Annotated in this window: 67 protein-coding genes (1 of these 67 cut by a window edge); 34 read left to right on the top strand and 33 right to left on the bottom strand. The window is 73.0% G+C overall.

The window, feature by feature from the left end:
• A partial coding sequence (locus tag Val02_RS32755; protein WP_203903145.1) for a hypothetical protein occupies nt 1-525 on the bottom strand: 525 nt, incomplete at its 3' end.
• Nucleotides 526-539: 14 nt separating this feature from the next.
• Complete coding sequence (locus tag Val02_RS32750) at nt 540-4,529, bottom strand: hypothetical protein (protein ID WP_203903144.1); 3,990 nt, start codon at nt 4,527-4,529, stop codon at nt 540-542.
• Nucleotides 4,530-4,716: 187 nt separating this feature from the next.
• Between Val02_RS32750 and Val02_RS32745 the strand changes: the two genes are divergently transcribed.
• Entirely contained in the window at nt 4,717-5,466 is a 750-nt protein-coding gene (locus Val02_RS32745; protein WP_203903143.1) for a FadR/GntR family transcriptional regulator, read from the top strand.
• Between the two features lie 19 nt (nt 5,467-5,485).
• Here the strand turns inward: Val02_RS32745 and Val02_RS32740 are convergent, their stop codons facing one another.
• The 7 genes from Val02_RS32740 to Val02_RS32710 form a co-directional block, all read right to left on the bottom strand.
• Nucleotides 5,486-6,436, bottom strand: coding sequence for an aldo/keto reductase (locus tag Val02_RS32740; RefSeq protein WP_239153503.1), 951 nt, complete (start codon nt 6,434-6,436; stop codon nt 5,486-5,488).
• Nucleotides 6,437-6,465: 29 nt separating this feature from the next.
• A complete protein-coding gene (locus Val02_RS32735) occupies nt 6,466-7,629 on the bottom strand; it encodes a mandelate racemase/muconate lactonizing enzyme family protein (protein WP_203903141.1) in 1,164 nt (387 codons plus the stop codon).
• Complete coding sequence (locus Val02_RS32730; protein ID WP_239153502.1) at nt 7,626-8,537, bottom strand: carbohydrate ABC transporter permease; 912 nt, start codon at nt 8,535-8,537, stop codon at nt 7,626-7,628. Before Val02_RS32730 ends, Val02_RS32735 begins: the two co-directional genes overlap by 4 nt.
• 4 nt (nt 8,538-8,541) lie before the next feature.
• Nucleotides 8,542-9,483 (bottom strand): carbohydrate ABC transporter permease, encoded by a 942-nt coding sequence (locus Val02_RS32725; protein ID WP_203903140.1) that lies wholly within the window; start codon nt 9,481-9,483, stop codon nt 8,542-8,544.
• Nucleotides 9,480-10,784 carry an ABC transporter substrate-binding protein gene (locus Val02_RS32720; RefSeq protein ID WP_239153501.1) on the bottom strand — a complete coding sequence of 435 codons (1,305 nt, stop codon included), beginning with the start codon at nt 10,782-10,784 and terminating at the stop codon, nt 9,480-9,482. Before Val02_RS32720 ends, Val02_RS32725 begins: the two co-directional genes overlap by 4 nt.
• Nucleotides 10,785-10,966: 182 nt before the next feature.
• Complete coding sequence (locus tag Val02_RS32715) at nt 10,967-11,728, bottom strand: SDR family oxidoreductase (protein ID WP_203903138.1); 762 nt, start codon at nt 11,726-11,728, stop codon at nt 10,967-10,969.
• Complete coding sequence (locus Val02_RS32710) at nt 11,725-12,750, bottom strand: zinc-dependent alcohol dehydrogenase (RefSeq protein ID WP_203903137.1); 1,026 nt, start codon at nt 12,748-12,750, stop codon at nt 11,725-11,727. Before Val02_RS32710 ends, Val02_RS32715 begins: the two co-directional genes overlap by 4 nt.
• A gap of 136 nt (nt 12,751-12,886) precedes the next feature.
• Here Val02_RS32710 and Val02_RS32705 point away from each other — a divergent pair, with 136 nt between their 5' ends.
• Complete coding sequence (locus Val02_RS32705; RefSeq protein ID WP_203903136.1) at nt 12,887-13,573, top strand: FadR/GntR family transcriptional regulator; 687 nt, start codon at nt 12,887-12,889, stop codon at nt 13,571-13,573.
• On the opposite strand, the gene Val02_RS32700 is transcribed toward Val02_RS32705, so the two are convergent.
• Genes Val02_RS32700 through Val02_RS32680 form a run of 5 tightly spaced genes read right to left on the bottom strand, consistent with a single transcriptional unit; the run spans nt 13,570 to nt 19,369 of the window.
• Nucleotides 13,570-14,454 (bottom strand): amidohydrolase family protein, encoded by an 885-nt coding sequence (locus tag Val02_RS32700; RefSeq protein ID WP_239153500.1) that lies wholly within the window; start codon nt 14,452-14,454, stop codon nt 13,570-13,572. The genes Val02_RS32705 and Val02_RS32700 overlap by 4 nt on opposite strands.
• Entirely contained in the window at nt 14,451-15,749 is a 1,299-nt protein-coding gene (locus Val02_RS32695; RefSeq protein WP_203903135.1) for an enolase C-terminal domain-like protein, read from the bottom strand. Before Val02_RS32695 ends, Val02_RS32700 begins: the two co-directional genes overlap by 4 nt.
• Nucleotides 15,746-16,780, bottom strand: coding sequence for an ABC transporter permease (locus Val02_RS32690; RefSeq protein ID WP_203903134.1), 1,035 nt, complete (start codon nt 16,778-16,780; stop codon nt 15,746-15,748). Before Val02_RS32690 ends, Val02_RS32695 begins: the two co-directional genes overlap by 4 nt.
• Nucleotides 16,773-18,314: a sugar ABC transporter ATP-binding protein gene (locus tag Val02_RS32685; RefSeq protein ID WP_203903133.1), complete on the bottom strand. Its 1,542-nt coding sequence runs from the start codon at nt 18,312-18,314 to the stop codon at nt 16,773-16,775. Before Val02_RS32685 ends, Val02_RS32690 begins: the two co-directional genes overlap by 8 nt.
• Nucleotides 18,311-19,369 carry a sugar ABC transporter substrate-binding protein gene (locus Val02_RS32680; RefSeq protein WP_239153499.1) on the bottom strand — a complete coding sequence of 353 codons (1,059 nt, stop codon included), beginning with the start codon at nt 19,367-19,369 and terminating at the stop codon, nt 18,311-18,313. Before Val02_RS32680 ends, Val02_RS32685 begins: the two co-directional genes overlap by 4 nt.
• Nucleotides 19,370-19,825: 456 nt before the next feature.
• Here Val02_RS32680 and Val02_RS32675 point away from each other — a divergent pair, with 456 nt between their 5' ends.
• Nucleotides 19,826-21,997 (top strand): alpha/beta hydrolase, encoded by a 2,172-nt coding sequence (locus tag Val02_RS32675; RefSeq protein ID WP_239153498.1) that lies wholly within the window; start codon nt 19,826-19,828, stop codon nt 21,995-21,997.
• A gap of 34 nt (nt 21,998-22,031) precedes the next feature.
• Here the strand turns inward: Val02_RS32675 and Val02_RS32670 are convergent, their stop codons facing one another.
• From Val02_RS32670 to Val02_RS32645, 7 genes are all read right to left on the bottom strand, one after another.
• Nucleotides 22,032-24,320, bottom strand: a complete 2,289-nt coding sequence (locus Val02_RS32670; protein WP_203903131.1) for a glycosyl hydrolase family 95 catalytic domain-containing protein — start codon at nt 24,318-24,320, stop codon at nt 22,032-22,034.
• 4 nt (nt 24,321-24,324) lie between these two features.
• Nucleotides 24,325-25,575, bottom strand: coding sequence for a cytochrome P450 (locus Val02_RS32665; protein WP_203903130.1), 1,251 nt, complete (start codon nt 25,573-25,575; stop codon nt 24,325-24,327).
• 80 nt (nt 25,576-25,655) lie between these two features.
• A complete protein-coding gene (locus tag Val02_RS48965; RefSeq protein ID WP_506023328.1) occupies nt 25,656-25,748 on the bottom strand; it encodes a hyalucidin A family RiPP precursor in 93 nt (30 codons plus the stop codon).
• 5 nt (nt 25,749-25,753) lie between these two features.
• Nucleotides 25,754-26,908 carry a cytochrome P450 gene (locus tag Val02_RS32660; RefSeq protein ID WP_203903129.1) on the bottom strand — a complete coding sequence of 385 codons (1,155 nt, stop codon included), beginning with the start codon at nt 26,906-26,908 and terminating at the stop codon, nt 25,754-25,756.
• A gap of 99 nt (nt 26,909-27,007) precedes the next feature.
• Nucleotides 27,008-28,534, bottom strand: coding sequence for an Nramp family divalent metal transporter (locus Val02_RS32655; protein WP_203903128.1), 1,527 nt, complete (start codon nt 28,532-28,534; stop codon nt 27,008-27,010).
• A gap of 74 nt (nt 28,535-28,608) precedes the next feature.
• Nucleotides 28,609-31,704, bottom strand: coding sequence for an AfsR/SARP family transcriptional regulator (locus Val02_RS32650; protein WP_203903127.1), 3,096 nt, complete (start codon nt 31,702-31,704; stop codon nt 28,609-28,611).
• 454 nt (nt 31,705-32,158) lie between these two features.
• Nucleotides 32,159-35,038, bottom strand: coding sequence for an AfsR/SARP family transcriptional regulator (locus tag Val02_RS32645; protein WP_203903126.1), 2,880 nt, complete (start codon nt 35,036-35,038; stop codon nt 32,159-32,161).
• 203 nt (nt 35,039-35,241) lie between these two features.
• On the opposite strand from Val02_RS32645, the gene Val02_RS32640 reads away from it, so the two are divergent.
• Nucleotides 35,242-35,898, top strand: a complete 657-nt coding sequence (locus Val02_RS32640) for a TetR/AcrR family transcriptional regulator (RefSeq protein ID WP_203903125.1) — start codon at nt 35,242-35,244, stop codon at nt 35,896-35,898.
• A gap of 47 nt (nt 35,899-35,945) precedes the next feature.
• On the top strand, nt 35,946-36,572 hold the full coding sequence (locus Val02_RS32635; protein ID WP_239153497.1) for a response regulator transcription factor: 627 nt from the start codon (nt 35,946-35,948) through the stop codon (nt 36,570-36,572).
• Nucleotides 36,573-36,580: 8 nt separating this feature from the next.
• Here Val02_RS32635 and Val02_RS32630 read toward each other — a convergent pair whose 3' ends face one another.
• The gene (locus Val02_RS32630; RefSeq protein ID WP_203903124.1) at nt 36,581-38,830 is read right to left on the bottom strand and encodes a histidine kinase; all 2,250 of its coding nucleotides are present in this window, start codon (nt 38,828-38,830) and stop codon (nt 36,581-36,583) included.
• Between the two features lie 187 nt (nt 38,831-39,017).
• On the opposite strand from Val02_RS32630, the gene Val02_RS32625 reads away from it, so the two are divergent.
• Both Val02_RS32625 and Val02_RS32620 read left to right on the top strand, forming a co-directional pair.
• Nucleotides 39,018-40,178, top strand: a complete 1,161-nt coding sequence (locus Val02_RS32625) for an epoxide hydrolase family protein (protein WP_203903123.1) — start codon at nt 39,018-39,020, stop codon at nt 40,176-40,178.
• Nucleotides 40,179-40,203: 25 nt separating this feature from the next.
• Nucleotides 40,204-40,800, top strand: coding sequence for a TIGR03086 family metal-binding protein (locus Val02_RS32620; protein WP_203903122.1), 597 nt, complete (start codon nt 40,204-40,206; stop codon nt 40,798-40,800).
• A 62-nt stretch (nt 40,801-40,862) separates the two neighbouring features.
• On the opposite strand, the gene Val02_RS32615 is transcribed toward Val02_RS32620, so the two are convergent.
• The 3 genes from Val02_RS32615 to Val02_RS32605 form a co-directional block, all read right to left on the bottom strand.
• The gene (locus tag Val02_RS32615) at nt 40,863-41,348 is read right to left on the bottom strand and encodes a hypothetical protein (protein WP_203903121.1); all 486 of its coding nucleotides are present in this window, start codon (nt 41,346-41,348) and stop codon (nt 40,863-40,865) included.
• Nucleotides 41,349-41,526: 178 nt separating this feature from the next.
• A complete protein-coding gene (locus Val02_RS32610) occupies nt 41,527-42,897 on the bottom strand; it encodes a hypothetical protein (protein ID WP_203903120.1) in 1,371 nt (456 codons plus the stop codon).
• Between the two features lie 41 nt (nt 42,898-42,938).
• Entirely contained in the window at nt 42,939-43,085 is a 147-nt protein-coding gene (locus Val02_RS32605) for a hypothetical protein (protein WP_203903119.1), read from the bottom strand.
• Nucleotides 43,086-43,159: 74 nt separating this feature from the next.
• Between Val02_RS32605 and Val02_RS32600 the strand changes: the two genes are divergently transcribed.
• From Val02_RS32600 to Val02_RS32585, 4 genes are all read left to right on the top strand, one after another.
• The gene (locus Val02_RS32600; RefSeq protein WP_203903118.1) at nt 43,160-44,146 is read left to right on the top strand and encodes a WD40 repeat domain-containing protein; all 987 of its coding nucleotides are present in this window, start codon (nt 43,160-43,162) and stop codon (nt 44,144-44,146) included.
• Nucleotides 44,147-44,408: 262 nt separating this feature from the next.
• The gene (fxsA, locus tag Val02_RS32595; RefSeq protein ID WP_203903117.1) at nt 44,409-44,627 is read left to right on the top strand and encodes an FxSxx-COOH cyclophane-containing RiPP peptide; all 219 of its coding nucleotides are present in this window, start codon (nt 44,409-44,411) and stop codon (nt 44,625-44,627) included.
• Between the two features lie 4 nt (nt 44,628-44,631).
• Entirely contained in the window at nt 44,632-45,822 is a 1,191-nt protein-coding gene (locus Val02_RS32590) for an FxsB family cyclophane-forming radical SAM/SPASM peptide maturase (protein WP_239153496.1), read from the top strand.
• On the top strand, nt 45,819-47,078 hold the full coding sequence (locus Val02_RS32585; RefSeq protein ID WP_203903115.1) for an aKG-HExxH-type peptide beta-hydroxylase: 1,260 nt from the start codon (nt 45,819-45,821) through the stop codon (nt 47,076-47,078). The genes Val02_RS32590 and Val02_RS32585 overlap by 4 nt, the downstream gene beginning before the upstream one ends.
• 1 nt (nt 47,079) lies before the next feature.
• Here the strand turns inward: Val02_RS32585 and fxsT are convergent, their stop codons facing one another.
• Both fxsT and Val02_RS32570 read right to left on the bottom strand, forming a co-directional pair.
• Nucleotides 47,080-50,286 carry an FxSxx-COOH system tetratricopeptide repeat protein gene (gene fxsT, locus Val02_RS32580; protein WP_373317978.1) on the bottom strand — a complete coding sequence of 1,069 codons (3,207 nt, stop codon included), beginning with the start codon at nt 50,284-50,286 and terminating at the stop codon, nt 47,080-47,082.
• Nucleotides 50,287-50,528: 242 nt separating this feature from the next.
• On the bottom strand, nt 50,529-50,924 hold the full coding sequence (locus tag Val02_RS32570) for an effector-associated domain 2-containing protein (RefSeq protein WP_203903112.1): 396 nt from the start codon (nt 50,922-50,924) through the stop codon (nt 50,529-50,531).
• Nucleotides 50,925-51,120: 196 nt separating this feature from the next.
• On the opposite strand from Val02_RS32570, the gene Val02_RS32565 reads away from it, so the two are divergent.
• From Val02_RS32565 to Val02_RS32550, 4 genes are all read left to right on the top strand, one after another.
• Complete coding sequence (locus Val02_RS32565; RefSeq protein ID WP_203903111.1) at nt 51,121-51,717, top strand: hypothetical protein; 597 nt, start codon at nt 51,121-51,123, stop codon at nt 51,715-51,717.
• A gap of 218 nt (nt 51,718-51,935) precedes the next feature.
• Complete coding sequence (locus tag Val02_RS32560; protein WP_203903110.1) at nt 51,936-52,394, top strand: hypothetical protein; 459 nt, start codon at nt 51,936-51,938, stop codon at nt 52,392-52,394.
• Nucleotides 52,395-52,597: 203 nt separating this feature from the next.
• Complete coding sequence (locus Val02_RS32555) at nt 52,598-57,028, top strand: tetratricopeptide repeat protein (RefSeq protein ID WP_203903109.1); 4,431 nt, start codon at nt 52,598-52,600, stop codon at nt 57,026-57,028.
• Between the two features lie 93 nt (nt 57,029-57,121).
• Entirely contained in the window at nt 57,122-57,709 is a 588-nt protein-coding gene (locus Val02_RS32550) for a hypothetical protein (protein WP_203903108.1), read from the top strand.
• Between the two features lie 7 nt (nt 57,710-57,716).
• On the opposite strand, the gene Val02_RS32545 is transcribed toward Val02_RS32550, so the two are convergent.
• Nucleotides 57,717-60,860, bottom strand: coding sequence for an AfsR/SARP family transcriptional regulator (locus Val02_RS32545; RefSeq protein WP_203903107.1), 3,144 nt, complete (start codon nt 60,858-60,860; stop codon nt 57,717-57,719).
• Between the two features lie 150 nt (nt 60,861-61,010).
• Here Val02_RS32545 and Val02_RS32540 point away from each other — a divergent pair, with 150 nt between their 5' ends.
• From Val02_RS32540 to Val02_RS32500, 9 genes are all read left to right on the top strand, one after another.
• The gene (locus Val02_RS32540) at nt 61,011-61,592 is read left to right on the top strand and encodes a hypothetical protein (protein ID WP_203903106.1); all 582 of its coding nucleotides are present in this window, start codon (nt 61,011-61,013) and stop codon (nt 61,590-61,592) included.
• 55 nt (nt 61,593-61,647) lie between these two features.
• The gene (locus Val02_RS32535) at nt 61,648-63,879 is read left to right on the top strand and encodes a LuxR family transcriptional regulator (RefSeq protein WP_203903105.1); all 2,232 of its coding nucleotides are present in this window, start codon (nt 61,648-61,650) and stop codon (nt 63,877-63,879) included.
• A 66-nt stretch (nt 63,880-63,945) separates the two neighbouring features.
• Nucleotides 63,946-64,191, top strand: coding sequence for a hypothetical protein (locus Val02_RS32530; RefSeq protein WP_203903104.1), 246 nt, complete (start codon nt 63,946-63,948; stop codon nt 64,189-64,191).
• Nucleotides 64,188-65,600, top strand: coding sequence for an FAD-dependent oxidoreductase (locus tag Val02_RS32525; protein WP_203903103.1), 1,413 nt, complete (start codon nt 64,188-64,190; stop codon nt 65,598-65,600). Before Val02_RS32530 ends, Val02_RS32525 begins: the two co-directional genes overlap by 4 nt.
• Complete coding sequence (locus Val02_RS32520) at nt 65,597-66,730, top strand: glycosyltransferase (RefSeq protein ID WP_203903102.1); 1,134 nt, start codon at nt 65,597-65,599, stop codon at nt 66,728-66,730. The genes Val02_RS32525 and Val02_RS32520 overlap by 4 nt, the downstream gene beginning before the upstream one ends.
• Before the next feature lie 124 nt (nt 66,731-66,854).
• Complete coding sequence (locus tag Val02_RS32515; RefSeq protein ID WP_203903101.1) at nt 66,855-68,552, top strand: serine hydrolase domain-containing protein; 1,698 nt, start codon at nt 66,855-66,857, stop codon at nt 68,550-68,552.
• 19 nt (nt 68,553-68,571) lie between these two features.
• A complete protein-coding gene (locus tag Val02_RS32510) occupies nt 68,572-69,243 on the top strand; it encodes a winged helix-turn-helix domain-containing protein (RefSeq protein ID WP_203903100.1) in 672 nt (223 codons plus the stop codon).
• A complete protein-coding gene (locus Val02_RS32505; RefSeq protein ID WP_203903099.1) occupies nt 69,240-70,295 on the top strand; it encodes a HAMP domain-containing sensor histidine kinase in 1,056 nt (351 codons plus the stop codon). Before Val02_RS32510 ends, Val02_RS32505 begins: the two co-directional genes overlap by 4 nt.
• Nucleotides 70,296-70,377: 82 nt before the next feature.
• Entirely contained in the window at nt 70,378-70,962 is a 585-nt protein-coding gene (locus tag Val02_RS32500; protein WP_203903098.1) for a dihydrofolate reductase family protein, read from the top strand.
• Between the two features lie 8 nt (nt 70,963-70,970).
• Here Val02_RS32500 and Val02_RS32495 read toward each other — a convergent pair whose 3' ends face one another.
• Nucleotides 70,971-73,676 (bottom strand): cytochrome c oxidase assembly protein, encoded by a 2,706-nt coding sequence (locus Val02_RS32495; protein WP_203903097.1) that lies wholly within the window; start codon nt 73,674-73,676, stop codon nt 70,971-70,973.
• 84 nt (nt 73,677-73,760) lie between these two features.
• On the opposite strand from Val02_RS32495, the gene Val02_RS32490 reads away from it, so the two are divergent.
• From Val02_RS32490 to Val02_RS32480, 3 genes are all read left to right on the top strand, one after another.
• Nucleotides 73,761-74,168: a DUF6153 family protein gene (locus Val02_RS32490; protein ID WP_203903096.1), complete on the top strand. Its 408-nt coding sequence runs from the start codon at nt 73,761-73,763 to the stop codon at nt 74,166-74,168.
• 82 nt (nt 74,169-74,250) lie between these two features.
• Nucleotides 74,251-74,883: a DUF305 domain-containing protein gene (locus Val02_RS32485; RefSeq protein WP_203903095.1), complete on the top strand. Its 633-nt coding sequence runs from the start codon at nt 74,251-74,253 to the stop codon at nt 74,881-74,883.
• 102 nt (nt 74,884-74,985) lie between these two features.
• On the top strand, nt 74,986-76,203 hold the full coding sequence (locus Val02_RS32480) for a serine hydrolase domain-containing protein (RefSeq protein WP_203903094.1): 1,218 nt from the start codon (nt 74,986-74,988) through the stop codon (nt 76,201-76,203).
• A gap of 101 nt (nt 76,204-76,304) precedes the next feature.
• Here the strand turns inward: Val02_RS32480 and Val02_RS32475 are convergent, their stop codons facing one another.
• Nucleotides 76,305-77,141 (bottom strand): DUF2199 domain-containing protein, encoded by an 837-nt coding sequence (locus Val02_RS32475; protein WP_203903093.1) that lies wholly within the window; start codon nt 77,139-77,141, stop codon nt 76,305-76,307.
• Between the two features lie 113 nt (nt 77,142-77,254).
• On the opposite strand from Val02_RS32475, the gene Val02_RS32470 reads away from it, so the two are divergent.
• Complete coding sequence (locus tag Val02_RS32470) at nt 77,255-77,974, top strand: DUF5710 domain-containing protein (RefSeq protein ID WP_203903092.1); 720 nt, start codon at nt 77,255-77,257, stop codon at nt 77,972-77,974.
• A gap of 14 nt (nt 77,975-77,988) precedes the next feature.
• Here the strand turns inward: Val02_RS32470 and Val02_RS32465 are convergent, their stop codons facing one another.
• From Val02_RS32465 to Val02_RS32455, 3 genes are read right to left on the bottom strand one after another with little or no spacing between them, the layout of a single operon-like run.
• Nucleotides 77,989-78,885, bottom strand: coding sequence for a GNAT family N-acetyltransferase (locus tag Val02_RS32465; protein WP_203903091.1), 897 nt, complete (start codon nt 78,883-78,885; stop codon nt 77,989-77,991).
• Between the two features lie 31 nt (nt 78,886-78,916).
• Nucleotides 78,917-79,780, bottom strand: coding sequence for a methyltransferase domain-containing protein (locus Val02_RS32460; RefSeq protein ID WP_203903090.1), 864 nt, complete (start codon nt 79,778-79,780; stop codon nt 78,917-78,919).
• Entirely contained in the window at nt 79,777-80,583 is an 807-nt protein-coding gene (locus tag Val02_RS32455; RefSeq protein WP_203903089.1) for a helix-turn-helix domain-containing protein, read from the bottom strand. Before Val02_RS32455 ends, Val02_RS32460 begins: the two co-directional genes overlap by 4 nt.
• Before the next feature lie 79 nt (nt 80,584-80,662).
• Here Val02_RS32455 and Val02_RS32450 point away from each other — a divergent pair, with 79 nt between their 5' ends.
• From Val02_RS32450 to Val02_RS32425, 6 genes are all read left to right on the top strand, one after another.
• A complete protein-coding gene (locus tag Val02_RS32450) occupies nt 80,663-81,691 on the top strand; it encodes an NADP-dependent oxidoreductase (RefSeq protein ID WP_203903088.1) in 1,029 nt (342 codons plus the stop codon).
• Nucleotides 81,688-82,521 (top strand): NAD(P)H-binding protein, encoded by an 834-nt coding sequence (locus tag Val02_RS32445; protein ID WP_203903087.1) that lies wholly within the window; start codon nt 81,688-81,690, stop codon nt 82,519-82,521. Before Val02_RS32450 ends, Val02_RS32445 begins: the two co-directional genes overlap by 4 nt.
• A 227-nt stretch (nt 82,522-82,748) precedes the next feature.
• A complete protein-coding gene (locus Val02_RS32440) occupies nt 82,749-83,825 on the top strand; it encodes a right-handed parallel beta-helix repeat-containing protein (RefSeq protein ID WP_203903086.1) in 1,077 nt (358 codons plus the stop codon).
• Between the two features lie 128 nt (nt 83,826-83,953).
• Nucleotides 83,954-84,922 (top strand): AAA family ATPase, encoded by a 969-nt coding sequence (locus tag Val02_RS32435; RefSeq protein ID WP_203903085.1) that lies wholly within the window; start codon nt 83,954-83,956, stop codon nt 84,920-84,922.
• A gap of 52 nt (nt 84,923-84,974) precedes the next feature.
• A complete protein-coding gene (locus Val02_RS32430; RefSeq protein WP_203903084.1) occupies nt 84,975-86,087 on the top strand; it encodes a DUF58 domain-containing protein in 1,113 nt (370 codons plus the stop codon).
• Nucleotides 86,084-87,966, top strand: the 5' portion of a protein-coding gene (locus Val02_RS32425) for a transglutaminase TgpA family protein (RefSeq protein WP_203903083.1). Its footprint extends 367 nt past the window's final position; the window shows 1,883 of its 2,250 coding nt (coding positions 1-1,883); it begins with the start codon at nt 86,084-86,086; its stop codon lies off the right edge, out of view. Before Val02_RS32430 ends, Val02_RS32425 begins: the two co-directional genes overlap by 4 nt.

The raw sequence follows: 87,966 nt of genomic DNA, 5'->3' as shown, positions 1-87,966 counted from the left end.
CGCCTCGTGCGGCGGGGTGAAGCCGGCCTCGCGCAGGGATTCCGCGATGGCCGAGCGCGCCCCTCGCCGGTACTCCTCCCGCCGCCGTTCCTGCTCGTGCGCGCGCGCCGGCTCCTCGAGGCGGGCGACCAGTTCGTCGAGTCGGCGGCCGAGTCGGCGGGTCTCGTCGTCCGGGGTCAGCCCCTCCAGATCGCGCATGAGCTGCCGGCCGATCGTGGTGCCGCGGGCGGCGATCCGGGCGCTCGCGGCGGCGTGTCCGCCCGTCGCCGTCGCCCGCACGTCGTCGGCCAGGCCGCGCAGTGCCGGCAGGTCGGCCTCGCCGAGCAGTTCGGCCAGGCGGCCGGGGCCGGTGGCGCCCCGCGCGGCGGCGTCGAGGAGTTCCACCAGGTGGCCGACCTGGCCACGGAGGTGGACCGCCGCCGCGTCCTGGGACACCTCGTAGTCCGCGAGGTCGGCGTAGATGTCGATGCCGTCGGGCAGCAGGAAATGCCGGCCCGAGGCGGGATCGCGGAAGTAGCGGGTCATGGGCAGCTTTCTCGTCAGGGCACGAGCACGGTGCCGGTCAACACCTGGACCCGGATCGCCGGCGGCAGCCGCTCGATGATGGCAGAACAGTGCGCGCAGGCGCGGAAGTGCGAGCCGTCGGGGCGCACGGTGTGGACCTTGACCGTGCCACTGGTCGTCGCCGCCCGTTCCATCTGCAGCAGGATGTCGTTGAGCGCGAGGATCTCGGCGTGCGTGCCGGGGAGGTTGCCGGCGTTGGACATCCCGCCGTCCTTCAGGTCGACCTTGATCTTGATGGGGCCGCTGCTGATGTGCGCCTCGATCGCCTCGCGCATGGCGTCGGACATGTGCGCGTTGCCGCGCTGGGCGTAGGCCTCCTCGATCCAGGCCAGGTACTTCTCGGGGTCGGTGACGCGTAGGTGGTCGTCCGGCAGGATCTCCAGGATGCCCTGTTCCTGCAGCACCTTGACGGCCTTCGTCTGGGCGTCGCCGGTGTAGAGGTTGTCGCGGATGTTCGGGCCGTTCTCGCCCATGACCACCGCCGTGGCGGGGTTGCCGCCCTTCTTGTTCTTCATCGCGTCGGCGTAGAAGGCGGCGCTCTCCTCCTCGCTGCGCGGGGTGATGGCGCGGTACTCGACCGGCACGTTCTCGTCGATGTCGACGAAGTGGCCCTTCTTCGCGCCGTCCGGGTGCACCCAGGCGCGCTGCTTGCGGGGCGGGACCTCCTCGGTGGTCGACGGGGGTGTGCTCTCGGTGTCGGTCTTGACCACCGGTACCTCTTCGTCCGCCACGACCGCCGGGACGGACTTCTCCTCGACGGGCTTCGAGGTCACCGGCGGCTCCTCGACGGGCTTGGCGGTCGCCGGCACGCCGTCGGCCTCCGTCTGCGCCCCGCCGCGGGCCGGCACGCCGTCGGCGTCGGTCGGCACGCGGCCGTCGGGATCCGCCCCGATCCGGCCGGCCCCGCCGGGCACCTCCTCTGTGCTGACGACCCGCACCGGTTGCCCGTCGTCGGCGGTCGTGGTCGGCCGAGGCCCGTCGGGATCCGCCCCGATCCGGCCGTCGCCGGCGGTGCTCGCCGACACCGGGCCGTCGTCGGCGGCGGTGGTCGTCCTGCGGGGCGCATCGTCGGCGGTGGAGGTGGTGGCAGCCGCCGGGCCGTCGCCGGACTGGTGCGCCCCCGGAAGCCCCGACGCCGGATCCGCCTCGGTCCCCTGCCGAGTGGTCCCCTCGGGCACCCCGGTCGGCCGGTAGTTGATCGACACCGTGCCGCCCATGCCGGCCCGCAGCGCCCCGCCGAACTTCTCCCCCGCGCCGATCGCGCCTTCCTGGATCCCCTGCACCCCCTTCAGCCCACCGGCGCCGTGCATCGCCGCGCCGACCACGACGGCCGACAGCAGGGACATGCCGAGCGCCTCCCAGCTGAAGTGGCCGGTGGTGACGACGTTCAGCACGGTCTCGGTGGCCGCGCCGATCGCGGTGTTGGCGAGGAACTGCCGGAACGCCGTGTTGACGACCGTCGTGCCGGCCTGCGCCGCCGAGGCGAAGTAGGCGCCGAAGCCGCCGCCGACCGCCCCGCCGATGCCGCCGATGACGGCCGCCTTGAGCACGCCCTCGCCGAGCGGCCGGTTCGACGCCCAGTTGTTGATCACTTGCATCGTCGCGCCTGTCGCGGCGCCGACGATGGCACCGGCGATGATGCCGGTCATGACGGCGCCGGTGCCCAGCGCCGCGCCGACCGCCCCGATGACGAACGGGCCGATCACCAGCGCCACGACCACGATCACCGCGATGATCAGGACCCACTTGACGACGCTCTTCCAGCGCGGCGGCACCGCGGCGGCGTTCTCCTCCGCCCTGGTGCGGATCTCGGTTTCCATCTTGGTGAGGGCGCCGCGCAGGCCCTGTTCGAGGCCGGCGCCGCTGCGCTCGAAGCCCTGTTCCAGCCCCCTGGACAGCTCGCCGTAGGTCTGCCGGACGCCGTCCACCACGCGGTCGTAGCCCTCCTTGGCGGTGGTGGTGGTCCGGGTCAGGCCGCTGTCGTGCTGCTGTTCGATGGTCTCGAAGGTGCCGGCCGCCGAGTCGGCGATCGCCTGGATCGTGGCGCCGAGGTCGTTCGCGTCGGTGGTGGCGCCGTCCAGCCCCTGCTGCGTGGACGTGGCGAGGCCGTCCGTGACGACGAAGCTCGCGTCGGACAGTTGCCCCGCGCCGAGCTCCAGGCTCTCTTCAAGCTCCTGGTGGAACGTCGTCACGCCCGCGTCGATCTCCGCCGTCGCCGCACCCAGCAGAGCGACCAGGGTGTCGACCGGCGGCGGAACGGCACCCTGCGCCTGCGCGGCGAGTGTGCCGCCGGCCTCGAGCAGGCCGTTCGCGGTGCGGGCGATGTGCTCCTGGGCGGCGCCGGTCAGCGCGAACGCCTGCTGCTCCACCGCCGCCGTCTGGGCCTGCGCGGAGGTGCGGATGTTCTCGACGAGGGAGACCTCGAGCCGGTCGAACAGCTGCTGCCCGCCGGTCAGCGCCTGGGTGATCGCGTCGAGGAGGGCGGTGCGGGCGGCGTCGGCCTGTTCGAGGGCCGCCGTGTCGGCCTGCTGGAGGGTGTCGAGCGTCGCCGTGTGCTGCTGCCGCAGGGCCTCCCGGGCACTGCCGGCGGTGGCGTGCACCGACTCGATGTCCCGCGCCTTGCCCGAAAGTGCCTGATCGGCCTGCTTGTTCGCCTCGTCGATCAGGCCGTCGTGGTACGCCTTGGAGATCTCCCGGGCGGTGTCGGCCCGCGCCTTCCCCCGGTTGTAGGTGAGCGGCCCGTCCCAGAAGCTGTCGTCCTCGTCGACGAGGCCGCGCATGTACTCCTCGGCCATCGTGGTGCCCCGGGTGGCCGCCTCGCCGCCGACGGTCTGTCCCGCCGCCCGGAACCGCCGGTCGCCCGCCTCGTACAGCCGGTCGAGCGCCTGGAGCTGCTGCCCCTCCTGGGCCTCGATGGAAAGCAGCGCGGCATTGTGGTCGTTCTCCAGGCGCAGCCGCGCGGCGGCGGTGGCGTCGGCGATCGTCGAACGCGCCGTGGCGTGCCGCGCCTCGACCGTGCCGCGCGCCGCGTCCGCCTGGGACTGCGCCTGCGCGCGCAGGGTCGCGAGGTGCGCGTGGACCGCCTGGAGGCGTTCCTCCACACCGAGGTTGATCTGCTCGACACCGGCCCGCGCGGCCTCGCGGTACCGGTCGGCGGCCACGGTGCCGAGGTCGGTGACGGCGGCGGCCCGTTCGCCGACGGCGGTGAGGAAGCTGGAAACCTGGTCGGATGCGGCCGCGCTGCGCTGTGCCCCGTCGGCCGTGGCCGGAACGCCGAACCCGACCGACGCGCCGGCGAACGAGGCGGCCGACGAGCGGACCCCGTCCAGCCCGGCGGCGGACTCGCCCGCCTCGGCGAGCGCGACGTCCTTGCGCACGGCCGCTTCGGCGGCGGGCGCCGCCACGTCGGTCGCCGCGGCGGTGCCCGGATCGGCCGGCGGCAACGGTTCCGGGGTGTACAGGGGCGCGACCGGTGGCGGCGGGCCGGCCGCCTGCGCGGCCACCTGACCGAGCGACTGCACGGCGGCGGCGCCCTGCTGGGCGATCTGTTCGGCCGGCGCCGGCTCGCTGACGTCCGCGGCGGTGGGCCCCTGAACGCCCGCCTCGCGCGACACCTCCGCCTGCGCGTCCACGCCGACGGCCTCCGCCCCGACGCCCTGCGCGTCCACCCCGGCGGCCCGCGCGTCCACCCCGACGGCCGGCTCCGTCGCGGGAGCGCCGGACAGCAGGCCGGACATGGCCCGGTTGCCGCCCGCGGCCAGCCCGGCGGCGACCTGCGGATCCATCCGGCCGGCCGGCTCACCCGTCGCGTCGGCGAGCATCCGGGCGAACGCCGCGTTGCCCAGCGATGCGGGCGCTGCGTCCGGCCGGGCGGCGTCCGACCGTTCGAGCAGCGACGCCGCGGTGCGCTCCGGCCGGCCGGTCGGCGCCGGGGGCTGCTGCTCGGTTACCGTCCGCTCGTCCACGTCACCACAATGGCCGCCGGCGGCAAGCGTTGTCATCGATCGGTAGGCCGGTTGCCGGACATCGGGTAAGGCGGCAGCGTGCGGAACGCCGCGCCGGTGAATGCGGGGCCGGCCGCGATATGCTCGGCCGGTGCCACGCGCCCGACCCGCGCCACCGAATGGCGGCCCGCTCGACCCGGGGGACGTTGTGCACGATCCGCTTCCGCCGCTGAAGTCACGACGCGGCGGACGGCTGGGCGACACCGTCGTGGCACACGTCGTGGACCGCATCGTGTCGGGCGGTTACGCGGTGGGGACCAGCCTGCCCACGGAGCCGCAGCTGTGCGAGGAGTTCGGCATCTCCCGCACGGTGATCCGCGAGTCCATCAAGCTGCTGGAGGAGAAGGGCCTGGTGCGGGCGACGTCGGGCCGCGGCACGCAGGTCCTGCCCCGGACCGGGTGGAACCTGTTGGACCCGGTGGTGCTCGAGGCACAGATCCGCCACGACAGCGAGCTGCGCGTCCTGGACGATCTGGTCGAGGTCCGGGCGGCGCTCGAGTGTGAGATGGCCGCCCGGTGCGCCCGGGTGATCGGGCCGGAGGAGAGCGCGGCGCTGGCCCGGCAGTTGGAGTTCCTCGCCACCTGTGTGGACGACGCCGGACGCTACGCGACCGAGGACGTCGTCTTCCACGAAATGATCATGGCGGCGTCGGGCAATCAGCTGGGGCTCGCCATCATCCACAGCATCCACGCCAAGGCGCGCCTGTCCGGACGGTACAACGGCACGCCGCCGCCCGGTGATCTCGCCGTCTCGCTCGCCGAGCACCAACGCATCGGCAAGGCCATCCTCGCCAAGGATCCGGACGCCGCCGCCACGCAGATGCGGTTGCACATCGTCGAGTCGTGGGCGCGACGCCGCCCCGCCCTGCACGACCGGCGCACGGAGCCCCGCCGGTAGGACGACGCCCCGCCGGACGCTACGCCGGCGGCGGTTCGATCAGCCGTTGCGCCCGGAGCGCCGACCACAGCTCGTCCGGAACGACGGCGCCGGACCGGTGGATCGTCTCGACGACCTCGGGGCGGCTGCGCATACCGACCACTGTCGACGCCACCGCCGGATCGGCGCGCACGAACGCGAGGGCGGCCGCGGGCAGGGTGACGCCGTACCGTTCGCACACCTCGGCGATCCTGGTCGCGCGCTCGACCCGCTCGGGATCGGCCGGCCGGTAGTCGTACCGGGAGTCGGCCGGCGGCCGGTCGCGGGAGAGCAGGCCCGAGTTGTACACGCCGGCGATCACGACGTCCACGCCGCGCTCCCGGGCGGCCGGCAGCAGGTCGTGGGCGGCGCCCTGGTCCAGCAGGGTGTACCGGCCGGCGCACATCACCACGTCGACGTCGGTCTCCCGGACGAAGCGGGCCAACGGGTGGGACCGGTTCATGCCGGCGCCGACCGCGCCGACGCAGCCCTCGTCGCGCAGTTCGACCAGCGCCGGCACGCCGACCTCGACCGCCTCCCGCAGATGGTCGTCGGGGTCGTGCAGGTAGACGATGTCGAACCGGTCCAGTCCGGTGCGTCGCAGGCTGTCCTCCAGGGAACGGCGGATCCCGTCGCGGCTGAAGTCCCAGACCCGCCGGTGCGTGGCCGCCACCGCGAACCCCTCCGGGTCGGTGTGCCCCCCGGTCTCCGGACTGGGCACGAGGAGCCGCCCGACCTTGGTGGAAACGGTGTACTCGTCCCGAGGCCGGGTACGCAGGGCGGCACCGAGACGCCGTTCGGACAGCCCGAGCCCGTAGTGCGGCGCCGTGTCGAAGTGCCGGACACCGGCGTTCCAGGCCGCGTCGACGGCCGACCCGAACTGCTCGTCCGACACGGCCTGGTACAGGTTCCCGCCCGGCGACCCGCCGAAGCCCAGCTCGCTCAGACGCACCGCCGGCCGTCGGCGCAGTTGCCGGGACCTCATGCGTCGGCGGAGGTCGCCACGCGGGTGTCCGGAACGAGCCGCAGCCCGGCCCGGGCGGGACGCACGTGCGGACCCGCCACGGCTACCGGCGGGGCGGGCTCCGGGGTGGCGGCGAGGCGCTGTTCGTCGACCCGGACCCCCAGGCCCGGCTCGTCGCCGAGAACGATCCCACCGTCGGCGAACTCCTGGTCGATGTGCACGCCGACCGGCGAGGTCAGGTGTTGCACCTCGAACGACAGGTGATTCGGCACGGCCGCAGCGGCGTGGGCGAGCGGGTTGCCGTGATGGCCGACGGGGCTCACCGGAAGGTCGCGGCTGTGCGCCACGGCGGAGACCCGCAGAAAGTGCGTGATGCCCCAGACGTTGCCGACCTGGACGATGTCCACGGCGTCGGCGTCCAGCAGCGGCCGGTACTGCTCCAGGCCGGTGAGGTTCTCGCCGGTGGCGACCGCGGCGCGGACACCGTGGCGCACCGATGCGAGCCCGGCGGCGTCCCAGCGGCGCACCGGCTCCTCCACCCAGGTCAGATCGACCTTTCGTTCCAGCGCGGTGATGTAGCGAACGGCCTGCGAGCGGTGCCACGACTCGTTCGCGTCCAGCATCAGGGCGGGGCTGACCGCGTTGCGGCGCAGGACGTCGCGCACCGCTTCGAGCCGGCGCAGGTCCCGGGTGAACTCCCGGCCGCCCTTGAGCTTGGCCGCGCTGAAGCCGTGCTCGGCGAAGCGTTCGTAGAGGTGCACCAGGTCGCCGTCGTCGAGGGCGATGTCCAGTCCCGAGGCGTAGCCGGGCACGAACCGGTCGAGCGCGCCGAGGAGGCGCCACAGCGGTTCCCCGGCGGCCTTCGCCTTGAGATCCCACAGCGCCATGTCGATCGCGCCGATGGTGCCGAACATGCTGCCGGCGTGGCCGGCCTTGAAGGCGCGGTTCACCATCCGGTCGTACAGCGCGGTGACCGCCCGCGGATCCTCCCCCTCGACGGCGTCGAAGACCCGGGCGATATCCGGGTGCGCGCCGATGCCGACGCCGTCCACGCCCTCGTCGGTGGTGAGGATGAGCAGGTGCACGTCGGTGTGCGGGCCGGGCAGCACGCCGTTGGCGTCGCCGACGGGACGTCCCCAGTCGTGTTGCGTCGTCAGGCTGCGGTATCCGATGACTTTCACTCTTTGGTGCCTCCGGTGGTCATGCCCGCGACGAGGAAGCGCTGCGAGAACAGGAAGACGATCAGTACCGGCAGAACGGAGATGACGGTCGCCAGGGCCAGCGTGGGCAACTGCACCGACTGGGAACCCGCGGAACTGGGATTGAACGCGGGCGTCGAGGCGAGCAGCGCGGTGAGACCGACCTGCACCGGATAGCCGTCACTGGAGGGCAGCATCACGAACGGAAGGAAGAAGTTGTTCCAGCTCTGCACGAAGCTGAAGAACGCGACCAGCGCGACGACCGGCCGCGCCAACGGCAACGCCACCCGGGTGAACGTCTGCAGCTCGGTGCAGCCGTCGATGCGTGCCGCGGCGAGCAGGTCGCGGGGAATGCTGGTGGCGAAGTAGATGTAGGTCAGGTAGACCCCGAACGGGAAGAACGACATCGGCAGGATCACCGACAGCGGGTTGCCGATCAGCCCGATCACGTTGAGTTCCAGGAAGATCGGCAGCACCAGCGCGGTGTTCGGCACGAGCATGACGACGAGGGTCAGCACCAGCAGCGCCCGGCGGAACCGGAACGTCGTCAGCGCCATGGCGTACCCGGCGGGGATGCCGGCGATCAGCGTGATGACGAGCGCGCCCACGGCGTAGCCCGCGGAGTTCAGCACCCATCCGGTGACGGCGCCGTCCTGGAAGTCGAACAGCTCGTTCCAGTTGGTCGCCAGTTCGTCGGGACCGCCGGGCCGGAACGGGTGCTCGACGATGAGCCCGCGCGCCGACTTCGTCGTGGCCAGCAGCAGCCACACGATCGGGACGGCGAAGAAGAGGACGAAGACCGTCACGACGACCGGGACGAGCACCCGGCCGCTCCAGCCGGTGAGCCCCCTGCCGGTGGCGGTGTCCGCCGGTCGATCCACTGGTGTCACGGGTTCAGTCCGTCTCGAACAGGCCGCCGCGCGTCACGAAGACGGCCGACAGCGCGAGGGCGATCACGAGCAGCAGCAGCGAGATGGCCGCCGCGCCGTTGAAGTCGTTCTGCTGGAACGCGTACAGGTACGCCAGCTGGTTGAGCGAGTAGTCGTTCGGGACGACGGCGTTGCTGGCCTGGGAGAGCAGTTGCGGCTCGACGAACAGCTGGGTGCCGGCGGCGAGCGACATGATGCCCATGTACGAGATCCACTTGCGCAGCAGCGGCAGCTGGATGCGCCAGGCGATCTGCACGGCGTTCGCACCGTCGATGCGGGCCGCCTCGATCATGTCGACGCTGATGGTGTTCAGCGCGCCGTACATGATGACGATCCAGCCGCCGGCCCCGGTCCAGAACGCGATGATCGCGAAGATCGGTGGCAGGTGCCCCGGCGAGATCACGTGCAGGAAGCTGTCGTAGCCGAACAGGCGCAGCAGCGGCGCGACCGGGCTGACCGTCGGGTCGAGCACGAACAGCCACAGCAGCACGCTGGAGGCTCCCGCGACCGCACCCGGCAGGTAGAAGATCAGTCGCAGCGCCTTGCTGAGCCACCGCACCCGGACCGCGTGCACGACGAGGGCCAGCGACGTCACCAGCACCACGAGCAGGAGCAGCCAGATCACCAGGTACAGCGCGACGTGACCGACGGCCGGCAGGAACCGGAAGTCGTCGATCACCTTGGTGAAGTTGTCCAGGCCGGCGAAGCCGCCGTCGCCGGCGGTGAACGCCAGGTAGAGCGCGTAGAGGGCGGGCAGGACACCGAACGCCAGGGTCAGCGCCGCGTGGCCGGCCACCAGCACGTAACCGATGCGGCTCCCCCGGGAACGGACGGGTCGCCCGGCGGCGGTGTGGCGAGGCCACCGGGTCGTCGACCCGGTAGCCTCCTCCGTCGACGTCGCGCTCATGTGACGGTGTAGCCGTCGACCTGAGCCTGGTTCTTGATCGCGGTACCCCACTGCGGCAGCATCTCGACCAGGCTCTTGCCGCTGGTGACGGCCGGGGTCATGGTCTTGGCCCAGATCGCCTCCTGGCTGAAGATGCCCGAGCCCCAGCCGCTCCAGATCTGGGTTCCGGCCTTGATGACCGCCTGCAGGTCGGTGGCGTAGTAGCCGCTGGACTCCTGCTTCTTGATCCACTTGTCGCCGGCCGGCCCGTACGCGGGATAGCCGGGTGCCACGTTCACCTGGTAGTCGTCGGCGGTCGTGACGAACTCGACGAACTTCTCGGCCGCCTTCAGGTTCTTGGAGTGGCTGCTGATGAACCACGTGCCGCCGCCGACGTTGCCGGTCACGGCCTCCTCGCCCTGCCAGGCCAGCGGCGCGGCGACGCCGAGCTGCCCCTTCGGGACGTTCAGCGACTTGTCGTTGTTGAAGATGGCGCCCGCGTACCAGGCCGGGCCCGGGACCATCAGGACCTTGCCGGCGTACTTCTGGACGAACTCGGGCGTGAAGACGCTGATGCTCGGCGTCGTGCCGTTCTTGATGAGCGTGTCGAGCATCGCGGCGGCCCGCCGGCACTCGTTGGTCTCGACGTTGACCGTCACCGCCTTGGGACCGGTGATGTCGTTCGCCCGGCACTTGCTGCTCCAGAAGTAGACCTCGGGCGTCCACGGGTCGCCGGTGGTGCCGACGATGTACCCGGGGTGCTCGCGGGCCACCCGTTCGCCGAGCGCCTGGTACTCCTGCCAGGTGGTGGGCAGCTGGTAGCCGAACTGGTCGAGCAGCGTCTTGTTGTACCAGAGCACCGCCTGTGCGAGGTCGTTGCGCAGGCAGTACACCTTGCCGCCGACCGTGCACGGGTTCAGCGCGCCCTTGGTGAAGTTGTCCAGGGTGGCCTTCGGCACCAGCCCCTGGTCGAGCCTGGCGGCGAACGCCTGCTTGCCGTTGGCGGACTGGCTCGCCCATGCGGCGTCGTTGTTCTGCGTCGAGAACACCACGTCCGGCCAGCCCTCGCCGGCCCGGTCGAACAGCTGCATCTTGGTGCGGAACGAGTTCGAGCCGTTCGCCGCCCCGTCGTAGGTGACGACCTCGAGCGGAACGTCCGGGTTGGCCTTCTTGAACGCGTCCGCCGCGCCGGAGCGGTCGGCGTCCACCCATACCGTGATTTTTGCCTTGTCGTCCTGCTTGGCCTGGGAGAATCCGTAGGAGCCGGACGAGGAGTCGGTGTCGCCCCGGTTGCAGGCGCTCGTTGCGAGAGTCAGGACCAATAGCGCTCCGACCGCCACCGTGCGTGGTGTCGGACGTAAGCGTCCGAGTGGAGATGTGTCGACCATCGAGTGTCCTTCGCGTGAAGGTGTCGCCCTTGTTAACCCCGCCGAAACGGTAAGGGCATACGTATGATGTTTGCAAGGTGTTGGCGGCCCGGGATGAAATTGCCGTGGACGACGGCTCAGCGAGCCAGCCAGCCCCCGTCGACGGGAACGATCGCCCCGTGCACGTACCGCGCGGCGTCGGAGGCGAGAAAGACCACCGCGCCGGCCAGATCGTCCGGCCGTCCCCACCGCCCCGCCGGGATCCGCTCCAGGATCGCCTTGTTGCGCCCCGGATCGTCCCGCAACGCCTGCGTGTTGTCGGTGGCGATGTAGCCGGGCGCGATCGCGTTGACGTTGACGCCGCGGCCCGCCCACTCGTTGGCCAGCGCCCGGGTCAGGCCGGCGATGCCGGACTTCGCGGCCGCGTAGCCGGGCACGTTGACGCCGCCCTGGAAGCTCAGCATGGACGCGGTGAAGATGATCCGACCGGCTTCGCGCCGCAGCATCCGGCGGCCGATCTCGCGGGCGAGCACGAACTGGGCCGACAGGTCCACGTCGAGCACGTGGTCCCAGTCGCCGTCGGCGTGTTCGGCCGCGGGTGCCCGGCGGATCGTGCCCGCGTTGTTGACGAGGATGTCGACGGGCCTGGGCCGGCCGTCCAGCCACGTCACGAACTCGCGGATCGCGCCGCGGTCGGCGAGGTCGAGGCGGTAGGGCACGAAAGTACGGCCGTGGGCCTCCACCCGGGCGGCCGCCTCGCTGCCGGAGGGTTCCAGCGACGCGCTGACCCCGACGATGTCCGCTCCGGCGGCGGCGAGCGCCTCGGCCATCGCCAGGCCGATGCCGCGCCGGCAACCGGTCACCACGGCCGTGCGGCCGGTCAGGTCGAACAGGTTCATGCGGCCGCCCCGCAGTCGAGCAGCACCTTGACGCTGCCGCCGGCCTCCAGCGCCTCGAACGCCGCGGCCACCTCGTCGAGCGGCACGACCCGGGAGATCAGCCGGCCGGCCGGCACCTGACCGCCGTGCACCAGCCGCACGGCCTCCTCGAAGTCGGCGTGCGCGTACACCCGTACGCCGATCACCTCCAGTTCCCGCCAGAAGACCCGGTGCAGGTCCACCTCGCGCGGCACGGGGTGGATCGCCACGACGACGAGCCGGCCGCGCACGGCGAGCAGGTCGGTCGCCAGCCGCACGCCCGAACCCGAACCCGACACCTCGAACACCACGTCGGCGCCGGCGTCGCCGGTGTGCTCCCGGACGTGGGCGGCGACGTCGACGGCCGCCGGGTCCAATGTGGACAGTCCGATCTCCTCGGCCACCGCACGTCGATGCGGGTCCAGTTCGAGCACGGTCACCGAGGCGCCGACGCTCTGGGCCACCTTGCCGATCAGCAGCCCCACCGGGCCGGCGCCGATGACGACCGCGTGCTCGCCGGCGGCCAGCCGGGAGCGGCGCACGTCGTGCACGGCCACGGCGGTGGGCTCGATCAGCGCCCCGTGCCGCAGCGGCAGGTCGGGCGGCAGCGGTACCACGGTTCCGGCCGCCACCGTCCAGGAGTTCTGCATCGAACCGGCGGAGTCGACGCCGATGAAGGTCAGCCGATGGCAGATGTGGGTGTGTCCGGCGAGGCAGGCCGGGCATTGCCCGCACCACTCCAGCGGGATGACCGTCACCGGATCCCCCACCGCCAGGCCGGTGACGTCCGCGCCGAGTTCGGCGATCCGGCCGGACATCTCGTGACCGATCACCGCCGGCGCGTGCACGCGGTGATCCATCGCTCCGTGCATGACGTGCAGGTCGGTGCCGCAGATACCGGTGTAGGCCACGTCGATGCGCACCTGCCCCGGCCCGGGCGGCACCGGCTCGACGCCGTTCACCACGAACGTGCGGTCGCCCATATAGTGAGCGGCCCGCGTCATGTCGTCGCCTCGCAACGATCCATCGGAACCCTTCCTCTCCTGGGTGCCGGTGCGCGACCCGTTCGACGCACTCGGCAAACATCTGATGTCTCTATAGTGAGGGCGGCAAGCGACTGACCGTTCCGGAGGGAGAGTCGTGGCACTGACCGACGAGGCCATCGCCAAGATCCGCAGCATGATCCAGAACGGGGAACTGCCGCCGGGGTCGCGCCTGCCGCCCGAGCCGCAACTGGCCGCCCAGATGGGCCTGTCGCGCAGCGGGGTGCGGGAAGCGGTGAAGGTGCTCGAGTCGGCCCGGGTGCTCGACGTGCGCCGTGGCGACGGCACCTACGTCACCAGCCTCGCGCCGCGGCTGCTGCTCGAGGGCCTCGGCCTGGCCGTGGAACTGCTGCGCGACGACACCCTGCTGGAGGTGATGGAGGTGCGCCGGATGCTGGAGCCGGTGGCCACCGGACTGGCCGCGCTGCGCGTCACCGACGCCGCCCTGGCCGAACTGAGCGGGATCCTCGACAGCATGCGGGCGGCCGCCGACGACCACGAGAAGCTCATCGGGTTCGACACGGCGTTCCATCACACGGTCGTCGCGGCGACCGGCAACGAGACGCTCACCTCGCTGCTGGACGGGCTGTCCAGCCGTACGGTACGGGCCCGGGTCTGGCGCGGGCTGATCGACGGCAACGCGGCCCACACCACGATCGACGAGCACCAGGCGATCTACGCCGCCCTGTGCCGGCGGGACCAACTGCTCGCCCATGCCAGCGCGCTGGTCCACGTCAACACCTCCGAGGCGTGGTTGCGCGCGGTCCTGTCGGACCGGGGCTAGGGCGCGTCACGCCGCAGCCGCCCGCCCAGTCCGTACACCCGCGTCGCGGTACCGGCGAAGATCTCCCGCAGGTCCGGCTCCCCGAGCGGCGGCAGGGCCGCCCCGAGCGCCCGCAGCACGCCGCCGTAGTCGGCCGCGAGCAGGCACACCGGCCAGTCCGAGCCGAACATCAGCCGGGCGGCGCCGAATTCCGCGACGGCCACCGCCACGAACGGGCGCAGGTCGTCCGGGGTCCAATCCGGCCCGGCCTCGGTGACCAGCCCGGACAGCTTGCAGGTGACGTTGCCGGCGGCCGCCAGCGCCGCGAACGGCCCGCGCCAGCGCCGCAGGCCGGCCGCCCCCTCGTCGATCCGGGGCTTGCCGAGATGATCGAGCACCAGGCGCAGTTCCGGAACGGCCCGCGCCGCACGGGCGGCGGACGGCAGCTGGTCGGCGCGGATCACCAGGTCGAACACCAGACCCGCCGCGGCGACCTCGGCCAGCCCGCGCCGCACCTCGGGGCGGTCGAGGTAGTCGGGATCCTCCTCGCCCTGCACCTGCGAACGCACGCCGACCAGCAGCTCGCCGCCGCGGTGCCGGCGATAGCGGGCCAGGGTCGCGGCCAGGTCCGCGTCCGTCAGCTCCGCCCAGGCCACCACGCCCGCGATGGCCGGGGTGTCGGCGGCGTGGCCGAGGAACTCGGCGGCCTCGTCGGGGTGACAGCGGCCGCCCTCGACCAGCACCGTGGCCTCGACCCCCGCCGCGGCGAGTTCGGCCGTCAGGTCCTCCGGGGTGAACGGCCGGCGGATGGCCGTCAGGCCGGGCGCGTCGAGCCAGGTGTACCCGCGCTCGGGTCGCCACAGGTGATGGTGCGCGTCGACGATCGTCCGGTGCTCCGTCACGCCGCCGCCCACTCGGGTCCGTCCGGGAACCGGTACGCGGCCAGCGTGGCCGGCAGGATCTCGGCGCTCATCCCCGGTGCGGTGGGGGCCAGATAGCGTCCCGCCCGGATCCGCACCGGGTCGGTGAAATGTTCGTGCAGGTGGTCGACGTACTCGACGTACCGGTTCTCGGCGGTGCCGCTGACCGCCAGGAAGTCGAACATGGCCAGGTGCTGGACCAGCTCGCACAGGCCGACGCCGCCCGCGTGCGGACACACCGGCACGCCGAACCTGGCCGCGAGCAACAGGATCGCCAGGTTCTCGTTGACCCCGCCGACCCGGCAGGCGTCGATCTGGACCACGTCGACCGCACCCGCCTGCAGCAGCTGCTTGAACATCACCGCGTTGTGCACGTGCTCGCCGGTCGCCACCATGACCGGCGCCAGGGCGCGCCGGACCGCGGCGTGCCCCAGCACGTCGTCGGGCGAGGTGGGCTCCTCGATCCAGTACGGGTCGAAGGGGCTGAGTTCGCGCATCCAGCTGATCGCCTCGGGCACTCCCCAGATCTGGTTGGCGTCGACCGCGAGGCGGACCGTCGGCCCGACGGCCTCCCGGGCGAGCCGCATCCGCCGCACGTCGTCGGCGAGGTCGCCACCGACCTTGATCTTGATCAGGTCGAACCCGGCCTCGACGGCCTGCCGGCACAGCCGCACCAGCTTCTCGTCGTCGTAGCCGTACCAGCCCGGACTCGTGGTGTAGGCCGGATACCCCTCGGCCAGCAGCAGCCGCTCCCGTTCGGCACGGCCGGCCGCGGCGGCGCGCAGCAGCGCGAGGGCGTCCTCCTCGGTCAGCGCGTCGCGCAGGTAACGGAAGTCGACCTGGGCCACCAGCCGCTCCGGCGGGAGATCCGACAGCAGCTTCCACAGCGGCTTGCCGGCGCGCCGCGCCGCCAGGTCCCAGACCGCGTTGACCAGACCGCCGGCGGCCATGTGCACCACGCCCTTCGCCGGGCCCAGCCAACGGATCTGGCTGTCGTCGACGAGCCGGCGCATCAGCGCGCCCGGGTCGGCGACGAGTTCGGCCACGGGCAGGCCGATCACCAGGGCGGCCAGCGACCGTAGCGCGGTCACCGCGATCTCGGTGCCACGACCGACGGTGAACACCAGCCCGTGCCCCTCCGCGCCGTCGGTGGTGCGCAGGACGACGTAGGCCGCCGAGTAGTCCGGGAACGGGTTCATCGCGTCGGAGCCGTCGCGCTGCCGGGAGGTCGGGAACCGCACGTCCACGGTTTCCACTGCGGAGATCCGCTCGGTCACGTCTGCGCCTTTCCACCCGTCACGCGGGACACGACGAGGGCCACCAGGATGACGGCGCCGTTGAGGAAGTTCGTCCACTGCGCGGGGACACCCGCGAGGGTCAACACATTTATGATCATGAAAAGGAGGAGGACTCCGGTGAACGCGCCGAAGACCGTCCCCTTGCCGCCGTTGAGGCTCACCCCGCCGATGACCGCGGCGGCGAAGACCTGGAAGATGGCGCCGTCGCCCTGGGCGGCCGGAACCGCCGCGAGCCGCCCGCTGATGAGCAGCCCCGCGAGGGCCGCGAGCGTGCCGGCCACGATCAGCGTGAGCCACAGCACCCGATCGGTGCGGATACCGGCGGCCCGCGCCGCGTCGGCGTTGCCCCCGATGGCGTAGAGCGCCCGGCCGGGACGCGTGTAGCCGAGCACCACGATGCCGACGGCGAACAGCAGCAGGCAGATCCAGACCGACGCCGGTACGCCCAGCCATGCGGCGGATCCCAGGTAGGTCATCGACGCGGGCAGCGCGAAGAACGTCTTGCCGCCGGAGATGCCGGTCAGCAGGCCGCGCAACACGATCAGGATGCCCAGCGTGACGATGAACCCGTTGAGCTTGAAGCGCACGATGAGCAGCCCGTTGAAAGCCCCCACGGCCGCACCGGTGAGCAGCACCAGCGGCACCGCCCACACCTGCGGAACGGCGTGCAGCCCGAGCCCGTGGGTGACGGCCGGATCGACGATGAGCCAGGCGGCAAGCCCCGGGGCGAGCCCGAACGTCGACTCCAGCGACAGGTCCATCTTGCCGGTGATGAGCACGATCGTCTCGGCGAGCACGACGATGGAGATCTCGGACATGCTCTGCAGCACGTTGATCAGGTTGTCGCCGCTCAGGAACACCGGATTGACGATGAACCCGACGATCGCCACCGCGACGATCGCCGGCACCAGCGCGAAGTCGCGCAGCCTGGCGATGGCCGGCGCGCGGCGGGCGGCCGGCGACGGCGTGACGGAAGCCGGCGCGGTGCCGGTGGACAGCGTGTCAGACATGGTCGAGATCGACCCCTTCCATGGCGGCGACCAGGTGGTTGTCGCTCCACCCGTGCGCCTTCTCGGCTACCACCCGGCCCCGGAACATCACCAGGACGCGGTCACAGATGCGCAGGTCGTCGAGCTCGTCGGAGACCACCAGCACCGTGGTCCCCCCTCGGCGCACCTCCTGCACGACGCCCAGCAGCGTCTGCTTGGAACGCACGTCGACGCCGGCGGTCGGGGTGAGCAGGACCAGCACCTTCGGATCGTTCGCGAGGGCCCGGCCCATGACCACCTTCTGCTGGTTGCCCCCGGACAGCTCGCCGACCGGAACGTCCGGCCCCGACGCCTTGATCGCCAGGTCGGCGATGGTCCGCCGGGCGAAGGCGTCGCGACGGCCGGGCGACAGCACACCGCGGCGGCCGATGCGCTCCGGCACCGTCATCGTGACGTTCTCCGCGATCGAGAGCTGTGGCACCAGCCCCTCCCGGTTGCGGTCCTGCGGCACCAGGCCGATCCCGGCCGCGAGGGCGTCGGGAACGCTGCCGGGACGCAGGACACGCCCGTCGACGGCCACGGTGCCGGAGACCGGTCGGGCCAGGCCGGCAATCGCCTCGGCGACCTCGATCTTGCCGCTGCTGCCGCCGCCGGCGATGCCGATCACCTCGCCCGCCCTCGCGACCAGGGAGAGTTCGGCGCCGGTGCGGGTCACCAGCGCGTCGACCGTCACCCGGACCGGGGCGTCGGCGGGCAACGTCCGACGGGCGGCCTCGGAGAGGTGGACGTCCTCGCCCGTCATCGCCGCGACCACCGCCTGGCGACCGAGTTCGGCCACCGGTGCGGTGACGATGTGCCGGGCGTCGCGGAAGACGGTCACCCGGTCGCAGATCTCGTAGATCTCCTGCAGGTGGTGACTGATGAACAGGAAGGTGACGCCCTGTGCGCGCAGCGCGCGGATCCGCTCGAACAGCCGGTTGATCCCGGTGCCGTCGAGCTGGGCGGTGGGCTCGTCGAGGATGATGAAGCGCGCCCCGAACGACAGCGCGCGGGCGATCTCCACGAACTGCCGCTGCTCGACCGTCAGGGCGGCGGCCGGTCGGCTCGGGTCGATGTCGACCGACCACTCGGCGAGCAGCCGCGCGGCGTCCCGGCGCAGCGCGGCCCACCGGATCAACCGACCGGGGCCGCGGGCGTGCCGGTTGAGGAAGAGGTTCTCCCCCACCGTCAGCTCCGGGATGATCGTCGACTTCTGGTAGACGCACGCGACCCGCTGCCGCCAGGCGGTGCGGTCCGACAGCGGTGGAGCCGGCCGCCCGTCGAACCTGACGGAGCCGCTGTCCGGCCCCTGCAGGCCGGTCAGGATGCTGACCAGGGTGGACTTGCCGGCACCGTTGCGGCCGACCAGCGCGTGCGTCTCACCGGCCCGCACGACGATGCCGGCGCCGTCGAGCGCGACCGTCGAGCCGTACCGCTTGGTGACGTTCACCGCCTCGACGGCGGGCCGGTCGACGTCGACCGGCCCGTCCGCCGGAGCCCGCGTGGCGGCGTTCATACGTTGTTGCCCCAGAGCGACTTGTCGTCGAACTTCATGGTGGGCTGTCCGCCGATACTGGCGCCGTCCAGCGTCACCAACGGCGCCGCGAGCTGGTCCTCCAGGACGCCGTCGCGGACCTTGACGATGGTGCTGCCGTGGTCGGTCGGGCCCGGCTGGAACGTCTTGCCGTCGATGGCCGCCTTGGCGTAGAAGAGCCCGTACTTCGCGTAGAGGTCGGCCGGCTGGCTGACCGTGGCGTCGATCAGACCGCCCTGGATGTTCTTCAGCTCCTCGGGAATGCCGTCGTTGGAGACCACGAAGACGTGCTTCGGGTCGCTCGGCGGGACCTGGAGCCCACGCTGCTTGAGGATCTGCAGCGTGCCGGAGAGCGCGAACGACGACTGCATGTAGATGCCCTTGATGTCAGGGTCCGACGTGAAGCGCGTCTGCAGCTTGGACGCGGCCACGTCGCCCTTCCAGTCGGTGGCCTCCCCGAAGACGGTGATGCCGGGGTAGTCCTTCTTCATGCACTCGTTGAACGCCTCGGTCCGGTCGCGGCCGTTGATCGACGCCAGGTCGCCCTGCAACATGACGACCTTGCCCTGGCCGCCCAGCTTGGTACCGAGGAACTGGCACGCCTTGGTGCCGTAGGCGCGGTTGTCGGCGCGCACCACCATGGCCACCTTGCCGGTGTCCGGTCGGGTGTCGATCGTGACCACCGGGATCTTCTTGTTCGCCAACTGCTCCAGGGTCGGCGCGATCGCGGCGGTGTCCTGCGGGGCCATCACGACGCCCTTGACGCCCTGGCTCATGAACGCCTGGGTGTTGGAGATGAGGTTGGCGATGTCGTTCTGCGAGTTGCTGGTCTTCAGCTGGACACCGAGGTCCTTCGCCGACTGGGGCACGTACTTGATGTAGGAGTTCCAGAAGTCGGTGTCGGAGCGGGGATAGTCCACGCCGATCAGCGGGGCCGAAGCGTCACCGCCGTCGGAGTCACGGGAGCAGCCGGTGGCGAGAACAGTGGTGCCGAGCACCACCGTCAGGCCCAGGCCGAGTAGAACGTTGCGGTTCACCGGGTCTCCTTGTCGAACTGCCCGCCCATGACGGCGCGACGCGGCGCGGGGCGGTGTCAGCAGGGGGTGGGGTGGAGAGGTGCGACGCTGGTGGGCAAACATCAGATGTTTCGTCGAGGTTTCTTTATAGGGGACACCCGGACGCCTGTCCAGCGATCGTCCGGCCGACTTCGGCCGCCCCGGCCGGCCGCCGCGCGCGCCGGAATTCCGTCGCACCGAGGTCAGCCGCTTTATGTTTCGTCGTTCGACGAGATTCCCGGTCGAACGATCGACGCATTCAAGAAAGCGCCGAATGGAGCTGATCCATTCATTGACGTCGACACTAGCCCCACGTATGTTATCGCTCACACAGCCCGTATGCAGCGCCTCTACGCGCGTCCGCCACGTCCGCGTGAGGCGGGATCACGGCCGCCCATCCACCGCGGGACGGCCGTCGACAGCATGAGGAGTGAATCAATGACATCTATGTTCCGGCGTGCGATCGGCATTTTCCTGATCGTCGTGACCGCGGCGGTCGCACCGACGGTGACGGCCGCGCGTCCGGCGGCAGCGGCGGCACCCTGGCTCACCGTGACCGACGGCTTCGCCAGGTTCGCCGTGCCGACGAGCGAGATCCAGAACGCGATGGGGAACGTCTCCCAACTCGTCGTCGAGGCGAACGTCGGCCCCTCGGCCACGGTGTCGGACCTCGGCCTCACCCGCTCCGGCGACGTGTGGAGCTCGGTGATCGGCCCGCTGCCGCCCGGCCTGTACCGCTACCGGCTCCGGGGCGACGTCACCAAGCTGCTCAAGGACCCGACCAACCCGACGACGGTCGCCTCGGACCCGACCTGGAGCACCTTCCTGGTCCCCGGCGACGGCGCGCGCCTGCTCACCGACGTGCCCGCCGGCCTGGGTGGCACCCTCGGCACCGTCACCTACCCGGGCACCGTCGCCCGACGGTCCGCGACGGTGTGGACGCCGCCCGGGTACGACGCCCGCCGCCGCGAGCCGTATCCGGTGCTCTATCTTCAGCACGGCGGCGCCGCCCGCCACACCGACTGGACCGACCTCGGGCGCGCCGCGCAGATCCTCGACAACCTGTCGGTGCAGGGCCGCATCCGCCCGATGGTGGTCGTCATGGCCGACGGCGACGCCCCGGACGTGCCGGCGGACCTGAAGCGGCTCATGCGCGCAGTCCGCGACGGGTACCACGTCGCCCGCGACCCCGCGCGACAGGCCGTCGCCGGTGCGTCCGCGGGCGGCGCCGAGGTGGTGCGCGCCGCGCTCACCCGACCCGGCGAGTTCGCCTACGTCGGGGCGTTCGCGGCCACGCTCGCCGACCCGCCACGGGTTGCCGGTCGAACGGTGAACCGGCACCTCGCGCTGCTGCGCATCTACACGGGCAACATGACCGACCCCGCGTACAACCCGACCTACCGGCTCATGCGCACCCTCGACCGGGCCGGCGTGCGGTACGAGTTCGACGGGGTCAATCCCGACGCCGGTCACGACTGGACGGCGTGGCAGGAGAACCTGGCCGACTTCGCCCCCCGGCTCTTCCGCCGGGTGTCCGACCATCGGCCGAGTCCCGGCCACCTGCCGCTGACGCACGAGTTCCGGCCGCCGGCCCCGGGCACCACGCCGACGCCGTGGATCACCCGCGACGCCAACGGGGACACCTTCGTCACCGTGGAGACCGGCACCGCGTTCACGAACGCGGGACGCGTCACGCTCTGGGGCAACTGGGCGCCGGGCGGCAGCTGGGTCAACGTTCCGCTCAGCCGCGACGGGGACCGCTGGCGGGTGACGGTCGGGCCGTTGAAGCCGTGGTTCTACTACTACAAGTTCGTCGTCGACGGGGTGTCCCACAAGGACTCCGCGAACCCGACGCGTATCACCACGGAACCGACCTGGAGCACCTTCCTGGCCCCCGGCGAACGCGCCCGGCCGCTGACCGACGTCCCCGCGGGACGGGGCGGGACCCTCGGCACGCTCACCTATACGAGCACCGTCGCGGGCGGCGAACGGACCGCCTACGTATGGACGCCACCGGGCTACGACCCGCACCGCGCCACCCCGTATCCGGTGTTGTACCTGCAGCACGGCGGCGGCCAGAACTACACGGACTGGGTCGAGATGGGACGCGCCGTCCAGATCCTCGACAACGGCGCGCTCGCCGGCACCCACACGCCGATGGTGGTGGTGATGGGCAACGGCAACGTACCGAACTTCACCGCCGAACTGCTCGACAACATCGTTCCGGCGGCGCGGGCGGCCTACAACATCGCCCGCGACCCCGCGCAGCAGGCCCTCGCCGGCCTGTCCATGGGCGGCTTCCAGGCGTTCGACGTCCTTAAGTCCCGCCCCGGGGAGTTCGCGTACATCGGCACGTTCTCGGCGGGCGTCTTCAACGCGACGGGATTCGACGTGCCGGCCGTCAACAGCGGCACGAGGCTGCTGCGGATCTACACCGGCAACGTGACCGACTTCGTCTACCCGATCGTGCTGTCCACGATGGCGACGTTCGACAGTCTCGGGATCAGGTACGACTTCGCCGGTGTCACGCCGGGCCCGCACGGCTGGGACGCCTGGCAGAAGAATCTGATCGACTTCGCGCCTCGGCTGTTCCGCCCCGGCTCGTCATGAGAAGCCCCGGCGCGTCATGAGAAGACCCGGCGCGTCATGAGAAGTCGGTGGCGGTGAGCGTGGTCGACCCGTCCGCGCGCACCGCCACCGTCGTCTGCCCGCCCCGGTAGCGGACCCGAACGTCGGCGACGGCGTGCCGACGCGCCCGCAGCGACGCCGTCACGAGGGCACCGTCACGCCACTCGAGGTCGACCAGGATGCCAGGGCGGGCGACCAGACCGCGCACGCGGCCCGTCGACAGTTCGCGGGGCAGCGCCGGCAGCAGGTCGAGGCCGCCGGCGTGGCTGTGCAGGAGCACCTCGCACAGCGCGGCCACATAGCCCAGGTTCCCGTCGATCTGGAACGGCGGATGGGCGGCGAAGAGGTTGGGGTACAGGCCGCCGCGCTCCGGCCGGTCGCTGTCGCCGGCCGGCCGGAACATCAACGCCAGCAGGTCCGACACCTTCTCCGGCGCGCCGAGCCGGGCCCACAGGGCCAGCTTCCACGCCAACGACCAGCCGGTCGAGTCGTCCCCACGCACCCGCAGCGTGGCGGCGGCCGACCGGCGCAGCCGCTGCGTCAACGGTTCCTCGCCGGGATAGACGAAGTAGAGCTGCGACACGTGCCGGTGGTGCGGGTCGACGGCCACGGCGTCGTCGCCCCACTCGCGCACCAGGCCCTGCGGCGTGACCGCGGGCCCGGGCAGCCGCGGCAGCCGCTCGCGCAGCGCGGCGGTCAGGTCGTCGTCGACCCCGAGCCGGGCCGCGGCGGCGAGCGTCATGGTGAACAGGTCCCGCAGCAGGGTCAGGTCGAGCGCGGACGAGTAGGTCAGCGCGGTCGGCTCGCCGTCGGCGTCCAGATACTCGTTCTCCGGTGACGTCGAGGGCACCGTCGCCCAGCCGTGCTCCGGCGTGCGCACCAGCCGGTCCAGCCCGAACCGCGCGGCGCCGGCGAGCACCGGCCACACCCGGCGCAGGAACGCGTCGTCGCCGGCCCCGAAGCGCACGTGCTCCCACAGGTGCCGGACCAGCCAGGGGCCCGCCATCGGCCAGAACGCCCACGCCGGATCGCCTCGGCGCGCACCGACCATCGACGTGTACAGCCAGGCGTCGCTGTTGTGATGCGCGGTCCAGCCGCGGGCCCCGTACATCCGGTGGGCCGTCTCGGTGCCCGGCACACTGAGCGCCTCGACGAACGCGTGCAGCGGCTGCGCCGTCTCCGGCAGGTTGGTCACCTCGGCCGGCCAGTAGTTCATCTGCAGGTTGACATTGAGCGTGTAGCCGCTGCTCCACGGCGGCCGCATCGAGTCGTTCCACAGGCCCTGCAGGTGCGCCGGCAGGCCGCCCGGGCGGGAACAGGCCACCAGCAGGTAGCGCCCGTAGTGGAACAGCAGCGCGGCGAGGCCCGGATCGGCGGCGAGCGGCCCCTGCGGATCGGCGAACGCACGGGCGAGCCGCTGCGCGGTGGTGCCCTCCGGGGCGGTTCCGGTGCCGAACTCCAGCTCCACCCGGTCGAGCAGGCGCGCGTGGTCGGCGCAGGCGCGTGCCAGCAACGCGTCGGCGTCGGACGGGTCGAGCGCCGCCAGCCGTCGCGCCGCCCGGGCCAGCGCGTCACGGCCGGTGCCGGTGTTCGGCCGACCGGGCCCGCCGAACGTGGTCGCGGTCTCCACCAGCACCACGACCCGGCCGCCGGGCAGCCGTTCGGTCCGGGTCGCCACGGCCGCCTCCAGGGCGTCGGGGCCCCAGACGGCGGCCGGGAAGTCCGGCGCGTGGGTGGGCGGCACGTCGCTGGGCAGCCGCAGCACCAGTGCGTCGCCGTGGTCCCGCAGGATCCGCAGCGGGCTGGACAGCCGCACCCGCACCGCCGTCTCCTCGGGAATCCCGTCGACGACGTGCACCAGCACCCCGTCCGGCGCGGAGACCACCGTGCGCTGGAGCACCCCGGCGTGCGAGACGGTGTGCAGGCCGGTGCCGAGGTCCAGGCCGCGCCGGTAGTCCGGTCCGTGCCCGGGCCCCCCGTCGCCGAGGAGCACCTCGACGGTCGCCACCGGCAGGAACGCCTGCGAGTAGTCCGACTGCAGCCGCTTGACCGGCTCCTCGGCGGCCCGGCCGCGGCCGGCGGCGATCAGTGCGCGGGCCTCGGCCAGGTCGGCCCGGGCCCGCTCCGCCGACGGTTGCGGTTGCCGGCGCTCGCTGTCCGGGCCGCCGGACCAGGCCGTCTCGTCGTTGAGGTCGAACCGGGCGGAGTGCGCCCCGCCGTGACACATCGCGCCGAGGCGGCCGTTGCCCAGGGGTAGCGCCTCCAGCCAGGTGCCCGCCGGCCGGTCGAAGAGCAGACGGTGCACCCGGTCAATCTACCCGCGGCTCCCGGGCGCGCACCGCGCCGGTGAAGTCCAGCGGCATCGCCACGCCGCCGACCGCCATGCGCAGACGGTCCGGGGTCGCCGGTTCGAGCCGGAAGGCCGTGCAGAGCTGCCGGCACAGCAGCACCAGCTGGATCGTCCCCAGGCTCGCGCCGATGCAGCCGATCGGCGCCCACCCGAACGGCACGTAGTGCTGCCCGCCGGTGAGGCCGCGCGGCGAGTCCGGCAGCCACCGGTCGGGGTCGAACACCTCCGGGTCCCGCCAGTGCCGCGGGTCGTGGTGCACCATCGCGGGGCTGACCACGAAGTGCTGCCCGATGTCGAGGTCGTGGCCGCGGATGTTCAGTCTGGTGCGGGCGCTGCGGGTCATCATCGTCGGCGCGGTCCAGGTGCGCAGCACCTCCTTGACGAACCGGTGCGCCACCGGCGCGCAGCGGGTGCCGGAGCCGTACAACTCGTCGGTGCCGACACCCGCGAACTCCGCCGTCAGCCGCTGCGCCCACTCCGGCCGGGTCACCAGCGCGTACATCAGGTTCGCGGCGGCCGCGCCGGGCGGTCCGGCGATCGCGGTCAGCACGGCGGCGACGGCGTGCACGGCACGGTCCATGCCGAGGTCGTCCAGCAGTTCGGTGGCGATGACGTCGATCAGGTCGAGGCGCGGCGGGACGCGTCCGGCCGCGCGGCGGCGCAGTTCGCGACGGATCACCAGGCCGGCGCTCGCGCCGACGGCCATCAGCCGCGGCTGCATCCACAGTGGACGGTCGCGCTTCAGCGTGCGCAGCAGGCGGTTGAGCTTCACCAGCGCGTCGCGGGTGATCCGGGACCGGTCCCGCGGGCCGAGGCCGCCGATCACCGACGGCACGATCGAACGGAAGCTCACCTCGTGCGCCAGCCACATGAGATCGACGGGCTGGTCGAGGCGTTCGCGCAGCACGGCGGCCATCCGCTCGTCGAGGGCGGCCAGTTCGTCGGCGGCGCAGAGCCGGCGCATCCGGGACAGGTAGGCGGCGCGCACCTGCTTCCACGACACGGGTGTGCTCGGCCGGCGGCGCAGCACGTCGACCAGCCGGTCCGGCATGGTCAGGTCGGCGTAGTTGTCCGCGTTGGCGGCGACCGCCGCGTCGGCGTCGAAGACGACGAGTTGCCCCCCGTTGCGCCAGAACACACCGTCGTGCTCCGCGCTGGGGGCGCGTAGGTCCCTGAGCAGATCCGGGTCGCGTTCCTGGGCGGCTGTCATCTGTCTCTCCGTCGGGTGGCCGTGCGCGGGAAGCGGTGGTGGGAGCGGACCGGCGGTGCGGCCCGCTCCCACCGGTTCGATCAGATGTTGTGGTAGAGGTACCAGATGTAGTCCCGGCTGCCGCCGCCGTAAAGGTTGAGCGCCCGCTTGGCCGCGCGGAAGAGCTTCGTCATTCCATTCACCTCCCTTCGGACCTGTCGTCGGTCTGGTCCAGCCGCAGGGTGAACCGTGGCGGGGCAAGGGCCGCCGCCACCTGCGGCCGGGAGTCGGGGGCGGTCACGTGGACCGCGTAGGTCGCGGTGATGATCCCGAGGAGGGCCTCGACGACCTGCATGGAGACGCTGGCGCCGGTGCACGCGTGCGGCCCCCAGCCGAACGGGACGAACGCCTCCCGCCCGGTCGGCGCGGCCCACCGCTGCGGCCGGAACTCGTGCGGATCGGGCCAGTGCGCGGGATCGCGGTGCACGAGATAGCCGCAGACGCGCACCTCGTCGGCGGGCGTGACGGCGACCCCGTCGAGCGTGCGCTCCGCCACGGGCCGCCGGCCGAACAGCCACGCGACGGGCCAGAGCCGCAGCGCCTCGCGCACCACCCAGGCCGGCGGCGCCGACGCGGCGTCGGGGCCGGCGGTGCCCGCCAGATACACCGACCAGCCGAGCAGGAACCCGACCGACCCGGCCACGGCGAACAGGCACGACAGGTACACCTCGGCCAGATCGCGGTCCCGGCTGCCCGGCGGCGCGGCGCGCGCCAGAACGTCGAGCAGGTCGGCGTCCGGCCCATCGCCTTTCCCGCGGGCCGTTCTGCGGGCCGCGATCTCGGCGGCGAGCACGCGCATCACCCGCCCGCGGAACCGGGCCCGGGTCAGCAGCGAGTACCGTTCGCGCGCACCGGCCAGAACGGCCCGCTCCACCACCGCGGAAACGGTGTCCCGCAAGGCTTCCGACGGCTCCGCACCGACGAGCACCGGCGCGAAGTACCCGAACACCAACCGGTTCCCGGCGTCCGGCCACGCACTCGACGGCGCCAGCCGCCGCGCCACCAGTCCGGGCAGGCTCGCGGCGTGCGCCCGATGGTGCCGGTCCAGCAGCTGCCGCGCGGCCCGGCCGATCCCGACCTGCGCCGCGCGCGGCCCGAAGGTTCCGGTCCGGATGCGGAAGAAGTCCGAGTGCTCGCGGTAGTGTCCCGCGGCGTTGCCCAGGATCTCCCGGGCGATCGCGGGATCGGCGACGTAGACCTCACCGGGGCGGCCGGGGAAGACGCCGCCGTGAACGGCGTGCAGCTCGTCGAGTCTGGTCAGGAAGTCGGGTCCGGAAAGGCGCCGCGGGATCATCGCCCTCCTCGCGATTCGGCTTTACCTACAAGCCGTTCCACCGCGTTCCACGATGTTCCGATCCGGCGCGACGCCCTCCCTGTGGGCCGGTGTCGCGAGCTAGAAGGTGACCAGCGGGGAGCCGGTGAGCTGGTCCATGGCGAAGTTGACGAAGAAGAAGCCGAAGAAGAGCGCGACCAGCACCAGGACGAGGTACGACCACCACGAGGCCCGTGCCGGCCGCGGCAGCTTGCCGATCAGGTACATGAGGGCGAACGGGAAGATCATGGCCGCGAGGTTGGACATGTTCGCCGCCCACTGGACCAACGCGACCGGCAGTGCCCGGAAGATGATGATCGAGATGGTGATCCCCAGGACGATCATGAACGGGTAGTAGAAGCGCCGCGGGTCACCCGCGATGAGGCGGCGGAATCCGGCGCTCGACCCGTAGAGCGCGTCGACCATGTTCCGGGTCAGCATCTCGAACACGACGATCTGGGTCTTGAACAGGATCACGAAGCCGATGAACAGCGCCCAGCCGAAGAAGAGGCTGCTCTCGCCGGTCGCCCGCAACTGGTCGGCCACGAACGTCGGCATGCTCGCCACCGTCGGCTTGACGCCGCTCTCCGCGGAGAGGTGGCTGACCAGGATGCCCGGCATCAGCATGCCGATGATGGCGCCCGGCACGAAGATCGCCCACATCTCCAGCTTCAGGAAGAACCACCAGCGTCGCCAGCGGGCGGCGTTCTCCGGCGTCTCCGGGAACGTGGTGCCGACCGGCGCGATCTCGGTCTGCCCCTCGCCGCGCGCGAGCAGGCCCGGGATGTAGCCGGTCTTGCTGCCCATCCCGTAGCCCTTGTCCCGGTAGTAGTTCATGAACACGAAGTTCAGGCCGGAGGCCATTGCGGCGAAGCCGGCCACCGCGCCGATCGTCGTCGCCTCGGTCCCCTCGGGCGGCAGCGCGGGCCGCAGCATGCCCACGAGCCCGTCGAGCCAGGCGCTCGGCGGGGTCAGGATCAGCACCGCGAGGAAGAGCGTCACGAGGATGAACAGGACGAGCACCCAGAAGAGCAGTTCGAGCGTGCGGGAGATCTTCTTGCCGAACAGGGTGATCGCGAAGACCGCGCCCATCAGGCCGACGCCGATCCAGCGCGTGGTGGTCAGGTCGTTCCCCGTGGGAATGTCGCCGGTGACGAGGGTGAAGAAGCTGGCGCCGGCCGACGCGGCCCACCCGCCGGTGATGAACGCCAGATAGAAGAGCCCGACGGCGAGGACCGTGCCGACGTACGCCCCGGGCGGGACGCGCCCGAACCCGAGCGAGGGCACCTCGCCGGTCGCGAGCACGTACCGGCCGATCTCCATGTTGTACAACGCCTGCAGGATGATCGAGATGGTGATGATGAAGCCGACGCCGGTCCAGCCGAGGCTGCCGATCGCCTGCGGGCCCAGGAGCCATTCGCCGCTGCCGATGGAGAGGCCGAGCGCGATCATCGCCGGCCCCATGATCTTCGTGACGGTCTCCTTGGGGCCGGTCTTCGCGACCTGGAAGACCTCTTCCGGCGTCGGCAGGTCAGCTACGTGCAGTGGTGGACGACCGACGCCGAGGGGGTACTCGGCGGCCTCGACGGGTGGAGATGTGCTGGTCATCGTCGCTCCCGGTCTGCGAGTCGGGGGGTACTCGGATAGATAGATCGTTATCCATCGAATAACCCCGGGCAACCCTATGAACGGTCGATGACGGCCTTCGACAGCTCCGCCACGCGCCCGTAGCCGAACTCGCCGGCGATGGCGAGCGCGTGCCGCGCGTGTGTGACGGCCCGCTCGTGCCGGCCGAGGGCGACGTGCGCGACGGCGAGGCCGAGCAGCGCCTCCGCCTCGGGATAGCGGGACTCGATCGCCCGGCTGAGCTCCAGTGCCGCCTCGTGGTGGCCGACCGCGTCCTCGTGGCGGCCGCCGCGGTGCGCGATCGTGCCGAGGGTGTTCAGCGCCTCGGCCTCGATCCCGCGCTCGCCGACCTCCCGGGCGAGGGCCAGTGCGGCCAGACCCAGTTCCCGGGCATCCTCGACGGAACCGCGGTCGCAGTGCACGGCGGCCAGCACGCGCATCGCGAACGCCTCGTTGCTGCGGTCCCCCAACTCGTGGAACAGCGGCAGCGACTCGCGCAGGCGCCGTTCCGCCTCGTCGAGGCGCCCCTGGGCGTGCAGCACCTCGCCCCAGTCGCCGAGGATCGTGGCCTCACCGAGCCGCGAACCGATCGCGCGGTTGATCCGCAGCGCCCGCGCGCAGCACTCGCCCGCCTTCTCCAGCAGCCCCTGCCGCAGGTACGCCCGGGCGAGCGCGTCCAGGGTGACGGCCTCGCCGTGGCGCCAGTCGTTCGCGCGGCAGAGCTTGAGCCCCCGGTCGAAGTACTCCACCGCCTGCCACAGCTGCCCGGAGTCCCGGTGGATGACGCCCAGGTTGCCGATGGTCGCCGCCTCGCACTGCGCCCAGCCGGTCCGTTCCGCCAGCAGCATCGAGGCGGTGTACCGCTCCACGGCCGGCGCGAACTCGCCCTGCCGGAAGTGCGAGTCGGCGAGGCTGAGCTGCGCCGCCGCCTGGGCCCGCAGGTCGCCCTCGGCCGTGGCGGCGGCCAGCGCGGTCCGGGCGGCGTTCTGCCAGTCCACGACGTGCATGCCCAGCCAGAAGTAGCCGCGCAGGGTGTCGGCCAGCAGCCAGGCCCGCGAACGCGGCCCGTGCTCGGCGGCGTGGCGGATCACGGCGACCAGGTTGGCGCGCTCGGCGTCCAGCCACGCCGACGCGGCCGTCCCGTCGGCCGGCTCCACCGGCCCGGCGACCTCGAGCTCCGGCAGGCGCATCGACTGCCCATCGAGCCACGCCGACGCGGCCGTCCCGTCGGCCGGCTCCACCGGCTCGGCGACCTCGAGCTCCGGCACCGGCAGGCGCATCGACTGCGGGTACAGCACGCGCGCCGCGCGGTCTACCCCGTGCAGGTACCAGTCGAACAGGCGGCCCAGCGCGGCCGCACGGTCGGCGGCGGGCTCCTCGGCGCGGGCGCGTTCGGCGGCGTAGTCGCGCAGCAGGTCGTGGCAGGTGTACCGGCCGAGGACCCGCTGGTCGAGCAGGTTGGCGCCGGTCAGCCGTTCCAGCCGGCGCCTGGTGTCGGCCGCACCGGCGCCGCCCAGCGCGGCGGCCGCCGCCACCGTGATGTCGGCCCCGGGCGCCAGCCCGAACAGCCGGAAGAGCCGGCGGGCGTCGGGATCCAGCGTCCGGTACGACAGCTCGAACGCCCGCCGGACCCCGCTGCGCTCGTCGCCGTCGACGTCCAGTTCCGCCAGGCGGTCGCCGGCGCGCAGCGCGCCGACGTAGTCGGCGATGCCCGGCCAGGGGTGGCCGAGCAGGTGCGCGGTGGCGACCCGCAGCGCCAGCGGCAGGTACGAACAGACCCGGGCCAGCTCCGCCGTCGCCGCCGGCTCGGCCGCCACCCGTTCGGGTCCGAGGAGCGTGGCGAGCAGGTCGAACGCCTCGTCGGGAGTCAGCACGTCGAGGAGCAGCCGGTCGGCGCCGTCGCGGGCGACCAGTCCCGGCAACCTGTTCCGGCTGGTGATCAGCACGACGCAGCCCGCACTGCCCGGCAGCAGCGGCCGAACCTGGTCGGCGTCGGCGGCGTTGTCGAGCACCACCAGCATCCGCCGGTCCGCCAGCAGCGAACGGTACCGGCCGGCCGCCGTCTGCACGTCGGCCGGGATCTGTTCGGGCTGCTCGCCGAGCGAGTACAGCAGGTGCGTCAACGCCTCGGCCGGCCGCACCGGCGCGTCCCCGGAGAAGCCGCGCAGGTCGAGGTAGAGCTGCCCGTCGGGGAACCGGTCCCGGACCCGGTGGCCCCAGTGCACCGCCAGGGTGGTCTTGCCGACCCCGGCCATGCCGGCGATGGCGGAGATGACGACGGCGTTCGGCCGCTCCTCGCGCAGCAGTGCGTCCAGCCGGTGCAGGTGCTCGGCGCGGCCGGTGAAGCCCGACACGTCGGCCGGCAGCTGCGCCGGTGCGGGCGCGGCCGCGGTGCGCGACGGTGCCGGCGCCGGCGGCCGAACCGTCGGGTCGTTGCGCAGGATCGCGCCGTGCAGCTCCCGCAGCCGGGTGCCGGGCTGCAGGCCCAACTCGTCGGCGAGCCGCACGCGCAGGTGCCCGTACGCCTCCAGCGCCTCCGACTGCCGCCCCGAGCCGTGCAGGGCGCGCATGAGCTGTCCGACCAGGCGTTCGCGCAGCGGGTGGGCGGTGACCAGTTCGGCCAGCTCGCCGACCAGGTCCGCGTGCCGGCCGAGGCCGAGTTCGAGGTCGACGCACTGTTCCAGGGCGGCGAGGCGCTGCTCCTCCAGCCGTACCGCGGCCGCCTCGACGGCGAAGCCGGGCAGGTCCATGAGGGCGGGGCCGCGCCACAGCCGCAGCGCCTCACGCAGCGTGTCGGCCGCCGCGGCGGGTTGGTCCCGGCCGGCGAGGTCGAGGGCCTTCGCGACGAGGTCGGTGAACTCCCGGGCGTCGAGTTCGCCCGGCCCCGGCGCGATCCGGTAGCCGTGGCCGACGACGTCGATCGGGGTGCCACCGGCGAGTGCGCGCCGCAGCGCGGAGATCTCGTTCTGGATCTGGCGTCGGGCGGTCGCCGGCGGGTCCGCCCACATCGCGTCGATCAGGTGCTCCAGCGGCACCACCTGACCGGCGTTGGCCAGCAGGACCGCGAGAGCCGTGCGCCGGCGGCGTCCACCCAGAACGACCGCGCGATCGCCGTCGATCACCTTGAGCGGCCCCAGGATGAGGAAACGCAATGCGCCCTCCGGTTGCGCCGGCTGCGGGTTGTCCGTTGTCGTGTGCCAGGCACGCACAATAGGTGAGCCCGACGGCCGGCACAACGCATCCGGCCGGCCGCCGATGCACCGCGTGATGCCGGATCGATGAAGACAGCCATCAACGATGGTCGTTCACTCACCGCCCGGAGGCACCATGTCATCGAACTGCCCGCCGCGCCTCCCCCCGCTGCCGGGCCCGGACTCTTCCGAGCCTCGCGTCCCGCCGCGTTCGACGCCACCACCGGCACGGCGACGGAAGCGGCCCGCCCGGCACCGCCGGCGGCGGCGGGCCGGGACCTGAGGGCAGCGTCCACTGTGGAGCGTTCGGCCGGCCGCGAACGTGGCAGGGAGGGCCGCCCCGGCCCGAGCGGTCTCTCGCGGGAGGAGCGGTCGCGCCCACGACGGACCCGAGTCAGAATCGATTCTCGGCGGCTCAGGCGGGGGCGGCCTGGGCCAGAAGGGCCTCGGCCTTCGCCTTGAGCAGCGGCACCGACGCACCGTCCGATGTGGACAGCAGCGCGCGCAGCAGCGCCGCCGCGCCGTCCGGGTCGCCACCGGCGAGCGACGCCTCGGCGAGGCGCAGGTTGGCGATGAACACCCCGCGCGGATCGCCGGCCTCGACCATGCGCCGCAGCGCCTCGCGCGCGTCGGACGCGGCGGCGTCCAGGTCGCCGCGCAGCCGTCGCAGCCGACTGTGGTGAACGAGCAGCCAACCGATGCCGTGCGCGTTGTTGACCGCGTCGGTGACCGCGCGGGCCTGCTCGTACGTCGCGTCGGCGAGGTCCAGCCGGCCGAGCGAGATCGCGCAGTCCAGCTTGCGCACCAGCAGGGCGCGGTGGCTGTCGGTGTTCCAGAGCGCCTGCGTGTGCTCCAGCGCCTGATCCAGCAGCGGCAGCGCCTCGGCCGGCCGTTCCTGCAGGACCAGCATGTCGGCGTGGGTGCGCAACGCCAGCACGATGTCGTCCGGATCGCCGGTCGCGCAGGCGATGTCGGCCGCCTCCGCCGCATGGGTCAGCTCCGGCCGCCCCTGGAACATCCGGGCGTACGCCAGGCCGGTGAGGCTGTGCACGAGTTCGTGGCTCAGTCCGAGGCGGCGGAACACCGGCACCGCGCTCGCGAACTCCGCGGCCGCCTCGTCGAGGCTCAGGGACAGCAGGACATCCGCCCGGCTGCCGGCCTGCCGGGCGGCCACCCGTTCGTCCCCCGCGGCGCGGGCGGCGTCCCGGACGGTGGCGCGGGCCCGCACGATCTGCTCGTACCCGCCGCGCATCGACAGCGGCGGAACCACCATGTCGGCCAGCAGCGCCGCCTTCTCGTAGCCGCCCAGCGAGCACGCCCGCGTGATGGCGTACAGCAGCTGGCCGCGCTCGCTCTGCAGCCACGCGCCGGGGTCGGCGGTGAGGCCGGCGACGTCCACCGCCGCGGCGGCGACGCCCTCCGGCAGCGGGTCCGGCGGCAGCCCGTCCTTGCGGTCCACCCGCTGGTGCACGCTGTGCGCCAGGACCAGGAACGTGTCGAGCAGCCGCCGGTACGCGGCCCGGGTCACCGCCCCGTCCTCGCCGTCGGCCAGTTCGCGGGCGAAGAGCGCCACGAGGTCGTGCGGGCGGTAACGCACCTGGCCGGTCGGGTCGAGGCCGACCGGCTCCAGCAGCCCGGCGGCCATCAGCTGCTCGACCGCGCGTTCGCCGTCGCCGCCGTCGGTCAGGGCGCCGAGCGTCCACGCCGCGAAGGGCTCGGCCGGCAGCAGTCCCATGCGGCGCAGCGCCACCCGGACGGGCTCGGCCAGCCCGGCGTAGCCGACCGCCAGTTCGGAGCGGACGGCCAGGTCGCCGACGGCCAGTTCGTCGAGGCGGCGGTGCTCGTCCTGCAGCCGGTCCGCCAGCACGCGCAGCCGCAGGGTGGGCCGGGGCTGCAGCCGCGCGCCGATGATGCGCAGCGCGAGCGGGAGGCGGCCGCACAGGTCCACCAGGTCCTCGGCGGCCGGGCGTTCGCCGGCGACGCGGTGCGGCTCGAGGATCTGGTCGAGCAGCGACACCCCCTCCGCGACGGAGAACGGCTGCAGGCGGTGCCGGTCGGCGGCGGGAATCTCGTCCAGCGACCGCCGGCTGGTGATCAGCACGGCGGAGCCGGCCGTGCCGGGCAGCAGCGGCGCCACCTGCTTGGCGTCGGCGGCGTCGTCGAGCACGATCAGGATCCGGCGGTCGGCCACCCGCGCGCGGAACGTGGCCGCCCGCGCCTGCACCGAGTGCGGCTGCGCGTCCGGCGGCAGGCCGAGCGCGTAGAGCAGTTCGCCGAGAACCTCGCAGACGTCCCGGGGAGCGGGGCCGCCGCCGCCCAGGTTGACGTAGAGCTGGCCGTGCGGGAACCGGTCCCGGACCCGGTGCGCGACGTGCACGGCGAGCGCGGACTTGCCCACGCCGGCCACCCCGCTCACCACCACGATGGGCAGCGCGGCCGGTGCGCCCCCGGCGGCCAGCAGACCGGCGATCCCCGCCACCTCCTCGGTCCGGCCCACGAAGTCGCCGATCGCCGGCGGCAGCTGGCACACCGCCGGCGCGCCCGTTGTGGGGGCCGGCGGGGCGTCGTCGTCCATCGTCTCGCCGAGCAGGATCGCGTGGTGAACGGCGCGCAGCTCCGGCCCCGGGTCCACGCCCAGCTCGGTGCGCAGTAGCTCCGCCACGTCCCGATAGACCTTCAGAGCCTCCGCCTGCCGGCCCGAGCGGTACAGCGCGCGCATGAGATGGGTGCGCAGCCCCTCCTGGAACGGGTACGCCGCGGCCAGCGCGCGCAGCTCCTCGACGACCGCGCCGTGGTGCCCGAGCGCCAGTTCGAGGGCGAACCGGCGGGTGGCCGCCTCGAGGCAGCGCTCCTGCACCGGCGGCACGTCGTCGCGGTGCATCGCCGTCGAGTCCACGTCGAACAGGATCGGGCCGCGCCACAGCGCCGTCGCGGCCCGCAACGACTCGAGCGCGGCAGCGCGGTCGCCGCGCTCCATTGCGACGCGCGCGTCGTCCAGAAGCCCGTCGAACTCCCGCAGGTCGCAGGAGCGCGCCGGCGGCGCGATGACGTAGCCGCCGCTGCGGGTGTGGATGGCGGCGTCGGGGCCGAGCAGCCGGCGCAGCCGCGCGACGTAGGTCTGCAGGGCCGCCCGCGCGTCGGCCGGCGGCTCGTCGTCCCACAGCCGGTCGACGAGAACGCTCACCGGCACCACCTGGCCGGCGCGCAGCAGCAGCGTCGCCAGGATGATGCGCAGCTTCGCCGCGGAGATGACGACGAGCGCGCCGTCGCGGCGCACCTCGAGGTTTCCCAGCACGCGGAAACGCACAACGGAGGCCGTCGGCCGGTGCGGCGGCACCGTGCGGCGGGAAGTGACAGTCAACTCACGTTCTTCGATCTCAAGCGTCGGGGCCGTGAAACGGAACGGAACGTATTGCTTCGATCGGAGCGAAGGCTAACAGAGGCGCGGGGCCCCGCGCTGTTACTGTCGCCTGCTGGACGCGCTGCTAGCCTCAGCCAATGGCCGAGGAAGAACACCGCAGTTCGTTGAGCGGCCGGCGGGCGGAGGCGCAGCGCAACAACGGGCGGATCCTCGACTCCGCGCGGGTGGTCTTCCTCGCCGACCCCGAAGCCCCGATCGCGAACGTCGCCGCACACGCCGGCGTCGGGGTCAGCGCGCTGTACCGCCGCTATCCCAGCAAGGAACACCTCCTGCGGGCGCTGGCGGAGGACGGCCTCAACCGCTACGTGGCCGACCTGGAGACGGCCCTCGCCTCCGACGCCACCCCGTGGGACGCCTACGTCGCCTGCCTGGAACGCGTCGTCGACGGCCAGAGCCAGGCCCTGGCGCAGCGGCTGGCCGGGACGTTCACGCCGACGGAGGAGCTGACCGCCCTCGCCAAGCGGGCCGCCAAGCTGGGCGAGACGCTGTTCCAGCGGGTCCGGCGCTCCGGCGAACTGCGCGACGACGTCTCCGAGGCCGACGTCACGCTGCTGCTGGAGATGATCGCGTTCATCGAGTTACCGGGCGCCGACGGCGGTGCCGCCCTGCGTCGGCGTTACCTCGCCCTGCTGCTGCAGGCGCTGCACGCCCCGGCCGAGTGCCGCCTGCCCGGACGCCCGGCGCGCCAGGCCGACCTGATGGCCCGCTGGCAGCCCGGGGCGGGCGACGCCTGAAAGACCGGCGTCAGTGCGGCGAAAGCGCCCGCACGTATGCTCCGCCGATGGACGTACGGGGGGCCGGCGTGATCCGCGTGCTGCTCGCCGAGGACGTGCGCATGCTGCGCGACGCGTTGGTCAGCGTGCTGGGCCTCGCCGAGGACATCGAGGTCGTCGGAGCGGTCGAGACCGGCGACGCGATCGTGACGACCGCGCTGCGGGCCCGGCCCGACGTGGCGGTGATCGACATCGAGATGCCCGGGCTCGACGGGATCAGCGCGGCGGTGCAGCTGCAGCAGTGGCTGCCGGAGTGCCGGACGCTGATCCTCACCGGCGTGGCCCGCCCGGGCGCCTTGCGCCGCGCGATGTCGGCCAAGGTGGCCGGGTTCATGGGCAAGGACGCCGCCCCGGACGACCTGATCGACGCGGTGCGCACGATCGCCGCCGGTGGCAAGGTGCTCGATCCGCAGCTGGCGTTCGCGGCGCTGGACGTCGCCGCCAACCCGCTGACCGAACGCGAGAACGACGTCCTGCGGCTGACCGCCACCGGCGCCGAGCCGGCCGAGGTCGCCGCGCGGCTGGGCCTGTCGCAGGGCACGGTGCGCAACTACCTCGCCTCGGCGGTCACCAAGCTGGGCGCCCGCAACCGGGTCGACGCGATCCGGATCGCCCACGAGGCCGGCTGGCTCTGAGCGCACACCTAGCGGATCTCGGCGACGAGGACGAACCGGTCGCCCTCGCGGTGGACGTTCAGGGTGCCGCCGGTGTCGCGGGTGCGGGCAAGCAGGTTGGCCAGCCCGTTGCCGGCCGCCGCCGTCGGGGTGCCGGCCGGGACGCCGTCGTTCGCGACCCGCAGCCGGATCCCGCCGGCGACCGGCCGGGTCTCGATCTGGCACCGGGTCGCGCGGGAGTGGCGGACGACGTTCGTGACGGACTCGCGCAGCACGATCGCCAGCGGCGACTCGGCCGAGGGCGCGGGCGCGGCGTGCAGTTCGAGCTCCACCCGGGTGCCGGCGGCGGCCAGCATCGCGCGGGCGCTCTCCACCTCGTCGGCGAACGACAGCCCGCCCGGTCGCGCCGTGACGGAGCGCAGCGAGTTCAACGCCTCCGCGGCGATCCGGCCGGCCTCGGCCAGCTGCCGGCGCGCCGTCGCGGGATCGGCGGCGGCCGCGCGCCCGGCGAGGTCGGCCTTGAGCGCGATCGCGGAGAGCTGGAAGCCGAGCAGGTCGTGGGTGTCGCGGGCGATCCGCAGCCGTTCCCGCAGCACCGCCAGCCGGGCCTGCTCGCGGCGGGCCCGCACCAGTTCCTCGGCGGCGATCGGGAGCCGGCACAGCGCGGCGACCGCCGCCGCGGCGAGCACCGTCCAGGACATGGAGACGAGCGCCCACCACGCCACGTGCGGCGGGTCCGCGGTGAGGTCGACCCCGTACCGGTGTAGGTGGAACAGCGTCGAACCGACGATCAGCGCCCCGGCGAGGGCCCACGACCACGGCCGCCGGAGGTGGAAGAGCAGCACGCCGGCCACCGGACCCGCGTACTGCGGCGCCGGCACGACGGGTGCCCCGATGACCGCGAGCGCGCCGACGAGCACCAGCTGCAGGGTGAGCGTCCACCGCCAGCCCGGCGGCGCCGCGCCGGAGCGCGGCCGGACGTGGTGCAGCTGCAGCAGGCTCAGCGGCACGACCAGCGCGACGGCGGAGATCACCCGCGCCGTGGAGATCGGTTCGTACATGTCGAATCCGCCGGTCACCCGCGCGATCGTCGTGATGAGGAGGTCGACCTCGAGCACGGCCATGACGCCCCACGCCAGCCATGGCGCGGCGGCGGCCGGTGGCGGGTTCCCGGTGCCGGCCGGTCGGCGCGCCGGCGCCGGTAGCCACACCTCGACCTCGCCGGGCGCGGTCCGCAGCCTTCCGCCGAGCGCGCGGACCTCTTCGGCCATTTCCCCGGGAACGGGGATTCGGGTCCCACCGCCGGTGAAGCTCACCCGCATCCGCGCCGAGTCGTCCAGCTCGACGCGGCAGGTGCGCGGCGGCGTCCCGCGCAGTGCCTCGACGACCGTTCGCCGCAGGATCGCGCCGAGCAGGGCGTCGACCGGCCGGGGCAGCCGCTGCGGCACGGCCGCGACGCTCGCCTCGACGCCGGCCGCGGCGAGCACGGTCCGGGCGGCGGCCGCCTCGCCGGCGAGCGTCCGGTCCCGGTAGTCGTCGGCGACCGCGCGCACCTGGGCCAGCGCCTGCCGGGCGTCGGCCGCCACCGCCCGGGAACGCTCCCCGAGCCCGCTGTCGGCGTCCGGATGCCGCAGCGCCGCGATGCCGGACACCAACCGGCCGCCGACCGCGTCCTGCAGGCGGCGGGCTATGCGCAGGCGTTCGAGCGCCACCTCCAACGAGGCGCCGGCGGCGCGTGCGGCGTCGAGATCGCGCACCAGTGCGCTGAGGCGGCACACGCCGAACAGCAGCAGCCCGTTGGCGGCCGTGACGACGCCGGCGTAGGCGAGCCGCACTGCGACGATGCCGCCGTCGGCGTCGACGACACCCGGTTCCAGCGGAACCCGCAGCGCCGCGTCGCCGAGCACCACGAGCGCCGCCGACGCCCACCCGAGCCGGCCGCCGAAGGTGAGCAGCACCGCCGCGAGGACGAAGGCCGCCGGCGGATCCCAGTAGACCCCGAACGCCGGATACGGCGCGTACGCCAGCAGCACCTGGACCGCCAGCAGCGCACCGGCGCGCGACCGGGCCGGGCGGCCGAACGCGAACAGCAGCTGCACCGCGCCGAGCGAGGCGATGACGACCGCCGCCGACGCCTGCTCGACGGGACCGAACCCGGGGTCGAACCCGCCCCACGGAAAGAAGAACGTGAAGCGGTACCAGCAGTAGAGCGCCACGCACAGCACGACCGGGATCGTCGCGAGCCGGGCCGGCCTACCGCCGACCGGTGACACGGGCACGCCCCCTCCCCGACCGGTGTGCGTTCCGCACGGGCGGAGGTGCGCCACGCATCCGGCGACCGGTGAAACGGCACGCGGCGCCGCTGCGGAACCCAGCCGCTCCGGTGCGCCGGACACTACCCCGCGGCGCGCGGGTCTGTGAACGTCTACGCAGGCCGATCACGCACCGCACCGGGAGGCGACCACAGTGGACGATGCCGCGCTCACCCCGTTCCACATCGACATACCGCAGGCGGATCTCGACGACCTCGCCGGCCGACTGGAGCGCGTCCGGTGGACCGACGAACTCCCGGAGAAGGAGGTCGTCGCCGGCGGATCCGGCGCGCCCGTCCCGCCCGGATGGGAGTACGGCGTCCCGCTCGCCTACGTGCGCGACCTGGTCGAACGCTGGCGCACCTCGTTCGACTGGCGGGCCCGGGAGGCGGACCTGAACGGGTACCCCCAGTTCACCACGCGCATCGACGGGCAGCGGATCCACTTCGTGCACGTGCGTTCCGCACAACCGGACGCGATCCCGCTCGTCCTGACCCACGGCTGGCCGAACAGCTTCGTCGAGTACCTGGGTCTGGTCGGGCCGCTGACCGATCCGGCCGCGCACGGGCGTCCGGGCGCCCCGGCCTTCCACGTCGTAATCCCGTCCCTGCCCGGGTTCACCTTCTCGGGGCCCACCCGCGAGCACGGCTGGAACGCGTGGCGCACCGCCGACGCGTGGGCCGAACTGATGCGCCGCCTCGGCTACGACCGGTACGGCGCGCACGGCAACGACGCCGGCGCGATCGTCTCCCCGCTGCTCGGCGAACGGGACCGGGAACACGTCATCGGCGTGCACGTCACGCAGATCTTCTCCTTCCCGCGCGGCGACGCCGGCGAGTTCGACGGGCTCACCGAGGAGGAGTTCGGCGCGTTGCGCTTCGGGCAGGCGTTCGTCGAACACGCCGTGCACGACCGGTCCCAGCAGGCGCAGCCGCAGACCCTGGCGCATGCCCTCGCCGACTCGCCGGCCGGGCAGCTGGCGTGGAGCGGGCAGCTGTTCGGCACCGCGCTCGGCCCCGAGGAGATCCTCACCAACGTGGCGCTGTACTGGTTCACCAACACCGCCGCCTCGGCGGCCCGGTTCTACTACGAGAATCACCGCGCGGCGCGGACCGCCGACCCCGGGCCGACCTCCGTGCCGCTCGGCCTCGCCTCGTTCGCCTGGGACCTGCACGCCGTGCGCCGGTTCGCCGAGCGCGACCACCGCAACATCGTCAGCTGGAACACCTACGACCGCGGCGGGCACTGGGCCACGCACGACGCACCCGACCTGCTCGTCGAGGACCTCCGCCAGTTCTTCGCGGCCCTCGCCTGACCGTCCGACCCGAAAGGAATCCATCGTGACCTTCCCCGTGCTCAGCACCGCCCTCGACGCCCTGCGCCGCGTCGCCACCGGCGCCGTCGCCGCGGACCGGCTCGACGACCCGACCCCGTGCGCGGAGTGGACGGTGGCGCAGGTGCTCTTCCACGCCGCGGGCGACCAGCACGCCTGGGCGTCCGTCGTGGGGGGCGGCGCGTCGCCGTTACCCTCCTACAACCCGTTCGACCCGCCGCGCCGGCTCGACGGCGGCGTGGAGAACACCGTCGCCAAGGCGATCGAGGCGGCCACCGGTGCCTGGGCCGGCGTCGACCCGGCCGCGGCTTCGGTGAGCACACCGCTGCCGCCCACGCCGGAACTGGCCCCGGAACTCGCCGCCGCCGCGTGCGCCCTCGACGCCGCCGTCCACGCCTGGGACGTCGCCGTCGCCACCGGCCAGCCGACACCGCTCAGTGCCGCACTGGCCGAACAGCTCATGCCGGCAGCCCGGGCGACCGCGGAACCGTTGCGCGGCTTCGCCTACGCCGCCGCCCTTCCCGCGCGGGACGGCGACGACGCGGCCGACGCGCTGCTGCGCTACCTCGGCCGCGACCCGCGATGGACGCCCGACGGCCACTGACGCGGAGGCGGCGCCCCGGCCCAGGGACGCCGCCTCCTCCGATCACCGCGACCGGACTCCGGTCACCGCGACCAGGTGCGGAACTGGACGACGTCGTCGTTCCAGCTGTCGCCGACGTAGGACTGGTCGCCGATGGCGCCGTAACGCGTGTTGCCCCACCAGTTCGTGACGGTGGAGTAGTAGCAGTTGCCGAAGACCCGGTACGAGCTCATCATGCCCGACCAGGGCGAGCCGACGCTGAGCGTGTAGCCCTCCCGGTCACAGGTGCCGTAGGCGCCGTACACGTACACGTTCTGGCCCGACCAGCCGGCGTGCTCGAAGTACTGCGCGAGCGCCACCACGTCGGCGGCCGCCGTCTCGGTGGCCGCCGCGGCACCGCACCGCTCGACGAGCGCAATGGTCTTCGTCCGTTCGTCCGGCTGCTGCGCCACCAGGACGCAGCCGTTCGCCGGCGTTCCTCCCGGCGCGGCCCCGGCCGGTGCGGCCGCGGTCGCGACCGCCGCCACCCCCATGGCCAACACCGCGACCGCGCGGGCGAGTCGTCGCACACCAATCACTTGAGCCCCCATACGATTGGCCAGCGTCACGGACGCTGGTTCGAGACGTACCACGCCGGATCCGGCGCCGGACAGCCATGCTGCCGGGCCGTCCTTACGTCCCTCTGACGCGCCACTGACGCGCCGCTCACGCCTTCCGGGGCAACAGACATTTCCTTGGGAACGGAGATCAGAGCAGGCCCGCGTCGCGGAGTTGCCCGACCTGTTCGCCGGTGAGGTGGTGGTGCACCGTGAGCCGGTCGGTGCCGCGCAGCCCGGGGTCGAACCCGGCTTCCAGCAGCGCCCGCAGGCCCGGCACGTTGTCGGCGAACACCGTGCCGAACAGCTGCCGCCGCCACTCGTCCAGCCCGGGCGGCAGCTTCCCGCCGCCGTACCAGGCGAGCCGGGCGGCCGCGCAGCCGCGCACCGGTGCGCCCATCGCCGACAGCGCCTCCTCGCGGACCAGTTCGGCGTCGTCGTGCGGGAACCGCAGCCGGCCGTCGACCATGCGCACCTCGTGCTGTCCGCCCCCGCACGGCACCAGCACCGGCGCGGTCAGATCCGGCGACCAGGTGAACGGCGGCACCTGCGCCGCGTCCGGGAACAGCGACCGGTGCACCAGCGGGTGCAGTTCCTCGGGCCGGATCATCCCGTGCCGCAACAGGTCCCAGTCGGGCAGCCGCTGCCACTGCTCCTGATACATCGCGGTGCCCTCGCCGAACCGGTCCTCGTTGTAGGACACCAGCACCGGCCCGTGCGGCCGGCGCACGAACTCCAGCTGCGCCCACCCGAACCGGCGGCTCAACGTCAGGTGCGACTGCCGCGTGCTGCGCCACCACTCGTGGGCCCGGGCGGCCACCCGGTCCAGCGCCAGCGGGATCCCGCGCCACAGGTACTCCTGCGGCTCCTCGGCGCTCAGCCCGTAGGCGGCGAGGGCGCCGTCGATGTCGCCGGCGTCCCAGCGGGTCGTCGCCCACTCCAGCGTGCGAACGGCAGCGCCGCCTGCGGGTGGCGCGTCGGGCACCGGCGCCGGGGAGCCGTCCCGTTCGTAGAACGCCGTGCGGGTGCTGTCGCCGCACCGCTCCCGCAGCGCACCGGGCTCCCGCACGTCCCAGAACGCCCGGTCGACCCGGTGCTCGTACCGCCAGTCCTGGGCGGCGAGGCGGGTGCGCAGGACCAGCCGCGGCTCCTCCCGCCCCTGCCAGCGGAAGACCAGGCACAGCCGGTGCCGTTCGATGCCGGACGGGGCGCGCCGGTCGGCGAGCACCAGTTCCTCCTCGTCCTGCCGCGGGTCGAGTCCGTCCGGCACCCGGGGCAGGTGCCAGCGCAACAGGTCGGGCGCCAGGTGCGGCAGTTGCGCACCGATCGTGTCGACCAGGCCGAGGCGCTCGATCCGCCGCCACAGGGACGGCTCCACCGCGATGCCGGCGGCGGCACACGCGCCCTGCCAGTCGCCGTCGAGCCGCCGCGCCGTCGCCGCACCGATCCGCCAGGCGGGCATCCCGACCCGCCGGGCGCGCAGGTGGGCCGCCAGGTGCTCGGCGCGGGGAAAGAACGGCATCCAGGGACTCTAGCCGCGCGCGGCGCCCCGCCGGCCGCGCGTCAGGCGGTGATGACCGGCCAGGAGTAGGCGGCCAGGCCCACGGCGACGCCGAGCCAGGCGAGGTTCAGGCCGCGGGTCGGGATCGGCAGCGCCGCGAGGATGAACAGGATGATGGCCACGATGTACAGGAATGCCTGGATGGACATGTCGACCTCCGTCGGGGTTGGCGGGGAGGCTGTGCCCGTTGACCTCGCGGCCCAAACGTTCCACGGTGTGTGCCATGGACCAGAGGATCGAGGTGGCCGACGCGCCGCCCCGGGGTGTCGGCCATGCCGAGCCCGTCAGTTGCGTCACCGCGGTGGTGCGGGCGGGACGGCCCGGCTTCGCGTCCGGCGACCAGGGCGGCACGATCCTGTTCTGGGACCCGGCGACCGGCCGGCCCGTCGGCGAACCGATCGCCGCGCACGACGGCTGGATCACCGGCCTGGCCTTCGCCGGCGGGGTCCTGATCAGCGCCGACGACGACGCGATCCGACGCTTCGACCCGGACACCGGCCGGCCAGTCGGCGAGCCGCTGTCGGTCGCGGGCGGCGGGCGACTCGCGGCGACGGGTTCGCTCGTCGCGGCGGTCACCGACGGGCACCTGCGGGTCTGGGACGCCCCGAGCGGAGCGGTCGTCGAGGACATGCCGCTGCCGCGGCGGGCCGTGCTGCACGCGTTCGCCCTGTTCGACGGGAGGCCGGTCGCGCTGACCGCCGACGAGCCGGACCGTGAACTGTTCCCCGACGCGGACGCCGACATGCGGCTGGTGACGATCTGGGACGTCGCCGCCGCCACCCCGCTGCTGCCCCCGCACCTGACTCCCGAGGACCGGGGCGTCGGCGCGTTCGCCGAGGTCGCCGGCAGGTTCATGGCCGTGCACAGCACCGACGCGTTCAGCGGCGACGAGTGGACCGATCTCTACGAGGCCGGTCACCTGCACCTGCGGGACCTGGCCACGGGCGAGCGCGTCGCGACCCGGGAACGCGAGGCGGGCTGGATCAACGAGATCGAGGTCGCGGTGGTGCACGGCCGGCCGATCGCGTTCATCGCCGCGGAGGAGGGCGTCGAGGCGTGGGACCTCGAACGCGACACCCGGGCCGCGCCGGACGTCGAAGGGCTGCTCGGTTCGGTCTCCTGCGTGGCGGTGACCGATGTGGACGGCGTGACGTTCGTGGCCGCCGGGGACAACGACGGCGGCGTCGACATCCGGCCGCACGCGGCGTGAGCCGGACGGGTATTGCGTAATGCGTGATCAGCGCGAAAGTTATGTGTCTTCGGACCGGTTCGACAACTCGGACGCGCTCTAGAATTCAGGATCATTAGCGATCGCGTGGTGTCGGTGCCCACCACGGACGTTCGACTCCAAGATTGTTATCCCGGGCTTGGGAAAACGACGGGCATCGACGTATGGTACCGAAGACGGGTCGGCGGTCGTCCGCCGCTGTGCGCTTGCCCGAGCCCTGCGATGTCCGAGTGGGAGTTGGTGGATGCCGGAGGCCCAGGACGGTGGCACCCTTGGGTCCCACGACGTGCTCATCGATGTGACCGGCCTGTCATTGGACGCACTGGTCGACGTCGAAGACTCGGTTCTCGGCAGTGCGCTCCGGCGCCTGATCGCGGATGTGCGCCGCACCCACGACGTGGTCGCGGGTTGGCAGAGCTATGTCGGTGACCCCAACGTCGCATCCGCCCGCCCAGAGCAGTGATCCCGTGCATCCGCGGGAGTGGCCGCACGGGTCGTTGCGGGCCGCCGACCTGCGAGCCTCCGGCTGGCGGCCGGTGCCGTTCCGGGAGTTCGTACTGAAGATCCGGCAGCCGTGCGATCTGGCGTGCACCTATTGCTACGTGTACAGCATGGCGGATCAGAGTTGGCGGACAAAGCCGGTTCGGATGTCCGAGTCGGTCGTTGTCGCCGCCGCGCGGCGGGTCGCCGAACATGCCGACGCGCACGCTCTTCCGCGCATTTCGATCGCATTGCACGGCGGCGAACCGTTGCTCGCGCCGGTCGCGGAAATAGCGGAGCTGGTCACCGTCTTCCGGCGAGCCGTTTCCCCGGAAGTCGACGTCGCCGTCAGCGTCCAGACGAATGGCGTGCGGCTCACCGGGGACATGCTTTCCGCATTGTCGCGGCACGGCGTCCGGGTCGGGGTCAGCGTCGACGGCGGTGCCGATATTCATGATCGGCGGCGCGCGGACCGTCAACGGCGCGGCTCGTTCGCGCGGGTGTCGGAGAATCTTCGCGTCCTCGGTTCAAGGGCGTTCCGGCCGATTTTCGGCGGCCTGCTGTGCGTCGTGGATGTGCGTTCCGATCCCGACGAGGTGTGGGACGCGCTGCTGGCGTTCGACCCGCCGTCGGTCAATTTCCTGCTGCCGCACGCGAACTGGTCGACCTCGCCGCGCGCCGACGTGGATCCCACGGCGTACGGGCGCTGGCTGGCCGAGGCGTTCGACCGCTGGTTCGCGATCCGGCCGCACGTGGTGCGGGTGCGGCTGTTCGAGGACCTGATCCACCTGCTGTTCGGCGGCGTCAGCACCACCGAACTGATCGGCCTGAGCCCGAGCGCCGTCGCCGTCGTCGAGTCGGACGGTTCGATCGAGCAGAGCGACTCGCTCAAGTCCGCCTACCCGGAGGCGCCGTCGACCGGGCTGTCGGTGCTCCGCGACTCCTTCGACGACGCCCTGGAACACCCCGGGATGATGGCGCGTCAGTTGGGACCGGCGGCACTGTGCGAGCAGTGCCGTTCGTGCCGGGTGATGCGGGTCTGCGGCGGCGGGCTCTACGCCCATCGGTACCGGCGCGGCACGGGCTTCCTGAACCCGTCCCGGTACTGCGCCGACCTCATGTACCTGGTCGATCACGTGCGGGCCAGAGTGGTCACGGCGCTGGACGTGCCGGCATGATGCGCCGGTTGCGGCTGGACCCGCGGACGTTCGCGGCACTCGCGCACGGCGGTGGCGGCGCCGCGGCCCTGGCCGAACTGCGCCACGCGAAGCTCAACGAGCACCTGCTGCTGTTGCGTCATCTCGTGCACCGATTCGGGCGCTCGCCGGAGTTCGAGGCGCTGTGCGTGGCCCAGAAGGCGGCTCCCGAGGTGGTGTCGGAGCTGCTGGCACACCCGTGGAACGGCGCCTGGCTGGCGAACGCGGTGCGCGACGAGGCACCGGAGCGGTTCACCTCGCGCCTCGGTGCCGTCGCTCTGGTGGCGGCGATGCGGGCGGGTACGCCGGCCCGCGTGGAGGTACCGGCGAGCGGCGGCGCGGTCATGCTGCCCGACACCGGCGCCGTCGCGCTGCGGCGCGAGCACGTCACGTCGGTCCGGGCGAGCGTCGCGGGAGAGCGGGTCTCCCTTGACGACGTTCCCCTGGGAACTCTCGATCTGCAGCCCTTGCGCCGGATCTCGGTGAGTCACGGCGGAAGGACGCTGCACGCGGTCCTGGACGACCTCGATCCGCAACGGGACTGTCACCGGCACCCCCTCGCGGGGCGCCTGACCGGCGCGGAGGTCGAGTCGTGGCGGGCGCTGCTGCACGACGCGTGGCGGCTGCTCGTCCGGCACGCGCCCGACCTCGCCGCGGAGATCGGCGCCGACGCGCTGGTGCTGGTGCCGCTCCACCGCGCGGCGATCGGCCGGGAGGTGAGCGTCACCTCCACGGACGTCTTCGGGGCGTTCGGGCTGACGATGCCGGCGTTCGCACCCGCCCTCGCCGCGAACCTGGTGCACGAACTGCAGCACTCGAAGTTGAACGTCATGCTGCGGCTGCGTCCCGCGATCCGGGGCGACGAGACGCGCCGCTACTTCGCGCCGTGGCGCAACGACCCGCGACCGATCACCGGTCTGCTGCACGGCATCTACGCGTTCGTGGGCGTCGCGACGATGTGGCGCCGCTTCCACGCCGCGAACGCGGTGGAGGCCGCCGACTACCAGTTCGCGCTGCTGCGTGAGCAGCTCCGGCTCGCCGTCGTCGCGGCACGCGGCTGCGGGCTGCTCACCACCGACGGACGGGCGTTGGTGGCCGCGCTCAGCGAGGCGGTCGAGGAGATGCTGGCCGACCCGCTGCCGCCGGCGGTCGTGCGGCGGGCCGGGCGGAACGTGCGCCGCGACCGGCTGCGCTGGGCCCTGCGCAACCGGTCCACGGCGAGTGTCCGGTGGAGCTGACCTACATCGGCGGCGGTTCGATGTCGAAGTCGGCGCGCCGGTCCTGACTGGCGTGCAGCACCTCGGGATGGTCGGTGCCGAGGATGTCGCGCAGGCGCGCGATCGTCTTGCCGAACAGGTCCCGGGCCTCGTCGGCCTCGCCGGCGTTGCGCAGGTCGAGGGAGACGTTCAGCGCGATGCCCAGGGTGTAGGGGTGCGCGTCGCCACGAACCTGGCGCGACATGTTCAGCAGCGGCTCCGACAGTGCCCGCGCGGCCGCGGTGTCGCCCGCGAGCACCAGACTGTTGCTGTAGTTGCCCGCGGCGCAGAGGGTGTGCGGATGCCGCTCGCCGACCACGGCACGCAGGTCCTCGTAGGTCGAGCGCTCCACCTCGCGCGCGTCACGGAGGTCGCCGATCGCCCGGAGGATGATCCCGAGATTGACGCGGGCCGCGAGCGTGAGCGGATGCCGCTCGCCGAGGACCCGGACGTAGGCCTCCACGCCCTCGTCGGCGAACTTCTTCGCCTCGGTGAACTGCCCGACGGTGCGAAGGGTGTTCGCGAACGTCATCGTCGCGGAGAGGGTGTGCTCGTAGTCGGGACCGAACCGGGTGCGGAACGCCTCGTAGGTCTCCCGCGCGTGGGTGAGCGCCTCGCCGTAGCGGCCGGTCTTGCGCAACGCGATCGCGATGGTGCGGTTCGCCTGGAGGACGTCGGTGTGGTCCGGGCTCAGCAGCGCGACGTATTCGGGCAACGAGAGGCGTTGCGTCTCCAGCGCCTCGGCGTAGCGGCCGAGCCCGTACAGGTCGCGGGCGACGTTGCTGATGCTGCGCAACGTGCGGGCGTCCTGGTCGCCGAAGGAACTGCGCCACTGCTGGACGAGTTCCGTGTCGAGGCGGTACGCCGTGTCGAAGTCGCCGAGCATCTTGAGGCTGGCGGTCACGTTGTTCTTCGCGTGCAGGGCGTCGGCCACGTCGTCGTCGTCGTAGGTGCGCCGTGCGCGGGCGTAGTTCTCCTCGTCGCTGCGGTGGGCGCCGGCGATGTCGCCGGACAGGCGCAGGTCGTAGCCGAGTCCGAGGCCGACGGCGACCGTGTGCTCGTGGTCGTCGCCGAACTCGGGGCTGGCGCGCAGCGTCTCCAATGTCTGGGTGGAGATCAGCCGGGCCCGTTCGTAGTGGCCGAGCTGGCGCAGCGCGTTGGCGAGGTGTCGCTTGGCGAGCAACGTGTGCTCGTGGTCGGCGCCGATCCCGCCGTCCTCCGCGGGACCGGACCAGCGGCTGATCATGGTCTCGGCCAGGTCCCGGCTGCCGGCGTAGTCGCCGGTGCTGTACAGGTACCGCGCCTGGTCGAGGGCGACCCGGCGGGCGTCGGCGGTCGGCGCGCCGAGCAGGTCCGCGGGACCGATGTGCGGCCCGATCTCACGGTGCCGCGGCCAGGTGGCCCGGTTGTCGGGGTCGCCGGGATTGGCGCCCTGCAGGATGATCCGCACATTTTCGCGGCTGCGCTCGCGGCGGCGTTCCAGGAGCCCCTCGCGCAGCACCAACTGGACCAGCCGGTGGACCTGGAGCTGCTGGCCGGGCAGCACCTTCGCCAGCCCGTGGCGGCGCAGCGCGGAGATGGCCCGGTTCAGCTTGATCTCGTCGCCGAGGGCCTGCCGGAGGGGCTCGGAGATGCCCGGCCCGCGCCCGCTGCGCAGGAACGCCGCGGCTACCGGATCCGGACCGAGGTGGGCGAACAGCTCCAGGAGTTGCGGGGCCTCCGGCACGGAGCCCTCACGCAGCTTGTCGAACGCGACGCGCAGGAACGCCGAGACCGACGCCGGGTAGTTGGCGGGTTTGTTCTCGCCCATCAACTCCTCGACGTGCTTGTCGAACAGGGCGAGGTACCGCTCGACGGGCATGCCGGTCGCGGAATGCCACGCGGCGGCCTGCTCCAGGGCGAGCGGCAGGTCGCCGACCTTCTCGGCCAGATGATCGGCCTCGTCGGCGGGAATCGCGTCACCCGTTTTCCGCTGGATCAGTTGCACACTTTCATGCCGTTCGAGAACGTCCACCTCGATCGCGTCGTAGACCTGCGACCATTCCCCGTTTCGGGAGGTGATGATGACGTGCCCCTCGGTGGGCGGCAGTAAACCGGCCAGGTCCTCCGGGTTGTCGGCGTTGTCGTAGACGAGCAGCCATCTGCGGGTACTGGTCGCGAGGCTGTTGAGTACGGTTTTCGCGGACTGGTCGATGTCGGGACTCGGCGGAATTCCGAGTTCCCTTCCGAGTTCGGCGAGCGATGATCGGACCGCCGTAATGTGGTCGGCGTTGATCCACCAGATGAGGCCGTAGTAATCGATATACCTGTATGCGTACTCGACCGCTAATTGGGTCTTCCCAACACCGCCCAGACCATGCAAAGCTTGTGGGACCACTGATGCGTTCGAGCGTTTCAGCAGCGATTCGCGAAGCTGCCAGATCAACGGACCACGTCCGGTGAAGTCCGTGTTGCGGATCGGCAGGTTCCCCCGAATGGGTGGGACCACGTCCGCCGGAACCTTGTGTCGCGTGGACGTGGGATTCACCGCTTCGTCTCCTGCTCCTGCTGATGGATCATCGCTCTCTTCACCGGATCCTAGAGCGTGGGAATTGTCTAGGTGTGCCCGGGTGGCGTCAAGTCCCGGATTCCGCGAGAAATGGCTGCCCTCCGAGGCGGGCGATGGGCACAGTGCACGCAGTACCGCCGGGTCCAGGCCGGCGTTTGCGCCCACGTCCGAAATCCAGGTGTGGATCGGGTGGAGCAAGTCGCTGTGCGATGGTGCGTGTGCCGTTTGCTCCAAGTAGGTAAGGAGCAGAGGCAAACCGCCTTTCGTGCGACACGTGAGTTCAACGAAACGCACGTGTCGGGCGGTCGAGGACCAGTGCGGGTCGTCTTTGCGGAGGGGGTTGCCGAAGACGCCGTGGAACGTAGAGCGTCTCACCTCGACGTCGTAGCCGTCCAGTAACAGCACGAGCTGCCGCTCCTGATCCTCACTCAGCAGCGGCGGCGTCCCGATCTCCTCCACGATGGTGATGACGTCCACCAGGGCGGGGTGATCGGGGAAGAACCGCGACACGACGGCCTGCAGTTCGAGCACGGCGTCCAGTTCCTCGGTGCATCGGGTGGTGAGCTCCCAGATCGCGAACCGCGCCTGCGCGAAGCGCTTGAGCGACAGCGGCTTGGCCAGTCGCCGCTCCAGCTCGTCCACGCACAGGCCGAGAATGTCGGCCTCATGGAGGTCCCTGATGCGAAGCAGCGCCTCGCTCAGTCGCTCCCGCTGCTCGGCGGAGACCTCGAACTGTCGCACGTCAACCTTCCGGTGTCAGAGTTCGACCGACTTGCCATGAACCGTCGTCGCGGGCCGGGACCGAAGGGTGGCACAACGTGGCGCCACCGGCGATGAAGCGTCGCATTGCGGATCGGGCCCGGGTCGCCCGACCACTGGTAGTACTAATCGACAGGAGCGGGATCGGACGGACGAACCGCTTCGGGTGGCCCGTGCAGCGACCAGTGCCGCGCGATCAGCCGCAATGCGTGTGAGCGTCCTCGACAACCCTCCGGCAGCACGGTGTGAACGGCGTCGAACAACGCCCGCCCGCCGCCGCTGAAATCGGCACAACCGCGGACGAGATGAATGAGCTGGAATCGCGGCCGTGGATTGTGCGGAATGGTGAGAACGAGGGCCCTGGGAAGCGCGGTGAACAGCACGCGCAGGCCGGCCGGGTCGTTCAGCTCGTCGATCTCGGCGAGCGCGTCGGCGATATCGGAGAGGTCGCTCCCGTTTTCCGACGTGCCGTCGTCGACCGGCCGGCGCGGCGGTGGCCGTGATCCGATCGGCTGAATCATGAAAAGCACTCCGATCGACGAATATGAGCCCGGTTCACCGAAAATCCCGGAAGCCCGAAGCCTACAACCGGCGCCCATTGATCAACAGTTAGCGGTACACGCGACGGACGTTCGGCTTTGCGGATTTCCCTGGCTTCCGGTACCGGAGCGCGACCGCTGTCCCGGCATCGACGCCCGGCATGGCACCATCCTTCCCATGGTCGATCCGCGCCCCCCGCGACCCGGCCGCGGCTGGTACGTCCTCGCGGCCGCGATCGCGGCGGTCGGCGTCCTGACGGCACCGCTGCTCGTGGTGCTGGGCGTGGCGTCGTTCGGATCCGTCGGGGGGACGCTCCCCTCGGTGGGTGCGCGGTTCCACGGCGGCGACGAAACGACGGTCGAGCTGACGAAGGACCGGGCCGCGACGGTCTACGCCGTCTTCCCGCAGGACTCCGACGGGATCGCGCGGGCGACCTGCGAGGTCAGCGGGGCGGGCGAGGCCGCGCTGACCGAACGTTCCTACGGGCTGAGCGCCACCATCGAGGACACCACCTGGGTGGTGCTGTACGACATCACGGTCGACCGGTCCGGGCGGTACACGCTCTCGTGCACCTCCGACTGCGATCGGCCCGGCACCGACCTGTACGCCGTCGGGGACGCGTTCGAAGCCGGCGGCATGGCGGCCGCGATCCTCGGCGGCGCGACGGCGTTCTTCGGCGCCCTTCTCGTCCCCTGCTTCGCGCTGATCGTCGCCGGGATCATGGCGATCGTGACGGCGGTGCGCCGTCGGAGCCCGGGACAGGGGACGCCGTAGGTGACGTAGGTAAGGATGCCGCACACCCACGATCACCCTCCGATCATGGAGACATGCCGTGCCGTTGCACCCACCCGGTCCTCGGCGACGGCCCGGGTTGCGGCAATTTGCACCCGAAGGGCGGAGTCCGAATGCGGACATGGGCCGTCCGAGACTTCCGGCCCGGCGGCCCTTCGCCGCGCCATAGGGTGAGCGCGATCAACGACGGGAGGTCCGTGATGGATCCGATGCTGACAGCGCTCGCCGTGCTCGCCGCCCAGGAGGTCGTGCGGGCCATGGCCGGGGACGGATGGCAGGCGGTGCGCGACGGTGTGGCCGGGTGGATGGGCCGCGGCGACGCCGCCCGGACCGCGCGGCAGGCGGGCAACCTCGACGAGAGCCGCGAAGAGGTCTGTGACGGCCGGGTGGCGACGGAGACCGCAACGGAACGCTGGCGGGGCAGCTTCGTACAGCTGCTTGACGAGTACCCGGAGCTGGCCGACGAGTTGCGGAAGGTGCTCGCGTTGCGTGCGCCGGCCGAGGCGGGTGCCGCCGCCGGCGGGCAGGTGATGACCATTCACGGCAGTCCGGTACTCAACGCCCACGGAGCGTCGGTCGCCGCGGCGCAGATCGGCCACCTGACCATGGGAGGCCCGGCACCGGCGGGCCCTTCCGCACCGGGCCGGCCACAGGGCTAGCCGGACCCGGCCAACCGCATCCGCCCCGCACGGAGGCGCCGCGCTCCGTTCCGACCCCGCACGACACCGGTCGCACCGGATACGGCCGGGCGGCCTGGCCGTCGGTCAACGCCGGCGGCCGCGGCACCGCCGCCCAGTTCATCGGTTCGGTTACGAACGTCGAGCAGTGGGCCGCCGACACCGCCGGCGACCGGCTGCGGACGATGCGGGCGGTCTCCACCCAGATCCGCGAGTTCACCAGCATCGTCGGGCGGGCCGGCGAACTGGCCGACGTCGAGGCGGCGTTCGACGCGCCGGCGCGGTCGCGGGGGCCGCTGCTGCGGATCCTGAACGGGCTCGGTGGCATTGGGAAATCCAGCGTCGCCCGGGCGTACGCGGCCCGGCACCAGGATCGCTACAGCCTGCTGTGGTGGGTGCGCGCCGACGACCCGACGACGGCCGCCGAGGACTGCCGCGAACTCCTCGAATGGCTCGCGCCGAACGACGTCGCACGCATCGGCGATCCGGTGCGGGCGGTGCACGCCGTACTGGCCAACCGCGACGCGCGGTGGCTGCTCGTCCTCGATGACGTGCCGGACCCGCGCCGGCTTCGTGAACTGCTGCCGCCCGACGGCGACGGCGACGTGCTCGTCACCTCACGCGCCTCGGCGTGGCCGCATCAGGACGGCGTCCAACCGGTCGGACCGCTGCCGCCCGAGGACGCGAACCGGCTGCTGACCAGCATGAGCGGGGACACCGACGAGGTCGCCGCCGCGGCCCTGTCCAAGGAACTGGGCGGCCTGCCGCTCGCCCTCGCCCAGGCCGCCTCGTACGCCGGCGCGCACCAGGTTCCGCTCTCCGCCTACCTCGACCTGTTCCGCAGGCGCCGGTCGGACATGCTCGCCGAGGGCACCGCACCGGACTACGGCGCACCGCTGGCGACCACCTGGGAGCTGGCGTTCGACCGGATCTGCCCGCCGGCCCGGACCCTGCTGAACGTTCTCGCCTTCTACTCCCCCGACGCGATCCCCGTCAGCGACCTCCTGGCCGGCGGTGATCACGGGTCGGACCTGCTCACCCCGTTGCGCGACGAACTGGCATGGCGCCGCGCGGTCGCCGACCTGACCACGCACGGCCTCGCGACCCGTGCGGCCGCGACCGGCGCGTCCGCCGCGATCGCGGTCCACGGACTCGTCCAGGCGGTGACCGCGGACCGGCTCGCGGCGACCGCCGAGGGCCGACGGCCGTGGGCGCTGGCCGCCGGCACGCTCCTGGCGAGCGCCTGCACGGACCGGCCCGGACGCGCGGCTGCCACCGACGGGTGGCTGCGGCTCGCCCCGCACGCCCGCACCCTGCTCGACCAGCTGCCTTCGACCGACCGGGTCACCTTCGAGGTGCGGCGCCACCTCGCCGGATGGATCGGGGAGGCTGGGGATCCCGGCCGGGCCCGCGACCTGTTCGCCGCCCTCGCCGAGGATTGCGCCCGGGAACTCGGCCCGGACGACCGTGACACCCTTGCCGCGCGCATCGGCCTCGCCCGGTGGACCGGGATCTCCGGCGACGCCGTGCGGGCCCGCGACCGCTACGCCGCGCTCGCGGCCGATTGCACGCGTCTGCTAGGCGCCGCCGACCCGGACACCGTCGACGCCCGCTCCGGGCACGCGAGCTGGACCGGCGACGCCGGCCGTCCGGGCGAGGCGCGCGACCTGTTCGCCGCGCTCGCGGAGGACTGCGAGGGGGCGCTCGGCCCGGACCACCGCAGCACTCTGCAGGTCCGCGACAGCCTCGCCTGGTGGACCGGCACCACGGGCGCGCCGGCTCTGGCCCGGGACCTGTCCGCCGCGCTCGTCGAGCGCTGTGTGCGGGCGCTCGGCCCCGACGACCCGCACACCCTCGACGCCAGGGGTGGTCTGGCCATGTGGACCGGGCTGGCCGGCGAGGAGGTCGGTGCCCGGACGATGTTCGGCGCGCTCGTCGCGGATCACCGCCGGGTGTCCGGCCGCGACCACCCCCGTACCCTGGCGGCCCGCGTCGATCTCGCCTTCTGGACAGCCGATTTCGGGGACCGGGCCGAGTCCCGGCGACTCGCGGCCGCACTCGTCGAGGACTGTGCCCGAGGGCTCGGTCCCGACCACAGCACCACGCTGCGCGCCCGCTGGGCGCTGGTCAGGTGCACGGTGAACGTCGGTGAACCGATCGCGGCCCGGGACCTGTGCGCCGTTCTCGCCGAGGATCACACCCGGATTCTCGGCAGGGAGCATCCGAATGCCCTCGACGCCGCCGCGACCCTGGCCATGTTGACCGGCGACGCCGGCGATCCGGCCGGGGCGCGCGACCTGCACTCCGCGCTCGCCGACGACTGCACCCGGGTCCTCGGCGCCGACCATCCGCAGACCCTCGGCGTCCGGCTGGGGCTGGCGCGGTGGACCGGCGAGGCCGGTAACCCGGCCGGCGCCCGGGACCTCAGTGCCGTCCTCGTCGAGGAGCATGCGAGGGAACTCGGTGCGGACCACCCGCAGACCCGCGAAGCCCGGGGGGCCCTGGTCCGCTGGACCGGCGAGTCGGGCGACTTCGCGCGTGCCCGCGACCTGTCGGTGCGACTCACCGGCGAGCACGCGCGGATCCTCGGCCCGGACCACTTCACCACCCTCGCCATCAGGGCGAGCGTGGCCCGGTGGACCGGCGAGGCCGGCGACGCCGACGCGGCCCGCGAGCTGTTCGCCCGGCTCGTCGACGACTACACCCGCGTCCTCGGCGCCGACCATCCGTTGACCCTCGACACCCGGTCCGGCCTGGGCCGATGGACCGGAGAGGCGGGCGACGCCGACGCGGCCCGCGAGCTGTTCGCCCGGCTCGTCGACGACTACACCCGCGTCCTCGGCGCCGATCACCCCTGGACCCTCGACACCCGGTCCGGCCTCGCCCGATGGACCGCGGTCGCCGGTGATCCCGCCGCGGCGCGCGACATGTACGGCGATCTCAGCGGGGACTACGCGCGCGTGCTGGGGCCGGCACATTCCGGCACGCTGGCTGCGCGAAGCGGGGCCGCCCTGTGCACGGGGACGGCCGGCGACCCGTCCGCGGCCCGGTCCCGCTACGCCGACCTCGTCGAGGACCACCTGCGGCTGCTGGGCCCGCGGCATCCGATGACCCTCGACTGCCGCGGTTCCCTGGCCCGGTGGACCGGAGAAGCCGGCGACGCCGGCGCGGCGCGGGACCGGTTCGCCGCGCTGGCACGGGACAACCGCCGGGCCTTGGGTACCGACCACCGGCAGACCATCGACGCCCGCTCGGCCCTTGCCCGGTGGACCGGAGAGGCCGGCGATCCCGTCGCCGCCCGCGACCTGTACGCCGAGGTGGTCGACGACTGCACCCGGGTCTTCGGCCCGGACCATGCCACCACCCTCGACCTGCGCTCCAGCCTGGCGTGGTACACGGCGTGCACCGGCGACCCGGCGGGCGCGAGAGCCCTGTACGACGAACTGGCCGCGGACTGCGCACGGGCCCGGGGCGCGGACCACGAGGCCACCCTGGACGCCCGGACCGGTGCCGCCTCGGCGGCCGAGTCGGCCGGCGAGCTCGCCGAGGCCCGGGACCGGTGCCGCTCGCTCGTCGACGACTGCACCCGGGTGCTGGACGCGGACCACTGGCGCACCCTCGACATCCGGCTCGGCCTGGCCCGATGCACCGGCAACACCGGCGATCCCGGCGGCGCGCGGGACCTCTTCGCCGCGCTGGCCGAGGACCACGCCCGCCTGTTCGGTGACGACCACGCCGCCACGCGCGACATGCGGTTCGCCGCGGCCTGGTGGGCCGCGGAGGCGGGTGATCACCTGATGGCCCGCGACCTGACGAAAGCCCTCGTGGACGACACGACACGCGTACTCGGCGACGATCACCCCACCACGCTGAACATGCGGGCGGAGTACGCATGGAGTGTCGGGGCGTCGGGCGAGTCGGCTCAGGCCCGGGACCTGTACGCGGCTCTCGTCGGCGACTTCGCGCGGATACTGGGCAGCGCCGATCCGCAGACCCTGGAGGCCCGCAACGGCTTCGCCCAGTACACCGGGGAGGCCGGCGATCCCGTGCGGGCCCGGGAGCTGTTCACCACCCTGGTCGAGGACTTCGCCCGGGCGCTCGGACGGGACCACGCCCGCACGTTCGCCGTCCGGGGCGCTGTCGCCAGGTGGATCGGGATGGCCGGGGAACCCTCCCGCGCCCGCACCCGGTGCGCGCTGCTGGTCGAGGAGCACGCCCGCGTGTTCGGCCGCACGCATCCCTCGACGCTCGATGCCCGTTACGGTGTGGCGCGGTGGACCGGGGAGGCCGGCGATCCCGCCGCGGCACGGGACCTCTTCGCGGCGCTCAGCGCGGACTGCGTCCGGGAACTGGGCGCCGACCGTCCGCTCTCCCTCGACGTGCGGGTCGGACTGGCGCGCTGGACCGGGGAAGCCGGTGATCCGGCCGCGGCTCGTGACCTGTTCGCCGTACTCGTCGACGACTACACGCGGGTCCACGGGCCGGAGCACCCGCGCACCGTGCACATCCGCGAGAGCGCCGCGATCTGGGCCGGGCGGGCCGATGTGGGCCGCCGGGGGTGGCGCGGACGGCTCGCGGGCCTGTTCCTTGACGACGAACATCCGGCACACCGCTGAGAACGGTTCACGCGTTCAATCCGCGTCCAGTGCCGGTCGCGAAACTCTCCTCCACCACGCCCGGACCCCCGGGCGGGAGCGTCAGGAGGAGCGATGTTCACAGGAATCAAGGCCCGGGCGATGGCACTGACCGGCGCCGCCGTCGTGGTGTTGGCGACGCTCGCGGCGCCGGCCACCGCGGCACCCGCCCGGCCCCTCACCGCCGCCGAGGCGCACGCCGCCATCCTCGAGTACGCGGCGCACATGCCCGCCCCGTCGGGCACCTCGTCCGGTTCGTCGGCGCTGACCCTGCAGGGCAAGGCCGGCGGCGCGTCGACGAACCTCGTCATCACCTGCGTCGGGTCGAGCCGCGTCAACGCGTTCAGCGTCGGCAGCTTCTACTCGGTCACCGGCTACGCCTACAGCAGCTGCCCGGCCCCGGTCGACTACGTGGCCGCGCAGGCGACGCTCTTCTTCTGGTCACCGGACCTGAGCCGGTGGTTCGAGGTGGCCGTGGGCAACCTCGCCTACGACCAGCCGTACACGGTGCCCGGGCGACAGGAGATCTCGCAGGCGGAGTCGGGCTGCGTGGCCCAGACGTACGGCGTGGTCGGCTTCCACCAGGCCCGCCTGGGCACCTCGTACGCGACCGGGTACTCCAGCAGCACCTCGACCAACTTCTCGTTCTGCCTGAACGACTGAGCATTGCCTAGGAAGCACGCGCCGACGTCGGCAGGCGGTGGAGGCGGGCCCGCACGTCGCCCGCCTCCACCGCGCCGAGTTCGGTGTAGAGGGCCAGCGCGCACTCGAGATGACGGCGCGCCGCGGCGAGGTCCCCGGCACCCGCGTACGCCTCGCCGAGGCCGACCGCCGCGCGGGCGTGTTCCTCGCGGTCGCCGATGGCCGCCGCGATCGACAGTGCGCCGCCGTGCCGTTCGATCGCCTCGGCATACTGACCGAGGTCGCCGAGCGCCTCGCCGAGACCGTTCTGGGCGCACGCCTCGCCGTACGGCTCCTGGAGTTCGCGGAACGTGGCGAGGGCCCGTTCGTGGTGGCCGACAGCGGCGGCGTGCCGGCCGTCCCGCCGGGCGAGGTCGCCGAGATTGGTCAGCGCGTGCGCGGCACCGAACCGGTCCCCGATCGCCGTGGAGATGGCCAACGCCTCCCGCTGGTGTTCGGCCGCGGCGGCGCACCGGCCCGAACGGAACTCCGCGAGCCCCAGGTTGAGCAGCGTGCTCGCCACACCGAACCGGTCGTCCGTACCCCGCGCGATGCGCAGCGCCCGCTGATGGTGCTCGACGGCGCGCGCATGCCGGCCGAAGCGGCTCTCCACCAGGCCCAGGCTCGTGATCGCGCGGACCTGCCCGGTGGCGTCGCCGAGCCGTTCGAACAGGACAAGGGCGTCGGCGAAGTGCCCGGCGGCGGCGGCGTAGCGACCGACGGCCTCGCACACCAGCCCCAGTCCGCCGAGCGCCCGCGCGGCGCCGGTCTCGTCGCCGATCGCCCGGAACGCGGCCAGCGCCCGACGATAGTGCTCCTCGGCCCGGTCGTAGCGCCCGAGCCGGATGTGGGTGCCGCCGAGATTGAGCCGGGTCAGCGCGTGGCCGGCCGGGTCGGCGACGGTCAGGACGCTCTCGTAGATCGCCAGCGCGTCGAGCGGATGGCCGGCGTTGAGATAGCGCGACAGCACCCCGCCCATCCGCGCCGGGTATTCCGGCCGGCCGTGCCGCGCGGCGTGCAGGCAGACCGCGCGGAGATTGGGCAGTTCGGTGTCGAGCCACGCGCCGGCCGCCTCCGGCGTCTCCCAGCGCGGCCCCGGCGCGGCGTCGTCGGCCACCTCCGGCCGGCGGTGCTGTTCCGCCGGGTACAGCAGGTCCATCGCCCGGGTCGCCGCCGCCAGATAGTGGGCCAGCAGCCGGTCGAGCGCCGCCCGCCGGGTCTGCGCGTCGTCGCGTTCGCTCGACAGTTCGGCCGCGTAGGCCCGCAGCAGATCGTGCATGCCGTACCGGCCGTCGCCGGTGGGCCGGATCAGGTAGGCCCGGGCCAGGCCGTCGAGCGGGGCACCGCCGTCGGCGCCGATCAGCGCGGCCGCCGCGGCCACGTCGAGGTCCGGACCCGGATGCAGACCCATCAGGTGGAACGCCCGCGCGGCAGCCGCCGGCAGTTGACGGTACGACCACGAGAAGACCGCCCGGAGTGCCGTGCGCGGGTCACCTCCGGCGTCGAGACGGTCGATGCGTTCGCGCTCGTCGTCGAGTTCGCCCACCAGGTCGGCGAGCCTCGCCGCGGGCCGCCCGACGGCGAGTTCGGCGGTGAGGCGCAGCGCCAGCGGCAGCCGGGCACACTGGGCCACGAGGGCCGCCGCCGCGTCGGGTTCGGCCGCCACCCGGGCCCCGATCAGGGTGCCGAGCAGGGCCAGCGCCTCGTCGGCCGGCAGCAGGTCCAGGTCGATGCGTCGGGCGCCGTGGCGCGCCACCAGGCCGGCGAGCGGGTCGCGGCTGGTCACCACGACCACGCAGCCGGGGGTTCCGGGCAGCAGCGGGCGGACCTGCTCCACCGAGCCGGCGTTGTCCAGCAGCAGGAGCATCCGCCGGTCGGCCACCTCGGTGCGGTACCGGGCGGCGAGTTCGTCCAGCTCGTCGGGGATCTGCTGGCCGGGCAGGCCGAGCGCGCGCAGGAAGCCGGCGAGCACCGTCGCGGCGGGTACCGGCTGTGCCGGGTCGTAGCCGCGCAGGTCGACGTGCAGCTGCCCGTCCGGGAACCGGTGCCGGACGCGGTGCGCCCAGTGCACGGCGAGCGCGCTCTTGCCGACGCCGGCGGTGCCGGCGACCGCCGAGATCAGGATCGGCTGTGCGGCGCTGTCCCGCCCTTCCGCACCCCGGTCTCCGGCGTCTCGGCCGCCGGTGGGCCGGTCTTCGGCGCCACGACGGTCGGCGGGCCGTGCCTCGGCGTCTCGGTCGGGTAGGGCGGCGTCGAGGGCGGCCAGTTCCCGTTCCCGGCCGGTGAAGCCGAAGACGTCGGCCGGCAGCTGGGCCGGTGCCGCTCGCCCGCCGGTGGTGGACGCCGCTGCCGTCGCCGGATCGGACGCGGTGGGCGCCGCGCTGGTGCGCAGCAGTTCGGCGTGCGCGGCGACCAGTTCGGGGCCCGGGTCGATACCGAGCTGGTCGGCGAGGCGTCGACGGACCGCCTCGTACGCGGCGAACGCGTCGTCCCGCCGGCCGGCCGCGTGGTAGGCCCGGATCAGCAGGGCCTGGGCGAGTTCGTCGAGCGGGTGGTCGCCGGCGTTCGCCTCCAATGGGGCCAGCACGTCGACGGCCGAGCCGGTGGCGATCATCAGGTCGCCGTACCGGGCCAGCGCGGCGTGCCGTTCCCGGTCCAGGGCGGTGATCCGTGGGCTGTCGGCGAGGTAAGGAATGTCGGCCAGCGGTCGCGCGGTCCACAGCGACACCGCCTCGCCGAGCAGCGCGGCGGCCGCCACCAGTTCGCCGGCCCGCTGTCGAGCCACGGCCGCGCCGACCAGCCGCCGGAACTCGGCCAGGTCGACCGTCCCGGGTGGGACCGACAGCGCGTACCCGTCACCGACCGCCGGCAGAACGGCGCTGCGACCGCGCGGCAGCCGGTCCGGTTCCAGCAGCCGGCGCAGGCCTTTGACGTGGGTCTGGATCACGTTGACGGCGCGCACCGGCGGCCGTTCCGCCCACAGCAGGTCGACCAGCTCGGGCCGCAGCACCGGCCGACCGCCCGCGAGCGCCAGCAGGCCCAGTACCGCGCGCTGCCCCGGCCGGCCGAAGTCGATCTCCTCGGTGCCGCGCCACGCCCGGACCGGACCGAGGACCTGGATGCGCAGCCCCACGGTTCAGCACGATTCCGCGCGTGGCGCGCACTGTCCAGCATCACGTATGGAAATGCTTGAACGTCTGAGCCGGCTCCGATGATCGGCGGATGTCACCCGCCCGTGCCGACACCCTTCTGCCGGCCCGGCGAGATCGGCGACAATCGTCCGATGTCCGCCACGACCCGATCCGAACCGGCACCGGACCGCACCGAGGCGGCGGCCGACTCGACCGGCACATCCCCGGTGGATCGGGCGCGTTCCCGCGCGGACCTGGCCGTCGTGCTGGGCCGCACGTTCGCGCCGTGGACCTGGGCGGGGCGGCTGAGCTGGTGGGCGCTGCACTGGATCGGATTCACCATCGGGGCCGGGCGTGACGTCTTCGGCGCTTCGGGCTGGCGGCTGTGGCCCGTTCTGACCGTCGTGGCGCTGGTCTCCGTCGCCGCGCCCGACGCGGGTCGGGAGCCGCGGCGCACGCTCCGGCGGCGGGTCGCGTCGGAACTGGGGTGGACCGCGGGGCGGATCGCGGCCGCGACGGCCACCGGATACGCGCTCGCGGCCCTCCTGCCCCTGGCCACCTGCGGGCTGCCGACATATCTGACTGCCGTGCTGGGGAGCCAGCTGGCGACCTTCGTCGTGATCGTGGCGGTCGGTACCGGCGGACAGCTGGTGCGCGAGCGGGTCACCGGGGTCGCCGCCTGTCCGGTCCCGGCACCGAGGACGCCCGTTCCGCGGACCGACGTCGACGAGTGACGCCGATGGCATTCACCGCGGCGCTCGGGGCGGCGGGTCCGGAGCCGGCCCCGCGATGACGACGGGACGGCCCGGCAGGCCGCTGCTCACCGCGAAACGGGTGATCCCCCCGGCCCGGCCGGGTGCGGTCCCGCGCGAGCGGCTCACGCAGCTGCTGCGCGCCGCCGAGACCCGACTGACGGTGGTCGTGGCGCCGGCCGGATGGGGCAAGACGAGCCTGCTGACCGGCTGGGCGCGGGACCCGGCCGAGACGCGACGCATCGCCTGGGTCTCCCTCGACGCCGGCGACGACGAGCCGGCCCGGTTCTGGGCCTACGTGCTGACCGCCCTGCGGGAGGCCGGCGACGCGGTCAGCGCGGAGCCGCTCGACGCGCTCGGGGCGGGCGAGGTTCCGGCCGTCGACCTCGCCCTGCCGATCCTGTTGAACGAACTGGCCGCCGCCACCACCCGGCAGGTTCTGGTGCTCGACGACTACCACGTGCTCACCGATCCGCGGATCCACGAGGCGGTCGAGTTCCTGGTGTCGTACCTGCCGCCGGCGCTGCGGCTGGTGATCGCCGGGCGCTCCGATCCCCCGCTGCCCCTGGCGCGGCTGCGGGTGCGCGGCGATCTCACCGAACTGCGGGCCGCGCAGCTGGAGTTCTCCACCGGCGAGGCGGCCGCTCTCGTGTCGGCGGTGTCCGGCGTCGCGCTCGACGCGCCGGCGGTGGACGCCCTGTGGCAGCGCACCGAGGGATGGGCGGCGGGGCTGCAGCTGGCCGCCCTGGCGCTGCGCGCGGATCCGTCCCGGGTGCGCGGCGACGACCGGCACCTGGTCGACTACTTCGCGGCGGAGGTGCTGCCCGGGCTGGCCCCGGAGCAGCGTGACCTGCTGGTGCGTTCGGCGCCGCTGGATCTGCTGTCCGGGCCGCTGTGCGACGCGGCGCTGCGGGTGAGCGGTTCGGCGCGGGTGCTGGCCGACCTGGTGCGCGCGGACCTGTTCGTGGCCGCGCTGGACGAGGACCGGCACTGGTACCGGTGCCACAGCCTGCTGCGCGACGCGTTGCTGCACCGGCCGGGTACCGATCCGCGGGAGGTGCACGAGCGGGCCGCGGGGTGGTTCGCCGGGCAGGGGCGCATCGACGACGCGGCCGATCACCTGCTGCGGGCCGGGCTCCCCGCCGCGGCCGCCGCGCTGTTGCGCGAGCATGCCGACAGCTGGTTCTTCGCCCGTGGCGCCCAGGCCGTCTATCTCCGGCTCGGTGAGCAGATTCCGGTCGAACTGGTCGACGCCCCGTTCGCCTGGTCCCTGGCGTACGCCGCGACGATCTGCGGCGACCGGCCGCGCACCGTGCGGTGGCTGGACTTCAGCGAGTCCCACGCCACCGCCGACACCACGATGCCCGGCTGGCACAGCTTCCGCGCCGCCGTGTTGAGCCTGCGCGCCTACTTCGGGCTGACCGAGGCGGACTCGGCCCGTTCCCTGGCCCTGGCCCGGGAGGCGTTCGCGCTGGAGACGGCGGGCGGGCGCCCCGGGCATCCGAACGTGCGCCAGACCCTGGCGACCACGCTGGCCCGCGACGGCCGGTTCGCCGACGCCGCGGAGCTGTTCCTGGAGCTGTGGCCGCGGCGCCGGGACTCGTGGCCGCCGTGGCTCGTCATCCAGGTCGCCGGCTCGATGTCGATCAGCCTGATGGAGGCCGGGCGCAGCGACGAGTGCGACCGGATGCTGCGTGCGGTCGCCCCGCTCGCGGCAGGCTTCGACCAGGACCGCCGGCTGGCCCGAACGCCCGGCCTCGGCGCGCTGCGGATCGCCGAGGGGCGGCGCTGTCACCACAATGCCGAGTTCGGCGCGGCGGCCGCCCTGCTGCGCCACGCCATCGCCCTGGTGGAGCTGCAGCCCCGCCCGACGTTGCAGATCGTCGGGTTGGTGTACCTCGCCGACGCCGAACTCGCCTGCGGGGACCGCGTCGCCGCCGTCGCCGCGCTGGCGCGGGCCCGCGAGGTGGTGGCCGACGAGCCGGTCAGCCCGTTCGCGGCGGCCCGGCTGGCGGAGGCCGAACGCCGGATCGGCCGGGGATCCACCCGGGCGGCGGTGCGTGCGGGTGCCCTCGCGGAGGAACTGACCGACCGCGAACTGTCGATCCTGCGTGCCCTGCAGGGCACGGCCACCCAGCGCGAGATCGGCGCGGCGCTGTTCCTGTCCGTCAACACGGTCAAGGCGTACAGCAAGAGCCTCTACCGCAAGCTCGGGGTGGCCTCCCGCCCGGACGCCGTGGCGGCCGCCCGCGGCCTCGGCCTCATCTGACCTACCCCGGGTACATCCTGCCCGGGGTGGTGCGCGGGCACCCCGACGGCCGGTTCCATCGGCGCCATGGCCAACCGACGGTGCGAACTCACGATGCGCGGGCCGGTCCCGCACACCCTGCTGGCACTCATCCGGACCCGGTTCGGGCGGGTGTCCACAGTGGACGATCGCACGGTGCTGATCGTCGAGGATCTCGACCAGGCGTCGCTGCGCGCACTGCTGAACCTCCTCTGGGACAACGGGCACGAGTTGCTGTCCCTGATCCCGTCGGCTGCCGCCACCGGAAACGACCGAGACAGGAGTTCGTCATGACCGAACGGAGCACCGTCGCCGTCGTCGGCGCCGGACCTACCGGGCTGCTGCTCGCCGGGGACCTGGCCCGCGCCGGTGTCGACGTGACCGTGTTGGAGCGGCGCGACACCGGGTCCAATCTGACCCGCGCGTTCGGCGTCCACGCCCGGACGCTGGAGCACCTGGACGCCCGCGGGCTCGCCGACGAGGTGATCGCCGACGGCGCGCCGGTCGATCGGCTGCGCCTCTTCGACCGCCTGCGCATCGACCTGTCCACCCTGCCGACCAGGTTCCCCTATCTGTTGATCACCCCTCAATACAATGTCGAACGGGTACTGAGCGAACGGGCGCTCGCCGCCGGCGCACGCATCGTGCGCGACGCCCGGGTGACCGCGCTGCGTCAGGACCCGGACGGTGTCGACCTGACCGTCGACGGCACATCCCACTCGGACACGGTGTTCCGCGCGGACTACGTCGTCGGGGCCGACGGGGTGCACAGCGCCGTGCGGGAGGCGCTCGGCGTGCCGTTCCCCGGAAAGTCGGTCCTCAGCTCGATCATGCTCGCGGACGTGCGGCTGACCGAGGCACCCCCGAACGTCCTCGCCGTCAACGCGGTCGGCGACGCGTTCGCCTTCGTCGCGCCGTTCGGCGACGGCTGGTACCGGATCTTCGCCTGGGACCGGCTGCACCAGCTCCCCGACACGGCACCGGTGACCCTGGCCGACATCCGCGACGTGACCCGGCGCGCGCTCGGCACCGACTTCGGTCTCCGGGAGGCGCGCTGGATGTCCCGCTTCCACAGCGACGAACGGCAGGCCCCGCACTACCGGGTCGGGCGGGTCTTCCTGGCCGGCGACGCGGCACACGTGCACTCCCCCGCCGGCGGCCAGGGCATGAACACCGGCCTGCAGGACGCCGCCAACCTCGGCTGGAAACTCGCCGCGGCGGCCCGGGGCGCGGCACCGCACGGCCTGCTCGACACCTACGAGAGCGAACGCCACCCGGTCGGCCGGCTCGTCCTGCGCAGCAGCGGCGCGATCATCCGCATGGCGATGGTCCGCTCCCGGGCCGGTCGGCTGGCCCGCAACGTTCTCGGCGGGGCCGCGCTGCGCCTGCCGGCCGTGGCCCGCAAGGCGGCCGGCACGATCTCCGGGATCGGCATCGACTATCCGCGGGCGCCACGGGCCCTTGACGTGCCGCTGCAGGACTCGCGGCGGCTGTACGAGGCGTTGCGCGAGGGGAGGTTCGTCCTCGTGGCGCCCGAGTCGGCCAAGGCGGCGATCGACGCCCGGCCGAACGACGTCGTGCTGGCGCCGCCCGCCGACCCCGCGACGCCGTGGACCCTGGTGCGCCCGGATGCCCACGTCGCCTGGCGGGGCGGTCCGGCCGGCGTCGAGGCCGCGCTCGCCGGGATCCGGCCCGGGTCATGAGAGTTCTCGTGGGGACGCTCGACGCGGGCGGCAACACGCTGCCGACGGTGGCGATCGCGCGGGAGTTGGCCCGCCGGGGGCACGACGTTTCCGTGCTGGCTCACGACAGTCAGCACGCGGCGTTCGCGGCCGCTGGTCTGCGCCCGCGCCCGTGGTCGAGCCCCCGCGCGTGGAGCCCCCGCGCCGAGGATCCGGGCCTGCGCACCATGCTGTCCTGGCTGCCGCTCGCCTCCGACCCCGGCTACGGCCGGGACCTCGCGGCGGCGGTGGAGCGGAGCGGCGCCGGGCTGGTGCTGGTGGACTGCATGATTCCCGGCGCGTTGCGGCGGGTGCGCGCGACCGGCGTCCGGGTCGCCCTGCTGGTGCACGCCTACTCCGGCTACTGGCGTGACCAGTGGTCGCGGCGCAGCCCGATGGGCTGGTGGCTGCGATGCGCCGGCGCGCATCCGGCGAACCGACGGGCGTTGCCCGATCTGCTGGTGGTCACGACGCTGCCGGGGCTCGACGTGATCCCGAACGGCGGCGGGCCGCTGCCGGCGCCGACGGTACAGACCGGACCGGTCTTCGCCACGGCCCCGGGAACGGCCGCCCCCGCCGCCGATGACGCACCGGTGCTGGTGAGCCTGAGCACCATCAGCTATCCCGGTCAGCGGCAATGCCTCCAGCGCATCCTCGACGCTCTCGACGGCCTCCCGGTCCGCGCCGTGGCGACGGTCGGCACCTCCGTGGAGGCCCACCGGCTGCGGCCGCCGTCGAACGTCACGATGCGGTCGTTCGCGTCGCACGCCGAGGTGATGCCGGGTGTGCGTGCGGTCATCGGCCACGGCGGGCACGGCACGACGATGCTGGCGCTGGCGCACGGGCTGCCGGTGCTGATGTTCCCGATGAGCGGACACACGGATCAGCCCCTCGTCGCGGCGTCGGTCGCGGCGGCCGGCGCCGGCATCGCGTTGCCGCGCACGGCATCGGTGGCCGGGATCAGGGACGCCGTTCGCCGGCTGACCGGCGACCCCGCACTGCGTGAGCGGGCGGCGCGGCTCGGCGAACGGCTGCGCGCCGTCGACGGCGCGGGCGCCGCCGCCACCGCGCTGGAGGCGCTGACGCCCTTGGCACCGCGGGCGTGGCAGTGAGGGCCGCCTCGGCCCGAACGGTCTCTCGCGGGAGGAACGGTCGCGCCCACGGCGGACCCGAGCCGGAGCCCTGAGGGTTTCGCCGTTTACATCAGGTTCGCAGCGGGGTTCCTACGTTCGGCGCATGCCTCTTCTCGCACTGCGCCGCGCGCTGCGGCACGTCCTCGTCGTGCTGGTCACCGGTGCGGCAGCCATCGGGACGGGCGCGTGCACCGAGGACGATCCCGGCCCCGCCCGGCCCGCGAACGCCTGCGCCGCCCTGGGGCCCGCGTTCGACGCCTGGGGCCGGGTCGGGTTCAGCGGCGCGATCGCCGTGTCGAACGGGGGACGGTTCGACTGCCTCGCCGGCTACGGAGCGGCCGACGACACCACCGGCGCGCGGAACACCGCCGACACGGTCTACAGCATCGGGTCGGTCACGAAGGCATTCACGGCGGCGAGCGTGCTCAAACTCGTCGACGAACGGCGGCTCTCCCTCGACGACCGGATCGGCACCCTCGTGCCGGCGATCACCGGTCCGGTCGCCGGTGCGACCGTGCGGCAGCTGCTCCTGCACACCAGCGGCCTCGCCGGTTCGGTCGGGCCGGACCACACGCCGTTGACCCGCGACGGGGCGATCGCCGCGATCAACGGGCTCGAACTCGCGTTCCCCCCGGGCACCGACGACGCCTACAGCAACGCCGGGTACACGCTCCTCGCGATCGTCATCGAGGCCGTCTCCGGCCGGAGCTACCGGGACTACACCGTGTCGAGCACGCTCGCCCTGCCGGAGGGGACGCTCGGCGGGTTCTGGGACGGCCGGCCGGCCGCCGCCGGTCCGCGCGCCCGCGGCTATCTGGACGACGGCACCCCGGGCCGGGCCGGCGACCTCCCGGGTGAGCACTGGGCGGTGGACGGCAACGGCTCCCTCGCCATGACACCCCGCGAACTGGCGACGTGGACCAGGGCGCTGTTCACCGGAAAGCTGCTGTCGCCGGAGTCCACGAGAGGCGTCGCCGCCCCGGCGCACGACGTCGGCGAGGGGCGCGCGCACACGCTGGGCGGCATGGTGGCGTTCGACGCCGCCGTCTACGGAAAGCCGCTCGTGGGCATCGCCGGCGGTGGTGGCGACGTCGGCCACAACGTCGCGGCGGTGTGGATCCCGCAGCGGGACCAGGTGGTCGTCATCGCCTCGAACCGGCCCGTGCTCACGGCGGAGAAGCTGCTGTCGGCGACGATCGCGGCGCTGGTCACCGGCGCGGCGCTGCCGACCCCGTCGGCTCCCGCGGGCACCGCCGACCTCGGCCGGGCGTCGGGCGTGTACCGGCTCGACTCCGGCGGCACCCTGCGGGTCTCCGCGCCGGACAACCGACCGACGATCACCGCGAACGGCGTCGACGCCGTCAGCGCGCTGTTCCCGCCGCGCGGGCGTTTCTCGGTGGCGGGGTTCCGCGCGCACGAGGACCGGGTGCTGGCGCTGCTCGCCGGACGGAGCAAGGAGGGCCGCGAGGAACGCGAGGCGCTCGAGCGGCAGTACGGAAAGATCACGGACGTCGCGCTCGCCGGAACGGTCGCGGCCGACGGCGAGATGCGCAGCTACGTCACCGTGGCGTTCGGGGGCCGGAGTGTGCTCGGCTGGTACGCGGTGGACGAGCACGGCGGCATCCAGGCGGTGGAACTGCCGAGCGAACCGCCGGCGCTGGCCCTCGTGCCCGTCGGCGGCGACCGGTACCGTCCGGACGACCCGACCGGCACCGGTCCGGACGTGACGGTCGTCTTCGGCGCCGACCAGCTGACGATCAGCACACCCGCCGGCCCTCTGATCGCCCGCCGGACCAGCTGATCACGCCTGGGAGTACACCGTGCGCATCCTGCTCGTCGAGGACGACCCCGATCTCGCCGAGATCGTCGCGCTCGGCCTGCGCAACGAGTCCTACGCGGTCGACGTCGCCGGCACCTACGCCACCGCCGAGGAACTGCTCGTCACCACGACCTACGACGTGGCCTGCGTCGACCTGGGCCTGCCGGACGGGGACGGGCTCGACCTCGTCCGGCGGGTCGGCCACGACGGCCACCTGCGCCGGCCCCGGCGGTGCCTCGTGCTGACCGCCCGCGACGCCGTCGCCGACCGGGTCGGTGGCCTCGACGCCGGCGCCGACGACTACCTCGTGAAGCCGTTCCACTTCGCCGAACTGCTGGCCCGGCTGCGGGCGTTGGCGCGCCGCGCGGACGAGCACGGCACGACGCTGCGGGCCGGCGGGTTGACGCTCGACCTCGCCGCTCATCGCGCCTGGCGCGGCGGTACCCCGCTGGCTTTGACGGGGCGGGAGTTCTCGCTCCTGCGCTACTTCATGCACCGCCCGGGACAGCTGATCTCCGCCGAGGAGCTGCTCGAACACGTCTGGGACGCGCACGCCGACCCGTTCACCGCGTCGGTGCGGGTGATCCTGAGCCGCCTGCGGCGCAAGCTCGGCGACCCGCCGCTGATCGTGACGGTCACCGGCGTCGGCTACCGGTTCGGGGCACCGTCGTGAGGAACGCGCTGGCGTCGTTGCGGGTCCGGCTGGCCCTGCTGGGTTTCGTCGCGATCTACGCGCCGGTGCTGCTGGTGTTCGGCGTCGGCGTCGCCACCGACGTGGAGGTCGACGTGGGCATCGGCGGAACGCCGACGGTCGACCGCGCGTCTTCCGGGAGCCCGTTCGCCTGGACCACGCTCGCGCTCGGCCCCGTCGCCGCCGCGCTGGCGTGGTGGTGGGCCGGCCGCGCGGTGCGCCCGATCGACCGGGTGCGCGCCGTCGCCGAGGACATCGAGGCCACCGACCTGAGCCGCCGCATCGGCCTCGACCGGGGGCCGACCGAACTGGTCGCGCTCGCCGCCGGCTTCGACGCGATGCTGGCCCGCCTGGACGAGGCGGCGCAGACCCAGCGGCGGCTGATCGAGGAGGCCAGCCACGAACTGCGGGTGCCGCTGGCCGTGCTGATGAGCAACGCCGAGGTGCTGCTGGCGCATCCGCAGCCGACCGTCGAGGTGTACCGCGCCGGACTGGAGCGTTCCCGCACCGCCGCCGCCCGCCTCCAGAACACCATCGACGAACTGCTCGTCGACGCGCGCGGGCGGGCCCGCCGCACGGTCCGGGCACCGGCCGACATCGCCGCCCTGGTGCGTGAGGTGGTGGCCGAGGCGGACCCGCTGGCCGAGGCGAACGCTATCCGGCTGAGCGCGCCAGCCGCCCCGGACCCGGCCGCGTTCGCCCCGGTGGACGAACCGACGGTGCGGCGCGCGATCGCCAACCTCGTCGACAACGCCGTGCGCTACGCACCGGCCGGCTCCGCCGTCGAGGTGACGGTCGAGGCCGCCGACGACGAGGTGGCCGTCGAGGTGACCGACCACGGCCCCGGTATCCCGCCCGAACAGCGGGACCGGGTGTTCCAACGGTTCTGGCGCGGGCGCGGCGACACCCGGGGCACCGGGCTCGGGCTGCCCATCGCCAACCAGGTGGCGTTGGCGCACGGCGGCACGCTGACGCTCCGCTCGCCGGGCCCGGACGGCGACGGGTGCGTCTTCCGGCTCACCGTGCGCCGATAAAAATCGCCGAGGCGATGTCGGATCGGCGTTCGGGCGTTCGTTGCAGGGGTGAGCGTCCACCACGTCACCCGAGGAGAACATCATGACCGCCACGTACACCTTCGACGTCTTCGCCACCCTCGACGGCTTCGGCTCCTACAACGACGACGGCGACTGGGGCGGCTACTGGAGCAAGGAGGGCCCCGAGTTCCTGCGGCGCCGCCTCGCCCAGTACGAGCAGGATCAGCGGCTGGTCCTCGGTGCCGCCACCTTCCGGGACTTCGTGCACTTCCTCGGCGCGGGTTCGGCGGAGTCGACGTTCGACGACCCGATCAACACCCGGATGAAGACCATGCCGACCACGGTCATCTCCTCGACGCTGCGCGGCCCCCTGGACTGGCCGGACGCGACCCTGGTCAGCGGCGACGCCGTCGAGATCGTCGCGCGGCTGAAGAAGGAGTCGCCGGTGCCGCTGCGTTCGCACGGCAGCCTGTCGCTCAACCGGGCGCTGATGGCCGCGGGCCTGGTCGACCGCGTGCAACTGACGATCTTCCCGGTGATCAGCGGCCGGACCGGGACGGCGCCCGTCTTCGGCGGCGCCGACGACTTCGATCTGGACCTGCTCGAGAGCCGCACCCTCGACGGGCGCATCCAGGAGCTCGTCTACCGGCCGACCCGGCACGCCTGAGCGCCGGGCTACCGCCGCCCGGCGGGGATCGGAGTGCGCACGCCGCGGCCCTCGTTCGGCAGCGGCCGCGGCGGGTGCGCCCCTCGGTCGTCGCGGGGCGCGGCGCTGTCCGGGGCCGCCCGGCGCCTTGCCGCCGGAACGACGGCGAGCAACGCCAGCGCGCCGCCGACCAGCAGCGCGAACCCGGCGTATCGGGCGCCTGCCATGGTCGACCACGGCCGCTGAACCTCGGCGAACCAGGCCGCCGCCAGTTCGACGTCGACGACCGTGAGGTACCCGCCGACCAGGCAGAGCATGATTCCGTCGAACGCCACCAGCGCGACCCGCACCCCGCCGGAGCGCCGGGCCGCGAGCCCGCCGGAGCCGGCCGTGCCGGTGAAGAACACGCAGCCGAGCGCGAACCCGCCGCACAGCACCGCCAGGTGCACGGCCGGCGTGCGCAGGGCCGCCTCGTACAGCCCGGTCAGGTAGACGGCCGCCGGCGCGCCCGCGAACGCGACACCGATGACGGCCGGCCGGGTCAGCAGCCCGACCGGCCGGCTGCGGGCCGCCGCGTCGATCCACCCGACCGGTGCCGGCCACTCGGCGTCGCCGGTTCCGAGCACCCGCCGGGCCAGCGCCCCGGGAGCGGACAGCACCAGCAGCAGCGGCGCCACGACGGACACCAGGACGTACCGGGCCGCGTGCGCACCGGGCAACAGCGGCGCATACCGGGCCAGCCCGGTGCTCGTGGCGCCGACCAGCACGACGCATCCGGCGACCATCGCGACGAGCCGCGGGAACGGCCACCGTTCGCCGGTGCGGCGCAGTCGCCACATGCCCGCGCAGTAGCAGCCGAAGATCGTCAGCGCGACGGCGAGGAACAGCGGCTCGGGCAGCCAGAACCGCGCGAGTGCCGCGACGTTCGGCGCGGGCGGGAGGTCGTAGCCGAGCAGGAGATAGCCGGCCGGCATGGTGTGTCCGGCGTGGCCGCTGCCCATCGGGTTGGGCGGGGCGGTCCGCGACAGCGCCATCGCGGTGCCGAACACCGCACCGAACAGCAGCACCTCGACGCCCGCCAGCCGCAGGAACGTGCGACGCCGACCGGCCCGCAGTGCGGGCATCGTCGCGCGGCGGTGCCACCAGCCGATGCCGCCGATCGCGACGAGCACCACCACCTTGGTCAGCACCAGCAGCCCGTAGGTGCTGGTGAACACCGACGCCGGATCGGGCAGGTGGATCCAGGCCGACAGCACCCCGGAGACGCCGACCGCGGCGAAACACGCGCCGGCCAGTACCGAGAACCGTTCGACGGCGGCGGCGAGCTGCGCCACCGGCCCGCGCGCGGCGACGGCCAGGGCCAGGAGCCCGCCGGCCCACAGCACCGCCGGCACGACGTGCAGCAGCATCCCGGAGGCGGCCAGCTGCGGGTAGCGGCCGCTGACCGCGTGCCCGGCGAACACCGGCGGCAGCACCGTGACGACCGCGAGGCCGAGCACCGCGACCGCCGACGACGGCGTGGCCGCCACCCGGCAGGCGACGAAGAGGGCCGCGGCCAGCAGCACCACCGCCGCGAGCGCGCGCCCGGTCGTGGTGGTGACGGCGAACGACACCAGCTGGGACGGCGACTGCGCCCGCCCCGCCGAGTCCACGGCCGACAACCACAGCGCGCCGATCGCGAACGCGCACCACGACGCCGCGCTCCACCCGGCGACGGTCAACCGGTGGGCCGCCGCGGGCGACAGGCCCCGCCGCAGGTCACCGGGTGCGCGGCGGTGGGCGGGCACCGGCCGGTGCAACGGCGACAACACCGTCGCCGCGAGCAGGAACCCGACCGTGGACACGGCCGCGACGGTCATCGCCAACCGGGCCGTGGGCAGCAGCCACGGGGTGAGCCCGTCCGGCTCGGGCAGCCCCGGCAGGCGGGTGCGGCGGGCACCGCCGCCGTAGCCGAGCCCGGCCGCCAGTGCCGCGGCGGCGACGGCGAGGCCGGCACCGGCGAGGGCCGCCGGCCCGCGGGCGAGCACGGACGCGGCACGGCTGAACGCCCCGTCGCCGCGATGGCCGCCGTAGAGGGCCCGTCCGTCCACCGTCGTGCTCGAACGGCGCAGCCACCACCACACGAACGCGAGCCCGGCGAGGGTGAACCCGGCTGCCCCGCTGACCGCCACCGCCGTGGTGTCGGTGCTGCCGGCCGGACGCGCGCCGGTCGGGGCAGCCGGTGCGGCGCTGTGCTGCTGATGGCCGGTGTGCTCGCCGTGCCCGCCCGCCGACGGGGCCGCACCCTGCGGTGTGCCGGAGCCGGTGACGGTGAAGCGCACGATGCCGTTGACCGGGTGGCCGTCGGCCGACACGACCCGGAAGGTGACCGTGTACCGGCCGGCGGGCAGCCCCGGGCGCAGCGCCTGGACGACCCGCACGCCGTCGACCCGCGGCCCGTCAGCGACGGCCGGGGCGCCGTCGTCGGCGGCGACCGCGACGACCGGACTCGCCGGATCGACCCGGGTGGTGAACCGCAGCTCCACCTCCGCCGGGGCGGTGGTCACGCTGGTGCCGTCGCGTGGCGTCGAGGATTCGAGTCCGGCGTGTGCCGACGCGGGGGAGGCCCAGCTCAGCAGGGCGAGGGTCGAGACGACGGCCAGCATCAGCGCCGCCCACCAGCGGCGGTGCGCGTCGGGGCCGGGCCGGGCCCGGTCGCCGGGTGCCGGGCCGTTCGCGGACGCCTGCTCCGTCATCGCCGCCGAGCGTAACCGCCGGCGCGGGGGCGACCAACCGTTCTCCGGTGGGAACCGTCGACGTCGAACCGGTACGGTGGCCGGGTGCAACGGGCCAGGGAGACGCTCGGGCGGTACGCCCGGTGGATCCTGCTCGCCTGCACATTGCTCGGCGTAGCGGCGATGCACACGCTGGGCCACATCGACGGCGGCCACGGTCATGGGACGCCGTCCGCCGGCACGGTCGTCATGGCCGACGTCGCCGCCGACTGCGCGGGCGACGGTTGTCTCGGCGGCCACCATCGCGACGAGCACATGCCGATGTCCTGGAGCGTCTGCCTGGCGGTCGTCGCCGGCCTGGCCGTGGCGACGCTGCTGCTGTGGTCGATCGCGGCCCGGGGCCGCTCGGCATCGCGTCCGGTCGACGCGCCGCGGATCCCGTGGCACTCCCGCGGTCCGCCGCTGCCCGGTGCGGGACTGGTGCTGGCCACGACGTCGGTGCTGCGGACATAGGAGGTTCCACCGGTGCGGCCCCGCCGTACCCGGTGCTTCCCCCTGTCCCGCAGTTCATCGACCTCGAAAGGCATTTTCCGCGATGACCCGTACGATCCTGCGCCGTGCCGCGCTCGCCACGCTCGCCGGTGCGACCGCGATGGTGTTGGCCGCCTGCGGCTCCGACAGCGGCGGCCACGGCGACATGTCCGGCATGGGCGGCAGTAGCGCCACCCCGCCGGCGGCCGGCCAGTCCGCGAACGGCGCGTTCAACGACGCCGACGTGAATTTCGCCCAGATGATGATCCCGCACCACCAGCAGGCCGTCGAGATGACGGAACTGGCCGCCACCCGGGCCACGGACCCGGAGGTCAAGACCCTGGCCGCCGCCATCAAGAACGCCCAGGGCCCGGAGATCACGCAGCTGACCGGCCTGCTGACCGAGTGGGGCAAGCCGACGACCCTGCCCCCGGGCGATCACGGCATGGGCCACGGCAGCACGATGCCGGGCATGATGTCCGACGCCGACATGGCCAAACTGAAGGCGGCCTCCGGCAAGGAGTTCGACAAGCAGTTCTGCACGATGATGATCGCCCACCACGAGGGCGCCATCCAGATGGCCAAGGACGAGGTCGCCAAGGGTTCGCACGCCAAGGCGAAGGAACTCGCCCAGGCGATCGCCACCACGCAGCAGGGCGAGATCGAGACGATGAAGAAGATCCTCGCCCGGCTCTAGCCGAACGCCCGTCGCGGCCGGGTCGCCTCGGCGATCCGGCCGCGCCGTTGCTGACCTACGTCGGTCGGAACCACACCGGCCGTCGCGCCGACCAATACACCCATGGATGCATTGCGATTCGTCGCGCACCGGCGCACCCGTCGGCTCGCCGCGTTCGGCCTGACCGTTGCCATGACGCTCGCCGCCACGGCTGCGCCGGCCGCCGCCGCACCACGGCACGGCGACGCGATGCGGGACGCCGCCCGGCAGGTGCTGGCGCTGGGAGTTCCCGGGTACGCCGCCCGGATCGACGACGGGCGCCGGATCACGGTCACGGCGGCCGGGGTCGCCGATCGGGCCACCGGGCGGGCGATGACCGGGCACGACCAGTTCGAGATCGGCAGCGTCACCAAGACGTTCACCGCCACGCTGGTGCTGCAGCAGTTCGACCGCGGGCGCATCGCTCTGGACGCGCCCGTCGAGCGGTACCTGCCCGGCGTCGTGCCGAACGGCGCGAACATCACCGTCCGGATGCTGCTCAACCACACCAGCGGCCTGTTCAACTACATCGCCGACCCCGGCTACTACCTGCGGATGGAACAAAACCCGCAGCACGTCGCCACCGAACGGGAACTCCTCGACCTCGCCTTCGCGCACGCGCCCGACTTCGCACCCGGCCGGGGCTGGAACTACTCCAACACCAACTACGTCCTGCTCGGCATGCTCCTGCGCCAGGTCACCGGCCGCCCGATGCCCGAACTGATCCGCCGGCACATCGCCGGACCGCTGGGCCTGACACGCACGTACTACCCCGACCCGCGGGCGACGCACACCGGCCGGGGATACGCCCACGGCTACGCGGTCTCCTTCGGCGGCCCCACCCTGTCGTACGTCGACGTCTCCGACCGCCCGCTCGGCGGCTGGGCCGGCGCCGGCGGCGCGCTGATCTCCACCCCCGGGGAGGTGTCCCGCTTCCTCGGGGCGGTGCTGCGCGCCGAACTGTTCTCCCGCAGGGCACTGGCCGAGATGAGGACCACCGTCCCGCTGCCCGACAGCGTCGGCATCCCCGGCGGGTACGGCCTCGGCCTGATCCGCCTCGACACGGCGTGCGGGACGGTGTGGGCCCACGGCGGCGACACCCGCGGTCACCACACCAGGGCCACGGCCACCGGGGACGGCCGCCGCACCGCCGTCGCCGACGTCACCGGGCAGCCGAGCGTCACCGCGTCCGCGGACGGCGCGGCCCGCTACGCGCGGGTCGTCTCCGCGGCCGACACCGTCCTCACCTGCGAGATGCTCGGCCGGCCCGTCCCGGCCGAGACGGCGCAGGCCCTGAGCTAACGGTCCGACGGTGTCCCGGCAAGGGAGGATCACCGCGAGCCGGGACACCGTCCGCCATCCTCCCCTTATTGCGAACTAGTCGCAAGTAGAGCCGCACGGCCTCAATCGTCGAAGCGCACCGAGCGGAACGTCTCCAGCGCCCACCCGGCGTCGCCGGCGGCATCGTGGACGCAGTTGAGCAGCAGAAAGCCGGTCGGACCGGTGACCACGGCGTACAGGTCGTGCCGCTCGGCCCCGCCCCGGGTGGACGACACCCGGTAGGCCCGCCGGTCGTCCTCGCGGAAGTGCTCGGCGTGCGGCGGAGCGTCCGCGAACGTCGACGCCGTGACCTCCTCGGCAGTCTGCCCGGCGGGCACGTTGAACGCGTCGATGATGACCGTGCGCCCCGGCCCGACGAAGCGCATCTGGCCCTCGTGCAGCATCGCCCGCATGCCCGCGCCGCGGCGCACCGACCAGTTCCGGGTCACGCGGTGCTCGACGGCGACCGGCAGCGCCTGCCACAGCGAACTGAGCACCTCGTCGCGTTCCCACGTGTCGGTGACCACGGTGGACAGCAGCGGCGCCGAGGCATCCGCCACCACGTACGGCAGGGCGTCCTCGTCCCGCACGGCGGCGCTGACCGGGGCACCGAGCAACTCGCTCCCCCACGGCTGGACCGCGTTGCCGAACTCGCCCGTGAAGCGCAGCCGCGGGTACGAGGGAGACTGCCACGCCGACCCGATCCGCCCGAACGTCTCCTCGTCCACGCGCACCCACGCGCCGAACGTCACGGTGACGCCGCCGGTCAGCGACACCGGCAGCAGGCACCGGACGAACCAGCCGGCCCGCTCCTCGCGCAGCAGGAAATCGTTGCCGCGCACGGTTTCGCGCCGCTCCGGCTCCGGGATGTCGTACACGGCGTCGGGCCGACCGACCCGGATGTCGAAACTCGCACTCACCCGGCGACCCTACGAGACCTCAACCCGGCGACCCGAGGAGACCTCACCCGGCCGGACGGCGGAAACCCCGCCCGGGCGCGACGGGATCGCCGGCCGCGTACCGTTGCGGGGCGATGGTGACCGAACGGATCTGGCTCGACGTGCCGTTCGCGGAGAAGGACGCCGCGAAGCGGGCCGGCGCGCGATGGGACCGGGACGCGAAGCGCTGGTACGCGCCACGCGCCGGCATCACCGCCCTGCAGGCCTGGGCGGCCCGGGCCGACGTCCCCGACCTGCTGCCCGGCGAGGACCGCTCGCTCGGTGCCGGGCTCTTCGTCGACCTGGTGCCGCGCAGCTGCTGGTTCACCAACGTCCGTTCGTGCGTCGACCAGCGGGACTGGGAACGGCTGCGGCGGATGATCACCCGGCGGGCCGGGCACCGGTGCGAGATCTGCGGCGCCGCCGAGGACCCGCGCGCGAAGCGGTGGCTCGAGGCCCACGAACGGTGGACCTACAACGACACCACGCGGGTCCAACGGCTGGGCCGGCTCATCTGCCTGTGCAGCCGTTGCCACGGCGTCACCCACTTCGGGCTGGCCCAGGTGCGCGGCCGCGAGACGGAGGCGTACGCACACCTGATGGCCGTCACCGGCATGACCCGGGCCGAAGCCGTCGAACACGTCGAGGTCGCCTTCGAGGTGTGGTTCCAGCTGTCCCGCATCCGGTGGGCCCTCGACCTGAGCATCCTGACCGACGCCGGCATCACGGTGACGCCACCACCCGATGCCGCCGACCGGGACGCCATAGCCACCGAGACGTTGAGCCGGCAGAGCCGGGGCCGTCCCGGCCCGTGACACCGGCCCCCTCATCACTCGCGCGTGAAGGTCCAGTAACCGGTGTGCGGCTGCATGCCCACGGACTCGTTCAGCGCGATGATGGCGGTGTTGTGCTCGTGGTTGTGCGCGGTCACGGACTCCGCGCCGCCCTGCGCCGCCGCGGCCAACTGCGCCCACTTCAACGCGCGCGCCACCCCGCGACGGCGGTAGCGCGAGACGACCATCGTGGCGTCGGTGTACCACTGCCCCGTTCGGGGCACCGGCCGCAGGATGCCGAGGCCGGCGGTGCCGAGTTCGCCCTCGGCCACCAGCAGGTGGGACCCCGGCGCGAACCTCGACAGCACCGCCTCGGCGGTGTCGAACACCGGGCGGTAGCCCGCGCTGCCGGGCAGGGTCCGCAAGGCGTCCGCCGCGACGGCGATGACGACGTCGGGTTCCGCATCGACCGTGGTGGAACGGATCCGCACGCCGGCCGCATGCGCCGCGTCGCGGGCCGCGGTGGATGTTCCGGTGCCCGGCTCCACCGGGCGGATCCAGCCGATGCTGTGCGCGCTCACCCGCAGGCCGTGGCGTTCGGCGAAATGCCGGCCGCGGGGTTGGTCGTCGCAGAGTTCGGCGCGGATGCCGGCGTCGGGGCCCATGCGTGCGCTCAGCCGCCGGGCGAGGGCGGTGCCGATCCCGTTGCCGCGCAGGGCTTCCGCCACCGCCACGGTCGCGGTGCGGGTACCGGCGTAGGTGGCCTCCGCGGCCAGCAGCGCCGCACCGACGACCCGCCCGTCGTGTTCCGCCGTCAGCGCCGTGGTGCTCTCGCCCGTTGACGCGAGCGCCGTGCGCAGCCGGTGCCGGTTGTCGACCGCGCCCGTCTGCGCGAGCAGGTCGACGGCGGCGTCCGTGTCCGCCGGGCGCAGGCCCCGGTAAATGATCTTCATGAACGTTGGACGGGGTGAGCGGCGCTTTTCGTTACGCGGCGGCGGTGACCGCCGGGCGGGAGAGCGGCGTGAGCGGATCGACGGGCCGGCGGCCCCAGGCCGAGATCAGCGGCGCGAGGGTCAGGTCGAGTTCGCCGGCGTCGATCGCGGCCAGATGCGCGTCGATCTCCGCGTCGTCGGCCAGCCCCGCCGCGAGGAGTTCGCCGCGCACGTGCCGGACGGTCGCCGCCTCCAACCGGTCGCAGGCCGGCCCGCCGAGCGGGAAGAAGCCCGCCGCCGCGACGTCGACCAGGCCCGCCTCCCGCAGCGCGCGCGGCAGGGTGCGGCCGTAGCGCAGGTCCGCGCCACGGCCCACCAGCAACTGCCGGACCGCGTCGCGCAGCCGGTTGGCCCGCCGCTGCGCCGGACCGCTGTCGTCCAGGCACGCCAACGGCTGCAGCGCGGTGTCGGCGTCCTCGACCAGCAGCCGGCCGCCGGGCCGCAGTGCGGCCACCATCGTGGCCAACGCCCGGGCCCGGTCGGGTAGGTGCACCAGCACGAGCCGGGCGTGCACCAGGTCGAACGTTCCCGGCTCCGGCGGCGGGTCGGCGGCGACGTCGTGCCGGCGCACCTCGTAGCCGTCGCCCGCCGCCAGCCACGACGGGTCGATGTCGGTGGCGAGCACGTACCCGGTCGGGCCGACGGCCGCCGCGAGCGCCTCCGGGACACTGCGGCCGCCGGCGCCCACCTCCCAGCAGCGCGAGCCGGCCCCGATCCCGAGGCGTTCGACGTGTCCGCGCGTCACCCCGTCGAAGAGCTCCGCCAGCCACCCGAACCGCTCGCCCGCCTCGGCGCGCGCGTTGTCCAGCAGGTACCCCGGGCGGTCGGCATCCGGTGGGCGGGGCGCGGAGGTCATCCGACCAGCCCGCGCAGCGCCGCCTGGGAAGGTGAGCCCGGTTCCGTCGTGAACGTCACGACCCACTGGCCGGGCTCCCCGCTCGGCCGCATCACGTCGACGGCGACGACGATCTCGCCCGCCACCGGGTGGCGCAGCCGGCAGGTCACCCTCGACCAGTCGGCCACCTCGTGCTCCGCCCACAACCGGCGGAACTCGGCGCTCGCCGCGTGCAGCGACCCGGCGAGCGCGACCAGTGCCGGATCGCCCGGATAGCGGCTCAGGCACAGCCGCAGGTAGGCGGCGTGCCGGCGGGCCAGCAGTTCGCGGTCGTGATCGTCGAGCATCGAGCGCAACGGGCCGTCGACCAGGACCAGGTGCGGCCAGGACTCGCCGGCCGCACCCAGCAGTGCGCCGGCCGGGGCGTTGCGGGCCAGGATGTTGCCGTGCCGGCCGTGCACGAACGCGGGCGAGTCCGGCATGCCGTCGATGAGGCACAGCAGGTCCTTGCGCACCGTCGGCTCGCCGGGATCGGGGACCGCCCGCGGCGGGTGCATCAGGTTCGTCAGGTGTTCCCGCTCGTCGGCGTCGAGCCGCAGCGCCCTGGCCACGGCGTCGACGACCTCGGTGGAGACGTTGCGGCCGTGGCCCTGCTCCAGCCGGGTGTAGTGGGTGAGGCTGACCCCGGCGAGCTGCGCCAGCTCCTCGCGGCGCAGCCCCGGCACGCGGCGGCGTCCGCCGTAGTCCGGCACGCCGACGCTCGCCGGCTGCAGCCGTGCCCGACGGGAGATCAGAAAGGCGCTCAGCTCGGCTCGGAGGTCCACCGCGCCAAGGGTAGCCAGCTCTTGGGTACCCAACCCAGGAGCCTGGCTGGGTCATGATCCGCCGCAGATGCTGTCCCGCATGACATCCGATCGCACCGGCCGGGAGATCCGGCTGGCGGGCCGGCCGCACGGCGTTCCCGGCCCGCAGCACTTCGCACTCGTGCGCAGCACCGTTCCCCCGCTCGCCGAGGGGCAGATCCTGGTCCGCAACACGTGGATGTCCGTCGACCCGTACATGCGCGGGCGGATGGACGACGCGCCGTCGTACCTCCCACCGTTCCCGCTGAATGTCGCACTCGACGGCAGCGCCGTCGGCGCGGTCCTCGAGTCCCGGTCGGACCTGATCCCGGTCGGCGCCACCGTGTCGCACTTCCTCGGCTGGCGCGACCTCGCCGTCGTCGACGCCGCCGCCGCGCAGGTGATCGACGTCGCGGCGGTGCCGCCGCAGGCGTACCTCGGCCCGCTGGGCACGACCGGCCTCACCGCCTACGTCGCGCTCACCGAGATCGCGCCGGTGCGCCCCGGCGACACCGTCTTCGTCTCCTCCGCCGCCGGGGCGGTCGGCAGCGTCGCCGGCCAGGTCGCCAAACTTCTCGGTGGAACGCGGATCATCGGCTCCGCCGGCGGGCCGCAGAAGGCGAAGCGGCTCCTGGCGGACCTCGGCTACGACGCCGCCCTCGACCACCACGCCGGCCCGATCGCCGCGCAGTTGGCCGCCGCCGCACCCGACGGCATCGACGTCTACCTCGACAACGTCGGCGGGGACCACCTCGCCGCCGCCATCGGCGCCGCCCGGCCCGGCGCCCGCTTCGCCCTCGTCGGCGCGATCAGCGGCTACAACGCGACCGCGCCGGTGCCCGGCCCCGACAACCTGTTCGAGGCGTACTGGAAGGAGGTGACCATGCGGGGCATGCTGGTGACCTCGCACCTGCACCGCTTCCCCGAGTGGATCGAACGCGCGGCCGGCTGGCTGCGCGCGGGTTCCCTGCACACCACCGAGACCGTGGTCGACGGCCTGGAGCGCGCCCCCGAAGCATTGATCGGCGTGCTGAACGGCGCCGCCACCGGCAAGATGCTCGTCCGTCTCGACGCCGGGCAGCGGGCATGACACCGTTCCTCGTCGTCGGTGGTACCGGCAAGACCGGCCGGGCCGTGGTGGCGCGGCTGCGGGCCCTCGGCGTCCCGGTCCGGTCGGCCTCCCGTTCGGGGGAACGGCGTTTCGACTGGGCCGACGAAGCCACCTGGGCACCGGTGCTGGACGGCATCGCCGGTGTGTACGTGGCGCCGCCGGACGACGCGACGACGGTGCCCGCGTTCCTCGCGACGGCCGAGCGGAGCGGCGTCGAACGGCTGGTGCTGCTGTCGGCCCGGGGCAGCGACGTGCCCGGCTACTACGGCGACGGCTACGACGGCGCGGGCAGCCACGCGCCGAACGAACGTGCCCTCCGCGCGACCGGTCTGCGCTGGACGATCCTGCGCCCGGGATGGTTCGCGCAGAACTTCAGCGAGGGGTTCTTCCGCGACCCGGTCCTGCGCGGCGAACTGCGCCTGGCCGCCGGCGACGGCGCGGCGGCCTGGGTCGACACCGGCGACATCGCCGACGTGGCCGTGGCGGCGCTCACCGGGGACGGGCACGCCGGCGAGATCTACGAACTGTCCGGCCCGCGGGCGCTCACCGTCGCCGACGCGCTCGCCGAGATCGAACGGGTCTCCGGCCGCATCGCCCGCTACGTGGCCGTGCCGCCGGAGCGGTTCGTCGAGGAACTGGCGGCGCAGGGCTGGCCGCGCGCGGATGCCTCGCTCTGGGCGGCCGGGCTCACGCCGATCCGCACCGGCCGGGAGGCGGCCGTCGCCGACGGGGTGGAACGGGCGCTCGGCCGCACGGCGACGGACTTCGCCGACTTCGCACGCGACGCGGCGGATTCCTGGCGGCCGTAGGCCGTCCGGAGACGAAAGCAGCGGCTCCGTCCGAACGACCTGCGCAATTCGGCACAACCTCGAGAGGTCCGTGTCTCGGTGCCGACAATGCGACCGGCCGATCATCCGGGGCCGCTAATTTCGTGGCCGTCAGCCCTGCGTGAGGAGTGGACATGAGTTTACGACCCGTATCGTTTTCTCGCGGCCGACACTTGTGTGCCGTCGCCGCCGCCACACTTGCCTTACAAATGATCACCGTGTTGCCGGCCGCGGCCGCCTCCATCAGCTGCGGTTCTGTTCTCACCGCCGATGTCACCCTCACCCGAAACCTCACTTGCACCGGTGATGGTCTCGTCCTCGGCGCCGGTTCGATCACCGTGGACCTGGGCGGTCACACCATCATCGGAAAAGCGGGTGGTACGGGAATCACCCAGAGCGTGCCGGGCGGCAACATCGTGGTCCGCAACGGGACCGTCGCCGGTTTCGATTCGGGGGTCTATCTGGAGTCGGCGGAGAGCACCACTCTCTCCAACATTCGCCTCCGTGGAAACGCTGTCGGACTGCGCCTGCAGAGCACCATCGGGGTCCGGTTCGACCACGGCGCACTACTCTCAAACACGGAGAACGCGCAGGTGCGGGCCAGCCGTGACCTCACCGTCTCCGACTCGCAGATTGCCGAAGGTCCGGTTCGCCTTCTCAACAGCACATTCCGGCCGGGCCTGGTTCGCGACGTTTTCAGAAACGCACCGTTGTCCGTCAGGGAGACCAACAACCTGACGCTGACCGACAGCTCTTTCACACGGTCGCCGGTCACCCTGTCCAACGGTTCGGTGAACGCACAGGTGCGGGGCAACACATTCAGCGGCACCGACACCGGCGTATCGCTGATCGACATCACCACGAACACCCGGGTAACCGGAAACCTGTTCACCTCGAACTCGGTCGGCCTGCTGATCCAGCCGGCCGGCACCCTCGCCGAGTCGCAGGGATCGTTCGTCGGCGACAACAGGTTCGCTCGCAACGGGGCGGCCGGCGTACTCCTGCAGGCCGCGGCTGTCGGCGATCAGACTCATGTGACCGTGTCCGGGAATCGTTTCGTCAGCAACGGCTTCCGACCGGACGGGCGCACAGACCGGTTGGGCCGCAACGTCTCCGCGGGACTGCACGTCTCTCTTCCGCCGGGCGACGGCGCACTCATCGCCCGGAACCGGTCCCGCGACAACGCGGGGTACGCGATCTTCGCCGATCCGGGAACCGTCGTCGACGGCGGCGCAAACACCTCTGCCGGAGATCCGCTCGGCTGCCTCGGCGTGACCTGCACCTGATCAGCAGAACGGACGGTACGCCCGGAATGAACATCGCCGTCGATCAGCGATCCGTCGCATACAGTGCGCCCAGGCGGCGTGGCCGATAGGGGGATGCGGCGAAGTACAGCACGGGACAAGCTTCAACCGTGGAAGTTTCGACACCGATCTCCGCCAACGAGTTCAAGGCGTGTTTCGAACTCCTCCGATTCAACATCGAATCCTTCATCAAGGGCAAGCCAGAGGTGGTGAACATGGCCCTCACATGCCTGTTCGCCGGCGGGCACCTGCTCATCGAAGACATTCCCGGGGTCGCCAAGACGTCGCTTGCGAAGGCTATCGCGGGCTCGATAGAGGGTGGGCTTTTCAAACGCGTCCAGTTCACCCCCGATCTACTGCCGTCCGACATCACCGGGGTGGAGATATTCGATCCGGACGGACGCGAGTTCCGCTTTCGCGAGGGTCCGGTGTTCGCCAACATCGTTCTCGGCGACGAGATCAACCGCGCGGCTCCACGCACACAGTCGGCGATGCTTCAGGTCATGGCCGAGAACGAGGTGACGATCAGCGTCCGGACCCACAAGGTGCCGAACCCGTTCTTCTGCATAGCCACGCAGAATCCTGCCGACCATCGGGGCACCTATCCGTTGCCGGAGGCTCAGCTCGACCGTTTCCTGATGCGGATATCGATCGGCTATCCGTCGCATGCGGACGAGATGCAGGTCGTCAGTCAGGGAATCACCGGAACGACACCGGAGCTGTTGCACCGCGTCGTCGGGATCGCTCAGGTCCGGTCCATGATCGCCTTCGTGCGGACGGTCCGGGTCAGCTCCGCGCTGACCGACTACATCGTGCGGATCACCGCCGGTACCCGCACCCATCCGGCGGTGCGGCTCGGGGTCAGTCCGCGCGGCAGCATCGCGGTCGCCGCGGCGGCGCAGGCCCGCGCAGCGGCCGCCGGTCGTTCCTTCGCCACCCCGGACGACGTCAAGGCGGTCGCCCGGCATGTTCTCGCGCACCGGCTCATCCTGGCCCAGGAGGCGTTGTCGAGCGAGGAGGCCGCGGACGACATTCTGCAGAAGGTGATCGACGATGTGGCTGTCCCGCGTAGACCGTGATCGGACGTTACCGCGGCCGACCGGGATCGGTGCGGCGATCGGTGCGGCATCGATGACGTTCGTACTGATCGGTGTGTCGACGGACTACCCGGAACTCGTCTCGATCGGCCTCAGCGGCGCGGTGCTGCTGCTGACGGCCGCCGGCCGGCTCTGCCTGCCGCTCAAGGTCTCCGTGGATCGACGTCTGCGGTCGACCCGGGTCGCGGAAGGCACGACGGTGGGATGCAGGCTGTCGATCTCCAACACCGGCCGCCGCGCGGTGTCGCTGGAGCTCGTCGAGTTCCTGCCGGAGGGGCCCGTCATGTTCGCGATCGACAATCTCCCGCCCGGTACGCGGCAAAGGGTGCACGGATATGACCTGCCGTGCCCGCGCCGAGGAATCCATGTCATTCCCCGTTGCTGGATCGGCCGCGGCGATCCGATGCGTCTGGTGCGGCGGGGCACCCGTACCGGTTCGGACACCATTCTGATCGTGCATCCCCGGGTGCACCCACTCGGCCTGGCAGGTACCCGTGCGATCACCGGCGACCAACGCGGAAGCGCCGAGCCGGTGCCGTCGGGAACGGCCTTCCACAGCGTTCGCGAGTACGTGCCCGGAGACGACACCCGCCTGATCCATTGGGCCAGTACGGCGCGGACCGGTGTGTTGACCGTGCGGCACTCCGCCGTCCAGGACGTTCCCGGGCATCTGGTTGTGCTCGACCCGAGTCCGGACCGCTACCCCGCAGAGGCGTTCGAGGATGCCGTGCGGGTGGCGGCTTCGGTGAGCGCGGCGGTCCTTCGCGTCGGTCTGCACCTGGAGCTGTTCCTGGGACGGCGACACGAAGGCGGGTGGTCGACCGGTGTGGTGCGGCCGACGTCGGAGGTTGCGGCACTCGACGTCCTCGCCGCTGCCGCACCGGCCGCTGACACGACACCGCTGCGGCCGGTGGCGGCGGCTCTCGCCGTGACCGGCGCCTCCCGGGCCGTCGTCGTCACCGGCCGGCTCTCCGCCGATGAGTTGCCGGCAATCCGCCACTGGGGATCACCGGGCCTGGACGTGCTGGTCATCTCGATCGGCGACACCTCGTCGCGGACCGTCCGGGTCGGACACCACGTCTCGCTGCGAACGGTGCGTACCAGTGCCGGTTTCGCGATGCCCAACGCCGCCGGGACCGCGACATGAAAGGCGCCCGTAGCCATCTGTCCGGCCACGCCGTGGAGCTGGTCGCCGTCGTGGTGGCCGTCCTCGACGCGAGCTTGCTCTATCGGGGCTTCTTCACGGGCACCGCGTGGTTGGCTCCGCCGGTGTGCGCGACGCTCGCCGGGGCCGTGGTGGCGTGGGTGGCGCACCGGCGGCGATGGCGTGCCCGGACGACGGCTCTGTGCGGCGCCGTCGGAGCCGTCGCGGTTTCCGTCGGTCCGGTGCTGTCCGACCCCCTGACGGCAGCGAGACTCAGACAGATCGCCTGGGGTGCGGCCGGTGGTTGGGCCCGCATGCTCTCCGTGGGTCTACCGGCGGACCCGTCGCCGGAGCTGGTGGTGACGCCGGTCCTGATCGCCTGGTTCGCCACGCTGGCCGCCGCGCTGCTGGTGCTGCGCACCGACGCGGTGCTGCTGCCGCTCGTGCCGCTGTGTGCACCGTTGCTGATCGGGCTCGTGATGGTGGCCAGCACGCCGGTCGTCCACGCGCGGTCTACCGTCGTGTTCCTGGCCTGTGCGCTGGTGTTGGTGGCCGTGCGGTCCGTGCGGGGACGCCGCACGCGACGGTTGGTCCTGCCGGCCGCTGCCCACGCCGCCGGCGAACGGCGTCTGGCGGGGATTTCGGCCACCGTCGTGGTCGCGGTGGCCGTGGGCGCGGCGGGCGGTTTCGCCGGATGGCCTGTTTCGGGGGAACGACGAATGGACCCGCGTCCTCTCCGTCCCGCGACAGTGCAGACACCGCCGGGAATCACCCCACTGGCGCTGATCAAGCCGCAGTTGGTCGAACAGCCCCGCCGCCGGCTCTTCTTGATGCGGGTCCTGTCCGGTGAGCGCGGTGCCGCGGACAGGATCAGGCTCGCCGCGTTGGAACACTTCGACGGCGCCACTTGGACGTCGCGCACCACCTACCTGGTGGCCGGCGCGCGGCTCGCCCGTGACGACGCGCTGTCCCGCCCACGGGAGACGACCGCCCGCATCGTCATCGACGGCCTCACCGGCCCGTTTCTGCCGGCGTTCGGGTGGCCGACCGCTCTGCGGCACGTCGACGGTGCGCCCGCTGCTGTCGGCTTCAGCCGTGCGGCCGGCACACTCATCGCCGCCTCGACAGATCTGCACGGCCTCGGCTACGAAGTGACCGGTGCCCATCGCGGTGCGGGGCTGCCGACCCGCGACGCACGACCGAGTTCCGGCCCGGACTTCGACCGATTCCGCGCCCTGCCACCCGGACTTCCACCACTGCTGCCCGTGCTGTGTGACCGGATCGCCCGCACCGAGCAACGGCCCGTGGGTCGGCTGGTCGCGTTGGAGACGTTCCTGCGCGGGCTCCCCTATCGCACGGACGCACCACCTGGGCACTCGTATGCGCGGATCGGGCGGATGCTCGCTGCCGACAATCCCGTCGAAGGGGACGGGTACGCCGAGCAGCACGCGTCGGCGTTCGCGGTCATGGCCCGCGTGCTCGGCTATCCGTCCCGCGTCGCCGTCGGATACCGCGTCGCGGCGACGCAGTCCGGTGACGTCGACGTGGACACCGGGAACGCCCACGCGTGGGCGGAGGTGCACTTTCCCGGATACGGCTGGGTCACCTTCGATCCGACGGACGACACGCGCCGTCGGCCGGACACCGTTCAACAGCCGGTGCCCACGCCGACGCCGACCGCCGTGCCGACCGACGCCGCTTCGGTCCCCGAGACGGCGGTGGCCTCCGTCCCCGGTTCGTCGAAGAGCCCCGATCCCCCATCGTCGTGCGCCTTGCGGTGCGTCCTTCGGCGCATCGCGTGGAGTCTGGTGCTCGCCGCCGGCGTCGTAGCGGTCTCCATCGTGGTCGCGAAACGGTGGCGCAGGGTTCGCCGGCGTGCCCG

This window comes from Virgisporangium aliadipatigenens (genome assembly GCF_016863615.1).
Lineage (GTDB): Bacteria > Actinomycetota > Actinomycetes > Mycobacteriales > Micromonosporaceae > Virgisporangium > Virgisporangium aliadipatigenens.
Note: the sequence above shows the minus strand (reverse complement) of the source record. Positions and strands in the feature narration are given on the sequence as shown.

Excerpts from the sequence above, each read along its gene's own strand:
- Val02_RS32725 (WP_203903140.1), bottom strand. The coding sequence starts at position 9,483 with ATGAGCGCGACGTCGACGGAGGAGGCTACCGGGTCGACGACCCGGTGG.
- Val02_RS32715 (WP_203903138.1), bottom strand. The coding sequence starts at position 11,728 with ATGAACCTGTTCGACCTGACCGGCCGCACGGCCGTGGTGACCGGTTGC.
- Val02_RS32710 (WP_203903137.1), bottom strand. The coding sequence starts at position 12,750 with ATGACGCGGGCCGCTCACTATATGGGCGACCGCACGTTCGTGGTGAAC.
- Val02_RS32690 (WP_203903134.1), bottom strand. The coding sequence starts at position 16,780 with ATGTCTGACACGCTGTCCACCGGCACCGCGCCGGCTTCCGTCACGCCG.
- Val02_RS32685 (WP_203903133.1), bottom strand. The coding sequence starts at position 18,314 with ATGAACGCCGCCACGCGGGCTCCGGCGGACGGGCCGGTCGACGTCGAC.
- Val02_RS32675 (WP_239153498.1), top strand. The coding sequence starts at position 19,826 with ATGACATCTATGTTCCGGCGTGCGATCGGCATTTTCCTGATCGTCGTG.
- Val02_RS32665 (WP_203903130.1), bottom strand. The coding sequence starts at position 25,575 with ATGACAGCCGCCCAGGAACGCGACCCGGATCTGCTCAGGGACCTACGC.
- Val02_RS48965 (WP_506023328.1), bottom strand. The coding sequence starts at position 25,748 with ATGACGAAGCTCTTCCGCGCGGCCAAGCGGGCGCTCAACCTTTACGGC.
- Val02_RS32660 (WP_203903129.1), bottom strand. The coding sequence starts at position 26,908 with ATGATCCCGCGGCGCCTTTCCGGACCCGACTTCCTGACCAGACTCGAC.
- Val02_RS32655 (WP_203903128.1), bottom strand. The coding sequence starts at position 28,534 with ATGACCAGCACATCTCCACCCGTCGAGGCCGCCGAGTACCCCCTCGGC.
- Val02_RS32640 (WP_203903125.1), top strand. The coding sequence starts at position 35,242 with ATGGCCGAGGAAGAACACCGCAGTTCGTTGAGCGGCCGGCGGGCGGAG.
- Val02_RS32635 (WP_239153497.1), top strand. The coding sequence starts at position 35,946 with ATGGACGTACGGGGGGCCGGCGTGATCCGCGTGCTGCTCGCCGAGGAC.
- Val02_RS32610 (WP_203903120.1), bottom strand. The coding sequence starts at position 42,897 with ATGCCGTTCTTTCCCCGCGCCGAGCACCTGGCGGCCCACCTGCGCGCC.
- Val02_RS32605 (WP_203903119.1), bottom strand. The coding sequence starts at position 43,085 with ATGTCCATCCAGGCATTCCTGTACATCGTGGCCATCATCCTGTTCATC.
- Val02_RS32600 (WP_203903118.1), top strand. The coding sequence starts at position 43,160 with ATGGACCAGAGGATCGAGGTGGCCGACGCGCCGCCCCGGGGTGTCGGC.
- fxsA (WP_203903117.1), top strand. The coding sequence starts at position 44,409 with ATGCCGGAGGCCCAGGACGGTGGCACCCTTGGGTCCCACGACGTGCTC.
- Val02_RS32585 (WP_203903115.1), top strand. The coding sequence starts at position 45,819 with ATGATGCGCCGGTTGCGGCTGGACCCGCGGACGTTCGCGGCACTCGCG.
- Val02_RS32570 (WP_203903112.1), bottom strand. The coding sequence starts at position 50,924 with ATGATTCAGCCGATCGGATCACGGCCACCGCCGCGCCGGCCGGTCGAC.
- Val02_RS32565 (WP_203903111.1), top strand. The coding sequence starts at position 51,121 with ATGGTCGATCCGCGCCCCCCGCGACCCGGCCGCGGCTGGTACGTCCTC.
- Val02_RS32560 (WP_203903110.1), top strand. The coding sequence starts at position 51,936 with ATGGATCCGATGCTGACAGCGCTCGCCGTGCTCGCCGCCCAGGAGGTC.
- Val02_RS32555 (WP_203903109.1), top strand. The coding sequence starts at position 52,598 with ATGCGGGCGGTCTCCACCCAGATCCGCGAGTTCACCAGCATCGTCGGG.
- Val02_RS32550 (WP_203903108.1), top strand. The coding sequence starts at position 57,122 with ATGTTCACAGGAATCAAGGCCCGGGCGATGGCACTGACCGGCGCCGCC.
- Val02_RS32540 (WP_203903106.1), top strand. The coding sequence starts at position 61,011 with ATGTCCGCCACGACCCGATCCGAACCGGCACCGGACCGCACCGAGGCG.
- Val02_RS32535 (WP_203903105.1), top strand. The coding sequence starts at position 61,648 with ATGACGACGGGACGGCCCGGCAGGCCGCTGCTCACCGCGAAACGGGTG.
- Val02_RS32530 (WP_203903104.1), top strand. The coding sequence starts at position 63,946 with ATGGCCAACCGACGGTGCGAACTCACGATGCGCGGGCCGGTCCCGCAC.
- Val02_RS32525 (WP_203903103.1), top strand. The coding sequence starts at position 64,188 with ATGACCGAACGGAGCACCGTCGCCGTCGTCGGCGCCGGACCTACCGGG.
- Val02_RS32520 (WP_203903102.1), top strand. The coding sequence starts at position 65,597 with ATGAGAGTTCTCGTGGGGACGCTCGACGCGGGCGGCAACACGCTGCCG.
- Val02_RS32515 (WP_203903101.1), top strand. The coding sequence starts at position 66,855 with ATGCCTCTTCTCGCACTGCGCCGCGCGCTGCGGCACGTCCTCGTCGTG.
- Val02_RS32500 (WP_203903098.1), top strand. The coding sequence starts at position 70,378 with ATGACCGCCACGTACACCTTCGACGTCTTCGCCACCCTCGACGGCTTC.
- Val02_RS32495 (WP_203903097.1), bottom strand. The coding sequence starts at position 73,676 with ATGACGGAGCAGGCGTCCGCGAACGGCCCGGCACCCGGCGACCGGGCC.
- Val02_RS32485 (WP_203903095.1), top strand. The coding sequence starts at position 74,251 with ATGACCCGTACGATCCTGCGCCGTGCCGCGCTCGCCACGCTCGCCGGT.
- Val02_RS32480 (WP_203903094.1), top strand. The coding sequence starts at position 74,986 with ATGGATGCATTGCGATTCGTCGCGCACCGGCGCACCCGTCGGCTCGCC.
- Val02_RS32470 (WP_203903092.1), top strand. The coding sequence starts at position 77,255 with ATGGTGACCGAACGGATCTGGCTCGACGTGCCGTTCGCGGAGAAGGAC.
- Val02_RS32465 (WP_203903091.1), bottom strand. The coding sequence starts at position 78,885 with ATGAAGATCATTTACCGGGGCCTGCGCCCGGCGGACACGGACGCCGCC.
- Val02_RS32460 (WP_203903090.1), bottom strand. The coding sequence starts at position 79,780 with ATGACCTCCGCGCCCCGCCCACCGGATGCCGACCGCCCGGGGTACCTG.
- Val02_RS32450 (WP_203903088.1), top strand. The coding sequence starts at position 80,663 with ATGACATCCGATCGCACCGGCCGGGAGATCCGGCTGGCGGGCCGGCCG.
- Val02_RS32445 (WP_203903087.1), top strand. The coding sequence starts at position 81,688 with ATGACACCGTTCCTCGTCGTCGGTGGTACCGGCAAGACCGGCCGGGCC.
- Val02_RS32440 (WP_203903086.1), top strand. The coding sequence starts at position 82,749 with ATGATCACCGTGTTGCCGGCCGCGGCCGCCTCCATCAGCTGCGGTTCT.
- Val02_RS32430 (WP_203903084.1), top strand. The coding sequence starts at position 84,975 with ATGACGTTCGTACTGATCGGTGTGTCGACGGACTACCCGGAACTCGTC.